Genomic DNA, 86,587 nt, shown 5'->3' with positions numbered 1-86,587 from the left:
CCTGTGAATCCTAATACAAGATACAATTTTGAAAGGATTTCACAAAACCCCCATCATCCTCGCCATACGGCAGGCTTCCATGGCGTTGCTGACGTGCAGTTTTTCCAGGATATTCTGCCGGTGCCTGTTTACCGTATGGATACTAATAGACAGCAGGTCGGCGATCTCTTTACTCATTTTCCCTTTATCGATCCAGGATAATATTTCTTTTTCCCTGCGGGAAAGGATATTGCGGCTCCGGTTATGGTCGGCAGGGATCAGGGCCCCGGTTACGGGGTTTACTATACATCCGTTACGGGGCGGAAGGGCCTGGTAAGACGGGAAGGTATAGAGGCAAAGCGCAAACCGAAGTTCTTCCGGTGTGGAAGTACGCGGATAAAAGATACGGTGCAGTATGGTGACATATTGGTTATTGCGGTTGCGTATTCGCAGGGGATGTATGGCAAAAAGTCCGTGGCGTTGTGCCTGGGGGAGTTGTTTTACCGTGTTAAAGAACTGCAGTTCGAGAAAATACTTGTTTTGCAGGTCGTCCGGATGCGTCCCGGAGAAGATCTCCTCTTCCCAGATCGAATCTATGGTTTTGTGCTGCACCGGGCAGGAAATCCCCAGGGTAGCCGCTATGCCCCCGTAGCAGATATAACTCCGGTTAGCCTGCATATCACTGAGTACGGCAATGGCCTGTTCCGTTTCCGCATACAGTTCTGCAAGAGCTTTGAGCTGTTCCTGTGGCCATGCCGTATCTGTCCCGGTAAAGTCCTGTCCGAGCAGTTTGTGATGCAGCTGGTCTGCGATAGGTGTAGCCATAGTAAAAATGGTTATTAATCATTATTGAGCCCCGCGATAAACAGGACTACTTTTGCAAAAGTAAAGCTAAATATCATGATGAGAACATTAATCCTTTTTGCACTGCTTTTTGCAGGTTCACAGGGTGTGTATACACTGTATGCACAACGGCTGGAAAAAATGAACTGGTTTAACGAACCCCGGGACTGGGAGATCAAAGACGGGACGCTGTCCGTATTTGTAACTCCGCAGACCGATTACTGGCGGATATCGCACTACGGATTTACCGTAGATGACGCTCCCTTCTACTATGCCGTTTACGGGGGAGAATTCGAAGCCAAAGTTAAAGTATCCGGGGCGTATAAGGCACGTTTTGACCAGGCGGGACTGATGGTCCGTATCGATGAGAAACACTACATCAAGGCGGGGATAGAGTTTGTAGACGGAACGTACAACCTGAGTACGGTTGTGACCCACAATACGAGCGACTGGAGTGTAATCTCCCTGGAGGAAGCCCCTGCGTTTGTCTGGATTAAGGCGGTAAGACGACGGGATGCCGTGGAGATCTTTTACTCGTTTGACGATAAGGAATACGTGATGATGCGCAATGCGTATTTCCCGGATAATACCCCGGTAAAGGTGGGACTGATGGGCGCAAGTCCGGACGGGGAAGGGTTCCGTGCGAGTTTTGAAAACTTCCGGGTTACACATCTCCCGGACCAACGCAGGCTGGAATGGCTGAAAAAGAATGGCGGAGAATAGATGATTCGCACATATATAAAGAAGACCGTCTGCAAAGTTTTAGGCGGTCTTTTTGTATGGAAGTCTTTTAGAAAAATGACCCCTTAGTTCAGGGGTTAGCTCATAGGTTATCAATTTGATCATCTGACAGATTTTTGGGATGATGTCCTTAATCCTGCCTTTCAGGATGGTAAGCCATGGCTACAAGGCCTGTTTCGGTTTCTACGTGATCAGGTCCCCTGGGCATAAAGCGCCTGAACCCCATATTTTGCCTGATATTCCCAAAGACAGCTTCTTTTTTTATACCAACTCCCGGAGTAACTTTCTGTATGACATATATCCTGATGCCTCCGTTCGGTAATTGCGATAACCTGCCGGATGGGCACATACTTTTATGGTATCGGTACTGCGCCCGTAACCAAAAGAAGAGCAGGCGCAGTGGAAAGGCGTGTTACCCGTACCGGCAAGAGGAAAAGGTAAGAAGAATCCTGCTGTAGAAGCACTACTGTTTGTTAATAATAAACTTTTAAAAAGCTTAGTTAATAAAAAAATATATTTATTGTTCGCTGTATAATTAAAAAAAATATATATTTGTCTGGATAACGTATCCGGGACATTGCTTTTACCATAACAAATTCCGGAAGTTAGGACTCAGATGCCTCTATCGGAACCCTCGGTTTTCCGGTAGCGGGTGTCGGAGTAAGGGAAAAGGTTGTGGCAGGAAGGGGCTCCCGGCCGGCAGACCTGATCTCAGAATAACCGGGAGGAGAAGAGCACAGTCCTTTAACCGGGAACATAGAGTACAAAACCTAACCAAAACTTTACATTATGAAACCTGAAAAGACCGGGGAGAACTCCAGGAGGAGTTTTCTGAAAAATGCTTCTATGGCAGGAGCTTCCGTACTCACCCTCAGTGGGCTCGATCGTGCCGGGGCCATGCCTTCGGAGTATATTATCCCCAAAGCCGATCCTAAGCGGTATGGTAGTGCGGGACTCCCCATAACGGCTACGTTTCTGGATGAGATCTCACATGATATTCCGCATCAGAACTGGGGAAAAGAAGAATGGGAAAGAGACTTTCAGCACATGAGGTCCATAGGTATAGATACGGTAATCCTCATACGATCGGGGTATCGTAAGTTCCTCACGTATCCTTCCGATTACCTGGTGTCCAGGGGATGTTACAAACCTCATACCGATCTGCTGGAACTGTTTCTGAGCCTGGCGGAGAAATACCACATGAATTTCTATTTCGGCCTGTACGATTCCGGGGCCTACTGGGATACCGGCGATCTGACGCATGAAATAGAATCTAACCGATACGTTATCGATGAGGTCTGGCGTAAGTATGGCGAACGGTTCAGCAGTTTTAAGGGATGGTACCTGAGTGGTGAAATAAGCCGTAAGACCAAAGGAGCCATAACGTCTTTTTACGAACTGGGTAAGCAGTGTAAAGCGGTGTCGTCCGGACTCCCCACATTTATATCGCCCTGGATAGACGGAAAAAAAGCTGTGGCTGCCGCTTCGGGGAATCTTTCTAAAAAAGAGTCCGTTTCGGTAGAAGAGCACGAAAGGGAATGGGATGAGATCTTCGATGGTATCCATAAGGTTGTAGATGCCGTAGCCTTCCAGGACGGGCACATCGATTACGATCAGCTCGACGATTTTTTTACCGTCAATAAGAAGCTTGCCGATAAGTACGGGATGAAATGCTGGACCAATGCCGAAACCTTTGACAGGGACATGCCCATAAAATTCTTACCTATAAAGTTCGAGAAACTGCGGCTGAAACTGGAAGCGGCGAAAAGGGCCGGATACGACAAGGCGATCACTTTCGAATTTTCTCATTTTATGAGTCCGCAATCGGCCTATCTGCAGGCCGGACATTTGTATAACCGCTATCGCGAATACTTCGGAATTTAAAAACAATGGAAAAATCCAGAAACATTTACTATGTCTGCTTCCTCGCTATGGTCGCAGCGCTTGGCGGTTTTTTATTCGGTTATGATACGGCCGTGATTTCGGGGACCATTTCCCGGGTGAGTGCGCAGTTCGGTCTGGGTACTATGGAGCAGGGGTGGTATGTAGGTTGTGCCCTGGTGGGGTCTATTGCCGGGGTTCTTGTAGCCGGATGGCTGAGCGACCGCTACGGAAGAAAAAAAATGATGCTGTTGTCGGCCGTACTTTTCTCACTGTCGGCCATTGGCTGTGCCTTGTCGGGGACTTTTACGACCCTGGTCATCTACCGGATTATAGGGGGGGTAGGGATAGGTGTGGTATCTATCGTATCGCCCATGTATATTTCGGAGGTGGCCCTGTCGCATATCCGCGGTAGCCTGGTGGCCCTTTACCAGCTGGCTATAACGGTCGGTTTCCTGGGAGCTTATCTGGTAAATTTTAAGATCCTCGGGATCGCACAGGCCGGCAAGTATGGCGGAAGCGGGTGGACAGAAAGGCTGTGGGAAGAAGAATGGCGTGCCATGCTGGGCACAGAGGCTTTTCCGGCCGTATTGTTCCTGGTGATCATCATTTTTATCCCCGAGAGCCCGAGGTGGCTTGTGATGCAGGGGATGACCCTTAGGGCACGACACATTTTTTCGAGAATAGTACAGTCAGACGAACAGGCGATCGTTATGACCGGGGAAATACAGAAGGGCGAAACAAGCCGTAGCCTCGCAGCTTCGTTAAAGATACTGGCCAATCCGAAGATCCTTCTCCCGGTATTCCTGGGGGTGGCCCTGGCCATGCTCGGACAGTTTATGGGGGTTAATGCCGTACTCTATTACGGTCCCAGTATTTTCGAGCAGAGCGGGCTCTCCGGGGGAGATGCCTTGTATTACCAGGTCTGGGTAGGGCTGGTCAATGTGCTGACCACCGTACTGGCCCTGTGTATCATAGACCGGGTAGGGCGTAAAAAACTGGTGTATTTTGGCGTAACAGGTATGATCGGTGCGTTGCTGTGTATAAGCCTGTATTTCTATAAAGGAGAAGCCTGGCAGATCAGCAGCGGAATACTGCTGGGACTGTTCCTGTTTTATGTTTTTGCCACAGCCATCAGTATTTCTGCTGTGATCTTCGTCCTGCTCTCGGAAATGTACCCCAACAGCATCCGGGGTCTGGCCATGTCTCTGGCCGGGTTGTCGCTGTGGGTAGGGACCTATCTTGTAGGGCAACTGACGCCCTGGCTGCTGGAAACACTCCGTCCGGCCGGTACTTTTCTCTTTTTTGGTATCATGTGTCTGCCTTACCTGTACCTGATGTGGAAATATATTCCGGAGACGGCCCGGAAAAGTCTGGAAGACATAGAAGCGTACTGGATGAAGAAATAATACGACACCCTATATAACCATACGATGAAAAGAAGAAGTTTTATAGAAAGTATATGTATTGCCGGGGGCTCCCTGGCTACCCTGCCGGTCACGGCTGCCCCGATATGGGAGCAAAGCACTCCCGTACAGGTATCGGAAGGCGGCAAAACCTGGCAGGCCGATATTGTCATTGCCGGAGGAGGCGTCGGTGGTTGTGCGGCAGCTTTTGCAGCACTTCGCAACGGACTCAACGTAGTGATGACCGAGCCAACAGACTGGATAGGCGGACAGCTTACCCAACAGGGCGTACCGCCCGACGAGCACGACTGGATAGAGCATTACGGGGCTACGGCCCTGTACCGTGAATTCCGGACCAGGGTGCGGGAGTATTATAAAACCCATTACCCCCTGAACGATAAGGCGCGCAATGCGGAGTACTTCAATCCGGGCAACGCCGACGTATCGGCCATAAGCCATGAACCGCGGGTAGCTCTTACCGTGCTGGAACAGATGTTTGCCCCTTATATCAGTACGGGCAGGATGCACATCCTCAAAGAACACCATGTGGTCCGTGCCGAAGTATCAGGTAAGAAAGTCCGGGCCCTGTATGCCAGGAACCTGCGCGATAAAAGCCTGTGTAAGCTTACCGGTAGCTATGTGGTAGACGCTACCGAACTCGGGGAGTTACTACCGCTGACCGGGACCGCTTATGTGACCGGGACCGAATCTAAAACCGAAACAGGAGAGTTGCATGCGCCGCAGGTGGCCGATCCTGAAAATAACCAGGCGTTTACCGCATGTTTTGCCATGGATTATGTTCCCGGCGAAAACTGGACGATCCCCGAACCCGAAGAATACCGTTTCTGGAAAAACTATACACCGGAGATGAGTCCGGCCTGGGCAGGAAAACTACTGGAACTCAATTACTCCAATCCCAAGACCTTACAGCCTAAGGTACTGGGGTTTGACCCTACGACCGGCGAAATGGACGACAGGCTTAACCTCTGGATATACCGCCGTATCCTGGACAAGGATAATTTCGATCCCGGGTTCTACCGCGGGGACATCTCTATAGTCAACTGGCCCCAGAACGATTACTGGCTCGGGAATATCGTGGAAGCCGCTCCGGATGTATTTCAGCATCATTTTGAGCGTGGAAAGCAACTCAGCCTGTCCTTGTTGTATTGGTTGCAAACCGAAGCTCCCAGGCCCGATGGCGGTAAAGGATGGCCGGGACTGAGGCTCCGACAGGATATTATGGGTACGGAAGACGGCCTGGCCAAGTATCCTTACGTCCGCGAATCGCGCCGGATACGGTCATTGTTTACGATTCTCGAAGAACACGTAGGAAAAAAACAGCGGATGATGGTGAGCGGAGCTACCGGAGAACACGTAAAGGCCAGGGAATTTCCGGATAGTGTCGGCATCGGTTACTATCACATCGATCTGCATCCCAGTACCGGGGGCGATAACTATATCGATTTTGATTCCCTGCGATTTCAGATCCCCCTGGGATCCCTTATTCCCGAACAGACCGAAAACCTCTTACCGGCCTGTAAAAATATCGGAACTACCCATATTACCAACGGGTGTTACCGCCTGCATCCCGTAGAGTGGAGTATAGGCGAAGCTGTGGGGGAGCTCATCCCTTTCCTACTGCAAAACAAACTGACCCCACAGCAGTTGTACGCCAAAAAGCATAAAATTGAGGAATTTCAAAAACGGATCGAGGCCCAGGGCATAGCGACCCGCTGGCCGGAAGACGGATCGTATTAAAATCTGGTACTATGAAATATTTGATTATTGGTTTAATGATGTTGTGCAGCCTGATGCAGACAGGATATGCACAATCCCGTGCCAAGATTTTACTGATCCCGTTAGACGACAGACCCCCATGTCTCCAGTTTCCGGAAACAGCGGGCCGTATTGCCGGTTATGACCTGGTGAGCCCGCCACGGGAATGGCTGGGCAGATATACCCGGGCCGGAGATCCGGATAAGATCATAGAATGGATGGAAAAACAGGACCTTTCCGGTTACGATGCCCTGATTATATCGGCCGATATGCTGGCCTACGGCGGTCTCGTAGCGTCACGGGAACATCGTGTTTCCGGGAAAGTAGCTGCAAGGCGGTTGTCGGTACTTCACCGATTGCGCAACAGGTATCCGGATGTTCCGGTCTACCTCAACAGCGTGATTATGCGGCTGGCCCCGACGGCAACGGCAGAAAACGAGGCGTACAGAAGGCAACTGCAGGCCTGGGCGGAACAACCCGACCCCGGTAAAAAGCCCGATGGAAGGGTTCCGTCAAAAGTAATCGGAGATTATGTGAAAAGCCGGAAACGCAATAACCGTATCAACCGGAAAGCGTTGGAGCTGGTAGAGGATGGCGTGGTGGATTACCTCATCCTGTCCCAGGACGATGCACACCCGTCGGGAATGCATATCAGGGAGCGGGAAGCACTGAAACAGCGCGTACATGACAAGAGACTGGAACAAAAAGTACACATACAACCGGGAGCCGATGAGATAGGTATGGTTCTTCTCGCCCGTTATCTGTCCGGAAAGTCGGAACAACCGGTACGGGTCGATGTCCTATACAGTTCGGCAGAGGATTCGAAAACCGTCATGCCTTTCGAAGATAAACCCCTGGATGGTGTGGTCGAAGATTATATCGCAACCTGTGGCGGACAAAAGGCAGCTACATCCGGCACGGAAGATCTGTTGCTGATGGTGTACACTTCCCGTGGAAAGGAAGCGGAAACAAGGATATTTACGGAAACACTGAAAGCTCGTGTCCGTAAAGGATATAAGGTGATCCTGGCCGATATAGACCCGAAGGGAAACGTACAGGGAGGAAGCCGGATACTCGGTGAATATCTGGTGCACGAAAACATACTCGACAAATTGTATGCCTATGCCTCGTGGAATACCAGTGGCAATACGCTGGGGACGGCCATTGCACAGGGCTATATCTACCGGTATGCGGAAACGACAGGGAATACTGTGGCTCAGGGGAACGAAGCGCAGCGCTGGTTTTTATGGCACCGCTGGAGTAATGATTTCCTCTACAACAACATCATCCGCAAACAACTGTTGCCAAAACTGGATACTTCCCTGCACTGGAGTTCCGTGATGACAGCGCCTAAGGTTAGAGCACTGGAAACGGAAGGCGTGAAACACATGCACGATTATATAGAAAAGTTGCAACGCGAAACGGGAACATACATTCCGATAACAAAACTGCAACTCTTATTACCGTGGAACAGGCTTTTTGAAGCTTATGTAGATTATACATTACAGCCGGAGTAAACCCGAAGCGACTCCGCGAACTATACGAACACGATGTTTCTTGGAGAAATCCCGGAACGTCCCGGTTCCGTTTATCGGACAAAACACTACCAACCATGCGATTTATCTGGATATTGATCCTGTCTTTTATTGTGCTGCGTATAGCTTACCGCGTATACGGGAATTACCTGGCGCGTTTGTTTAAGCTGGACGACAAAAATGTGACCCCGGCCCGGCGGTTAAAGGACGGTGTCGATTACGAACCCGCGGGCAAAGGTATTGTGCTCGGGCATCATTTTGCCTCCATCGCCGGGGCAGGACCTATTATAGGACCGGTGATCGCGGTAGCCTTCGGCTGGGTGCCGGCGGTATTGTGGATACTGGCCGGAGGCATATTTCTCGGGGCTGTCCACGACTTTGCGAGTCTTATCGCTTCGCTCAGGCACGACGGTAAAAGTATCGGAGAAGTGATCCGTAAATATGTGGGATGGCAGGGGAAAAGGCTGTTCCTGCTTTTTAGCCTGGCCACACTGATCCTGATCATAGCGGTTTTCGGAGATATCATAGCGAGAACCTTTATAAGTAATCCGGAAGTAGCCTCAATTTCGGGACTCTTTATCCTGTTGGCCCTGGTATTCGGGCAAGTCCGCAGGAAAATCGGGCAACACCCGTCGAAAGGTGTAGCATGGTCGACGATGATACTTGCGATCATAGCAGTATATGCCGTTATTATTTTCGGTGGAGGTATGCCGGTACAATGGTCGTACACTGTATGGCTTGTGGTATTGATGCTGTATGTAGGTATAGCTTCGGTGACCCCGGTATCGGTTTTGTTGCAGCCGAGAGATTACCTCAGCAGTTTTTTATTGTATGGGTTGATCCTCTTTGCCGTAGCCGGTATTTTTATTTCCGACCCGAAGGCTGCACCGGAACATGCCGTAGCCTGGCATGATGACGATCTGGGCTATTTGTTCCCCGTGCTTTTTATTACCGTGGCCTGTGGCGCCATCAGCGGATTTCACGCACTCGTTGCCGGGGGAACTACCTCCAAGCAGGTCGAAAAAGAGACCGATGTAAAAATGATCGGTTATGGCGGTATGCTTATCGAGTCGTTCCTGGCTATTATAGCAGTGGCCTCGGTAGCCGTATTCAGTCCGGAGGATTACAGGGACCAATTGAGCACGGGGAGTCCCGTAAGTGTGTTTGCACATGGATTGGGGACTATGATTGCCAACCTGGGCGTGCCGGAAGCCAGGGCGGTGGATTTTATTGCGCTGACCGTTTCGGCCTTTGCCCTGACTACCATGGATACCTGTACGCGCCTTGCCCGGTTTGTCGTACAGGAACTTTTTGAAAAGCAAAACCACGAAATCCCGAAAGGAAATCATATCATGCAAAACCGCTATGTAGCTACGGCAACAGTGATCTTCGCATCGGTTGTACTACTGGCTTCGGGGCAGTTTGAAAAGTTATGGCCTATTTTCGGTTCGGCCAACCAGATGCTGGCCGCGCTGACCTTACTGGCACTGTCCGTATGGATGATCCGGGAGAAGATCAATTACCGGATCGTATTCTGGCCTATGATCTTCATGTACCTGGTATCGTTGACGTCGCTCGTATTTTTTGGAATAAAGAATCTCGGGGAAGGTGATTATGTACTTGCAGCAATGTCCCTGGTACTTATTTTTCTCGCCCTTGTATTGGGATATCAGGCTAAAAAAGTTTTAAATAATAATTAATAAAAAATTTTTATGTATTTATAAAACTAAAAAAATTAATTAATTGTTGTTTCAATGAAAAACTTATTTATATATTTGAATGCATTGAAACATAAATAAAATTATATATCTGTTTTATTGACTTAAAAAATTTAAACTTTAAACCAATAATCACCAAAACTTAAAAAATTATGAAATTATGACAGCTTTTTTGTGCGATCAAAAAATTTATCGATTGTCATTATGCATTTTAATGATGATTCCCGCGCTGCTGAATGCCCAGGACCTCCGGGTAGAAGGTGAGATCGTGGATGTGGAGAACGGCGACCCGTTGCCCGCGGTCAATGTCGTTATCTTAGGGACCAGGACCGGTGTTTCCTCCGATTTTGACGGTTTATACGCATTGGATGTTCCCGATCCGGACAGTAAACTTGTGTTTTCCCTGATGGGATATATTTCCGATACGGTATCCGTAGCCGGAAGAAGCAGGATCGATGTGCAACTCAGGCCCGGCATTACCAGCCTTAACGAAGTGGTCGTGGTCGGGTACGGAACACAGCGAAAACAATCCGTTACCGGGGCCATCACCCAGATCGAAGGTGCGGAGCTGATGAAGGCACCTACGGCCAACATTACCAATCTGCTCGGCGGACGTATGGCCGGGGTGATATCCCTGCAACAGTCCGGTCAGCCCGGGGCGGACGGTTCCAGTCTGCTCATCCGTGGTGCTACTCCAAAATATATTGTAGACGGTGTAGAGCGGACTATCGGCGAAATAGACCCTAACGAGATCGAAACAGTATCCGTACTTAAAGATGCATCTTCTGCATCAGTTTACGGACTCGATGCCAATTCGGTAATTATCGTAACGACCAAAAGAGGACGTCAGGGACGCGCTTCTATCACCGCGTCGGCATCGACAGGGATGAGTATCAATGCGGTAAAGCAGCAGATGCTCGACGGTCCCGGATATGCCTACTGGTATAACAGGGCATTGGAACTGGATGGCAATCAACCCATATTTACCCGCGAGCAGGTACAAATGATGGTCAATGGTGACCCTTCCGATGGCTGGGGTAACACCAACTGGTACGACAAGACCTTTGATGTGGGGTATAACCAGACCGTAAATGTGAGCTCTTCCGGTGGAAGTGAATCCGTAAAGTATTTTGCTTCGCTCGGGAACTTCTCCCAGAAAGGAAACGTGGACGGTATCTCCTATAACAGGGTGAACCTGAGGAGTAATATCGATGCCAAAGTGGCCGAAAACCTCAATCTCCGGTTCGATATTTCCGGACGGATAGAGGATAGGGACCGGCCCGGGTTTTCTGCAAATCCCGGAGACTGGAACAACATTCCGCAACAGGCCATCCGGGCACATCCTTATGTGCCGGAGGAAATAGATGGAGAGCCCGTATCTACCCGGACCGCCAGTTCTTTTGTAAGCCCGTTTGCCGCTTCGTCACTTTCCGGCTACAGCAAGTCCAAAACCACGGTAATACAGACCAATTTCGAACTGAAATACGACATTCCTTTTGTCAAAGGATTAAGTGCCAAATTTATGACGGCTTATGATATGTCTTTCTATAACAATAAACAGTTCAGTACACCCTATCAGACGTATGTAGCGAATCCGGTTACTGCCGCAACCCGCGAACTGAGCTATACCTATGCTTATGATCCGAGGGGGGACAGGGCTTCCCTGGTTGAAGGGTTTACTTACAGCAGATCGTTTACCACCAATACCAGTCTGAATTATAAAGGAGATTTCGGGAAACATCACTTCGGCGGATTACTTTTGATGGAAACTAACGAAGGTAAAGGAAATAGTTTTAGTGGTTATGGTTACGAATTTGATATTTACGAACTGGACGAACTCTTCTTTGCTAATGACAAAGATCGCAATGGCGTAAACGGAAGCAGCTATGAAGAAAAGCGGATGGGATTCGTAGGACGAATCAATTATGATTACGACAGTAAATACCTGCTGGAGATCTCTGCAAGATATGACGGCAGTCATGTATTTGGGGGAATGAAAAAAGGAAAGCGGTGGAGTTTGTTTCCTGCTGTGTCGGCAGGATGGCGAATCAGTGAGGAAGACTGGTTCCGCAATGCGATAGGTGGTGTGGATAACCTGAAGCTGCGCGCTAGTACGGGACTTACCGGGACCACACAGATCGCACCGTACTTTTTCCTGAATACGCTGACTATTCTGGCCGAATCTGCCGTAGTACTCAACGGTCAACCGCAACAGGGATTGTACACGTCTGCACCTGCAAATGAAAACCTTACATGGGGCAAAGGCCTACAGTATAATGCTGGTTTCGACCTGACCCTTTGGGGAGGACAACTCAGTGTGGAAGCCGATGTGTTCTACAAATATATGTATGATATACTGAGCGTCGTTACTGCCGCTTATCCACCAAGTTACGGGGGCTATGTGCCGGCTTATATGAATAAGAATAAACAAGATCATAAAGGATTTGAGGTTCTTCTGGCACATAGAAACAAGATTGGGGGATTTTCATATGGCGTAAGCCTGAACGGGACATACACCAAAAGGAGATGGCTTAGTTTTACCGATAGCGAAAACACACCCGATTGGCTGAAACTGACCGGGAAAGAAGTCGGAGCCCAGGTAGGGTTTATCGCTGATGGTCTTTTTCAGAGCGAGGAAGATATAGCCAACTCACCCCTCATCCCGGGAAGGGCCGTAGATGTAGGCTATATAAAATACAAGGACCGTAACGGGGATGGAAAAGTGACCTACGAACAGGACCGGGGCTATATCGGGAAGTCCGCATATCCGAAATTCGTAGGAGGGATCAATCTCGACGCCGAATACAAAGGTTTCGACTTTAATGCCCTTTTCCAGGGCGCACTCGGAAGAGATGTAGCGCTGACCGGTGTGTATAGTAGTGGGGTTATGGATCATACTTCGATGACCCGTCCTTTCTATCACGGTGGAAACTCGCCGGTATATCTCGTGGAGAACAGCTGGACCCCGGACAATACTGGTGCCGAATTTCCACGGTTGAGCCTCGTACCCTTGAGCAGTAACAACGCGTATTCTTCCAGCTTCTGGTACAGGAATGGGAACTACCTGAGATTGAAGTCTTTGCAGTTCGGATATAGTTTTCCCGGGCTTTCCGGAAAAGACGGTTTCGTACAGCAGCTGAGACTGTATGTACAGGGACAGAACCTGTGGACGTGGAGCGAATTGACGAAATACAATATAGACCCCGAAATGCCCGGTGTAAACAACGGGTATTATCCGCAGCAGAGTATTTATTCCGTAGGAATGCGTATGACATTTTAACCAATCAAGCAGATACATGATGAAAATACAAATACATAAAATAGCCGCTGTAATGCTGCTGGCCGGATTGTTCTCTTGCGATGATTATCTGGATACTACCCCGACCGACAGAATAAGCGACCTGGTGATATGGGAGAATGAAAAAAACGTTCAGCTCTACGTGAACGGCTTCTACCCTTATATCGACCGTTACGGGCAGTTTGGAGGAGCCCAGTTCAACGGATCACTGACCGAAGGATTAACCGATACATTTAAGTACGGAAGTTATGTACCCGGATCTAAAGCAGGGGATGCGAACCGCTATGTGTTTACCCCCGAGGTGATTGGGCCTACAAGTAATCTGCTCGATGTGTGGAGCGAGACCTACGAAAGGATACGAAGAGTAAACGAGTTTCTCGTGGGGTTAGAGCAATATTCGGTATTCGATGAGGAAACCAACGATCTGTACCGCGGTCAGGCGAGGTTTTTCAGGGCTTTCCTGTATTTCCAGCTTGCCAAAAGACACGACGGGGTTATTCTGTATACGGATATGAACCTGCAAAAAGATAAACCCCTGAGTACCGCTGCGGAAACCTGGGATCTTATCGCCGACGATCTCGACTTTGCCGCAAGTGTATTGCCCGAAGCAGGGGCATGGCCCGCTTCCGAAACAGGCAGGGTGACCAAAGGTGCCGCCTGGGCCCTGAAATCGAGAGCGATGCTTTATGCCGAACGCTGGCAGGAAGCTAAAGATGCAGCCGACGAAGTGATAAACTCGCCGCATTACGCGCTTACCGATAACTATGAAGACAGCTGGAAAGGCGGAAATTCCGAATCCATACTCGAATACAATTACCTGCTGAACGATCCTAATCATTCGTTCGACAAGGATTATGCTACCTACGGGGAGATCGAGAATCAGGGAGGTTCCGGTACGCCTACCCAGGAAATGGTGGAAAGTTACGAAAACAAGAGCGGGATGACTGTAAACTGGGCGCCCTGGCACGGCAATACCTCCGTTGTGCCCCCTTATGAGGATCTCGATCCGAGATTTCATGCCACGATCATATATCCGGGATCGGAGTGGCAGGGGAAGACCATGACCAATTCCGTAGAAGGAGAAAACGGCAGGTATATGGCCTACAGAGAGCAGACTTATGCCCAGGGACGTACCACCACGGGATATTACCTTAAGAAGCTCCGGGATCCGGAAAATACCGATCTTATCACCATACCGAGTACCCAGGCCTGGGTAGAAATACGGTTGGCCGAAGTATATCTCAACAGGGCAGAAGCAAACTACAGGCTCGGAAAATCCGACGATGCCATGGCCGATATCAATGCCGTACGCAGCAGGCCCGGAATTGCCATGCCTGCGAAAACCGGACTTACGGGCGCAAATCTTTTTGAGGCCATAAGAAAAGAGCGTAAAGTAGAGCTTGCCTATGAAGGCCATTTGTACTGGGATATGCGGAGATGGAAACTGGCCCATACCGCGTATCAGAACTACAGGGTACACGGGTTCAGGGTTACCGGGATTCCGGGGGCACTGAATTTCGAATATGTAGATGCCGATCTCGAAGATCGTATTTTCCTGCAACGAACATACATACTGCCCATACCCTATAACGAATTGGCCAACAATTCCGCAATAGAACAATACGATCCATGGAAATAAGAAAGTATGAAGAAATAAACCGGGTCCCGCCGAATGGGAGAACGACTATACCCGTGTATTGCGATCCCGGTTTCAGATTCTTCATATCCAGTAGACTAAAAATTTTAAACACATGAAAATATTCAACATAAATTTTAAGTTAGCGGTTCTTGTACTCCTGGTGAGTTACGGGTGTCAGGACCCCGACGAACTTCTCCCTTCCGTATCCAGGCAGGGACTGAACAGTATTACGGCCAATTTCGAGGATGGCCGTGGCGAATTTATCGGTTATCTCGATACCGGGACCGATCGGATCGTCATACCCGTTCCGTATTACTTTCCTGTAAACAGTACGCTGGAAGTCACCCCCGATATGCTGTCGCGGATGCGGGTCAATGCCAACCTGGACGACAACGTAACGGTCGAACCCAACCTATTGTATATGGACCTCACCACGGAAAATACCATTACGGTCACCGATCAGCGCAAGCAGGTGAGACAATACACCGTAGTCGGAGAGATCCGTAAGAGTTCCGAAGCATTTATCGAAGATTTTTCGCTGCCTTCCCTCGGACTTTCCGGGGTGGTCAACGAAGATACCAGGACTATAAGTATAATCTCTGTCGGAGAAATCGAACCCGCAAAAGCCGAGTACAGGCTTTCTGCCCATGCCACCATAGATCCCGATCCGGCCGCAGAAGCCCTGGATTATAACGAAGGTGTAGAACTTACGGTAACGGCACACGACGGTACACAAAATGTGTACACGGTACAAAAAGCAGTACCCGGAAAATTGCCTTACGGTATCCGTGCCGGTAGCGGCCGGATCATGTTTGCCAAACAATTGAAGAGCGACCTCGGTATCACCGTCGATAACCTCACCGGGGGTATTGCCGCTACGGGCGAATACGTGGTGATCAATACCCGCAACTACGAAAGCGTGGTTATCGATGCCAAAACCGGGGAACGCGTCACCAGTTTCAGTCTGGGTTCCGTACAGGGTAGCCTGACCAATTTTTACAGTACCGCAGATGCCTCCGGTACCATACTGGTAAACAATCTGGCACCCAACGACGGTAGCTTTAAAGTATGGAAACTCACTTCTATAGCATCTGCTCCCGAACTGATGATCGAATGGGACGGCGGGGTGGCCATAGGACGTAAACTTTCCGTACAGGGTAGCCTGGATGCCGATGCAGTGATCACAGCGCCTATCTTCGGAAGCCCGAGCCGTAGTTTTGCCCGCTGGGTGGTCTCCGGAGGAGTACTGACCTCTCAGGTGCCGGACATCATAGCGGTCGGAGGATTGCCCAAGGGCTGGACAACAAATGCCGATGTGATCTCGACCTCGGCCACCAACCCGATGAGCGATTATTTCGTAGCCTCGTATTCCGATAACCAGTTTGCCTGGGTAAACGGCCAGAGCAATACGGTAAGACAGATGCTCGATCCGCTGAGCACCAATTACATTCAGAATGCCGTGGATTATATAGAATTCAACAATGCCTCTTTTGCAGCCATAAACTGGATCAACAGCTTTAACTGGGGATCTGCCGATATGGTGTGGTTACTCGATGTAAGTTCTCCGGCAACATTCAGTGGTGACCTGTCTGCAGGATCCGTACCTGCCGTACAATGGGCCAGTGAACCTAATGTCTATGGTGGAAAATCCGTTTCGCCGCCTGTTGTCAATGGTAACGGAACAGGAGACGTCGCTTTGACCGTTTCGGAAAACGGTTATTACCTCTATCTCTATTTTATGTTTACCAACGGGTACGTAGTAGGGGTACAGTTTGATGCTATTGATATGTAAAATACCGGCGGGAGGAATTGTTCCTCCCGCTTCAATACTTCTTAAAAGATGAAACACTATATAAAAAATATATTCGGATTCGCATGCGTAGTCCTTTTAATGGCCTGCAATGACGATTATAACGGGCTTCGTCACTGGCCGGAGGAAGAACAGGACAGTACAGCACAAAAGCCCGTAGTGCTGTGGATAGACGCTGCAGCTAATTTCCCGGATTTCGCGAACGATCGCAGCAAGATTGTACGCGACCTGACCAAGGCCAAAGAAACCGGCTTTACCGATGTGGTCGTCGATGTCAGGGGAACCACCGGGGATGTTCTTTTCCAGAGCAGTGTAGCCCCGCAGGCCACCTTTATGGGAGCCTGGGTAGGCGGAAGTTTTCAACGTATAGAACGCACGGCCACCTGGGATTATCTGCAGGCTTTTATAGATGAAGGACATGAACTGGGGCTCCGGGTATATGCCTCTATAAATACCATGGTCGGAGGGCAGGTATCCGGTATCGGTAAAAACGGAATGCTGTTCAGCGATGAGAGCAAGCGCGACTGGGCCTCGATGGAGCTTACCGCCAACGGTATCATGAATACCCTGGATATCAATGATAACGGCGCCCGGTTTTTTAACCCCCTTCATCCCGGGGCACAGCAGTTTCTCTTTGATATGCTGAAAGACCTTGCAGCCTATTCCGACCTGGACGGTATTATCCTCGACAGGGGCCGTTACGATAACCTGGGAAGTGATTTTTCTGATCTGAGCAGGGAAAAATTCGAGGAATTCCTCGGGACCAATGTGACTAACTGGCCGGAAGATGTGGTGACGACCGAAATGGCAGTCTCCGGGAGCCTTCCGCAGGAGTTACCGTTGTATTTCCAGGATTGGCTGGCATTCCGGGCAAAAGTCATTCACGATTTTATGGAAAAAGCCCGGGAAATCGTGAAAGGCATCAACCCGGAAACCGATTTCGGGGTGTATGTAGGTGCCTGGTATTCTTCCTACTACGGGACAGGAGCCAACTGGGCAAGTCCGGATTACAAAGCCTCGCAGGATTACCGGTGGGCCAACGACCGATTTAATGCCACAGGTTATGCCGATCACATGGATATCATTCTTATGGGGTCTTATGCGTCCCCCGACCGTATATACGGAACCGGCGAATGGACCGTACAGGGATTTACGCTCAAAGCCAAGGAAAAGATCAAAGGTGATGCACTGGTTATCGGCGGACCGGATATCGGTAACGGTAACTGGGCCACCACAGCTCCCGATGTGGTAAACCGTGCTATTGTAGAAAGTGTGGATGCAGCCTATTATGCAGGTGATGGCTATTTCCTCTTCGATATGATCCACCTTAAAAATAAAGACCAGTGGCAATACGTGAAAGAGGGACTGGACAATTTGGAAGACAACAATTAAAACCGAAAACAAACACGAAAATCTAAAGATAATGCTATTGCAACGATCTATGCTAAAGCCATTGATACTGGCAGTCGCCCTGGTTATCGCCGGGTGCAAATCGGAGCCGAACCGGGAAAAGCCCGCGGAGGGAAAAACCACAGAACAGTCTTCGAAAGAAAAGAAGATTATCTATATCGATGCCACGGCCAACTTCGGGCGTTTTACACACAAAGACTCCGTAGACTATTACGTGAGGAAAGTCCATGACATCGGGATTACCGACCTCGTTGTAGATGTAAAGCCCATTACCGGGGAAGTATTGTATCCCAGTAAGATCGCTCCCGTGATGACAACATGGGAAAAAGACGACAGGGAAAAAGACAGCTCCTGGGATATGCTGGAACGGTTTATCGAAAAAGGACATGAACTGGGGATACAAGTACATGTGTCTACGAATATATTCTCCGGCGGACATAATTATTTTGACAGGGGACTGATCTATGCCGAACCGGATAAGAAACATTGGCAGACCACCAGCTATCTGCCGGAAGGGTTGACCCCGATCTCGGCGCAGAAAAACAAGTTTTCCACCATGCTCAACCCGGCCTTACCCGAAGTGCAGGACTACGAGCTGTCCGTGTTGAAAGAACTGGTATCGATGTACCCGGAGCTGGACGGTATTGTGCTGGACAGGGTGAGATATGACGGGATTACCGCAGATTTCTCAGACGCGAGCAGGAAACTGTTTGAAGACTATATCGGGGAGCAGGTTGCCGATTTTCCGGCGGATATTTATGCGTATGACGCACAGGGACGCCGTACTCCCGGAACATGGTATAAAAAATGGCTGGAGTGGCGGTCCGGTGTGATCCACGATTTTATGTATAAGGCCCACGATGCGCTGAAAGCTATAAATCCCGGTCTTATTTTCGGAGATTATACCGGGTCCTGGTATCCTACATATTACGAAGTAGGAGTCAACTGGGCCAGTAAAGATTACGATCCGTCCGAAGACTACGAATGGGCCACCCCTGCATACAAGAATACGGGGTATGCCGAAGTACTGGACATGTTCCTTACCGGCAACTATTTTTATGAAGTGTACCGCAAAGAGGTGGAGCAGATCGATACGACCAAAGTAAACCGTTCGGAAGCCGGGCAAAGCAAATCCAAAGCGTACTGGTACACCGTAGAAGGTTCGGCCGACCTGGTGAATAAGGTGGTTATGGATAAAGCTCCCGTGTATGCCGGAGTCTATGTAGAGCAATATAAGGATAACGAAGAACAGTTTGTGGCGGCACTTAAAATGTGCCGTAAAAAGAGTAAAGGTGTTATGATCTTTGACATCGTTCATATCATCGATAAAAACTGGTGGAAGGCTCTGGAAAAGGGGCTTAACGAAGATTTGAAAGCAGAATAGCAATGAAAATAAAATCAGTATTTCTCCTCTGTGTGTGTTGTTTCGTGATTGGGTCCGTAAGGGCCCAGTCCGAAATAGATTCTTCTTATGCCAACGGGTATTACGTAAAAAAGATGGAAGAGTTTCATAAGCAACCCCCGGTGAAAGGCGGATGGGTTTTTATAGGAAACAGTATTACCGAGGCCGGACATTGGGATAAGCGTTGGACACAATACCGGGCCATCGACCGCGGGATCAGCGGGGATAATTCGTTCGGGGTCAAAAACAGGATCGAAGAGGCCCTGCGGCATCAACCCGAAAAAGTGATGGTGATGATCGGGGTCAATGATCTCAAACGCGGTACCCCGGTAAAAGCTATCAAAAAGAATTACGAAGCCATCGTAAAGCAATTGTACCGAAATCCCGGTAAACCCGAAGTGTACCTGCAGAGCGTACTGCCCGTACAGCCCGTGGGAATTGCGGATATCTACAAGCGTATCCGTAATAAAGACGTGCGAGAGTTAAACAAATACCTGAAAAAACTGGCCCGCAGGTATGCGATGCATTACGTGGATCTCTATACGGTTTTTGCAGACGACCGTAAGTCCTTGCGGGAAGGACTCGATACCGATAAGCTTCACCTGAGTGAAAGAGGATATGAGTTATGGGAAGAAACACTACACAAAGCGATGAACCAATAGCCCCCGGACAATGAAGACAAAAAAAATATTAGCAATATCCTGCCTGGTCTGGAGTATGGGAACCGGTTGGTGTACAGCCCAGGAGATCGACAGTACTTACGCCAATAGTTATTACCAGCAGCGTATGCGGCTGTTTGCTACACTGCCCGAAAGCAAAGGCGGTATTGTTTTTCTGGGAAACAGTATTACCGAAAGAGGACACTGGAATGAACTACTGCCGGGTAAACGTATTAAGAACAGGGGAATAGGTGGCGATAATACCTTCGGTATGCTGGCCCGGCTTTCCGATATCACGGCCCAAAAACCCGCGAAGCTGTTTTTTCTCGGAGGGATCAACGATATGGCACGTAACCTGCCTGTTACCGTAGTGATCGGTAACTATAAACGTATTATTGAGCAAATCCGTAAAGAAAGTCCGAAAACCAGGATATATATTCAAAGTGTACTCCCCATTAACGAAGCATTGCTTACCGCACCTTATTTTAAAGGAAAAAGCCATCTGATCCCGGAGCTCAACAAAGGGCTCAGGCAATTGGCCCTGATCTATAAAATACCCTATATAGATCTCTATCATGATCTTTTTACCGATGAGGAAGGAGCCCTTAAAGAGGCGTGGACCCCGGACGGAGTGCATCTGCATCCGGAAGCGTATGTGGCCTGGGTGGATTATCTGAAAAAACAGGGAGCTTTATAAGTCGTCCTTTTAAACAAATCTTTTACGACCTTGATTATGCAATCGACTTCAGAATTATATAAGAAGGAATTATTTGAAAATGTTATTCCCTTTTGGGAAAAATACAGTATAGATAACGAGTATGGCGGGTATTTCAGTTGTCTTTCCCGGAACGGGAAAGTGTTCGATACCGATAAATTTATGTGGCTTCAGGCCCGGGAAATATGGATGTTTGCACATCTGTACCATCGTTTTGAACCTGTAGCCGCCTGGAAAAAAACAGCGATACACGGTGCGGATTTTTTAGAAAAGCACGGCAGGGATGCCGAAGGAAACTGGTTTTTCAGCCTGGACAGAGCAGGTAACCCGCTGGTGCAGCCTTATAATATATTCTCCGACTGTTTTGCCGCTATGGCCTTTGCAGCACTTTATAAAATAGAACCGGAAGAGCGGTATAAGCGTATTGCCGTAGACACGTTCAGGAATATTCTGAAACGTCAGGACCATCCCAAGGGAAAATGGGAAAAGAACATTCCGGGAGGAAGAGCGTTGCGCAATTTTTCACTGCCCATGATACTGAGTAATATCAGCCTGGAAATGGAGGCCCTGATGCCACCGGGTGAAGTGGAAAGGCTTATCGATGAGGTCATTCGTCAGGTGATGGAGGAGTTCTACCATGAAGGTCATGGGCTGCTGTTTGAAAACATACAGAAAAACGGGGAACTCAGCGATACTTTCGAGGGGAGACTTATCAATCCCGGTCACGGGCTGGAGGCCATGTGGTTTATTATGGACCTCGGGCTCCGAAAGAAGGATTCGGCCCTGATAGAGAAGGCTGTTTCCATTGCTTTGGAAACCATAGCATACGGCTGGGACAAAGAATACGGAGGGATCTTTTATTTTCTGGATGTGGACGGAAAACCGTGTCAGCAACTGGAATGGGATCAGAAACTGTGGTGGGTCCATCTGGAAGCTATGGTTTGTATGATCAAAGCATACGAACTCACAGGGAATACAAAGGCCAAAGAATGGTTCGATAAACTTCACGATTACTGCTGGGACCGTTTCCGCGATCCGGAGTACGGGGAGTGGTTCGGATATCTGAATCGTCAGGGACTTCCGCATCTCGATCTCAAGGGCGGGAAGTGGAAAGGGTGTTTCCACGTTCCGCGGGCCTTATTCTGCATATATAATTCTCTGGTAAATATTGAAAAGAAAAAATATGTATCCAAAAATATCAAACAGGCGCTGTAAGCAGCTAATAGTGCTGTGCGGTTGTCTGCTCTGTAGCGTAACCTTGGGAGCACAGACCATCATTGCGCATCGGGGAGCTTCTGCCCGGGCCCCGGAAAATACCGTGGCTGCCGTAAAACTGGGATTTGCCCTCGGGGCAGATGCCGTAGAGATCGACATACACCGGAGTGCCGATAACAAACTGATGGTTATACACGACCACACTTCGGAAAGAACTACCGGTGTCAACTACACGGTAAGCGGCACAAAAGCCCGCGACTTACGTAAACTCGATGCAGGTTCCTGGAAAGGCGAGCAGTTCAAAGGGGAACGCATTCCCTTTTTAAAGGAAGTTATCCGTGCGGTTCCCCGGGAGAAAACGCTGGTTATCGAACTGAAAACAGGACCGGAGGTCCTGCCGTTCCTGGAAAAAGATATCCGTAAATACGGCAAAGGGAAAAACCTGGTGCTTATCAGTTTTTACGAGAGGACAATCGTAGCAGCCAAAGCCGTGTTTCCCGATATACCGGCATATTGGCTGATCGGAAATTTGAGTACCCATACCCCGGAGACATTGATTGCCCTGGCGAAAAAGAATAACCTGGATGGCCTCAACATGAATTACAGGCTTATATCGGCAGCCATAGCAGAAAAAGTACATCATTCCGGATTAAAGCTGTTGGCCTATACGGTAAACGATCCGGAAGAAGCCAAAAAACTGAAGCTGCTGAAGGTAGATGCCATCACCACAGATATACCGGAAACCATTCTAATGCAACTCAAGTAAATAAAAAAATCACCGTTTATGAAATATCAATACACTATAGTATGCCTGTTGTTCTACGTCATTACTTCATACGGGCAGAAACCGGATAATCCCGGGTTGTTCCGCAACGAAATAGAAGCCTTCCGGAACGCAGATTCCGTAACGGTCCCCGAACCCGGGCTGATCGTTTTTACCGGGAGTTCCTCGATACGGGGATGGCACGAACTCGATACCTATTTTCCGGAACGCAGGGTGATTAACCGCGGGTTCGGAGGCTCCAGATTGTCCGATGCCCTGTATTATTTTGATGATATTGTTACCCCATATCAGCCCGGCCAGGTCGTCCTGTACTCCGGGGAAAACGATATCGCGGCGGGAAAGTCTCCGCGTACCGTAAAACGATTGTTCAAGGCTTTTTACAAACGCTTTACCAATGAATTTCCGGATACTCCCCTGATCTATGTATCCATAAAACCGAGTATTGCCCGGTGGGCTATGTTTGAGGATATGCAAAAAGCCAATACGATGATCCGCCGGTATATCCGCCGAAAAAAACATGTGGACTATGTGGATGTGGTCCCCGGAATGCTGGATGAAAACGGTAAGCCCCTTCCGGAAATATTTCTCGGCGACGGTCTGCACATGAACCCTTCGGGCTATGCGATCTGGAAAAAGGAGCTCCTGCCTTTACTTATCCGCAATAAATAGTAGGACTATATAAAAAAATCTCTGTGAGTCACCGACGGTCGAAGAGGAGAGTAGTTTTCCCGCGGGGTTATACGCTTAGCAGGAGATAGATGGCTGTTCCTGTCTGATGAGACCTCTGTCGTACTTATGGCAGGGTTTGCCATGCCGCCTATTTATGAAACCCGCTGTGCATTATGAATAAAAATCGTTGTTTACCTCATGGTGGGCATGGTCGAAACATCTCCTGCTGTCCGTAAAGATCCTTCGACAGGGCTCTGGATGACATCTTTCAAACTATAATGCACGACGGGTTTATGAAGTTTGATATACAGCGGAAAGCAGTGGCTGCATGCCCTCCTATAGACAGCCTTTCTGTGGACCCGGGCTGAACGGTAGGTCAACCCCGCTTTACGAAATGGATAAGAGCCGGTTACGGACGAGCAGGCAGGAGCCGATAACCCCGACCTTATTTCCGAGTTTGGATATTTTAATAGCCGTATCACTGTTCACACGACTCAGCGAATATTTGTTGATCGCGCTGAGGATAGGAAGGCGCAGATAGTCGCCGGTTTCGGCAAGTGCACCGCCGAGGATCACCAGTTCCGGATTGAATATATTAATGAGTATGGAGATCGCCTTCCCGAGATGACTCCCCACTTTGGCGACCAGTTCGATAGCCAGGACATCATCGTTCAGGGCCGCTTTAATGATATTCTCCAGGATAATGGGCGTACCCGCCTCATTGTCCAGGGCAGTCGTCGTCCCGTTTTGTATTTCTTTCTTGAACATTTCTACAAGTGCCCATCCGGAGGCTTCGGTTTCCAGGCAGCCTTTTTTGCCACAATTACAGATAATATCATTGTCAAACAAAGGAATATGCCCGAATTCCCCGGCAAACCCCGATTTGCCGTAATAAATCTCCTGGTCGATCATGATCCCCATACCGAGTCCGTAATCCAGGTTGAGGAACAGCACATTTTTTTCATCTTTAACAATACCGTGCGTGAATTCACCATAAGCCATGGCCCTCGAATCGTTTTCGAGATAGACGGGGATCCCGATATAATTTTCGATGATCTTACTCAAAGGATCTTCCTGGAAATTAAAGAAACTATAGCTGTATCCCGTAGCGTAATTGACCCTTCCGGAAAGGTTGATACCTATACCGAGTATTTTTTCACGGGGGATCGGAAGCTTACCGATAAAACGGGAGATAATCGTACACAGTTCGTCAAGGGAAGCCTTATCATTACTGAGTTCGTAAGGATGGTTTTCGGTGATCTTTATAATGTTGTTCTGAAAGTCCATAATCCCCAGGTTGAGGTAGTTTTTCTTCACATCGATACCGAGAAAAAAACCGGACTCCGGTTCCAGTCCGTATATGCTGGGACGCCTGCCACCATTGGATGTAATTTTGCCATTATCCCGGACCAGGCCGTCTTCGATAAGGTCGTTAATAATATTGGTGACTTTGGGAACGCTGAGGTTCAGTTCTTTGCTGAGGTCCGGAATGGTCACATTTTTATTCCTGGATAAAAAAGATATGATCGACTTTTTAAGATTCAGGTTTTTGTAAGCTACTCCGCTGTCGATTCCGCTGTTTAGTTCCTCAAAGAAAGATTTTCGCATTTGAATAAGTATGTTAGATTAGGCTTGCTGTAAGTTGGGTCATGGATTTACTCATGGCATGAGATTTTAAATGGCTGACAACCGCCTGCCAGATCAATGTAATAAAAATTAAAATTTTTATAAATTACGAAGTTAAGGGTTATTAATAAAAAAAATTAACAAATCCCGATTTTTTTTGTTTCTCATATAGTTTTTAAAAGGAGAGTTATGCCCGGTTTGATGATTATATGTCACAAGATCTTACATGGAGGAGTACGATAAAGTTTTCTTAAACAGCGATTCGGACATGGCCGGGCGGGTGTTTTTTCTTAAATTAAGTGGTGAATCGTAAAAAACAATATCATGACAAGAGATCACGGCCCCCAGATTAAAGACGACGAGAAATATGAAAAACTTCGTGAAGAAGGAATGAGTAAATCCAAAGCTGCACGTATTGCCAATACGCCTGATTCCGGAAAAAAAGGAGGTGAAGCTTCTCCGTATGAGGAGAGGACCAAAGAGGAGTTGTACGGGCAGGCCAAAAAAATAGGTATAGAAGGACGGAGTAAAATGAACAAAAAGGAACTCATCAAAGCACTCCGGAAATCCTGATGGTATTTCTGCTTTATGCTTCGCTTCTCCCGGTTACACCCGATTCTACAGTTGCAACCGCCGGAAATATACCCTCTACGGATATTATGTAACATAACGCAGCAGATATGTAACGGCAGGGACAACGGTTTTGTGCCGGAAATAGTACTATTGCAGATTCAGGGGGCAGGTCCCCGTCTTGTATATACATACTAAAATTTCCGGATTTTTCCGATACTAACCTGATATATCAATATACGATGAGAATATTTACTGTTTTCTGTTGCCTGCTGTTATGGTCGGTAAATTGTAGGGCTAATGAAGTTATAGTTTCCAGCCCGGACGGGCAGGTCAGGGTAAAGCTGACCATAATCGATGGAGAAGCGTTTTACGGGGTTATCTACAAAGATCGGGTATTCCTGGAAAATTCCCCCTTGGGACTGGTAACCAATGAAGGTGATTTTACTTCCGGGTTACGTTATATTTCTTCTGCAACAGGGGAGATAAAAGACACGTACCGGCAGGACAGGATCAAAAAATCGGAGGTGACTTATGAGGCCAATACACTGCGGTTTACCATGCAGAATAAGGCGGGCAGGGAATTGTCTGTGGTTTTCCGGGTGAGTGCCAATGATATAGCTTTTCGCTATGAACTTCCTGCCTGGGAAAGCACCAGGGTCTGTGTGATAGAAAAAGAGACCACAGGCTTCAGGTTTCCTGCGGAGACGACAACCTTTCTGTCATCGATGATGACATCCATGACGGGATTCGGCAGAACAGCCCCGAGCTATGAAAGCGGTTATGCCCCGGATGCTCCGATGGAACAAAATACTTCTGCTACGGGATACGTATTTCCAGGGCTTTTTCGTATGGGCGACCGCGGATGGGCCCTGGTTTCGGAGACCGGGGTACGTAGTCTGTATCCGGCATCACACCTCAGTGCTTACCAGGACGGGGTATACACCGTAGATTATCCTACGTCCGATCAGAACAATGGTTTCGGAAGTACCGGGGCACAGTTAGGACTTCCCGGAGAAACGCCCTGGAGAACCATAACACTCGGAGAAACTCTTAAACCTATCGTGGAGACAACCATACCTTTTGATGTCGTAGAGCCCCTTTACGAGCCTTCCAGAGACTATAAGTACGGGCGGGGCACATGGAGCTGGATAATATGGCAGGATGCCAGCATGAATTACGACGATCAGGTAAAATATATAGATCTTGCCGCCGCTATGAATTTCGAATATATTCTCATCGATGCCTGGTGGGATCGCGATATCGGCTATGACTATATGAAAAAACTCATCAACTATGCCGCATCCAAAGGCGTGGGAGTCTTTTTGTGGTACAATTCCAACGGAACCTTCAACGATGCCCCGCAAACTCCCATGAATAAGATGAATACTTCCATAGCCCGGAAAAAGGAAATGAAGTGGCTGAAAGAAGCCGGGGTGAAAGGGCTTAAAGTAGATTTTTTCGGCGGAGACAAACAAGAGACCATGCGGTTGTACGAAGATATCCTCTCCGATGCCAACGATTACGGACTTATGATCATTTTTCACGGAAGTACCCTTCCCCGGGGTTGGGAGCGGATGTATCCCAATTTCGTAGGTAGCGAAGCCGTACTGGCTTCCGAAATGCTTGTCTTTGTGCAGGACACCCGGGAGAAGGAGGCTTTTTATGCATCCCTTCACCCTTTTATCCGAAACACTGTGGGCAGTATGGAATTTGGGGGTGTGATGCTGAACGATTATCTCAACAGGGGAAATGAAAAGGGACAGAAACGCCTGACTACGGACGGGTTCCAATTGGCTACCAGTGTACTTTTCCAGAACCCGGTACAGATGTTTGCCCTGACACCGGATAATCTTACCGGTGTCCCGGATTTTGAGCTCGATTTTCTGAAAGGTGTACCTGTCACATGGGACGACACGGTTTTTATTGACGGTTATCCCGGGAAATACAGCATCATAGCCCGCCGGCATGATAAAAAATGGTATGTAGCGGGGGTGAATGCCGAAGATAAAGCCAAAAAACTCACCCTGAACCTGCCTATGCTGGCCGGTAAAAAGGTGACCCTCTATAACGATTCCAAAAATCGGGAGACCTACCGTAAAGAAGTTAAAGTTTCCGAAAAAGGCGAATTGCAGGTTACTGTGCAATCCAAAGGTGGCTTTGTAATCGCGTTGTAAAAAACGCGTTTTTTTATGGCTCTGCCATACCGGTCCGGAGCGGAAAACACGTCCTTTGAATACAGATTCTCCGGAATATATCCTGGCCGGATAGTATCCTTTTCCGGTCACGGTTCTTTACATTTATATGTACCTTTTTGCTGTAGAGGTGCAAAAGTTACGCCCGGAGCCATTACCTTTGCGCGGTAAATGTAAGGAAACAGTAATAAACATGACAAGAGTTGTTGTTACGGGACTGGGGGCTGTTACACCTTTGGGAAACACCGTAAAAGAATTTTGGGAAAACAGTATTGCCGGAAAAAGCGGAGCTGCGAAGATCACCCGTTTTGATGCTTCTGCGTTTAAAACACAGATAGCCTGTGAGGTGAAAGAATTTACCCCCGGGAACTACCTGGACAGGAACGAGATTAAGAGGAGCGATCTGTTTACACAATACGGTCTTTACTCGGCGGCACAGGCCTGGGAGGATTCCGGCTTACAGATCGATGCGATGGACCCTTTTGATGTCGGTGTCATCTGGGGAAGCGGACAGGGAGGTATGGAAACCTTTGAAGGTGAAGTGGAAAATTATGTAAAAGGAGACCAGCAACCGCGCTTTAACCCGTTTTTTATCCCGAAATTCCTCGTAAATATGCCTTCCGGAATGATTTCCATGAAGTTTGGGCTTATGGGGATCAGTTATACGCCGGTTTCTGCCTGTGCGACGGGGAATACGGCCATCATGGATGCGTATAATTACATCAGGCTGGGAAAAGCCAAAGCCTTTATTACCGGAGGTTCGGAAGCGGGGATCACCCCGGCATCCATAGGCGGATTTGCAGCTTTAAAAGCCATGTCCAGGCGTAATGATGACCCCAAGAGGGCAAGCCGCCCTTTTGATAAAGACCGTGACGGATTCCTGATGGGAGAAGGAGCAGGGGCCCTGGTACTCGAAGAATATGAACACGCAAAGCAAAGGGGAGCAAAGATCTATGCCGAAGTTGTAGGTACGGCCATGACTGCCGATGCCTATCATATGACATCACCGCATCCGGAAGGTATAGCGGCTGCAAGGTCCATGCAGCTTACCATGAAAGAAGCCGGAATATCGCCGGATGAAGTAGACTATCTCAATGTGCATGCCACATCCACAGGCCTGGGGGATATCGCAGAATTGAGCGCTGTGGAAAAAGCTTTCGGAAACGCAAAAAACCTTCATATCAGTGGTACAAAATCCATGACAGGACATTTGTTGGGAGCCGCCGCCGCCATAGAGGCGATATTGTGTATACAGACGATCAATCACGGTATTATCCCGCCTACGATCAACGTAGAAAACCTGGATGAAGCCATCCCCCCCAATCTCCGGATCGTGACCAATACCGCATTGAAAAAAGAAGTAAAAATAGCGATGAGTAATGCTTTTGGTTTCGGAGGACACAACTCTACCGTGCTGTTCAGAGCATTCAATTCGTAAAAAAATATCCCCGGATATCCCGGGTAAAAAACAGTAAAGGTTGCCCCGTGGGGCGACCTTTTTTGTATAAAAGTTTTTTCATACTTCGGTAAGGTACAATTCATCCGTACATTTATACAATTCGGATATAAGTTTTTTGAAGACCGCATCCGATACCTGAAATTTGCGCATAGATTACAGAGATATCCGGAAAATTGTAATTTTAGTACACGGAGACAGAAACACCAAATAATAACGAATGAAAGCATATTTACGACTGGTAGTTACAGGAGCGCTGATTAGTGCCATACTTTTTTTAATGGATCAGACCTACAGGTTACTGTCCGGCTTCTCTACCGCTTTCCAGGGTAACATGCTGTTGTCATACGGGTATTACGCCCTGTACGGTATACCGCTTACGTTTGTCAATGCCTACCTGGTAAAATACATCAGGGAATACTATGCCAAAAGACAAAAGGGCTATAATTTTTCCGTAGGACTGATCAGTACACTGGTCGTTACGCTGCCTTGCATTTTTATACTACGGGTCATTCACCGGATGTATTTTGACAAGGCCGACCTGAACACTTTTCTGAGGACGGAAAATATGGGGTTTTATTTCGGGGTTACGGTGATTACCTTATTGATATCCCTGTTTTTCCACGCCTTTCATTTTTACCGGACCTCTCAGGAAAAAAGGGTAAAGGAACAGAAAATTCTTGCAGGCACCGCTTCGGCGCAGTTTGATGCGCTCAAAAACCAGCTCGACCCGCATTTTCTGTTTAACAGTCTGAATGTATTGACCAGCCTGATCGATGAAAAACCGGAATCTGCGCAGAAATTCACCACATCGCTTTCCAAGATCTATCGCTATGTACTGGAACAGAAAAACAAGGAACTGGTATCGGTTGATGAAGAACTGCAATTTGCCCGGGTCTATGTGGGGCTGCTGAAAATGAGATTCGAGGAAAGTATAGCGTTTGATATTCCGGAAAAGGCCTCAAATCCGGAAGCAAAGGTCGTACCGTTATCCCTGCAGTTATTGCTGGAAAATGCGGTGAAGCACAATACGGTGACTGCAAAAAATCCGTTGCACATCCGTATTTACGAAGAAGGTGGCGACCTGGTGGTGCGCAATAACATACAGACCAAACAAGTGGTCCGCAAAGGCAGTGGGGTGGGACTGGCCAATATAAGCCAGCGATATGATCTGCTGACCGAACGAAAGGTACGTATTGCCGAGACGGATGTATATTTTGAAGTGAAAATACCGATGTTAACCAAACAAATAGAAATTATGAAAACTGTTAATGAAACGATGGACGACCGGTACCTGGCCGCCAAGAAACGGGTGGACGATCTCAAGGAGTTCTACTGGAACCTGATGTCGTACTGTATTGTGATCCCTTTTCTGATATTTATCAATTACAGAACCTCTTGGGGCTTTCAATGGTTCTGGTTCCCTGCTTTCGGATGGGGGATAGGGCTGGCTTTTCATGCGGCACGGGTCTTCCTGGACCAGGGATTTTTTGGGAGGAGCTGGGAACAACGCAAGATCCGTAAATACATGAGCGAGGACGAAGGAACAACGAAATGGCATTAATCGGTAAATAAGAATAGATCATGCAAAAATCTGATACCGAAGAAGAAAGATATCTCAGGGCCAAGAAACGGCTGGAACGCGAAAAAGAATTCTACAGGCACCTGTTCTTTTATATCCTGGTTAACCTGTTGCTGTTTATTATTAATATCTGGACATCCAGATGGTACCTCTGGTGTTTGTTTCCCGCTATAGGATGGGGCGTAGGGCTGGCTTTCCACGCAGCGGATGTCTTTCTGATCAAAGGTTTTTTCGGGACGCAATGGGAGAAACGGAAAATAGAGGAATATATGCAGGCAGAGGAGGACAAGCAACGCTGGGAATAATATATTAATAACTAATCGGAGCATCGAATTATGGAAACGTATACAAAAGAGGAAAAATACCTCCGGGCGCGGAAGCGGCTGGAGAAGGAAAAAAGTTTTTACAAACATTTGTTCTGGTATGCCGTGGTTAATATCTTCCTGCTGGTTATGATCTGGCTGGAAACCGAAAAGAAAGGAGAGGACTTCTGGAATTTCGGAACATTTTCCACCGCTGTTTTCTGGGGGCTTGGAGTCGTCGTGCATGGGGCTTCCGTATTTATTCCTGATTTATTTTTGGGAAAAGAATGGGAGAAGAGGCAGATAGCACGTTTTATGAGAAAGCAAGAACAGCAGGAGAAACGCTGGGAATAATTATAGAGTATATTCGCAAGACTATAGGGATTTTATGAAAGTAATTATTATAGAAGACGAAAAACCGGCGGCAAGACGTTTGCAGCGTATGGTGGAAAAAGCGGGAATCGCCGTAGATACCATGTTACATTCGGTGGAAGAATCCCTGGACTGGTTTCGTAAAAACGAGCATCCCGATCTGATATTCCTCGATATTCAGCTTTCCGACGGGCTCTCTTTCGAGATTTTCGAAACCATAGAAGTAAAGAGCGCGGTGATTTTTACCACGGCCTATGACGAATATGCCTTGCGGGCTTTTAAGCTCAACAGTATAGACTATCTCCTCAAACCTATAGATGACGAAGAACTGGAGGAGGCCCTTAAAAAATACCGTAAACGTATTCCGTCCGCAGGGTTGCATCTGGATTTCGAAGCCGTCAGGAAAATGCTCGTCAATCCTTTCGAACGATCGTATAAGAAGCGTTTTACGGTGAAGGTGGGACAGCGGCTGAAAATGATACCTGTCGAAGATATAGAGTGTATTTACAGTGAAAACAAAGGGACATACCTCCACACCTGTGAAGGCCGGGATTACCTGTTGGATATTACCCTGGATGCTCTCGAAAACGAACTGGACCCTGACACTTTTTACCGGGTAAGTCGGAAATATTATGTGAATGTAGCGGCGATCCGGGAGATTGTGGCTTATACCAATGCCCGGCTTCAACTAAAACTGCACAAATACAACGGACAGGAGATTATTGTAAGCCGGGAACGGGTAAAGGACTTTAAAAACTGGTTAGGCTAATTCGCGTAACCGCTGTGCCGCACTTTCGGCCGTGATATCGCGTTGTGGCATGGCAAACATTTCGTATCCTACCATAAATTTTTTTACTGTAGCAGAACGGAGCAGGGGTGGATAAAAGCTCATGTGCCAGTGCCAGTGATCGTAATCTTTTCCGTCCGTAGGCGCCTGATGGATGCCTGACGAGTACGGGAAAGAACAGTCAAAGAGTTTATCGTAAGTAGCTGTGATAAACCGTATGGCATCTGCGAAACCTGTTTTTTCTTCGGCTGATAACTGACCGATATGAGCCTGCTGGCGTTTGGGAATGATCATGGTTTCAAAAGGCCATACTGCCCAGAACGGAATGAGCACGACAAAATGCCCGTTTTCGTAGACCAGTCTTTCCTTATTACTCAGTTCCTGGTGAATGTAATCGGACAGGAGGCTCTTCTGGTTGTTTTCGTAATAATCTTTCTGCCGTTTATCTTTCTTGATGACTTCGTTGGGTATGGAACTCTGTGCCCATATCTGTCCGTGCGGGTGGGGGTTACTGCATCCCATAACAGCACCTTTGTTCTCAAAGATCTGTACGTAGCGGATATCTTCACGGCTTCCGAGCTGACGGAATTCTTCCTGCCACAGGTTCACTACGTTTTCGATGCCTGAAGTATCCATGTGGGCCAGGCTTTTGGAATGGTCCGGAGAAAAGCAGATAACACGGCAGGTCCCCAGCTCGCTCTCCGCACGAAGCAATCCGTCGTTGATGATAAACGGATCCGATTTGCTCTGGAGGGCAGCAAAATCGTTCGTAAAAGCATAGGTGTCCGTGTATTGCGGATTGCTATCACCACTGGCACGTTCGTTTCCGGGGCACAGGTAACAGCTTTCATCATAAGAAGGACGTTTATCGCCGGCCTGTTTTTCCTGTTGTCCCTGCCAGGGCCGTTTGGTGCGGTGAGGGGAGACCAGGATCCACTCGCCGGTAAGTATGTTGAATCTTTTGTGAGACTGGTTTTGCAGAATATCTTTTTGAATCATGGTGTATGAACCGTTTTAGTTTGTAGTATTTTGTGTTTTAGGACAAAGAATATTCCCAACAGGATAAAAGGAATGCTCAATACCTGCCCCATATTGATGATCATGGCATCTTCGAACCCGACCTGGTTTTCTTTGAAAAATTCGATGAGAAAACGTGCGGAAAATAAAGTCATCAGGAACAGTCCGAAAATAAAGCCGCCTTGTTGTCTGAGTTTTTTATTGCGGTAGCACAACTCCAGAAGTATAAAAATAGCGATGTATGCCGTGGCTTCGTACAGTTGGGTAGGATGACGGGGTATGAGGTCGTCCCTCATAAAAACCACACCCCAGTTGCTATGGGTAGGTTTGCCGTATATTTCCGAATTCATAAAGTTTCCGAGGCGTATACAGGTACCGGTAAGAGGAATGGCTATAGCGATCCTGTCCAGCAGCCATAACAGCGGAACCTTGTATTTTCGGTGATAGTATATAAGGGCCAGGAGCACACCAATAGCACCACCGTGACTGGCAAGGCCCTGGTATCCGACAAACCGGTAAGAGCCTTCAACTTCCTGTATCGGGAGTACGATTTCGAGGGGATGTTGCAGGTAGTAACCGGGATCGTAAAACAGGCAATGTCCGAGCCGGGCCCCGGCAACGGTACCTATGACTATATAGGTCAGCAGGGTATCGAGCTGTGAGACCGGTACACCTTCTTTACGGTATATACTTCGCACGACCACATAGCCGAGCATAAGTCCGGTTACAAACAGAAGTCCGTAATATTTTAAAGGAAAACTATCGGTTATCCAGAAAATAACCGGATCAAAATTCCAGTATAAAATATGGTCTTTTATCATTGCTATCAATCTTTTTCGGCATCGGGATTTCCTTTATCATCTCCGGGACTATCTCCCGTCAGGCCTGTACATCGGTTCCTTTGGTCAGGGCGAGACTATAGGTATCGGGCTCTTTGTCGAAGGTGCGTACATATTCTTCGCGTAGGGAGTCTACGAAAGCCTCTGCCGCTCCTTTTTTAATGATATTTATCGTACATCCTCCGAAGCCTCCGCCCATCATCCGGCTTCCTTGTATGGCAGGATTTTCGCGTGCCTTTTCTACGAGAAAGTCCAGTTCGGGACAGCTTACCTGGTATTGGCGTTGCAACCCGTTGTGGGAGGCAAAAAGCAGGGCACCCAACTGCCCGATGTTATGCTGAGCAATAGCTTCAATGGCTTGCTGTACCCGGTTGTTTTCCTGGATAACATAGAGGCACTGCGTGTACACTTCTTCCGGGATCTGGTTTTTTATACGGTCGAGATGGTCTTCGGTGGCATCGCGGAGGGCCCTGATTTCCGGAAACACGGTCCGGAGGGCTTTTACCCCGGCTTCACAGGCATTTCTGCGGTCGTTATACGCAGAATCGGCAAGACTGTGCTTTACGTTGGTATTAATAAGCAGGATCTCGTAGTCACCCAGGTCGATCTGTACCGGTCGGAAATCGAGAGTACGGCAATCGAGCAGCAGGACATGATCTTCCTGGCCCTGCATGCTGGCAAACTGGTCCATAATACCACATTGTACCCCTACGAAATTGTGTTCGGCTTTTTGTGAAAGCAACATCATTTCTTTACGTGACATACCGAGCCCGAAAAGGCTGTTCAGGCCAAAGGCAATACTGTTCTCCAAAGCGGCGGAAGACGAAAGCCCGGACCCTTTGGGAATATTGCCCCCGAATACGATATCGAAACCGGAGAGCTGTTCTCCCTTTTTCCGTATTTCGGCAACCACACCCAGGACATAGTTTTTCCAGCTTCCTTTATCCGAAGGTTTTACATCGTGGAGACTGAATGTACAGTCTTCCTCCATATCCGCAGCATAAACGGAACATTGATCTGTGGTGTCATTTTTGGCGATAGCACATATAATATAGCGGTCAATAGCCCCGGGGAGCACAAATCCGTCATTGTAGTCGGTATGTTCCCCGATAATATTAATGCGGCCCGGAGATTGTACCATCAGGGGCGCAGTGCCGTGCTTCTCCCGGAATATGGATTGTATTCTGGTTGTTAATGCTTCTGTTGTCATACGGTTTATCCCGAAGGATAAATTTATAGTTGTTTTTAGCTTTGATTTTCTGTCTTTCTTACCACCACATGGTGTAAATAACCGCAAGTATTCCCATGATGAGGATAGCGGAGATATTGAATACCGGGGAGGTTTTAAAGAGTCCTTTTTCGAAATGAATCGCTTTTTTATCGTCCGATTTGTTTTCCATCAGTGATATTCCGATAATAATGGCCGAAAGAATAAGGAAACACAGCCCCATACGGTTCATAAACGGTATTTCCGGTGTAAAGTATTTCAGGGCAACGGAGAGCGGAATAGACAGGAGTACGACCCAGAAAGCCGCATTGGCAGAAGTCCTTTTCCAGAACATTCCGAAGAGGAAAATAACCACTACACCGGGGCTGATAAACCCGGTGTATTCCTGTATAAACTGGAAGGCCTGGTCGAGATTGCCCAGCAATGGGGCAACGATACCACCTACAATGAGTGATAAGGCGGAGACGATACGCCCTATGGTAACGATCTTTTTATTGCTGGCCGTCTTGTCCATTTGCTTGTATATATCCATGGTAAATATGGTTGATGTACTGTTTACCATAGAGCTCAGGGAAGATCCGATAGCAGAGATCAGGGCGGCAAACGCAAGGCCTTTAAACCCGGTAAGCACGTAATTGTCCAGTATCCACGGATAGGCTTCGTCGGGTTTGGCGATGTCGGCATCGAGGACAAAGGCTGCAATTCCGGGTATAACGACGATAAGCGGTAATAACACTTTCAGGAAAGCTGCAAATGCTGTTCCTTTTTGGGCTTCTTTAAGGCTTTTGGCGCCGAGGGCACGTTGTATGATATACTGGTTGTTACCCCAGTAATACAGGTTGGCAATCCATAAACCACCTACAAGGACGCTGATACCCGGCAGGTTTTTGTATTCTTCATTGGTTTTGTCGAGGATCATATCAAATTTTTCCGGGGCTCTTTCCAGCAATGTGGCAAAACCTTCCCAGGTACTGCCTCCGATAGCATTCAGTACCAGGACACTGGCCAGCAATCCGCCGAAGATCAATACGGCGACCTGGATAACATCGGTCCACACCACTGCTTTCAGTCCGCCGAAAATGGAAAAGGTAGACGAGAAAATAACAAGTCCTATGATACCGTAGACCATATCGATTCCCATAATGGTTTTCAGGGCCAGTGCCCCGAGGTATAATACGGAAGTGATATTGACGAATACAAAAAGGAGTACCCAGAAAATGGCAAGCCCGGTGTGTACACGCTTATCAAAGCGTTCCTCCAGGAACTGGGGCATGGTATAAATTCCTTTTTTGATGAAAATCGGCAGGAAAAACTTGGCTACGATGATCAGGGTCAGTGCTGCCATGAGTTCGTATGAGGCTATGGCCATACCTACCACGTAACCGGAACCTGACATCCCGATAAATTGTTCCGCAGAAATGTTTGAAGCGATAAGAGAGCCTCCTACAGCCCACCATGGGAGCGATTTACTGGCCAGAAAGTAATCTTCGGCTCCTTCCTGTTTATCTTTGAAGGAGAGCCAGAGCCCGATAGCACACAGCACAATCAGGTAGCCGATAAAAATAACGATGTCTACAGTTGAAAAATTCATATTGGGTTAAATTGATTTTATACCAGAAGGACAGAGAATCACCCATATTCATAAGGAGATTGGTAAGAATCCATCCGTAATGTCAATGGCCGTTAAAAGTACATTTTTTTTTGTTTATGAAAGAAAGTTGTAACGAATATAACGAAATCAGCAAAAAAGGGTGTAATGGTTTGTGAATATCAGTAAATACGTGAGTTCCGGGGGGGGTATAACGTTTCAGAATCCCGGTATTACGGTAAAATAAAGGTCATGGAAGGCCCTTTAGGTAGCGAAATGACACATTTTGTGGAAAAGCTGAGAAAAATAACATGTAAACTGCGGAGCGATTTTCGGGAAATCAGTTTATTTTGTTATCGTTAAAAGCGGAAGGAAGCAGTTGCGGAATAAATTTTATGAGCAACGGCAGGAGAATGCCGCCTCCGGGCAACAGAAAAATAGCCAGCGAAGGAATGGTTTTACAGATGTCGAGAAGTTGCACCTTTACTTTTTGTTTCTCCTCTTTGGTAAGTTCTTTTACCGTAGATTTGGATAGTAGCACCAACAGCTCCCGGCTTTGTAATAACTCCTGGATCAGTCGTTTTTTGTTTCGCAGAATAAGATTGCTGACCATTCTGGTGGAGTTGTCGTAAAAATGTTTTACCGGATTGGAAAAATTCAGCAGCAGGATTTCGTCTTTATATATCCGGAAAAACGAACGGACAAGTTCTACGGACTGTTCTACTTCGTTACGGCCGACCTGAAGGTCGCGGCCGAAATCCAGTACAAATTGCTTTTCTTCGGTGTCGATAACCTTGTCATTCCAGATCGTAAGACAAGCCAGGTCTATCAGGTACTTTTTTTCGAGTGGAGTAGAGAATATACGTTTTTCTTCTTCCGGTACGATAACTTCTTTACCTACGGTACCGGCATAGCGTGCGGAAGCTTCGAAGAGCCTGACGAGCTGAATATCAAATTCGTTTTTCCCGGGTTTGATCTCCAGTGCCCGGTACATGGTATCGATAATAAAGGCCTCCAGTTTTGCGGCATACGTGACACAATCTGTATTTCCACCGAGGTATTGTATGTAAGTGAGGACGTCGGTATAGAGCAATACATTCGTGAGGATACGGTTGAAATTCTTGGTGAGGATATTTTCATCGAACTGTATCCGATTGCCGAGGATCTTCTCCAGTTTGGTAGAATTTTTCCTTCCGTTAAGAAACTTTTGGAAAAAGGACACATTGTGCTTCTCAATATGGGCATAAAAACTGATGACAGTATGGATGGCTTCCTCGTAAACCAGGCTTCCGGTATGTGTATAATGGGCACTGAGCAGTGCCATGTAGAGATGGGTTTTGGATAGCTCTTCTTCCGTTAGCCTGTTGTCGATATCCAGCGGGTAGGCCAGGCGAATATTGGTACCATAAATAAATCCGGAGTCCCGGAGCTTATCGTAAAGAACGATAGCATGCACAGGAAAAACCCCGGATTTATCTAAAAGGGTATTCAACTTATCTATCCAACCTGTTGCGGAGGGGTTCATATAAATGTAATATTTGGATAATGTATATATGGCCCCGGGCCGCCCGATAGCTCGTTGTATAGTATACGTGAATGGTTTATTACTGGATAATACCTCCGCAGCTTATTCGTGCACCGGCATCTCCGGAAGGTTGCGAAGTAAAATCGTCTACACCCTGATGTACGATTACCCCTTTGCCCACGATATTCTTGGTGTTGTCATCGCAGTCGATACACCATTCGTCCGTAGAAAAGGTGATAGAACCTTTACCATCTTTATCGGCTTTAAAGTTTCCGATATCTCCTTTGTGATAACCTTCGGCATCTCCCCATTTACCGTGTTTTTCAAATGTAGGGTTCCAGTGTCCTCCTGTAGAAGTACCGTCGGGAGCGGAACAATCTGCTTTTTCGTGCAGGTGGATGGCGTGTTCGCCGGGCTCCATACCTTCGAAGGTAGCTGTCATGGTGACTTTACCGTCTTTCTGAGTGAAAACCGCAGTACCTTTTACTTTGGAATCACTTTTAGGCTCCATGGTCACCGTGAGTTTTTTGGGAGTTTCTTTTTTAGTCTCCATGGGAGCCGGTTCTTTTTCCATGACATTTTCCTTGTCTTTTTTGGCCTTGTCTTTACAGGAAACAGACAGGAACAAAACGGATAATGTTAATAATGCTACTTTTCTCATAATATGAATTTTTAGAGTTTAAAATTACTTAGCCTGATCGGGCCGACCAAATTTATGGCTCGTTTTTCTTTTATTCCAACGTTGTTTTTTATGGAAAAGGATGCTGTTGTCTCAGGAATATTTTAAAAATGAATGCGATATCCCGGAAAATCAGGGAATAGCGGTGATTTCGGTATCTCCGATAACAATTCCTTTTCGTATTTCCGGATTTCCTTTGTATTTAACGGTGGCTTCCCCGTATGAAGTAACTTTAAGCCGTTGGGATACGCTGCATTCGAAATCGCTGTCACCGTAAGCAACGATCCGGGTCGATTTGTTCCGGGCTCCGAGCGTACGGATCTCACTTTCTCCGTAGGTGGTAAATTTTTGTTCGGCAATATCACCTTTACGGATTTCAAAATGGCATGCTCCGTAAATGACGGCCCTGAGGTCTTCCACGGTAGCCTCATTCAGGGAAATTTCGGACGCTCCGTAAATGTGAAGTTTGAGTTTGTCAAGATGCAAAGGACTTTCGAAGACGATTTTTTCGTCGCCCCGCAAAGAGAAGTTATCCGCTTTTTTATAAGTGACAACAGCTTTTACCACTGTACCGTCATAAACCGGTTTTTTAACCTTTCGGCCGTCTTCCTTTACTTTTTCTGTTTTGGTAACCATTCGTGCTCCGTCCAGGTACATGTGAAGCACTTTATTTTTGACTTCCACATGGAGTTTCTCCATAGGTTCGCTTATATACTCCACGACAACCGATTCTTCCGGACCTTCGCGGAAAGTGACTTCTATATGAGGATTGATAATAACCTCGCTAAAAGGGTCTACGGAAATGGACCAGGATTGTGCCGTTACCTCCAACGGGGTTATAAACAGGAATATGAGGGAGAAGAAGATCAAAGAAAATCTGCGCATAACTTCAGGTTTTTAGTGTTTGTTTACGATTTGTATTCACAGTGTGATGGGGCTCCTGAAAAACAGGCGTCTATATCAAAGATAGCAAAAAAAGAGGATTTACCGGAAATCGTACCGAAAGATTAAATTTTGCCGGACTCGGTAGTGTATAATAGAAATTTTTCCCGGTAAAAGAAACAGGTGCCATACGGAAATCCGGTTTATACATGCTTAACCGACGTGCACACAGTCATGCGCTATACCGTAATCGTCCTTCCCTGCCCGTTGCGGATTTTATTGGTATGGTCCAGTGTAAAATCGATACGACCCAGGTTGATTCCGAAACACCCCACCTGGTTTACCATAATTTCTTCGCCTTTGCGGTTGCGATGTATGGCAGGTTTATCCATGAAGGTATGCGTATGTCCGCCTATGATGAGATCGATATTCTCCGTGTTTTCGGCGAGTTTGATATCGCAGACGGTATCCGGATTTTTGTATTTGTACCCGATATGCGAAAGACAGATCACGATATGGCAGCCTTCTTCTTTGCGAAGTGTGGCAGATACATCCTGTGCAATCTCGATGGGATCGAGATACCTGGTTTCTTTGTACAAATTATCGTTGACCAGCCCTTTGAGCCGTATTCCCAAACCGAATACACCGATCTTTACCCCATCTTTGACAAAGACTTTATAGGGCTTGGTATGGGTATCCATAATCGTATTGGAAAAATCGTAATTGGCAGTGAGGAAATCAAATTTGGCATGGGGTAACTGGGCGTAAAGTCCGTCTATACCATTGTCAAAATCATGATTTCCGAGGGTTGCGGCGTCGTAACGCAGCATACTCATCAGCTTAAATTCCAGTTCCCCTCCGTAGTAATTGAAATACGGGGTCCCCTGGAAAATATCTCCGGCATCGAGGAGCAGGGTATTCGGGTTTTCACGGCGTATATGTTCAACCAGGGTAGCTCTTCTGGCTATTCCGCCCTGACCGGGATTACGGGGGTCGTCTTGAGGAAATACGTCGATATGGCTGTGCACATCGTTGGTATGGAGGATGGTAATGTGTTTTCCGGAAGATGCCGTGTCACAGGAAGATAACGATAATCCCCCGAGTGATAAAAGCGCCGATGATGCGGCTGTCTGTTGTATAAAATCCCTTCTTTTCATAGTGTACACTGCTTGTAAGCGTGCCTCAAAGTTAAGGTTTTTTTGGTTGTTTAATCGTTTCGTCGGGGAGTTATTGGATTTTCGGGATCGGGTTTACATGGGGATTAAAGATCATGCCCCACCGATAACGATACGTCCATGAAATTACGATGTCTTAAGGCGCCTGAACTTTTGGCTTTCCGGGCTGCCGGATTTTAGTCGTCCAACAGATCGGGCCGCCGTTCTTTGGTTCGCATATAAGCCTGTTCTTCCCGCCATTTTTCAATTTTCGGGAAATTGCCGCTGAGCAGTATTTCCGGAACTTTCCAGCCTTTGTATTCTGCCGGCCTGGTGTATACGGGAGGGGCGAGGAGGTTGTCCTGGAACGAGTCGGTCAGCGCCGAAGTTTCATCGTTCAGTACACCGGGGATGAGCCTGATGATGGTATCGCAGAGTACCGCAGCCCCGAGTTCTCCCCCCGAAAGGACATAGTCGCCTATAGATATTTCTCGGGTTATAAACTGATCCCGTACCCTTTGGTCCACCCCTTTGTAATGTCCGCAAAGGATGATGATGTTTTCCTTCAGGGACAATTGATTGGCTGTTCTCTGGTTTAATGTCGCCCCGTCCGGTGTCATGTAGATGATCTCTTCATAATCTCTTTCCGACCGGAGTTGCGAAATACATTTATCTATAGGCTCAATCATCATAACCATACCGGCTCCTCCGCCGAACTGGTAGTCGTCTACGGTTTTGTAGTTGTCCGTGGTATAATCTCTGAGGTTGTGGGTGTGTACTTCCACCAGGCCCTTGTCGATCGCTCTTTTGAGAATAGATGCTTCAAAAGGGCTTTTTAGGAGTTCGGGGAGTACGGTTATAATGTCGATACGCATGTTTTCGCTAAATTTTGACTGCAAAGTTAAAGGTTCGGCTCCAATAGTTGTATACCGGGGCCGAACCTTTAGTTATTTTTTGTGCTGCAACCGGTTTTTCCGGGCTATTTGGCTTTGGAGATCTTTTGTTTGTTGATCTCATCCTGGAGTTGTCTTCTCACTTTCTGCTCGCGTTCAAGAGATTTTTTACGATGATCTTCATATTCCTGTTCGAGGTCGGAAAGGGCTTTTTTCGCACTCTGGGTAACTGCGTTACTGTTTTTGAATTTGTATACGAAAAAGAAGAGTACCACGGCGAGCAATCCCACAATGCCCCACATGGTAGCCTTATACGTAGATTTGTCGATAAGTGCTCCGAAGAAAGAGATACTGTCCCGTTCGTTACTGAGTGTAGATACGTGGTCCTTGCTTTCCTGCAATTCACCTTTGAGCGCTTCGATCTCCGTATTCTGGCTTTTCGTGAGGTTAATGGCTTCGGACAATTCTTTGTCTACCCTTGCCATAGAGTCGAGCGTATTTTTTTTGAGTGTATAAAGCCAGTTCTTTTTTACGACTTTGTATTCCTGGTAGTTATTGGAGCGTTGTATAACAAATTCGAACTGGTTGTCGATGTTTCCCTCGGTTAGTGATAGTTTGTTTTCGGGATTCTCCTCTTCTGCGGATTGTTGTGCGTGTATGCTGCCGGTAAAAAGTTGAATAAGGATGAATGTAACACACGTGAAATACACATTTTTCATTTTCATTTCTGACTGTACTTGATATTTAATATAGTTGTTTATGCTTCGTAACGCTCAGATTATTTACTTATTGTGGCCCGGGGATGAAAAAGTAAAGCCTCAGCGGGAAGAGCGAGGCCGCAAATATATAGAATATTATGTGTTTATAAGAAATTGAAAAACAATAATCTACCCTTGCTTCGTTTCGTGTCGTATTGCGAAGCAAGGGTAGGGAGAAATATTCCGTTTCGGGAATAAAATTATACGGCGTCTAATAGTAGGTGTACCTTCTGACTTTGGCGATGTATTTGGCCAGCCTTATCACCTGGTGACTGTAGCCATATTCGTTGTCGTACCAGATATACAGCACGATGTTTTTGCCGTCTGCAGAAACGATAGTGGCGTTACTGTCGTAGATAGAAGGAGCGGAAGAGCCGACAATGTCGGAGGAAACCAGTTCGTTGCTGAGAGCGTATTTGATCTGTTCTACCAGATCTCCTTCGAGGGCGTATTTTTTCATAAGGGTATTGATGGCCTCCCTGGATGTGGTTTTTTCTACCTCGAGGTTGAGCACGACGAGCGAACCGTTGGGTACGGGCACCCGGATGGCATTGGATGTCAGTTTTCCTTCGAGTGCGGGCAGCGCTTTGGCTACAGCGCGTCCGGCACCGGTTTCGGTGATAACCATATTGAGCGCAGCCGCCCGTCCGCGACGGTATTTGCTATGCATATTATCGACCAGGTTCTGATCGTTGGTATAGGCATGTATGGTCTCGAGATGTCCTTTTACGATACCCAGCGTATCTTCTATGACCTTGAGAATGGGGGTGATGGCATTGGTCGTACACGAAGCCGCAGAAAACAGTTGTTCGCTGTCCGGATCGTAGGCTTTGTGATTAACCCCGTGTACGATATTGGGAATTTCTTTTCCGGGGGCGGTGAGTAATACATGGCTTGCCCCTTTCGATCGGAGATGGCGGCTGAGTTGTTCTTTGTCGCGGAACGCCCCGGTATTGTCCAGGATCAGCGCATCTTTAATGCCATAAGCCGTGTAGTCGATATCTTCGGGGGCATTTGCGGAGATCATATGAACGGTCGTGCCATTGATCAGCAATGCCTGGTTCTCGGCGTCGGCAGAAACGGTTCCCGGAAAATCACCGTGAACAGAGTCGTTACGGAGTAGTGAAGCCCTTTTTTCGAGGATTTCGGCATCGGAATTGCCGCGGGTGACAATGGCCCGGAGACGCAACTGGTTGCCTTTCCCGGTTTTGGCCATCAACTCACGGGCCAGGAGACGGCCTATCCGCCCAAAACCGTACAGGACCACATCTTTGGGTTGTATCTCCCGGCTCTGATGGGCATCTCCGAGTTTGTCGTAGATAAATGCGGTGGCATTGGTGTATTTGTCGTCTTCGAGGTGAAATTCGTAGGTGAGCTTGCCGATATCGAGCTTGGCCGGAGGAAGGGTCATTTGTTTAATGGCCTGTGCTATTTCGACCGTATCGAAAATGGATATCGGTTTTTGTACAAATTCTCCCGCATATTCGTGGAGATTAATGATTTCGCTGACGCTCCGGTCTATCAGTTGATTGCGGAAAAGCACGAGTTCGATAGCCTTATCGTACCAAAGATCACTGACGATTTTGCTGAATTCGACAGAAGCTTTTCTGCGATCGGCCTGAAAAGCAAGTTCCTTTTCGTAAGTTTTTGTAAAACTCATTAGTTCTGTGTTTAGTGTAGGACCTCCCTTTTCGAGGGAGGGTATCATTTTAGTGTTCGGGGCAAAATTATGTATTTCAAACGTTTTCGTAAAGGTTTTGGCGCTAAAAATAACATGAAATTCTCCGGGTTTAAAAACGTCCGGAATACACTTGAAAAGGACTTTTGCGGGAAGGATATACGCAACGCTTAAGCGGATAGTACATCTTTCATATAAATGAAAACTTCAAAAAGCAAAATGATGTTTAAACAATCCAAAACAACGATGAAAACTGTTTTAGCTGTATTTCTCCTCGTGTCGGTATTGGGGTGCGGGGAAGATACCGACAGTACCCAGGACGGCTCGGTAACGGGAAGATGGAAAATGACCAGGCAATATATCAGTCCTGGAGATGATACTATCCGCTGGACTTCCGTAAAAGACGGTGATATCTATGAATTCCGGGCAGATAGTACATTCGTATCAAACGGTACGGATTGCCAGGAAGGAAGATACGCTGTTCAGGGAGATTCCCTCCGGCTGGATTTTCAATGTGATTTTGATACCGAACCACATCTTATGAGATTTTATTTCGAAGGTAGCGATCTTGTGCTTTCTCCTTTAAGCCCTACGATGTGTATAGAAGCCTGTTTGTACCGCTACGAAAAAATAGATTAGAAGCTATATGTCCTGAATTTTGTAATACGCAAAGGAGCGGAGGATCTTTTCGTTGTCGGTTCTGACGTCTATAACAGGTGATCCGATGTCTTTGAGCAATACAAAATTGATATTGCCGTGGGAATTCTTCTTGTCGTATTTCAGATACGCTATGATGTGTTCCAGATCTTCCGTTTCGATTTCTACTTTCCGGAAATAGGAGAGGATGACCGAAGTAACCTGTTCCAGTTTTTCGTGGGGAAAGCCTTCGAGTTCCGCCGAGAGAAAAGTTTCCAGGATCATACCTATGGCAATGGCTTCTCCATGGAGCAGGGTTGGTTTATCCGGGTTTTGCAGAAAATACGATTCTATAGCATGCCCCAGTGTATGCCCGAAATTGAGGGTTTTGCGCAGTCCGGCTTCGCGCGGGTCCTGCATAACGATCTTGTTTTTAATGATTATGGAATCCCGGATAAGAGTGTCCAGGTCATCGAGTTGAAAAGCAGAGAGGTCGAGAAAGGCATTCCAGTAATTCTCGTCGTAGATCAGACCGTGTTTCAGCATTTCGGCCAGCCCGCTCCGCATTTGTTCGGGAGGGAGTGTACGCAGCATGTCCGTATCTACGATAAGGATGTCGGGGACATTGATAACGCCCACCTGGTTTTTTAATGCCCCCAGATCCACACCCGTTTTACCGCCTACGGAAGCGTCGACCATGGCGAGAAGTGAAGTGGGGATGTTTACAAAATCTATACCGCGCATAAAGGTAGAAGCCACAAAGCCGCCCAGATCCGTTACCACACCGCCGCCTACGTTGATCAGTACGCTTTTCCGGTCGGCGCCCATTTCGGAAAGAACCTGCCATACCTGGCTGCAGGTCTCTATGTTTTTATGGATCTCACCGGCCTCAATCTCAATGACCTCGGCGGTAAAATCGGCAGGCATATTGGCCATAAAATGCGAAAGGCAGTGTTGATGCGTGTTTTCGTCCGTAAGGATAAAAACTTTGGAATGGTTTTTTTCTTCGAGGTATTCCCGGAGCCGGGTATAACCGTCTTCATTAAAAAATATATCGTAACCGTTGCAGGAAATGGGTTGCAGCATGGGATGTCGTTTTACGTTTTCTTCGGGCGTAAAGGTATTAAAAATGTCAGGAGCGGGAAGTGCTGCCGGCTTCTAAAACACAATATTTTGCCGGTTTGTCAGGATTTTTCGGCACAGGTGGGGGTGCAGGATACTTTTTGAATAAATTAACCCTGCACAAGTTTTTGAAAATCAAAAATATAATTGTACTTTTGCACTCCTTTTTAGCAAAATCCGGAGGAAAAGGTGTAACAAACTAATTATTAATGCTTCTGAATTCCTATTGCTTTATTTCCGGTATGGGTTCGGGATACAAATTTTAAATCAGCAATGGCTGACACTCAAACAAAGACAGAACAGGATGTAAAAAATCCTGAAGAATTTTTAGCGAACTTCGACTGGCACAACTACGAAGAAGGTATTGAAAAAGTTGAAGATGACAAGCTTAAGGAGTTTGAAAAGCTCGTAGAAGAGAACTTCGTAGATACTGCCGATGAGGAAGTAGTAGAAGGAGAAGTAGTACACCTTACAGACAGGGAAGCTATTATCGACATCAACGCTAAGTCCGAAGGAGTGGTTTCTCTGAACGAATTCCGTTACAATCCCAATCTTAAAGTTGGAGATAAAGTAGAGGTACTTATCGACGTTCGCGAAGACAGAACCGGACAACTGGTACTTTCGCACAGAAAGGCCCGTACGATTAAAGCCTGGGATAGGGTTAATGCGGCTTATGATAATGGCGAGATCGTAAACGGTTTTGTAAAATGCAGAACCAAAGGTGGTATGATCGTAGATGTATTCGGTATCGAAGCGTTCTTACCAGGATCACAGATCGATGTAAAACCTATCCGCGATTACGATCAGTACGTAAGCAAAACTATGGAGTTCAAAGTGGTAAAGATCAACCACGAATTCAAGAACGTCGTAGTTTCGCACAAAGCACTTATCGAAGCCGATATCGAAGAACAGAAAAAAGAGATCATCGGGCAGCTTGAAAAAGGTCAGGTACTGGAAGGAGTTGTTAAAAACATTACTTCTTACGGTGTGTTTATCGACCTTGGAGGTGTTGACGGTCTTATCCACATTACCGATCTTTCCTGGAGCAGGATCAACCACCCGAGCGAGGTTGTAGAACTGGATCAGAAACTTAACGTGGTAATTCTTGACTTTGATGATAACAAATCGAGAATCCAGTTGGGTCTGAAACAACTTCAGAAACATCCTTGGGAAGCGCTTAGCGACGAGATCAAAGTAGGAGACAAGGTAAAAGGTAAAGTCGTTGTTATTGCAGATTACGGTGCCTTTATCGAAGTAGCCGAAGGCGTTGAGGGACTTATCCACGTTTCCGAAATGTCCTGGTCTACACACTTGCGTTCCGCTCAGGATTTCGTTTCCGTAGGTGACGAAGTAGAAGCTGTAGTACTTACACTCGACAGAGAAGAGCGCAAAATGTCGCTCGGTATCAAGCAACTTACTCCGGACCCATGGACCGATATTACCAGCAAATACCCTGTAGGTTCCAAGCACGAAGGTATTGTACGTAACTTTACAAACTTCGGTGTATTCGTAGAACTGGAAGAAGGTATCGACGGTCTTATCTATATCTCAGACCTTTCCTGGACCAAGAAGATCAAGCACCCGTCCGAGTTCGTTTCCGTAGGAGATAAACTCGAAGTGGAAGTGCTGGAACTGGACGTAGACGGACGTAAACTGAGCCTCGGTCACAAACAAACTACGGAAAACCCGTGGGATAAGTATGAGAGCGAGTTTGGTGTAGGTACTGTTCACACTACAGAAGTAAGTGAGATCGTAGACAAAGGTGCGACTATCAACCTCAATGAAGATATCGTTGCTTTTGTTCCTTCACGTCACCTGGAAAAAGAAGATGGTAAAAAACTGAAAAAAGGAGAAACAGCTGAATTCAAAGTTATTGAGTTCAACAAAGAATTCAAAAGAGTTGTTGCTTCTCATACCGCTATCTTCAAAGAACAGGAAGAGAAAAACATGAAGTCTGCAAACAACACTAACGTAGAGAAAACTACACTTGGTGACCTTGATGCTCTTGCAGAGCTTAAAGAGAAAATGGATAAAGAAAGCAAATAATTTTTTTGTTCATAATAGAAGAATAAAAACCTGGCAGGTCTTCGGATCTCGCCGGGTTTTTATGTTTTTACACGCTACACACATCAAAGATTTCCCCGACAGTATGCTCCGTACTTTGAGCCATGTCGAAATCTGTTATTTACCTGCTTTCCGGAACTGTCTGTAAATACCCCAAAAATTTTAAGATAAGTATTTAGGCCTTGCTAAAACGTTTTACTAACTTGGAAGGCTAAAAAAATAAACGCAGATTCCGATGAAAACCGATCGGTTTTGATGCGTAAGAATACGCTTTTCGGAGCTCATTCGTACCGATTACAAAAGGAGCTTCGGACACCGTGCTGTAAATTATTAAACTCTAATAACTATTTATCGTGCAAAGACTAAAAAAGCAACACTATTTTTATCTTTTGATCCTGTTGTGCTGTACCCTGAACGGACAAACCGTTCCGGCCTCAGATGAACCGGTAGACTATGTTAACCCGTTGATGGGAACAGATTCTGATTATTCGCTTTCCAGCGGAAACGTATATCCGGCTATAGCCATGCCCTGGGGTATGAATTTCTGGACTCCGCAAACCGGGGAGAACGGGAATGGCTGGACCTATACCTATAATGCCAGGAAGATACGGGGATTTAAACAGACACATCAGCCTTCTCCCTGGATGAACGATTACGGTCAGTTCTCGCTCATGCCGGTCACCGGAAAACTTCGTTTTAAGGAAGAGGAACGGCAAAGCTGGTTCTCTCACAAGGCAGAGCAGGCTACACCGTATTATTACCGGGTGTACCTGGCAGATCATGATGTGACCACGGAAATTACCCCGACGGAACGTGCCGCAAGGTTTCGCTTTACGTTCCCGGAGAACGATTCATATATCGTAATAGATGCTTTCGATCGGGGGTCTTATGTAAAGGTCATTCCGGAAGAACGCAAGGTGATCGGATACACTACAAGAAACAGCGGGGGCGTACCGGAAAATTTTAAAAATTACTTTGTCATAGAATTTGATAAAGCCTTCGAATCGGGGAAGACCTTCAGCGATTCCCTGCTTACGGATAAGCTGGAATCGGAGGCAGACCATGCCGGCGCCGTAATAGCGTTTAAAACAGCTGCGGGAGAACAGATCAATGCCCGTGTAGCCTCGTCATTTATAAGTTTCGAACAGGCCGAGAGAAACCTGGAAGAGACGGCTTCGCTGGATTTCGAAGGTCTCCGGCAAAAAGGGCGGGATACCTGGAACAAGGAATTGGGTAGAATAGCTCTCGAAGGAGGAACGACCGATCAGTACCGGACTTTTTATTCCTGTCTGTACCGCAGTCTGCTTTTTCCGAGATCGTTTTACGAATACGACAAAGACGGTAAGGTTGTGCATTACAGCCCGTACAACGGAGAAGTACGCCCGGGATACATGTTTACCGATACGGGATTCTGGGATACCTTCAGGGCTCTTTTTCCTTTTCTGAACCTCATGTACCCGGAACTCAACGAAAAAATGCAGGAGGGACTCCTCCATGCCTATGAAGAGAGCGGATGGTTACCGGAATGGGCGAGCCCCGGATTGCGTAATATCATGATCGGTAATAATTCCGCTTCTGTGGTTTCCGAAGCCTACCTGAAAAATAAGGACAGTTATTCGTATGACATCGAAACGCTGTATGAAGCGCTCATTCACGGGGCTAATAATGAAGGGCCGATGACTGCAGTGGGGCGTGCCGGAGTGGAATATTACAATGATCTCGGCTATGTTCCTGCCGATGTGGATATCCGCCAGAATGTGTCGAGAACACTGGAATACGCCTACGATGATTTTGCGATATACCAACTGGCCAAGGCACTCAAGCGTCCTAAAAAAGAAATAAAGCGCTATAAAGAACGAAGCCTGAACTATAAAAAAGTTTATGATCCCGAAACCAAATTTATGCGTGGAAAACTCCGTAACGGTGCGTTTGTAAAAGAGTTCGATCCCATCGAATGGGGCAGGGATTTTACTGAAGGGAACAGTATGCACTACACCTGGTCCGTATTTCATGATATACAAGGATTGGCAGACCTCATGGGAGGTAGAGAAGCTTTTATAAAGCAGCTCGACACCGTATTTACTTCGCCATCGACCATCACCCCGAGAAAAGGGGGAGGCATTATCCATGAAATGCGCGAGATGCAGGTAGCCGATATGGGGCAATACGCACATGGTAACCAGCCTATACAGCATATGATCTACCTGTATAATTATGCGGGCGAGCCCTGGAAAACACAATACTGGGTACGTGAAACGATGAACAGGATGTACTGGCCGACCCCGGATGGCTATTGCGGCGATGAGGATAACGGGCAAACATCGGCATGGTACGTGTTTTCTGCCCTGGGCTTTTATCCTGTGGCTCCGGCTACGGACCAGTATGTCATCGGGGCTCCGTTGTTTAAAAAAGCAACACTTCGGCTGGAAAACGGGAACGAGCTGATCCTGAATGCTCCTGACAACTCGGATACGAACCGTTATATCCGTAAAATGCGGGTTAACGGAAAAACCCATACCAAAAACTACCTGAGCCATAAGGAGCTCATGAAGGGTGGTGTTATCGATTTTGACATGGGAGATACCCCCGAAAAAACAAGGGGCACGGACGAAAAGGACTTTCCGTACTCGCTATCGAACGAGAAAGGATTGTAATCTTTGCATTTCCGGATATCGTATAACAGGGAGGCTCAGGTCTCCCTGTTTTTTTATACCCGTATACGGGCCGGAAACAGAGACGGGTTCTATGGATATCCGTAAAGCCGGGGTATGAGAAACTTTTATACAAATGTATGTATGTTTTATACAACAAGACAGGGTGTGGGAAGCAGACTTTGTTGTGTTAAAATGTTGATTATCATGGTTTTTTTAGAAATTTAAATGTTGTGGTGTTTTTGTCACAGTATTTGTTCTGTAAACGACAGTATAAAAAAACGTAATGAGAAGAAAAGCATTTTTATATCCGGTATCCGAAAACCTTTCGAAGGAGAAATTCCGGAATGATATTCCGGTTTTGGGAAATCCTTTGTCTGTGGATCGGTTTTTTGTCGGGTTTCAGCTTCAGCTCAGGTTTTATGGCTGAGGGTCCTTAATGCTAAACGCTTTATCAATTGCCCCATTCCGAAAAAAACAGATATATTTAATTTAAAAGGGAACGGTAAGCCTGTTTCCGAAGCTAAGTTTTGATTATGATTAAGATAAGCCTTCTGGTAGTTTTGGGTTTTTTGATTTTTGTTTTAAGTACGTTAAGTGGCGGAGGAGCCAGTTTACTTTTGATGCCTTTGATCATTTTTGTTGCCGGAGCCAAGTCCGTCGCACCGATTATGACGTTGGGTATAGCAATGAGCAGCAGTTCCAGGGTGTTTTTATTTTTCAAGGAGATAGACTGGAACCTGTTCAAATGGTTGCTTCCTTCCACCATTGTAGGGTCAGTTCTGGGAGCGCGGCTGTTTGCATCGCTGTCTTCCGACTGGATACAGATTATTATCGGGATATTCCTTGTATTTACCGTTTTCCAGTTTTTCCAGAAGCCGGAAGACGTTAAAGTAAAGCGTATAAAAACCTGGCATTTTGTTCCCATAGGGTTTACCATCTCATTTCTGTCCGGTCTTATAGGGGGGGTGGGACCCCTGATGAATTCGGCTTATATGAATTATGGTATGACCAAAGAGGAGCTTATCGGTACCCGGTCTGCAAACGCTGTCGTACTTCATATTTCCAAGCTGGCGAGTTATGCGTATTTCGGATACCTGACCGGTGATGTCCTCAAGTATGGTCTTATTCTGGGGTTCACCGCTATCATAGGTAATTTTTACGGGAAGAAGCTCCTCGGTATGATCTCCGAACTTTTTTTCAGGAAAATTGTCATTACCACTATGGTAGTCAGTGGCGTGCTGATGCTTTACAAACATTGGGACTTTATCCTGGAAACCATACATGGTATTTAAATAAGATATGAAAAAAGTTATTGCCCCGCGGGTACGAACATTCAAGTTATTCTAAGAAAAAAATAAAATATACACATGAAACTAAGTATTGCAGATAATGTACATTTGGTGGAGCCCGGAGATTTCGAACCCTCCGAGCATTGGTATCCGAGGGTACTGAACTCTAATATTCACCCTTTGGTAAGTCATTTTTTACACCTGACCACAGACCAGTTTATTTCCAGATTTTCCCGATTGCATCCGGGAGCGGATGAAGAGAAGCTCCGTGAAGTGCTGGCTTATAAGCCCAAATATTTCCAATGGTCGGGGACGGACATGATGCATATTACCAACCAGGCCGGCATGCGTAAACTGACGATTATCGAAACCAATTCGTGTCCGTCAGGACAAAAATCCATGCCTTTACTGGATCTGAACATTGAAAAGGGAGGATATAAAAAACTTCTGGAGCTTACCTTTAAGCCCCAGGTGGAAAAGCACAACGAGACCGGGGGACTGGCTGTGATCTACGATAAAAACCCGATGGAAAATATCGGTTATGCCTCCACACTTGCCGATGCTTTCGGGGAGGACGTGTACTTGGCCAAATTTTTGAAAGACGATCCCGATCCGCCTGCCAAATTCGTAGATAACAAGTTGTATGTAAAATCCGAAAACGAGGAATGGATACCAATCCGTGCTGCTTTTCGTTATGTTACACAGGAACCCTGGAACAGAATACCCCTCAAATCCAGGACCTTGTTGTTAAACCCCATAGAAGCCTGCCTGGCAGGGGGACGTAACAAAACAGAAGCCTACATGGCCTATCAGAAATTTAATGATAAGTTCCGGGCCTCCGGGTTGGAGATCCATACCCCTCATACGTATCTTGAGGTAGAACATAAGGATCTCTTCCACTATTTCGAGAAGCTCGGAAGGAGTATGGTGATCAAAGTGCCGGACAGTAATGCCGGTCAGGGCGTGTACACCGTTACATCACAGGAAGAAATGGAAACGGTATATGAAACCCTGAAGGCTTATCAGCCCGAGAAGTACCTGATCCAGCAATTGATATACAGCAATTATATCAAAGGCAGTGATAAGGAAAAGGCATGGTATCACGTAGGAACGATCCCGGATAAGAAAAACAGGAGCTATGCTTTCGATCTCAGATTGATGATGCACTACACGGAAGAAGGATTAAGACCCCTGGCGATCTATTCCAGGAGAGCACGGTTGCCTCTGAACAAACCTCTGCCCGAAGGAGCGAGTTCGTGGGATCTGTACGGTACCAACCTCTCCGTAAAACAGACCGAAGGATGGTCTTACGACGATGAGCGCCTCATGTTATATGATATCCGTAATTTTGGTAATTTAGGACTCGGAATCGATGAACTGATCCAGGGATTCATACAGAGCGCCATGGCTACCTATGCCATTGATCAGCATGCTATTGAAAAATTTGATAATATTTAAGATATGAGCTTAAAAGTATTAGTTATAGAAGATGATGTCGTATTTTGTCGCTTGCTGACAAAATATCTCAACAACAATCAGATCCTAACCAAAGATGCGCAGTCTGCTGCACAGGCCAGGGAAATACTGGCTGCGGAGCAGTTTGACTTTATCATTACCGACTACAAACTGCCCGACCAGGACGGATTGTCGGTACTGGAAGGTATCAAGGACGGACCGAACAAAAATGCGAAGACCCTATTGATGAGTCGTTTCAAGGAGGACGATATGGTCAGCAGGGCGCGGGAACTGGGTGTACTTGATTTTGTACAAAAACCCATAAAACCCAATGAACTTCTGGTACTCCTGGAAAAACTAAAATAAGGATCCGATGCTGCATGTAAAAGGTAAAACCTTACTGATGTTTGCACTTAGCGCCGTAGCTATTGCGAGCATAGGGTTTTATTTTTATATAAGTTTACAGTCGCTGAGCAATCGGGTGGAAAAAAGTATCAACCCGCAGAAGAGGTCCAATCACCTGAAAAAAATAGCTTTGGACCTCAACAAGCTCAACAATCTGTACCTGATAGATTCTATCAAATTCTCGTCGCGGAAGGTAGATTCGATCATAGCTTCTATAGAAGTAAACCTGGATTCGATAGAACAGGAGCTGAAAAACTCCGATATTCTATCGGAATACAGTCAGCTCGATACGATTCCGAGATTGTTGCGGGAGATCCAGTCCGAATACCTGGTTTTGGAAGATATCAAGCAGAAAAGCCAGGAACGTTTTGTCAATGACCTGGAAAATGTGCTGAAAGAAGAGTTGTCGCGACTCAATCTCAGTGCGCGGGATTCGGTAACCATCATTAAACAGATAACCTCCGAGATCTATGAAAACCCTGTAGTTTCAAATGGCGGGCGGATCATAGACCAGGAAAAAATAGATAAGGACGATAAGGGAAACTTTTTCCGGAGGTTGTTCGGAAGGACGGGCAAAGACGAATCTGCTGCTGAAAAGACAACCTATCCCAAAGAGCTACAGCGCCGTAAACGAAATCGCGATACGATCGTCTCTACTTCGGTAGACACCTTACTCACCCCGGGGCAACCGGAAGAAGCCCCGGAGATGAAAATCATCTCGATTTTCGAGAAGATACAGCAACGGCGAAGCGATATTCTGGAGAATATCGAGAACAGAGAAAAACAGATCTTTCAGAAGAATGCGGAGATCAATAATTATATAGAGGGTATTCTCAACGAGATCCTTTTTGAGGAGCTCAGCGAATTTAACCGGTATATCGATGATTTTTCGAGCGATTCCAGGAAGTATATATACGAAACAGGGATTATCATCCTGATTTTTCTGATACTGGGATTGGTTGCCACCTTTGTTATCTTCAGGGATGTAAACAAGTCGATCTTTTATCATAAAAAACTGGAGCAAAGTGAGCGCAGGGCATTACGGGAGGCCGAAGAAAAGCAACGTTTTCTGTCTACGATGAGTCATGAACTGCGAACACCACTGACCTCCATTATCGGTTATGCCGATATGCTCGATCAGAAGGACGAGAATGTACAGGCCCTGCAGTCGGCATCCAATTATCTTTACCAGATGACCAATGAGATCCTGGATATGGCCAAGATCAAAGCAGGGATCATCGAGATTAAGGAGGAAAATTTCGACCTGCTGGTGGTCATGGAAAAGATCAGAAGCAATTTTGAACCGCTGATCATCAACCGGGGCATACAACCCATATTTATATTGCCTTCGGAGCCGGTATATATTATTTCCGATGAGTACCGTATTCAACAGATTATTTACAACCTGGCTCACAACGCTTTGAAATATACAGAAGAAGGATTTATCAGGGTGGAACTGGAAACCCGGGAACACGAAAAAGATAAGGAGAAACTGGATGTAAGGATTAGTATTGAGGATTCCGGAATAGGGATCAGTGAAGAAGAACAAAAAACGATATTCAAGGACTACCAGCAGGCCGGAACCCATAAAAACAAAATTAAAGGTACGGGACTGGGGCTTGGAATCGTAAAAAGAGTAGTAAAAGAGATGGGAGGAAAACTGAAATTGGAAAGCAAAGAGCAGGAAGGAAGTAAGTTTACCGTGGGGTTCACCTTTGCAAAAGGAGAAAGAAAAGAGGAGGAACACGAAGGAGAATTCCGGATGCCTGCCAACGGTCTTCAGGGTGTACGTATCCTGGCCGTAGATGACGATCCGCTGATTACCCGGCTATATGAGAAACTCGTAGTGCCTTACGGAGCAGATTTTAAGGCCATAAACGATCCGAAAGCAGCGCTGGTGCATTTGCGAACCGAATCGTACGATCTGGTTATCTTTGACATGAAAATGCCGGGCCTTTCCGGTTATGCGCTCAAAAAGGAACTCGAAAAAGAAGGTATTGTACTGCGAAATACGATCATAGCTACGGCCAATGTGATGCTCACCCCGGAAGATGCTTCGAGGATGGAGAGTTTTGACAGGATACTTTTTAAGCCGTTGCGGAAGACCAATGTATTAAAAACCATATCCGATCTGCTCGGACTCGAAAACGTTTCCGAAAAAGGGGATGAGGAAGGGAAGGGCATTTACGATCTTACCGATCTCAAAGCTTATACCGGAGATGATGAAGAGGCATTGCAGGAGATTGTGGAATTGATGATCGGGGAAAATAAAAAGGAACTGGTGGTCTTTAAACAGGCTTTGGATGATCGGGACTATGATGCCCTGGCCAATGTGGTACACAAGATGGCGTCCAGGTTTGCCCAGGTGAGGATAAGCCCGCCTATGCCGGTCAAAGCACTGGAACTTCAGCTCCGAGATGAAAATAAGCAGGCTTACGGACAAGCCAGAGCATTGTATGTGTTCTGGAAAGCTGCAAACCAAAAAATGGAACGGGAGTTTCTTGAAAACGGCTCATAAAGGCAGACAGAAACCCGGAAACAGGGAGGTGTTTTTCCTGTTTTCCGGGTAGGTAACTGTAATATACGACTACATGGAGTAATTCAAGTCTTAGTCTACCGGATCGGCCAGCGTATAATGGCTTGTCGCCGAATGGACTTTGCCGTAGCGGTCAGTGGCCCTGACCGTTATGGTGTGTTTACCCGCTTCAAGATCTGTGGGAATGGTACCGCGCCACAGGTGTGTGCTGATCACAGGGTTGGAAGAACGTCTTCCCGGGAAAAGGGAAGGCGTGGTGTCCCATTCCAAAACATCCCTGACATAGGAAGGATCCGGTTCTTCTACCTGTTTCATGGATTTCCATGAACCGTTATCTATACGGTATTCAACCACATCATCCGCACTTCCCATAAAAAAGTTGACATAAATACCGGCCGGGGTACGGCGTCCCCTGGCAACGACTTCCGGCGAAAAGATATTCATCTGGTAAGTGGCCGGCGCTCCCGCAACTTTGTAATCTACAGCGTAGCGGTTTCCGTCAAAACGGATAAAAGCATAACCTTTCGGGGTGCCATCGCGCATGGTAGATACCGGAATACCTTGGTCGTTGAGCTTCCCCGAATACCAGTCGCCCGACGTAGTCCCTACATTATAGCTGTGATGGGGTCGGGGTCCTTTCCATCCTTCCGCCCGGGTAAAGACATCCTGTTTCTGCAAATGGGTATGAGCTGATAACGACAGGGTATTGGGATAGTTGCTGAGCAGATCGAAAAGCCGTTGACGGTCTTTGTCCCGGAAAGCATCACCGTCCGGTTCGCTGAGCGGAATGTGAAAGGCCAGTACAATAAGATGATCTTCAGGAACGTATTTCAGGTCATTTTCTACAAAATCCAGTTGATCTTTACGGAACCCGCCCCAATACCCTTTACCATCTCTCGGATCGGGGTAGAGAATATCGTCGAGGATGATAAAGTGAACTTTTCCGTAATTGAAAGCATAGTTATTAGGTCCGAAGCGGGATTCGTAAGTTTCGTCGGAATAGCGGTCTTCACCGGCATCGTAATTCATATCGTGATTTCCCATAACGTTATACCACGGAATTCCTATTTTCCGAATGGCATCGGTGTAAGGCCCGAACAGGTCCAGATCGTCTCCGACCAGATCTCCGAGGCTTATTCCGAACGGAATATCGCTGATACCTTCCACTTCGGCGACTATTCCCCGGTAAAAATAATGTATCTCTTCTTTGGTGTATGCCTGCGGATCGCCGAATACCAGGGCAGTGAACGTATCCGGTTCTTCGGAGCGATATAAGGAGAAGTTTGTGTTTTTACGAAGTTTTCCCGTGGGCGATACCCCTTTGTATTTGAGTTTCGGGGAACCACCGGGTTTATGGATATAATAGAACTGAGGCAGATTATCGGCATTAACCGGTAAGGCATAGCCCGATGGTTTTATGACGGCAATAATCTGGTCGTCGTTTTCGGGCAGTTCGTAATACCCCCGGGCATCGGTCTGCACGACATCGACACCGTTGGTCACCGAAACACCGGCTACTCCGGCTTCGGAACGTTCTTTTTTGCCGTTACGGTTATTATCCTCAAAAACATATCCCTTCACCTGGCCCGAAAGTGTAAAGCACAGGCCCAACCCGCCGAGGGTTAAAAGTAATTTTATCATAGCTATCGTATTTACTCCTGTTGTAGGTCCGGCGCATAGTATAGCGGCCGGCTATTAAGGTTTTTACAAAAGAAAAGAAACAAGTTGTCCTGTGTATTAACTTAAAGTAAAATGTATGTGATCTTCCGTAATATGGCCGATCTGATTGTTCAGGGCAATACATGCCGTCTTCCGATTCTGCTGCGGGCGAGGTGTAGAATAAATTCTACGTACTGTTAGAACTTGTTCTATACTTGTTGGTCCGGAATTACAGGGATAGCTGCGTATTTTTCATGCCTCCTGATAAAATACAGCTTCAGATATGCTGTAGCGGGGAAAAAGATACACAAACCTTCATTTTTAAATTTCCTAATTGACCATGAAACACATTTTTATCCCGGTTTTTTGTCTGCTTGCCCTCTGCTTGCAGGCCCAACAGAAAACAACGGAATTTACTATCGGCGCAGGTAATAGCATCAGTGACTACGACGTTACGGAAACAGGGAATCTATTTATCCTCGAAAATGGTAAGGGGGCCGATAAAACCCGGCTTACGGTACTGGATGCCGATTTCCGGAATTTGTATAGCTTTCGCAGCAAGGAAAGGATTGGTGGGGATGATCTACTAACCGGGTCACAAACCTGGGAGAATTTCCTGTTTCAATACGGCGGAATGATGAGAGACAAAAATATATATCGTATATACCGGGATACGCTTTGCCTGTTTTCCGGTAAGAATGATGATGGTACTGAAAATACAAGCCGTTTTCGTATCCGTTCGCACCGAAATGCCAATAAATTATGGTTTTCGAACGACAGCTATTTTGTGTACCTTCTTGAAGAAAACAAAAAGATGTCCGTATATATAGAGAGCCTGTCCGGAACAGAGAACTACAGTGTCCCGTTGAATTATAAGGGCGTACAGCCGGCTTTGCTTCATGTGTCTGAGGAGGATTTTGTTTTAGCTTTTCCTGAATTTTCCGGAGATACGTCAAGGGCATATCGTTGTATGACTTTCGATTATCGGGGCCAGATGAGGCATGATGTAAAACTGGTTATGGAAGTGGAACATCCGGACCGGGAAAAATTTGCTGTGCTCCGTCTCAATCCGCATTCTTTTTCGGCCTATCCTCCGGCTGGTGGTAACGGGCATGACGGACGATTTTCTGATCACAGGATACCGACCGAACACGCCAAAGGAGCGGTGGTTTATGATGCAGTGGAACAGGCTTATTATTGCTATGCGGGTGTACGTCCCGAAAGTGGTGATTCCGGTTTTCTGATCGGTAAGTACGATGATTCCGGTAAGCAGTTATGGCAACAGTACAAGCCGATTGAGGGGATTGATTTCGGTTATGCCAACAGTGCCAACAGGCATCTGACCATAGATATTACTCCGTATTTTATAGGTATTTCGGCTTTTTCCACCCGGGGAAAGTCGTACTGTAACTTTTATATCACGGATAAAAGGGATGGCAGTATCATAAACTCCAGGAATTTCAAAAATTACCGTTTACAGGTAAACCGGAACAGGTATGCCGGTTTCTACGCCCGGTTCGGTTCTTCGGATGCCGGGTACGATCATATCGTATTTGACCGTTTTGTGGTGTATGCTTCGTTGTATAGCCCGGATTTTTCTTCGTTTCGGTCCGGGGTCCGAAAAAACACCCTGCTTCAATGTTATCCTGTCCCCGATGGTGTTAACCTGATCAATATAAGACCCGGAGCTGATACCTTTACCCTTCACAAATTTGTTTTCCGGGACATACAGTGATCAGGCTATAGCCGGCAGTACAAGCGACCACAGAAAAGTGGTAAGGAAAGAAACCAGGATCCCGATTCCGAGAATTTTGTTGGCCAGGGGAGGGTTCAGGTTGTGGTCTATAGCAATGATGGCTCCCGTAACCATTGGTGCCATGGAAGCCTCGAAAACGCTGACCTGCGCCGTAAGCCCGCGAAATGAAAAAAGCAGGCATATCCCGAACAGTAATAAAGGGGCGATCAGAAGTTTATAGGAGAGTGCAAAAGCCATCAGTCCCCGGTCGGTTTTCCAGTCTTTCAGCGGGAGTTGCATACCTACCGAAAACAGCGCCAGAGGTACAAGGGTTACGGCCAGGGCATCGAGTACCGGCAGTGCCGGGTCCAGCGATACAAAATGCGGCAGTACCAGGGCCAGTATAAAAGCGATGAAAGGCGGAAAGGAAAATACTTTCCGAAGGGTAGCCACCGGATGAAACGCTCCGCCGTTGGAAGCCTTTACCGCAGTAAAAATGGCAGCGGTAGCGATCAGGATAAAGGTAGACTGATCATAGAAAACCGCGATCGGAAGTCCTTCATCCCCGAAATAAGCCTGGGTGAGCGGAAAGCCGATAAAAGAGGAATTTCCGAGCCCTGAAGTAAGTAACAATACGGCCCTGGTTTCTTTATGCATCGGATATATCGTGTTGAAAATATAAATGCAGCCATAGGAACCACCCCATACGACCATAGGCATAAAGAGCGGAAGCAATAATTCTTCCGACCATTCCATTTGCGGCAGATATTTGAGGGCTACCGCAGGGAGAGCAATATTGATAAGCCAGGCGTTCACCGATTTAAAACTGTCCTGTGGTAATGCCTTGTAATGCTTTACCAGGATACCGGAGAGTATACATACGGCAATAAGGATAAAATTGGTCATATACCGATTGGTTGTCGTTACTTTAAAAAGCCGTGTGCAAAGATAGGAGGTAAGACCCGAATAACCCGGGGATGAGCGTACCGGAAATTTATGATGTTTTTAAGAGGTGCGGTGGCAGGGTTTATAGGTGAAATCTACGAAGTTTGTGTATTTTAGCCATTGGTCGCTTCATTAAAAATTCCAGCCATGCCTACACCTTTATCGGTTTATCGTGAAAATATCCTTCAATATCAGGAAACTCTGCGCAAAATTAAAAAACAATTGCTGGTATCGAGCATATTCCGGCTGACGGTGTTCCTGGTTTTTGGAGTTCTGATCTACCTGGCCGCAGGAAATACGAAGTTATTGACGGCGTGTATACTGGCCGGGATAGCCTTATTCCTTTTTTTGGTCTCCCGTCACAGCAATCTGCAATGGAAAAAGCGGCAACTGGAAGAACTCATCGCTTTGAATGAAACCGAGATCCGAGTACTGGACCGTTGTTATGGCGATTTGCCGGACGGAGATGAGTTTGCCGATCCCGGACATGCCTTTAGTCAGGATACCGATCTCTTCGGGGACCGTTCGTTTTTTCAATACCTCAATCGTACGGCCCTTTTACCGGGAAGACAAAAACTCGCAGGGTTTCTCACTTCAAACGATACCTCGGCTATACCCCAAAAGCAGGAAGCGGTCCGCGAGCTGGGAGAAAAGCTCAGGTTCCGGCAGGAGTTTACTGCGGTGGCCCGGATGATCAGGACGGAGACGAACCCGGAAACGGTTATAAACTGGCTGCAAGCATATCAGCCTTTTGTTTCCGGTCTGATGCCCTGGATTCACCGTGCTTTTTGGATGGGATCGGTAGTGCTGACCGTTTTGTATTTTACCGATATGGTATCCGGTTATGCCCTGTTTCTTCTTTTTCTCACAGGGTTGGCCATGACGTCCGTCCGGTTGAAAAAAATTAATGCACTGGCTGTGCAGGTCAGTAAAGCTCAGGATACGTTCAGCCAGTATCATCGTTTGCTGGCGCATATCGAGGAAGAAACGTTTTCTTCGGCCATGCTAAGGGAAGCACAGGCCCGTGTGAAGCAGTCTTCGCTACAGGCCTCGGCGACCCTGAAACGTTTTTCGAAGATTATAGATGCCCTGGAGCAGCGGAATAATTTTATTTTCGGTGCACTCGGAAACGGATTTCTGTTATGGGATTTATACCAGTCTTACAGGCTCGAAAAATGGATGATGGCCTACCGGCACCATGTAGAAGACTGGTTTGACGTTATCCATTTTACAGATGCCTTCAACACGCTGGGGAATTTCCGGTTTAATCACCCGGATTATACATTTCCGGTGATCAATTCTGGTGCTTATATACTGAAAACGGTTCGGGGAGCACACCCGCTTATCGATCCTGCGGAGGTGGTAAAAAACGATTATGCCATCCACCGGGAGGAATTTTTTATCGTTACAGGGGCTAATATGGCAGGGAAAAGTACCTTTTTACGCACGGTTTCACTGCAGATCGTTATGGGTAATGCGGGATTACCGGTATGTGCAGAAGCTTGTGAATACAACCCCGTAAAACTCATCACAAGTATGCGCACCGTGGATTCCCTGGCTGACGAAGCTTCCTATTTCTATGCGGAGCTGAGACGGTTAAAATATATTGTGGACGCGATAGGGAAGGAGGAATATTTCATTATACTCGATGAAATATTAAAAGGAACCAACAGCACGGACAAGGCTATTGGTTCCAGGAAGTTTGTCGAAAAACTGGTGGCTTCTGATGCTACGGGTATCATTGCAACTCACGACCTGAGCCTGTGTGAAGTAGCAGATAAGATCCCCCAGGTGAAAAACTATTATTTCGATGCGGAAATCGTAAACGACGAATTGTATTTCGACTATACATTTAAAGAGGGTATCTGTCGGAACATGAACGCTTCTTTTCTGCTTCGGAAAATGAAGATTACGGACGACTGAACCTACAGCTATTCAGGAGTTACATACCACCACTCATCTGGCTGAGCTCCGAAAAACTCACTTCTTTGTATCCTTCGGGTATCGTATAATTAAAATCGGAAGCTTTAACGCCACCTTCCTTGATACTTTTGGCCTCGAAACTAACTTTGGCCTGAGGGGTTTGCATGGAATAGGCCAGAGGAAGCCCGTTTATACCTTTCATATTGATATTACCAAGACCTTCTATGGCTATGGGTTTTATGGCCTCGGTATAATAGATTTCGAGTTCCATGCCCTGCTTTGTCGTGGCTATCGCCTTTTTGCAGGAATAGCCCAGAATATCTTTGGTTTCATTGGTTGGTTCTACTTTTTCGATGTCAAAATCGTTATTGCTTTTTATGAGCTCATCATAATCGTCCGGGGTGACTTTGGCGGCCATTTTCTGCCCGAAAAAGGACATCAGGACCACTCCCGTTCTGTTTTGGGAATTGATCAGGCTCTTTACATCCATCTGCATTCCCATGGCATTCATGCTCATGGATGTCTTGGCTTCTTTTCCAGAAATGTGAAATGTCATGTCGGCGTCCATGCTGATTTCTCCTGCGGTGGGGTCCTGGGCGGTAGTTGTCATTTTATAAGTGACAATTCCGTTATCAAATGTTTTTTGCGCACCTACCGTTGTGATTCCAAGGGCAAAAGTGGCGATAAAGAAAAGTTTTTTCAGTGTTTTGTTCATGTTTTTACCTATTAAAGGTCGTAAATATACGACTTGGATGTACATCACCGAGCCCGGCACTAAAAATATCCCTATTTTTCTTACATTTATAATTGGTAAGGCCATGATACCACCCGGAGGGTAATCCCGCAAGTGTGAATAGCCTGTGGCTAATCACAATGTCATAAAAAGTCTTGCTGTATAGTGCTGTGCTATGGTTATTTGTATAAATGTTACCGTTTGTACTTTTCGAACCACGACAAGACAGCGGCTACTTTTCCGATCAGGTTGCTGGGCCTGGAGGTAATACCGTGTGAGGTTCCGGGGATACGAACCATGGCAGCATCTACTTTACGAAGTTTCAATGCGGTATAGAATTGTTCCGATTCCGGAATAGGGGTCCGGAAATCCGATTCGCCGGTGAGGAGCATCGTTGGCGTAGTTACATGGCCTGCATAACTCAGCGGGGAACGTTTCAGATAAGGCTCCGGGTTGTCCCAGGGAAATTCGCCGAACCAGTATTTTGCAAAATAAGCCGGGTTATCGGCATAGAGGACAAAGCTATACCAGTTGATGACCGGTTTGGCCACTACAGCAGCAGCAAAACGGTCGGTATGTCCTACGATCCATGCGGTCAGGACCCCACCGCCACTTCCGCCGGTGACAAAGAGGTTATCCGTATCTATATATCCTTTTTTAATAACTTCGTCCACACCGCTCATCAGGTCGTCATAATCGTGGTTGGGGTAATCGTGATGAATAAGATTGCCGAATGTCTCTCCATAACTGGTACTGCCCCTGGGATTGGTATATAGCACCACATAGCCCTGTGCGGCATACATCTGGATCTCTGCGGAGAACACCGAGCCGTAACTGGTAAAGGGGCCACCGTGGATCTCGAGGATCAAAGGGTATTTTTTGGCAGGATCAAAGTCGGGGGGCGTAACGATCCACCCCTGGATGTCCTGGCCGTCAAAAGAGGATTTGTACCATATTTCCTCGACGTTTCCCAGTTTCTTATAATCGAAAATATCTTTGTTGACTTCTGTCAATCTCATAGACTTCCTGCCTTTAAAAACCGCAAGATCTGCGGGGTGTGCCGTACCTCCGAGGGTATAGGCTACGGTTCCGTTTTCCGATACCGAATAATCGGCGGCATTATAAGGCCGGCCCAGTGTAAGTCCTCCGGCACCCTCGAGAAGGGTCTTAACCTCTCCCCGGAGATCGATAGTTCCTATTTTGGTATCGCCTTTATCGTCGTACTGGAAGTATAGCAATTTGCTGTCTTTGGCCCACCGGATATTACGGATATCCCGATCAAAGTCTCCGGAGACCAGGGTCTGGGAGGAACCGTCGCTATTCATGGTGTATAGCCGGGTTACCTGGTAGCCCATATACCTTTCGTCATTTCCGAGATAGGCAATGGTTTTACCGTCTGGAGACACCACAGGGTTCCGGTCCGGGCCCTTTCGTGTGGTCAGGGTATCTATAGTCCCGTTACTGACCGATATACGGTATATTTCGCTATTATTAGGTTCGTATTCCCGGTCCCCGTGTAGGTTAGCGGCAAAAAGCAGGTGGCGGCCGTCATGGTCCCATACCGGTGTTCCGTAGCTGAGATCACCGGAAGTAAGTTGTCGCGGTGTTCCGCCTGTTGCGGGCAAGGTAAAAATATGATTGAAGCCTTCCTTGAGATATCCTGCTCCGTCTGCACGATATTTCAGGTCGTCTATGTATTTGGGCGGATCGTTCCATTGGGCCCCTTGTGGCTTTTCGGGAAGCGTAATGGTTGTCTTTTTCTTTCGGGAAGGAATAAACATGGTGAATGCCAGGTAACTGTCGTCAGGAGAGAAACTTACACTTCCGGGAGATGGTACTCCGTTGGTCAGTTTTATTTCCTGCTGATTATCGGGCCAGTGCAGATATAGCTGCATTTTTCCGTCTTTATCCGATTTGTAGGCCAGCATTTTACTGTTGTGAGACCATACGGGCTGCACATCGTGATGATTGCCTGTGGTCAGCGGGCGGTTATTACTTCCGTCGGCATTGATAATCCATAAGTTAGACAGGTTTTTATCAGTCATTATATCCGAAAAATGGCGGGCGTATACAATATGCCTGCCATCGGGCGAAATTACCGGATCCGAGATGTATTCCAGATCAAAAATGTCAATGGGTTCCAGCTTGTCCGAAATCTGGGCAAAAATGGCCTGCGAACACAAAAGCAGGGATACGAAATATTTTTTATTCATAGCATAGTGAATTAAAGGTGTATATGTTGTCTATTGCATACAGGATTCTACCAAGATCTAAACGCATACATATAATGCGTTTCATGGAGATGCTGTTCTATGTGTGTAGTGGTCTCCTTCGGAGTCCACCTGGTGTGCTTTATAACATCTCGCTTCAGTTTTTAAAAAAGTTATGGCTCGACTGGATGGGGTTATTGGGTTGTTGCCTGAATAATTTAAGGACCGGGATAACAGGTGACCAGGACGACGATTTGATCACTTGTCTGTAAACTTCAGGGCTATAACGGGTTACTCTTTTAAGAATCATATAGGATTAGGTAAAAGGATTCGTAATTAATCGGAGTTTCTGTTTTTAGGATTATAAATGGCGACGCCTACCTGGCTATCGGCACATCCGTAGTACAGAAACCATTTGTTTTTAAAGTAGGTAAGCCCCTGGATGAACACCGTGCCATCCGGATACTGACCATTTTTCTCAAAGGGTTCGGTAGGTACGAAGAAGGGTTTGTCCAACCGGCCGATAACCTTCGAAGGATTGTCGAGGTCAAATAGTACCTGTCCTGCGGCATAGGTATTGGCCGTGTAGTTTGGGTCTCTGCCTTCGCCACCTTTATTTTTACCGTTGTATAGAACGAGAATTCCCTTATCGGTCATAATCGCGGGCGGACCGCATTCTGTCATATCGCTATCAAAATAACCTCTACGCGGTGTGACAATGAGATCCAGGTCGCCTTTTTCATTCAGGGTGGGAGTCCAGTGAATCAGATCTTCCGATGTGGCGATATTCATATAGCGCTCTCCCCAGTACATCATGTATTTTCCATTGACTTTGGTGATGACCTGCCTGCCATGTTTTAACTTTGTTACGACAGATCCCGATTTGCAAAACAGGTCTTTAAATTTGCCCTGATGTGCCGTTCGGAAGGCCGGGCCGTGTTTGGTCCAGTTCTTTAAGTCACGGGATGTAGCTACAGCCAGCCGTGCTACTTTGCGGTTCCATTGCGTATAGAGCATCACATATAAACCGTCGGCTGTAACAGCGATACGCGGATCCTCGCAGCCACCGGGCCATTCGTTTTCTTTCTGTTCATCTTCATCCGGATAAAAGACCGGTTTCCCATAGCGCTTCATACGGATACCGTCTTTACTTTCGGCAATCCCGATACGGGAGGTACGCTTGCCGATACCCATACCGGATTTGTCTTCGCCGCGATAAAGGACAAATATGCGATTGTCCTTGACGACGGCCGCGGGATTGAAAACGTCACCCGCTTCCCAGGCAATTTCCTGTGTGCTCATCGGATCAAAAAAGGTATGGTCCGGATCGGGAGAGATAATAGGGTTAGCACCTGCCGGCCTTACGAAGGGACCTAATGCCCAGTTCGGAAGCTCCTCCTGGGCCTGCATACAAAAACCGGCGAAAACAAAGATCGAAAAAAGGTAGATAGACTTTGGTATCATACAAAAAAATATCATTTTACTAAGCGAAGGTAAGTTACAAACAATTTCGCTAATTACGCAGCAATACGGCCGTTCACCAAAAAAACAAGGGGCTGTCCGGACATGAAGGTCTCCGGGATTGCGCGAGGGGCATAGTACCCTTGTTAAGGTACAGATCGTGCCGGCTACCGACAAAACATGATACGAATCGTTTTCCTGCTTCTTTGGAGGGGAGTTCCTTTTGGTAAGCTTTTTTATGACTTCTCTGATGTTAATGAAATGACCGGTCTGTTTCCCGGAAAACCATTATAATATTATGAACTTTAAGGCAAATTCGTAACGATATGTTGTACGTTGTACAAGTGCTTAGCGAATGATACCTGTGTTTTGAAAAAAATCCGTTTCTCTGTAAAGATTAACGGATTTTTAATTTTTCCGAATCATCCAAAACTCTTAAATTGTCCGTATCTTTAAAGGATAAAATTGCTTTTTTAAGATATGGAATACATCGATTATTATAAAGAGCTGGGCCTGGATAAAAATGCCACGCCTGCAGATATTAAAAAAGCCTATCGCAAACTGGCGCGAAAATACCATCCCGATCTGAATCCGAATGATGAAGAGGCGCACCTCAAGTTTCAGAGGATCAATGAGGCCAATGAAGTATTGAGTGATCCGGAGAAACGCAAAAAATACGATCAGTACGGGAAGGACTGGGAACATGCAGAAGCTTTTGAAGAAGCCAGGCGAAAACAAGGCCAATCGCATAATTCGGGAGCTGCCGGTGGCGGATACCGGCAATACACCTATACCGGGGGAGATGCAGAGGATTTCTCGGATTTTTTCGAATCGATGTTCGGCGGAGCTTCCGGCAGGAGAAGCCGGAGAACAGGAGGTTTCCGCGGACAGGATTTCAATGCCGAACTTCATCTCGATCTTCGGGAAGTATATACCACACATAAGCGTACTCTCACGGTCAACGGTAAAAATATACGACTGACCATCCCGGCCGGAGTAGAAAACGGACAGACCATAAAGATAGCCGGACACGGTGGAGAAGGAGCGAACGGCGGACCCCAAGGCGATCTGTACATCACTTTTGTCATTACTAATAACACGGAATTCCGCAGGGAAGGCAATGATCTTTACACCGAGGCCGATCTCGATCTTTATACGGCCATACTCGGGGGGGAGATCACCGTGCCTACTTTTGACGGGAAAGTTAAACTGAAGGTAAAACCGGAAACCGAAAACGGTACTAAGGTCAAGCTCAAAGGGAAAGGATTTCCGGTGTACAAAAAAGAGGGGCATTTCGGAGACCTTTATTTAACGTATACGGTCCGTATCCCGAAAAACCTTACGGAAGAAGAGAAAAAATTGTTTGAAGAACTTCAAAAACACAGAAGATGAGCCAGGAAGAATTAATAGCTGTAACCACCTTTTGTACATCCCACAACATAGAAGTCACTTTTATCCGGGAACTGGCGGCGTACGATCTCGTAGAAATCATTAACCGTGATAAAGAAGAGTTTTTTTGCAGTAGTCACTTACCCGAAGTTGAAAAAATGATGCGGTTGTATTACGATCTGGAGATCAATATGGAAGGATTGAATGCCGTGCATCATTTGCTAAAACGCATCGACGAGCTGCAGCACGAGGTGACGCGTTTGCGGAACAGGCTTCCGTAACCATATGAAACTACGAGAAACCCGTTGTGCCTTTTACGATTACAGATACAGTCTGTATTCCGGTTTCAGAACATACTCAGGGATGAAGCCGGAATATCCGGTTTAGTGTTATGATGAGCCCTTTCGGGGTGAAATACCCTGAATCCGGTACTTTTTTTAAAATCCATTCGGGTATCTTTGCAGCTTAAATCCGTATAGCGGCTATTCGTTTCATGAGAAAATATTTTGCATATTCATGGGTACTTTTTATAATGTACTTCATATTTGTCCATCCTGCCATTATATATTACCATACCGTATCTTACAGTTTTCTGGCACAACGGGATGGTGGCACAGCATTATTTTATGTGGTGCTGAGCGTATTGCTCTGGGCAGTGATATGGTGTGCAGGGTTATACCTTATTTACAAGCATTCCTTTGTGGCCAGGCGGAATATGAGGTACCTGATGCAACACGGAAAGCGGATCGAAGCGGAAATCATTGAAGTCCATAAGCTGAAACCGGCTTATCGTTCTACGGAATATAAAGCACTGGTCCTTGAGGCTCGTAATTTACAGGGAGAACAAATATGGCATAAGATGCAGATCAATGACAGCATGCCGCAGAGGAGGCGTTTTGAGACTGGTAAGCGGGTGTACTTACGCGTAGATCCCCGATTCGAAAAGTATCCTTATATCGTTCAGGAGGGAGCTTACGGTAAGATCAATTACCTGCTTTTTTTGCTTTGGATAGTATTTGGTTTTGGGGTTTTTGCATACTATCTCTATGCTTACACTACAGAGAATAACGGCTATGGCTGGCGGTTCCTGACCCCGGGGCACCCGCTTATCAGTTGTGCAGGTATGATCTTTCTTTTCGCAGGGATAATATACCTCATACGGCGGTTTATATCCCGTAATTCGGGTAAGAACCGGGAAAGTCTCATGGTAAAATTCAACGGGGTTAAAACGATGGCCAGGGTAGTCAAAGTTTCCGGGACCGGGACCTATATAAATAATCAGCCACAGGTTGAATTTAATATAACGTTTACGGACCGTAGCGGGACTATCCGGAATCTGACGATTAAAAAAATTGTGCCATTGGTACAAATGAATACGGTAAATGTAGCGGAAAAGGAAATCTTTTACCTTCCGGGTAATCCCTCCGTTGCTTTTTTTGCCGAAGATATACACGATTTTTAAGAGATGAGAAAACCGTATATTTCCGGACTATTATACCTGTTTCTGCTGGGAAATATCTCCTGCGAGCAGGTAAAGCAATCCGTAAGAGATACACTCCGTGAAGAACCAGAGGTCGCGGAGACTCAAAGTACAGTTTCGGATAGCACAGGGGGAGCCCCTGCCGTGACGGAGGAAGAAGAAGACCTGCCGAATCGGGAAGAGGTAGAGCCACCCCGGATTCCTATGACCGGCAATATAGAAGTTTTGGAGAAGGCGGAGAAAGCATTGCGTAACCTGCCGGAATTCCGGGATAAACCGATTTATGTTTACCGTTCCGTATATTTTTATGATGACGGAAGGATACATCTGCAAATACAGAATGCGGGGCAGCCCCTTCATGTGGACACATACCGTTACAATGAAGGGGCCTGGGCGGAGCCCGAACCCGTCCGTCTGTCCGTCCGTGATGATATTAAAAGAGACCTTATCAATCTTGATGAAATACCCTTTGCGAATGCTTTTAACGTATACCAGGTACTCCGGGAAAAGTATACGGAAACCGGAAGTTCTTCGGAAGACTATACCTTTCGCCTGCGCATACGGAATCGAACCCTGCGGTGGTATGTGCCGGATATCGTAACAGAACGGGAATCGTATGCACTGATATTAAAGCCCGACGGCACGCTAAAATCTATGGTAAAGCTGTAAAAAACGGATCAGAGTTACCTGCTGTCGGTGTTCCGGATTATTTTCGGGTGAAATTCTTCGGATGGCCTGTCTGCCTAACTGATATAATTCCAGATATTCTTATGCTTACTCAATTGCGCGTAAGTATAGCGAATGATCTTATGTTCTTCTGCGGCCAGTGACGGATCTTGTTTCAGCAACTGCTGGGCGTAATAACGGGCGGCTTTCAGGATCTGATTATCTTTGACGATGTCGGCTATTTTCAAATGAAGTACACCGCTTTGCTGGGTGCCCATGATGTCGCCCGGACCCCGAAGTTTCAGGTCGACTTCCGCGATTTCGAAACCATCATTGGTACGGGTCATGGTTTCGAGCCGTGTTTTGGAATCATCAGAGAGTTTATGTCCGGTCATCAGGATACAGTAACTCTGTTCCGCTCCACGTCCCACCCTTCCGCGAAGCTGGTGTAATTGAGATAAGCCGAAACGTTCCGCACTTTCTATGATCATCACCGAAGCATTCGGTACATTGACCCCCACTTCGATTACCGTGGTAGCCACCATGATCTGCGTTTCTCCCCGTACAAAGCGATCCATTTCGTAATCTTTATCAGCCGGTTTCATTTGCCCGTGGACAATGGAAATCTGGTATCCCGGTTTGGGAAATTCCCTTTCTATACTGGCATAACCATCCATAAGGTCCTTGTAATCCATTTTTTCCGATTCCTGGATAAGCGGGTAAACGACATACACCTGTCGTCCTTTGGCGATTTCATCCCTGAGAAAGCGAAATACTTTCAGGCGGTTACTGTCGTACCGGTGTACGGTTTTGACAGGCTTACGCCCGGGAGGAAGTTCGTCGATAACAGAAATGTCCAGGTCACCGTACAGGCTCATGGCCAGGGTACGCGGGATGGGAGTGGCTGTCATGACCAGAATGTGCGGAGGAATGGTGTTTTTATGCCACAATTTGGCGCGTTGTGCTACGCCGAAACGATGTTGTTCATCGATGACGGCGAGGCCGAGATTATGAAATTTCACTTTATCTTCCAGGAGCGCATGTGTGCCCACGAGTATGTGCAATTCCCCACTGCGGAGCTGTTCGTGTATTTCGGTACGAGCTGAAGTTTTTGTTGATCCGGTAAGGAGTTTTATGTTGATTCCTAATGGCTTAACGAGTTCCTGGATGCCGTTGAAATGCTGGGAAGCAAGGATTTCCGTAGGAGCCATAATACAGGCCTGAAATCCGTTATCCAGTGCCAGCAACATCGCCATAAGGGCCACTATGGTCTTCCCGGAACCTACATCGCCCTGGAGAAGACGGTTCATCTGTGCACCGGTTCCCAGGTCATGGCGTATTTCTTTTATAACCCTTTTTTGTGCCCCGGTCAGGGAAAAAGGAAGGTGTTTGTCATAAAAATCATGAAAATGATCACCCACCATATCAAAGACATAGCCTTTGATCTTTTGCTTTCGGACCAGGTTTTTGATGAGCAGTTGTAACTGTATGTAGAAAAGCTCTTCGAATTTCAGGCGGTACTGCGCTTTGGCCAGAAGCTCCTGGTTTTTCGGAAAGTGAATGTTAAACATGGCCGCCGGTTTGGAGATCAGGTTCAGTTCTTCAAGAAGTGATGAAGATAAGGTTTCCATGAACCGGCCGCCGGTCTCCGTAAAGAGCTGTTGCATCAGTTTATTGATCACGCGGTTAGTGATCCCCTTATTCGCCAGTTTTTCCGTAGAGGGATAAACAGGCTGCATGGCGGTGCGGAGACTGCTTTCGTGTTCGGTGAGCAATTCCATTTCCGGATGAGGCATAGAAAACAGGTGGCCTATGCGGTTGCAGCGGCCGAAAATCACGTATGGTGTATTGATCCTGATACTTTCCCGGATCCATTTCTGACCGCGGAACCAGACGAGTTCCATCTCGCCGGTATCATCCACAAAAGTAGCAACCAGTCTCTTTCCGCGTTTCTGTTCTACGGTCTTCAGATGTACGATCTTACCGATAACCTGTACTTCCGAGCTGTTTTCCTGCAATTCCCTGATCTTGTAGTAGCGTGTCCGGTCTATATAACGGTTGGGAAACAGGTTGATCAGGTCCTGGTAGGTATGAATACCCAGTTCGCCACGGAGCAGGTCGGCACGATTGGGCCCCACACCTTTCAGGTAATCGATAGGAGTTTGCAGCACGTTAGGATTCATAAGGGCGAAGATAATTAATAAAGCGCAAATGAGGTATAGCGAATAAATCGTTAATTCTGCCTGAAAAAATTTTAGGGTTACAACCGAATGTGTAATTTAGGACATCGTATGAAATGTTATACTATGAAGTACGTTTTTTTTGTTCTGGTGTCGCTGTACGCCGCAGTGGCGCATGCAGGGCAATCGCAATATCCGGACTTTACACGCGCACAGGGCGATCTGTGTATAGATCCGTACCGGGAAAAAGTGTCGGGTGCAGTTACTTATTTTTTTGATGTCCTGCAGCCCGTGGACTCTTTGTATATCGATGCAAGAAATATGACTTTTTCCGAAGTCCGGCTCAACGGGGAAGAGGTAAGATTCCGGAATGACGGTATGCGTTTATGGATTTTGGCCGAACAGGAAACCACAAGGCAGAACCGGTTGACTTTTTCGTATAGCGCCCATCCCGAAAAAGCTATGTATTTTACAGGTTGGGCTACTGATAGTGACCTGAAACAAATATGGACGCAGGGGCAGGGCAGGTACACCAGTAACTGGTTTCCATCGTTTGACGATACGAATGAGAAAGTGGAATTTGATATTTCGGTAACTTTTGAAAAAGGATATAAAGTGCTTTGTAATGGTGTGTTAGCCAGTGTAGAAGAAACCGACAGTTTAACTACCTGGAGGTATGATATGAAGCATCCTATGAGCAGTTATCTACTGGCACTTGCCATCGGGGAATACGATATGATACGCGATGTTTCGCGAAACGGAGTGGCCATGGAGATGTATTATTATCCCACCGACCGTGACAAGGCAGAACCTACCTATCGCCATACGAAGACCATATTTGATTTTCTGGAAAAGGAAATAGGGGTGACCTATCCGTGGCAGAACTACAAACAGGCTCCTGTGCGTGATTTTCTTCACGCCGGTATGGAAAATACGGGGCTGACCCTTTTTGCAGATACTTTTGTAGTGGATTCCGTAGGGTATAACGATCGTAACTATCTCAATGTAAACGCTCATGAACTGGCGCATCAGTGGTTTGGCAATATGGTAACCGCCAGAGAAAATACACATCACTGGCTACAGGAAGGTTTTGCTACCTATTATGCCTTGCTGGCCGAGCGGGAGGTTTTCGGTGAGGATTACTATTACTGGAAACTGTACCAGTCTGCACTTACACTGATATCGCAATCGGAACAGGGGCAAGGGGAAGCCGTGCTTAATGCAGGCGCCGGGAGCCTTACTTTTTATGAAAAAGGAGCTTTTGTACTGCATCGGCTCCGGGAGATTATCGGAGACCGGGCCTTCCGGAAGGCTGTGACAGATTATCTGGAAGCTCATCAATACGGACATGCGGAAACGAAGGATTTTATGGAAAAAGCAGAGCGGGCCTCCGGAAAAGACCTTACGGATTTTACAGACCGCTGGCTTCGGGATAGTATCTTCCCGGAAGAAGAGGCCATCGTTTCGTTGCGAAAAAATGATTTTATACATACATATACCGATCTTTCCGAAGGGATGTTTAGCAGATCGCAGCAAGATTCCCTGTTGACTTCGGAAGTGTACTACCCGGCAAAAGAAGCTGTCGTATTCCTTCAAAACAGGGATACGCTGAGGGTAAACTGGAATCAGGAACAATTCCGTTCGGGCGATATACATATCCGCCAGGCCCAGGCCATGAGCCTGGATACGATTCCGGTAGCTCTTAAAGAAGATTACGAATCGCTTTTGTCCGATCCCAGTTATGTAACCATAGAAGGAGCCCTGGTGAAGTTATGGATGAATTTCCCGGAAGAGGCACCGGTTTACCTGGAAAAAACAGCGGGAATAACAGGATTTGCAGATAAGAATATCCGGATACTGTGGCTGGCACTGGCACTGTCTTCGCCCGCATATCCCGATGGGACTCCCGATGAGATCGGTCGTAGCAAGGCGGAATGGAAAACCGAACTGACGGGCTATACTTCCGGACGATATGCCTACGAAGTAAGGCGCAATGCTTTCGGAATACTCCGCCAGTTAGGGCTGTTGCATGAAGAAGGAGTCCTGGAAAACCTCGTAAAGGCCTGTGTACATCGCAGCTGGAATTTTGCACAAAGCTCTCGGACATTGTTGAAAAACCTCTTAAAAAACGAAACCTATGTACAGGAGGTCCGGAAATTAATTCCTAAATTGGGAGTGAAAGAAAAGAAATACCTGGAAAATATTATACCAAAACAACAGTAAAACCGGAAAATACGAAGCTAACGGAATAATCATAAAGGATATATATCCGCTTGTAATACCCGATTCATGTTTAGAATAAAAATGACAACACCGGTCCGATGAGAGCATTAGTAATATCCGGTGGAGGAAGCAAAGGCGCTTTCGCCGGGGGAGTGGCACAGTTTCTCATAGAGGACCTCAGAAAAGACTACCAGTTATACCTGGGGACTTCTACCGGAAGCCTGCTCGTTTCCCATCTGGCCTTGAAGAAAGTTGAAAAAATAAAACAGGTTTATACGTCCGTAAATCAATACAGTATATTCAGTCACTGCCCGTTTACGATAAAGCAAAAATACGGGACACAGCAAATCGCTATTAATCATTTTGGTGTATTGCGCAACTTTTTGCGGGGGAGTAAGACTTTCGGAGAGAGTTTTAACCTGCGCGACCTGATACGTAATACCCTTACTCGTGAAGAATTTGACGTACTCCGTGAGCAACGCAAGGATATCATTATTACCGTGTCCAATCTCTCCCTTAACCAGGTGGAATACAAGTCTATCAACGATGTGGATTATGAGGAGTTCTGTGAGTGGATCTGGATATCCTGTAACTACACGCCTTTTATGTCATTGGTGCGTAAGAACGGCTGTGAATATGCCGATGGCGGGTTGTCGACGATGGTCCCCGTAGAGGAGGCCATAAACAGGGGTGCCCGCGAGATAGATGCAATTATTTTACATACCGAAGTGAACTATATGAACCGTATGCCGTCGAGAAATGCTTTTGACCTGTTGACTACGATGTTCAGCTTTATGCTCGACAGGATAGAAAGCCAGAATATCAGGATCGGAAAATTCGTGGCTTCACACCGGGGTGCTATTATTAATTTTTATTATACCCCAACTGTTCTGACCACAAATTCACTTATCTTTAACAAGGAGAAAATGACCAAATGGTGGCAGAACGGCTATGACTATGCAAAAATGAAGAACCGTGAAACTTCGGAGATCTGACCGGAAAATCACGGGTAGGTAAAATAAAAAAGCATAAAAGAAGTGATTCAGCGTTTATTTACAGGAAACCGGGATCAGAAAATCTGAACTTTCGGATAATATCGAACATAAACAAGCAGATACAGATTATGAAAGCCTTAGTGATATCCGGGGGAGGGAGTAAAGGAGCTTTTGCCGGAGGAGTAGCCGAATATCTTATAGAACATCGTAAAAAGCAGTACGATATGTTTGTGGGAACTTCTACGGGGAGCTTGCTTATTCCTCATCTTGCCGATAATAACATTCCCAAGCTCTATGATATTTATACCTCGGTAAATCAGCGGAAAATATTCAGTAATAACCCTTTTGTCGTTCGCAGGAAAGACGACAGGGAGTACGTATCCATCAATTATTTTAACGTGGCATGGCAGCTTATTAAAGGAAAGCGTACCTTCGGGGAGAGTAAGAACCTGAGGAAAAATATCAGGAAGAACTTTACGGAAGAAGAATTTCACCGGATTAAAGAGCAGAACAGGGAAGTTATTGTTACCGTGTCGAACCTGTCCAAGAATAGGGTGGAATATAAGTCTATCCACGAGTTTAATTACCACGACTTTTGCGACTGGATATGGATATCGTGCAATTATGTGCCTTTTATGTCGCTGGCCAAAAAAGACGGTTTTGAGTATGCCGATGGCGGACTGGGTTGTGTGGTGCCTATACGTGAAGCGATAAAACGAGGGGCGACCGAGGTAGATGCCGTTATCCTGGAAGCTGAAAATATGGAATATAATAAGGTACTCGGTAAAAATCCTTTCTCCCTAATGGTCAACCTCTTCGGATTTTTACTGGACCAGGTGGAATTTCACGATATCGTCGAAGGGAAACTATCTGCCATAAACAAGAATGTGAAACTGAACCTGTATTATACCCCGACCAAGCTTACGGAGAACTCATTGGTATTCAATAAAAAACTTATGTCTTCCTGGTGGGATCAGGGGCTGGTATATGCCAAGGAAAGACAGGAAAAACTCGAAGAGCAACTGGCTCAGCAGCAGCAAAAAGAACCGGTGAGCAGGGCGGTGGAATCCGCTTCTCAGATTACGTCGCCGAAAAACGGGGAAGGCAATATTTAGTTATTAAGCCGGTAAGTAAAGTTTTATTGCTACCCCAATAATGGTATGATCCTGATAACGATTGATGGTGTTAAGACATAAAAGGCACTTTCAGGATTAAATAAACATTTGTAATTCAGCGGATTAATCCGTAATTTAGAGAAACAAAACCCCGAAAATTGGCCAAAGTGCCAAAAAACGGGGTTTTTCTATTTTACGTACCCATGAAATTACAAAGAATCTCGGAATTACAACACACATTTTCATTTTTATCTTCTACGGAACAATTAGCAGCCTATCGAGAACGCTTTTTTGAGAGTGACCTGGGGAAAATCTACCAGGCTATCCCCTGGGATGAGTTAGTCAGGGAATTTGGTTCGAAGCCTTGCGGCAAAGGCCCTGGTTTTATGTTCAGTCCCCGAGGGCGGATCGCTTTAATGGTTTTAAAACATCATGCGGGCTGTTCGGATCGAAAACTTATCGAACAACTTAACAGTAATATCGATTACCAATTCTTTTGTGATATCCATTTGGGATTACAGCGGATCACCAACTACAAGATCGTCAGCCAAATCCGCTGTGAACTCTCCCGGGTATTGGAGATCGATGCGTTAGAAAAGGTATTCTATACCCATTGGAAGCCCTATATTGATGAAGCTGAAAAAGCTGTCGTGGATGCCACCTGCTATGAGAGTGAAGTCCGTTACCCGACCAATCAAAAACTGCTCTGGGAAGCTGTAGAGTGGCTTTACAAAGCCCTCAGGCGGCTATGCCGGGCCCTAAAGGTGAAGCTTCCCCGTAGCAAATACCTCAAATGGAAGAAACGCTATATCGGTTACAGCAAGATGCGCAAGAAAACAATCAAGAAACGTCGCTCACTTACCCGGGCACTGCTACGACTCTTGGAGAAGTTCCTGAGTTTTGAAAAGCAGTTGCTCAAAGTGCACTCCGTGGAACTGCCCAAGCGCTACTATAAGACCATGTACACCATCCGGAAGGTCTACCGGCAGCAATGGAACCTGTTCACCACCGGGGAAAAGCCTAAAGGTCGTATTGTGAGTATCGGCAAGGACTACCTGCGTCCCATTGTCCGGGGTAAGGAGATCAAGAAAGTAGAGTTTGGTGCCAAGGTCAACAAGTTACAGATAGACGGGATCAACTTTATAGAACTCATCAGTTTTGATAATTTTAACGAAGGCACCCGGCTGAAGAGTTCCGTGTATAAAGCACAAGGTCTTACCCGAAGAAGACTAAAGGTTCTTGGAGCCGATGCCATCTACGCCACCAATGCCAACCGCAGGTTCGTGACCAGGCATGGGATCAAGACTGATTTTAAACCCAAAGGTCCTAAAGGCAAACACCGTAAACAGCAAGCCCAACTCAAGGGACAAATCACCAAAGAACGGGCTTCCAGGCTGGAAGGCAGTTTTGGTAAGGAAAAGGAACATTATCACTTGAAAAAGATAAAAGCCAAAACCAGGGCTACCGAAATCTTGTGGATCTTCTTCGGCATCCATACGGCTAACTGTCTGGAAATCGGTAGGCGTATGACAGGACAACTCCACCAGCAAGCAGCCTAATATGTTTTTAGAATAAGAGCAAAAACTACAGGACACCTATGTCTTTTTGGTACGACAATCCGGCTAAAACACCTAAAGTATCCTCAAAAAAGAAAAAACTCCGGTGATCCATATAAAATCACCAGAGTTTGTTGTCTATTTTTTTGGAAATTAGCTTACTTCTGAAAGCGCCATAAAAAAGGTCTGTTTTCTTAAAAACAGACCTTTTTTAGATTTATAATGGCTCGGATTATTTTCCGGACATGTCTTTCATGGTGTCTTCGATCATTCCGTAGAACTGATCCAGCTTAGGCAGAACAACGATTCTTGTTCTTCTGTTTCTTGCACGGCCTGAAGCTGTTTCGTTAGAATCGATCGGCACGTAGTAACTTCTACCTGCAGCAGTCATCCTGGCAGGAGCTACGTTAAATTCGTTCTGAAGGATACGTACGACTGCAGTAGCTCTGTGCACACTGAGATCCCAGTTGTCCTCGATTCCGGGTCGCTTGATCGGCATATTATCCGTATGACCTTCTACCATAAATTCGAAGTCAGGTTTGTTGTTTACCACCTTAGCTACTTTTCCGAGAACTTCTTTAGCACGGTCAGTTACCGTGTAGCTTCCGCTACGGAATAACAGCTTGTCGGAGATGGAAACAAATACCACACCTTTTTCTACACTGATCTCGATGTCTTCGTCATTGAGATTACCCAAAACACCTTTCAGGCTGGTAACCAATGCCAGAGTAACAGAATCTTTCTTGTTCATGGCATCTTGCAGACGCTGAATACGAAGATCTTTTTCTCTCAGACTCTCCAGTGATTTTTCCAGGTTCTCAGCACCTTTTTTAGATAAGGTCGTAAGGTTACCCATGTTGTCTATAAGTGCATTCTTTTCCGATCTCAGGCTTTGGTTATCCGCTTCCAGTCTGGATCTGCTTTCCAGACAAGAGTTGAGCTTAACCGTAGCAGAATTCAAGAGATCCTGAGTTTCTTTTTGCTTTGCTTCCAGTTCTGCATATTTCTTTTGTGATACGCATGAAGAGAAGAAAATGGCAATACTTGCCCCTAACAAAACTATTTTTTTCATCTGTCTTAAAATTTATGTCTGCACCTCATATTTATGCAGACCTGTTTCCATGATTGTGTTTATTCGGTTTTTAAAAATGAGTCCTCAAAAGTATTAAAATCTTCTTATTTTACAAGATGTTTTTGTTAATCTTTAACTAATATGGGGTATCTTCTTACACGGATAATATAATATGCCCATACTACTGACTTAATAACGTAATAATGCCCTTTCTTATTACCCTTCCCCCGTTTTTTTATAGTATTTTTTAAATGATAGTAGTAACTCAGGTGTGCTTTTATTATGGCAAAACAGTGTGAAAACCTGAGTTGGAATATAAAGCGCATACCTGCTATACCATCGAGGAGCATCCTTATAAAAACAAGTGGGATGACATAGGAGGACGGTACATTTTTGGTCAGGGAAAAGAGAGAATTCCTGAAGTTCAGGAATGTTTTTTTTGGGTTCATATTATCCAGTGTGGCTCCTCCCACATGGTACACACAGCTTTCGCCGATGTAAAGAATACGGTAACCCGCATTACGGGCCCTCCAGCAGAGGTCTATTTCTTCCTGGTGCGCAAAATAATCTTCGTCAAAACCTCTGAGTGCATCAAAGATTGTTTTCCGGATAAACATACAGGCACCGGTTGCCCAGAATATTTCACGGGTATCGTTGTATTGTCCTTCGTCCTTTTCGAGCGTTTGAAATATACGGCCCCTGCAAAACGGATAGCCGAGCATATCGATATATCCTCCTGCGGCCCCTGCGTATTCGAAGTATTCCCTGTTTCTGTAATCGCGTACTTTAGGTTGCGCAATGGCGAGGGTTTCATCGTGCGTAAAAGCGAGGCGAAACGGACTTAACCATTCCGGCGTAACCTCGATATCCGAATTGAGCAGGCAGAGGAGATCGGCATCTACATATCGAAGTGCTTCGTTATAGCCGCGGGCAAATCCACCGTTATCCTTATTCCGTATAATTTTCACCTCAGGATACGATTGGCGAAGAAAGGCAACGGAATCGTCTGTCGAGGCATTGTCAGCCACGTAAATGTCGGCTCCGGCAGTGTATTTCAGTACCGTGGGAATAAATTGTTCCAGTAGTTGTCTTCCGTTCCAGTTAAGTATTACGACAGCGATTTTCATATGGTATATGCCGGGATTTCATATCATACATCACCGGCTACGGACAACTCCGTAAATATTATAAGGTTAAGTGCACAAATTAACGACTATATGAGGGAATATCCTCCAAAAAAATATATTTTTCTCGGGCATAGTCCAGTTTGCAGAAGTAATGCCGGAAGCCATTGGTGACCATGAGAAAACCGGCTTTGAGGGCCAGGTTGTACCGCGCTACCTGATCGAAAGTTTCCTGGGTGATCCGGACCGAAGGAGCTTTGCATTCAACCACGAGGGTAATTTCGCCCTGTGAGGTGAACACAACAACATCGTAGCGCTTCTTTAACTGATTAACCCTGAGTTCTTTTTCGACATTGATAAGGGATACCGGGTAGTTTTTTTCACGGATAAGAAACTGTACCACATGCTGACGTACCCATTCTTCGGGCTGCAATACAATGAATTTTTTCCGGATCGGATCAAAAATATAGGTTTTATTTTCTCTATTTTTGAAGCGAAAGTCATATGTTGGAAAGTTCAGGACCTGCATGGCGCAAATATAAGAAAAGGACGGAGTCCGTACTACGCGGAAACTGATTCGTATATATAAAAAGGTCATATCGGAGCAGGAGTATAAAATTGGAAAATCGAGGTTTCATGGATGAAGTAAAAAAGATTGTAGCGGATATCAAGAAAGGAGATATAAAACCGGTTTACGTCTTAATGGGGGAAGAGCCATATTATATAGACAGGATTGCGGAATTTATAGAAGATCATGTACTTTCGGAAGAAGAAAAAGGATTCAACCAGGTAGTACTTTACGGTAAAGATGTATCGGTAGGGGATATTGTAGAAAGTGCCAAGCGATATCCGATGATGGCCGAAAGACAGGTAGTGATTGTCAAGGAGGCACAGGAACTGTCCCGAACCATAGAAAACCTTGCGGCGTATGCCGAGAATCCGCAGCCCTCGACGGTATTGGTGCTGTGCTACAAATACAAAACCCTGGATAAGCGGAAAAAGCTGTATAAGGTTGTTAAAAAAGGGGGCGTTCTTTTTGAAAGCAAAAAATTGTACGAAAACCAGGTGGGCGACTGGATACGCCGGGTGCTTTCCGGTAAAAAGTACACTATAGCACCCAAAGCAGCATTGATGCTGGTTGAGTTTCTGGGAACAGATCTCGGTAAAATCAATAATGAGCTGGAGAAACTGCAACTTATCCTGCCTCAGGGTACGGAGATCACACCGCAGCATATCGAGGAGAATATCGGGATAAGTAAGGATTATAATAATTTTGAGTTGCGAAAAGCCATAGGGGAAAAGGACGTGGTGAAAGCAACCCGGATCATCAATTATTTCGGACAAAATCCCAAAGACAATCCCCTGGTGGTTACCGTAGCGCTTCTGTTTAATTTTTTCTCCCAGTTATTGCAATATCACGGGTTGAGTGACCATAGCCCGAAAAGTGTGGCAGGAGCTTTGCGGATCAGTCCGTTTTTTGTGAAAGAATACCAGCTGGCAGCACGGAATTACCCGATGAAAAAAGTAAGTGCGGCCGTAGCCGTACTTCGGGAAATGGATGTGAAGGGAAAAGGAGTGGGTGCGGCAAACGTCCCGCATGCCGACCTTCTCAAAGAGCTCCTCGTTAAGATCATGAGTTGACTCTGCCTTCCGGGATATAGAAACGAAGAAAGATGATGTACGATATAAAAACAGCCACGGATGCGTCGGTATCCGTGGCTGTTTATGTTTAAAGCGTACCGTAAATACGGTGTGTTATCTTATGGAATTCATCCGGCGTAAGGCGATTTTTTTTGCATAGCCCCGTCAAGGCTGAATTTCCCTGCACCTGTGAGTGCAATAGTGGCAAAAACAACAAGGTAAAGTAAGGCCATTTCTTTGCGTCCGATAGGATCGCTGGCATGAATCACAAATGCAGCAACAATCATCGTGATTATGGTAGGGATGACCGCCCAACGGGTTTTAAAGCCTAAGATCACAAATACAGGAGCCACGAACTCGCCTATGACGGCCAGTATCAGTGAAAATTTGGCCCCTACACCAATAGGATCGGCAAATTCTATTTCTCCACCGTTCAATAACATTTGTAGTTTACCGAAACCATGAGTCATCATCAATGCTGAAGCACAAATTCTGAGCAGTGCAAGGCCAAGGCCAGAGGAGTTGTCTTTTTTCATGTTTTATATATTTTGGTTTAAACGTACTAAAATAGGAAATTATATGGTACATAAAATGGTTTTCCGGGCAGAAAACTTGTTTAAGATTGTAAAAACGGTATATGCGGATTGTTTTTATTTTAACCCCGGCGACATGTCGGTATGACGCAGGATGGCATCAGTGTAAAGGAGAAGCCTGCTGCAAAAAAAACGGATTCATGAAATCCGTATAAAGAATCATGAATCCGTCGTTAAAAGGTGTCCGGTTGTACCGGAAAGTTTTTGGTGATATATTATGCTTCCTGCAATTTCGCTAAGGAACTGTTGAGTACCTGTACAGGACGCATAGCTTCCGTTGCAAGTTTTTCATCCGGGATATAATACCCCCCGATATTCACAGGTTTTCCCTGAATGGTATTCAGTTCATTTACGATGTCGTTCTCTTTGCTTTCCAGTTCGGCAGCAAGGGGAGTAAATTCGGCTTGAAGCTCTTTATCTTTGGATTGTTTGGCCAAAGCCTGTGCCCAGTACAATGCCAGATAAAAATGACTGGTCCGGTTGTCCGGTTCATGGACCTTACGGGAAGGTGAACGGTCGTTTTCCAGGTATTTTTCCGTAGCTGCATCGAGTGCTTCGGCAAGGATCAGCGCTTTCGTATTGTTGTATTTATTACCCAGGTGTTCCAGGGAAACTGCCAGGGCCAGAAATTCTCCGAGAGAATCCCATCGCAGGTGATTTTCTTCGAGGAATTGTTCTACGTGTTTCGGAGCGGAACCTCCGGCACCGGTTTCAAAAAGGCCTCCGCCGTTCATCAACGGTACGATCGACAGCATTTTGGCACTGGTTCCTACTTCCAGGATAGGGAAGAGGTCGGTCAGGTAATCCCGCAGTACATTTCCGGTTACGGAAATCGTATCTTCACCGGTTTTTAATCTTTTCAGTGTAAATTCGGTAGCCTCTGCAGGAGCAAGAATACGGATATCGAGTCCTTTGGTATCGTGTTCCGGAAGGTACTTGTTTACTTTTTTGATGAGTTCGGCATCGTGAGCACGATTTTTATCGAGCCAGAATATCGCCGGGGTCTGGGTTGCACGGGCACGGTTTACAGCCAGTTTTACCCAATCCTGAACAGGAGCATCTTTCGTCTGGCACATTCTCCAGATATCTCCCTGGGCTACATGATGCTCCATGATCACTTTGCCTTCGCTGTCCGTAACCTGTACGACACCGTCTGCAGTAATCTCGAAAGTTTTGTCATGAGACCCGTATTCTTCGGCCTTTTGCGCCATAAGACCTACGTTGGGAACAGTTCCCATGGTGGTAGGGTCAAAGGCACCGTGTTCTTTGCAAAATGCAATGGTCGCCTGGTAGACATCTGCATAACTGCTGTCCGGAATGACGGCCTTGGTATCCTGAGCTTTTCCTTCTGCGTTCCACATACGTCCGGAATTGCGGATCATAGCGGGCATAGAAGCATCGATGATCACATCGCTCGGTACATGCAGGTTTGTTATTCCCCTGTCGGAATTTACCATGGCCAGTTGCGGTCCGTTTGCTATACAATCCTTAATTTCCGCTTCTATGGCATTTTTCTGATCTTCCGGGAGCGATTGTACGACGGCGAGAATATCCCCGAGCCCGTTATTGGCATCTGCACCGGCTTTGCTCAGTACATCTCCGTATTTTTCAAATACAGGAGCAAAGAATACTCTTACGGCATGTCCGAAAATGATCGGGTCGGAAACCTTCATCATGGTCGCTTTCATGTGCAGGGAAAACAGTACGCCCTGAGCTTTGGCTTCCTTGACCTGTTCCTGTAAAAAAGCGATCAATGCCTTTTTACTCAGTGTGGTCCCGTCTACGATTTCTCCCCGGAGAACCGGGAGACTTGCTTTAAGAACGGTAGTATGGCCATCATTTTGTTTAAGGCTTATTTTTAAAGTATCGTTTTGTGGTAGGGTATACGATTTTTCATTATGTCGGAAATCCCCGGCTTCCATAGTAGCTACGTGCGATTTGGAGTCGGAAGCCCATGCGCCCATACTGTGCGGATGTTTTTTGGCGTAGTTTTTTACGGCTTTGGGAGCTCTTCTGTCCGAGTTACCTTCCCGCAGTACCGGGTTTACCGCACTTCCCTTGATCTTGTCGTAACGTGCCTTGATTTCCTTGTCTTCCTGGGTGGAAGCATCATCCGGATAATCGGGTATCGCGTACCCTTTACGCTGCAGTTCCTTGATAGCAGCTTCGAGCTGTGGTACGGAAGCACTGATGTTGGGTAGTTTTATGATGTTGGCTTCCGGTGTCTTTGCAAGTTCTCCGAGTTCGGCCAGGGCATCGCCCACGCGTTGTGACTCGGTAAGATAATCCGGAAAATTAGCAAGAATACGTCCGGCGAGAGAAATATCCTTAACTTCTATCGCTATACCGGAAGAGGCTGTGAACGATTGTATGATGGATAATAAAGAACGTGTTGCGAGGGCAGGAGCCTCGTCTGTTTTTGTGTAAACTATCTTGGGTGTTTGTGACATGATTGTAAAAGGTAATTTTTTGAATAAAACTAATGGATTTGATGCAAATTCATGCAAGAGCAAATATACAATTAAATGTGGGAATGAGGGGGTTAGAGTATCCTAAAATTGCCATGAATTAAGGTGAAATTGTTATAATTGTAGAGGAGATAACAAGGGGTAATCACCGGAGCAGCAACTTTTGTCTTTTTTCGGTGCTTTCGACACCGTAGACGAAGCTTTGAATTTATAGATTTTGGGTGATCAATCTCCAAAGTAGTAGTACAACGGGGGATTTTAATAGGGGATACCAGGTGTACGTTTTATAAATTGTGAAGTACGGAAATACGATTTATAAAGGGTTTAAATAACCCGGTATGGTATGTCGCTTTCCGGACCTGGCTTTGTCCGGATTCCGGATTTCAGGTATGAGGGCGGGAGCGTTTTATGAAATCTGCAGCCTTAGCTATAATAATACCCTACCGTATGTTTTGCCGATATATAGGTTTTCGGACGGATACTGGATCAATCTCAAAAGTTGTGGGGAAATTGACGTAAAGGTTCGATCTTTGTAAAAAAAGCACCTTGGAGAATTATCTTGACTTTATAAAAATGGTTTTGCCCTCTTTCCTGGTTGATTACTTTGATTTGATAAAAAGCGAAAAGCATGGTGAAGTCATGCATCT

68 protein-coding genes are annotated in these 86,587 nt (G+C 46.4%); 42 read left to right on the top strand and 26 right to left on the bottom strand.

The features are described 5' to 3' along the window. Positions 1-39: 39 nt before the first annotated feature. Positions 40-804, bottom strand: a complete 765-nt coding sequence (locus BT112_RS11100) for a response regulator transcription factor (protein WP_072317449.1) — start codon at positions 802-804, stop codon at positions 40-42. A 159-nt stretch (positions 805-963) separates the two neighbouring features. On the opposite strand from BT112_RS11100, the gene BT112_RS11095 reads away from it, so the two are divergent. Continuing rightward, the gene (locus BT112_RS11095; protein ID WP_394333355.1) at positions 964-1,545 is read left to right on the top strand and encodes a DUF1349 domain-containing protein; all 582 of its coding nucleotides are present in this window, start codon (positions 964-966) and stop codon (positions 1,543-1,545) included. Between the two features lie 148 nt (positions 1,546-1,693). Here the strand turns inward: BT112_RS11095 and BT112_RS11090 are convergent, their stop codons facing one another. Then, positions 1,694-1,912, bottom strand: a complete 219-nt coding sequence (locus BT112_RS11090; protein ID WP_072317448.1) for a hypothetical protein — start codon at positions 1,910-1,912, stop codon at positions 1,694-1,696. Between the two features lie 440 nt (positions 1,913-2,352). On the opposite strand from BT112_RS11090, the gene BT112_RS11085 reads away from it, so the two are divergent. From BT112_RS11085 to BT112_RS11015, 15 genes are all read left to right on the top strand, one after another. Next, the gene (locus BT112_RS11085) at positions 2,353-3,447 is read left to right on the top strand and encodes a DUF4434 domain-containing protein (RefSeq protein ID WP_072317447.1); all 1,095 of its coding nucleotides are present in this window, start codon (positions 2,353-2,355) and stop codon (positions 3,445-3,447) included. 5 nt (positions 3,448-3,452) lie between these two features. Continuing rightward, entirely contained in the window at positions 3,453-4,853 is a 1,401-nt protein-coding gene (locus tag BT112_RS11080; protein WP_072317446.1) for a sugar porter family MFS transporter, read from the top strand. A gap of 24 nt (positions 4,854-4,877) precedes the next feature. After that, the gene (locus BT112_RS11075) at positions 4,878-6,608 is read left to right on the top strand and encodes an FAD-dependent oxidoreductase (protein WP_072317445.1); all 1,731 of its coding nucleotides are present in this window, start codon (positions 4,878-4,880) and stop codon (positions 6,606-6,608) included. An 11-nt stretch (positions 6,609-6,619) separates the two neighbouring features. Then, on the top strand, positions 6,620-8,143 hold the full coding sequence (locus BT112_RS11070) for a DUF4127 family protein (RefSeq protein ID WP_072317444.1): 1,524 nt from the start codon (positions 6,620-6,622) through the stop codon (positions 8,141-8,143). A 95-nt stretch (positions 8,144-8,238) separates the two neighbouring features. Beyond that, entirely contained in the window at positions 8,239-9,861 is a 1,623-nt protein-coding gene (locus BT112_RS11065; protein WP_072317443.1) for a carbon starvation CstA family protein, read from the top strand. 214 nt (positions 9,862-10,075) lie between these two features. Next, entirely contained in the window at positions 10,076-13,159 is a 3,084-nt protein-coding gene (locus BT112_RS11060; protein WP_217652372.1) for a SusC/RagA family TonB-linked outer membrane protein, read from the top strand. A 16-nt stretch (positions 13,160-13,175) separates the two neighbouring features. Continuing rightward, positions 13,176-14,816, top strand: coding sequence for a RagB/SusD family nutrient uptake outer membrane protein (locus tag BT112_RS11055; protein ID WP_072317441.1), 1,641 nt, complete (start codon positions 13,176-13,178; stop codon positions 14,814-14,816). 112 nt (positions 14,817-14,928) lie between these two features. Further along, a complete protein-coding gene (locus tag BT112_RS11050) occupies positions 14,929-16,608 on the top strand; it encodes a DUF5018 domain-containing protein (RefSeq protein WP_072317440.1) in 1,680 nt (559 codons plus the stop codon). Between the two features lie 48 nt (positions 16,609-16,656). Beyond that, positions 16,657-18,018: an alpha amylase family protein gene (locus BT112_RS11045; RefSeq protein WP_072317439.1), complete on the top strand. Its 1,362-nt coding sequence runs from the start codon at positions 16,657-16,659 to the stop codon at positions 18,016-18,018. 31 nt (positions 18,019-18,049) lie between these two features. Next, positions 18,050-19,420: an alpha amylase family protein gene (locus BT112_RS11040; protein ID WP_217652371.1), complete on the top strand. Its 1,371-nt coding sequence runs from the start codon at positions 18,050-18,052 to the stop codon at positions 19,418-19,420. Positions 19,421-19,422: 2 nt separating this feature from the next. After that, on the top strand, positions 19,423-20,100 hold the full coding sequence (locus BT112_RS11035; RefSeq protein WP_072317438.1) for a GDSL-type esterase/lipase family protein: 678 nt from the start codon (positions 19,423-19,425) through the stop codon (positions 20,098-20,100). Between the two features lie 10 nt (positions 20,101-20,110). Beyond that, complete coding sequence (locus tag BT112_RS11030) at positions 20,111-20,794, top strand: GDSL-type esterase/lipase family protein (RefSeq protein ID WP_072317437.1); 684 nt, start codon at positions 20,111-20,113, stop codon at positions 20,792-20,794. Positions 20,795-20,830: 36 nt separating this feature from the next. Further along, positions 20,831-22,027 (top strand): n-acyl-d-glucosamine 2-epimerase, encoded by a 1,197-nt coding sequence (locus BT112_RS11025; RefSeq protein ID WP_072317436.1) that lies wholly within the window; start codon positions 20,831-20,833, stop codon positions 22,025-22,027. After that, positions 21,996-22,793, top strand: a complete 798-nt coding sequence (locus BT112_RS11020) for a glycerophosphodiester phosphodiesterase (protein WP_083564883.1) — start codon at positions 21,996-21,998, stop codon at positions 22,791-22,793. The genes BT112_RS11025 and BT112_RS11020 overlap by 32 nt, the downstream gene beginning before the upstream one ends. Before the next feature lie 18 nt (positions 22,794-22,811). Further along, positions 22,812-23,480 carry a GDSL-type esterase/lipase family protein gene (locus BT112_RS11015; RefSeq protein WP_072317434.1) on the top strand — a complete coding sequence of 223 codons (669 nt, stop codon included), beginning with the start codon at positions 22,812-22,814 and terminating at the stop codon, positions 23,478-23,480. Positions 23,481-23,867: 387 nt separating this feature from the next. Here the strand turns inward: BT112_RS11015 and BT112_RS11010 are convergent, their stop codons facing one another. Further along, the gene (locus BT112_RS11010) at positions 23,868-25,088 is read right to left on the bottom strand and encodes an ROK family transcriptional regulator (RefSeq protein WP_072317433.1); all 1,221 of its coding nucleotides are present in this window, start codon (positions 25,086-25,088) and stop codon (positions 23,868-23,870) included. Between the two features lie 342 nt (positions 25,089-25,430). Between BT112_RS11010 and BT112_RS11005 the strand changes: the two genes are divergently transcribed. The 7 genes from BT112_RS11005 (at position 25,431) to BT112_RS10975 (ending at position 32,352) form a co-directional block, all read left to right on the top strand. Continuing rightward, positions 25,431-25,679, top strand: coding sequence for a DUF7218 family protein (locus BT112_RS11005; RefSeq protein WP_072317432.1), 249 nt, complete (start codon positions 25,431-25,433; stop codon positions 25,677-25,679). Between the two features lie 239 nt (positions 25,680-25,918). After that, complete coding sequence (locus BT112_RS11000; protein ID WP_072317431.1) at positions 25,919-27,853, top strand: glycoside hydrolase family 97 protein; 1,935 nt, start codon at positions 25,919-25,921, stop codon at positions 27,851-27,853. 211 nt (positions 27,854-28,064) lie between these two features. Beyond that, positions 28,065-29,309: a beta-ketoacyl-ACP synthase II gene (gene fabF / locus BT112_RS10995; RefSeq protein ID WP_072317430.1), complete on the top strand. Its 1,245-nt coding sequence runs from the start codon at positions 28,065-28,067 to the stop codon at positions 29,307-29,309. Between the two features lie 238 nt (positions 29,310-29,547). Then, positions 29,548-30,891: a 2TM domain-containing protein gene (locus BT112_RS10990; protein WP_072317429.1), complete on the top strand. Its 1,344-nt coding sequence runs from the start codon at positions 29,548-29,550 to the stop codon at positions 30,889-30,891. A gap of 20 nt (positions 30,892-30,911) precedes the next feature. Beyond that, positions 30,912-31,214: a 2TM domain-containing protein gene (locus tag BT112_RS10985; RefSeq protein WP_072317428.1), complete on the top strand. Its 303-nt coding sequence runs from the start codon at positions 30,912-30,914 to the stop codon at positions 31,212-31,214. Between the two features lie 30 nt (positions 31,215-31,244). Continuing rightward, the gene (locus tag BT112_RS10980) at positions 31,245-31,565 is read left to right on the top strand and encodes a 2TM domain-containing protein (RefSeq protein ID WP_072317427.1); all 321 of its coding nucleotides are present in this window, start codon (positions 31,245-31,247) and stop codon (positions 31,563-31,565) included. A 34-nt stretch (positions 31,566-31,599) separates the two neighbouring features. Next, entirely contained in the window at positions 31,600-32,352 is a 753-nt protein-coding gene (locus BT112_RS10975; RefSeq protein WP_072317426.1) for a LytR/AlgR family response regulator transcription factor, read from the top strand. Here BT112_RS10975 and BT112_RS10970 read toward each other — a convergent pair. From BT112_RS10970 to BT112_RS10920, 11 genes are all read right to left on the bottom strand, one after another. Continuing rightward, positions 32,344-33,369, bottom strand: a complete 1,026-nt coding sequence (locus BT112_RS10970; protein ID WP_072317425.1) for a UDP-glucose--hexose-1-phosphate uridylyltransferase — start codon at positions 33,367-33,369, stop codon at positions 32,344-32,346. The genes BT112_RS10975 and BT112_RS10970 overlap by 9 nt on opposite strands. Beyond that, positions 33,366-34,205 carry a prolipoprotein diacylglyceryl transferase gene (lgt, locus tag BT112_RS10965; RefSeq protein ID WP_072317539.1) on the bottom strand — a complete coding sequence of 280 codons (840 nt, stop codon included), beginning with the start codon at positions 34,203-34,205 and terminating at the stop codon, positions 33,366-33,368. The genes BT112_RS10970 and lgt overlap by 4 nt, the downstream gene beginning before the upstream one ends. Positions 34,206-34,266: 61 nt before the next feature. Continuing rightward, a complete protein-coding gene (gene galK, locus BT112_RS10960; protein WP_072317424.1) occupies positions 34,267-35,436 on the bottom strand; it encodes a galactokinase in 1,170 nt (389 codons plus the stop codon). Positions 35,437-35,494: 58 nt separating this feature from the next. Continuing rightward, a complete protein-coding gene (locus BT112_RS10955; protein WP_072317423.1) occupies positions 35,495-37,045 on the bottom strand; it encodes a sodium/sugar symporter in 1,551 nt (516 codons plus the stop codon). A 337-nt stretch (positions 37,046-37,382) separates the two neighbouring features. Beyond that, complete coding sequence (locus BT112_RS10950; RefSeq protein ID WP_072317422.1) at positions 37,383-38,567, bottom strand: LETM1-related biofilm-associated protein; 1,185 nt, start codon at positions 38,565-38,567, stop codon at positions 37,383-37,385. Positions 38,568-38,646: 79 nt separating this feature from the next. Further along, positions 38,647-39,228, bottom strand: coding sequence for a superoxide dismutase family protein (locus tag BT112_RS10945; RefSeq protein WP_072317421.1), 582 nt, complete (start codon positions 39,226-39,228; stop codon positions 38,647-38,649). Positions 39,229-39,378: 150 nt separating this feature from the next. Next, entirely contained in the window at positions 39,379-40,131 is a 753-nt protein-coding gene (locus BT112_RS10940; protein ID WP_072317420.1) for a GIN domain-containing protein, read from the bottom strand. 236 nt (positions 40,132-40,367) lie between these two features. Further along, positions 40,368-41,285, bottom strand: a complete 918-nt coding sequence (locus tag BT112_RS10935; RefSeq protein ID WP_072317419.1) for a bifunctional metallophosphatase/5'-nucleotidase — start codon at positions 41,283-41,285, stop codon at positions 40,368-40,370. 194 nt (positions 41,286-41,479) lie between these two features. Continuing rightward, on the bottom strand, positions 41,480-42,157 hold the full coding sequence (gene trmD / locus BT112_RS10930; protein ID WP_072317418.1) for a tRNA (guanosine(37)-N1)-methyltransferase TrmD: 678 nt from the start codon (positions 42,155-42,157) through the stop codon (positions 41,480-41,482). A 104-nt stretch (positions 42,158-42,261) separates the two neighbouring features. Then, on the bottom strand, positions 42,262-42,894 hold the full coding sequence (locus tag BT112_RS10925) for a tRNA (guanine-N1)-methyltransferase (protein WP_072317538.1): 633 nt from the start codon (positions 42,892-42,894) through the stop codon (positions 42,262-42,264). A 250-nt stretch (positions 42,895-43,144) separates the two neighbouring features. Beyond that, entirely contained in the window at positions 43,145-44,593 is a 1,449-nt protein-coding gene (locus tag BT112_RS10920; RefSeq protein ID WP_072317537.1) for a glyceraldehyde-3-phosphate dehydrogenase, read from the bottom strand. 264 nt (positions 44,594-44,857) lie between these two features. Between BT112_RS10920 and BT112_RS10915 the strand changes: the two genes are divergently transcribed. Further along, the gene (locus BT112_RS10915) at positions 44,858-45,250 is read left to right on the top strand and encodes a lipocalin family protein (protein ID WP_139276134.1); all 393 of its coding nucleotides are present in this window, start codon (positions 44,858-44,860) and stop codon (positions 45,248-45,250) included. Positions 45,251-45,253: 3 nt separating this feature from the next. Here BT112_RS10915 and aroB read toward each other — a convergent pair whose 3' ends face one another. After that, positions 45,254-46,333 carry a 3-dehydroquinate synthase gene (gene aroB, locus BT112_RS10910; RefSeq protein WP_072317416.1) on the bottom strand — a complete coding sequence of 360 codons (1,080 nt, stop codon included), beginning with the start codon at positions 46,331-46,333 and terminating at the stop codon, positions 45,254-45,256. A gap of 309 nt (positions 46,334-46,642) precedes the next feature. Here aroB and rpsA point away from each other — a divergent pair, with 309 nt between their 5' ends. The 7 genes from rpsA to BT112_RS10875 all read left to right on the top strand — a co-directional run bounded on the left by rpsA (position 46,643) and on the right by BT112_RS10875 (position 56,754). Further along, positions 46,643-48,415, top strand: coding sequence for a 30S ribosomal protein S1 (gene rpsA / locus BT112_RS10900; protein ID WP_072317414.1), 1,773 nt, complete (start codon positions 46,643-46,645; stop codon positions 48,413-48,415). A gap of 371 nt (positions 48,416-48,786) precedes the next feature. Next, a complete protein-coding gene (locus BT112_RS10895) occupies positions 48,787-51,087 on the top strand; it encodes a GH92 family glycosyl hydrolase (RefSeq protein ID WP_072317413.1) in 2,301 nt (766 codons plus the stop codon). A 283-nt stretch (positions 51,088-51,370) separates the two neighbouring features. Continuing rightward, the gene (locus BT112_RS21855; RefSeq protein ID WP_175545783.1) at positions 51,371-51,514 is read left to right on the top strand and encodes a hypothetical protein; all 144 of its coding nucleotides are present in this window, start codon (positions 51,371-51,373) and stop codon (positions 51,512-51,514) included. A gap of 106 nt (positions 51,515-51,620) precedes the next feature. Then, positions 51,621-52,379 carry a sulfite exporter TauE/SafE family protein gene (locus BT112_RS10890; RefSeq protein WP_072317536.1) on the top strand — a complete coding sequence of 253 codons (759 nt, stop codon included), beginning with the start codon at positions 51,621-51,623 and terminating at the stop codon, positions 52,377-52,379. 75 nt (positions 52,380-52,454) lie between these two features. Further along, positions 52,455-53,834, top strand: coding sequence for an ATP-grasp domain-containing protein (locus tag BT112_RS10885; RefSeq protein WP_072317412.1), 1,380 nt, complete (start codon positions 52,455-52,457; stop codon positions 53,832-53,834). A gap of 3 nt (positions 53,835-53,837) precedes the next feature. Beyond that, entirely contained in the window at positions 53,838-54,197 is a 360-nt protein-coding gene (locus BT112_RS10880) for a response regulator (protein WP_072317411.1), read from the top strand. Between the two features lie 7 nt (positions 54,198-54,204). Continuing rightward, entirely contained in the window at positions 54,205-56,754 is a 2,550-nt protein-coding gene (locus BT112_RS10875; RefSeq protein ID WP_072317410.1) for a hybrid sensor histidine kinase/response regulator, read from the top strand. A gap of 90 nt (positions 56,755-56,844) precedes the next feature. Here the strand turns inward: BT112_RS10875 and BT112_RS10870 are convergent, their stop codons facing one another. Next, complete coding sequence (locus BT112_RS10870) at positions 56,845-58,413, bottom strand: calcineurin-like phosphoesterase C-terminal domain-containing protein (protein ID WP_072317409.1); 1,569 nt, start codon at positions 58,411-58,413, stop codon at positions 56,845-56,847. A 358-nt stretch (positions 58,414-58,771) separates the two neighbouring features. Between BT112_RS10870 and BT112_RS10865 the strand changes: the two genes are divergently transcribed. Continuing rightward, a complete protein-coding gene (locus BT112_RS10865) occupies positions 58,772-60,166 on the top strand; it encodes a hypothetical protein (RefSeq protein ID WP_139276132.1) in 1,395 nt (464 codons plus the stop codon). On the opposite strand, the gene BT112_RS10860 is transcribed toward BT112_RS10865, so the two are convergent. Next, entirely contained in the window at positions 60,167-61,072 is a 906-nt protein-coding gene (locus BT112_RS10860; protein WP_072317407.1) for an AEC family transporter, read from the bottom strand. Positions 61,073-61,258: 186 nt separating this feature from the next. On the opposite strand from BT112_RS10860, the gene BT112_RS10855 reads away from it, so the two are divergent. Further along, positions 61,259-63,034 carry a MutS-related protein gene (locus BT112_RS10855; RefSeq protein ID WP_072317406.1) on the top strand — a complete coding sequence of 592 codons (1,776 nt, stop codon included), beginning with the start codon at positions 61,259-61,261 and terminating at the stop codon, positions 63,032-63,034. A 19-nt stretch (positions 63,035-63,053) separates the two neighbouring features. Here BT112_RS10855 and BT112_RS10850 read toward each other — a convergent pair whose 3' ends face one another. The 3 genes from BT112_RS10850 to BT112_RS10835 form a co-directional block, all read right to left on the bottom strand. After that, complete coding sequence (locus BT112_RS10850) at positions 63,054-63,749, bottom strand: DUF4412 domain-containing protein (protein ID WP_072317405.1); 696 nt, start codon at positions 63,747-63,749, stop codon at positions 63,054-63,056. A 212-nt stretch (positions 63,750-63,961) separates the two neighbouring features. Beyond that, positions 63,962-65,980, bottom strand: coding sequence for a S9 family peptidase (locus BT112_RS10845; RefSeq protein ID WP_072317404.1), 2,019 nt, complete (start codon positions 65,978-65,980; stop codon positions 63,962-63,964). Between the two features lie 333 nt (positions 65,981-66,313). After that, positions 66,314-67,441: a glycoside hydrolase family 130 protein gene (locus tag BT112_RS10835; protein WP_139276129.1), complete on the bottom strand. Its 1,128-nt coding sequence runs from the start codon at positions 67,439-67,441 to the stop codon at positions 66,314-66,316. 477 nt (positions 67,442-67,918) lie between these two features. Between BT112_RS10835 and BT112_RS10830 the strand changes: the two genes are divergently transcribed. From BT112_RS10830 to BT112_RS10815, 4 genes are all read left to right on the top strand, one after another. Continuing rightward, a complete protein-coding gene (locus tag BT112_RS10830) occupies positions 67,919-68,830 on the top strand; it encodes a DnaJ C-terminal domain-containing protein (RefSeq protein ID WP_072317402.1) in 912 nt (303 codons plus the stop codon). Next, positions 68,827-69,108: a chaperone modulator CbpM gene (locus BT112_RS10825; RefSeq protein WP_072317401.1), complete on the top strand. Its 282-nt coding sequence runs from the start codon at positions 68,827-68,829 to the stop codon at positions 69,106-69,108. The genes BT112_RS10830 and BT112_RS10825 overlap by 4 nt, the downstream gene beginning before the upstream one ends. 212 nt (positions 69,109-69,320) lie before the next feature. Then, positions 69,321-70,289 (top strand): DUF3592 domain-containing protein, encoded by a 969-nt coding sequence (locus tag BT112_RS10820; RefSeq protein ID WP_072317400.1) that lies wholly within the window; start codon positions 69,321-69,323, stop codon positions 70,287-70,289. 3 nt (positions 70,290-70,292) lie between these two features. Then, on the top strand, positions 70,293-70,976 hold the full coding sequence (locus BT112_RS10815; RefSeq protein WP_072317399.1) for a hypothetical protein: 684 nt from the start codon (positions 70,293-70,295) through the stop codon (positions 70,974-70,976). Between the two features lie 74 nt (positions 70,977-71,050). Here BT112_RS10815 and recG read toward each other — a convergent pair whose 3' ends face one another. Beyond that, positions 71,051-73,156, bottom strand: coding sequence for an ATP-dependent DNA helicase RecG (recG, locus tag BT112_RS10810; protein WP_072317398.1), 2,106 nt, complete (start codon positions 73,154-73,156; stop codon positions 71,051-71,053). A gap of 123 nt (positions 73,157-73,279) precedes the next feature. Between recG and BT112_RS10805 the strand changes: the two genes are divergently transcribed. From BT112_RS10805 to BT112_RS10790, 4 genes are all read left to right on the top strand, one after another. Beyond that, positions 73,280-75,376 carry a M1 family metallopeptidase gene (locus tag BT112_RS10805; RefSeq protein WP_072317534.1) on the top strand — a complete coding sequence of 699 codons (2,097 nt, stop codon included), beginning with the start codon at positions 73,280-73,282 and terminating at the stop codon, positions 75,374-75,376. Between the two features lie 98 nt (positions 75,377-75,474). Beyond that, positions 75,475-76,371: a patatin-like phospholipase family protein gene (locus tag BT112_RS10800; RefSeq protein WP_072317397.1), complete on the top strand. Its 897-nt coding sequence runs from the start codon at positions 75,475-75,477 to the stop codon at positions 76,369-76,371. Between the two features lie 128 nt (positions 76,372-76,499). Then, a complete protein-coding gene (locus BT112_RS10795) occupies positions 76,500-77,486 on the top strand; it encodes a patatin-like phospholipase family protein (RefSeq protein WP_083564879.1) in 987 nt (328 codons plus the stop codon). A gap of 203 nt (positions 77,487-77,689) precedes the next feature. Continuing rightward, positions 77,690-79,045, top strand: a complete 1,356-nt coding sequence (locus tag BT112_RS10790) for a transposase (RefSeq protein WP_072317396.1) — start codon at positions 77,690-77,692, stop codon at positions 79,043-79,045. A 229-nt stretch (positions 79,046-79,274) separates the two neighbouring features. Here BT112_RS10790 and BT112_RS10785 read toward each other — a convergent pair whose 3' ends face one another. From BT112_RS10785 to BT112_RS10775, 3 genes are all read right to left on the bottom strand, one after another. Continuing rightward, entirely contained in the window at positions 79,275-80,114 is an 840-nt protein-coding gene (locus BT112_RS10785) for an OmpA family protein (protein WP_072317395.1), read from the bottom strand. A 125-nt stretch (positions 80,115-80,239) separates the two neighbouring features. After that, on the bottom strand, positions 80,240-81,241 hold the full coding sequence (locus BT112_RS10780; RefSeq protein WP_072317394.1) for a glycosyltransferase family 2 protein: 1,002 nt from the start codon (positions 81,239-81,241) through the stop codon (positions 80,240-80,242). Between the two features lie 79 nt (positions 81,242-81,320). Then, positions 81,321-81,767: a type I restriction enzyme HsdR N-terminal domain-containing protein gene (locus BT112_RS10775; protein WP_072317533.1), complete on the bottom strand. Its 447-nt coding sequence runs from the start codon at positions 81,765-81,767 to the stop codon at positions 81,321-81,323. Between the two features lie 107 nt (positions 81,768-81,874). On the opposite strand from BT112_RS10775, the gene holA reads away from it, so the two are divergent. Next, entirely contained in the window at positions 81,875-82,879 is a 1,005-nt protein-coding gene (gene holA, locus BT112_RS10770; RefSeq protein WP_072317393.1) for a DNA polymerase III subunit delta, read from the top strand. A 128-nt stretch (positions 82,880-83,007) separates the two neighbouring features. On the opposite strand, the gene BT112_RS10765 is transcribed toward holA, so the two are convergent. Both BT112_RS10765 and BT112_RS10760 read right to left on the bottom strand, forming a co-directional pair. Continuing rightward, positions 83,008-83,415: a DoxX family protein gene (locus BT112_RS10765; RefSeq protein ID WP_072317392.1), complete on the bottom strand. Its 408-nt coding sequence runs from the start codon at positions 83,413-83,415 to the stop codon at positions 83,008-83,010. Between the two features lie 272 nt (positions 83,416-83,687). Further along, entirely contained in the window at positions 83,688-85,922 is a 2,235-nt protein-coding gene (locus BT112_RS10760) for an NADP-dependent isocitrate dehydrogenase (protein WP_072317391.1), read from the bottom strand. Positions 85,923-86,587 lie beyond the last annotated feature (665 nt).

This window comes from Sinomicrobium oceani, assembly GCF_900119185.1.
GTDB classification, from domain to species: Bacteria; Bacteroidota; Bacteroidia; order Flavobacteriales; family Flavobacteriaceae; genus Sinomicrobium; species Sinomicrobium oceani.
The sequence above is the reverse complement of the archived record's forward strand: the minus strand, read 5'-3'. Positions and strand labels throughout refer to the sequence as shown.

Coding starts and splice junctions, on each gene's coding strand:
- BT112_RS11100 (WP_072317449.1), bottom strand. CDS start 804: ATGGCTACACCTATCGCAGACCAGCTGCATCACAAACTGCTCGGACAG.
- BT112_RS11095 (WP_394333355.1), top strand. CDS start 964: ATGAACTGGTTTAACGAACCCCGGGACTGGGAGATCAAAGACGGGACG.
- BT112_RS11090 (WP_072317448.1), bottom strand. CDS start 1,912: ATGTGCCCATCCGGCAGGTTATCGCAATTACCGAACGGAGGCATCAGG.
- BT112_RS11085 (WP_072317447.1), top strand. CDS start 2,353: ATGAAACCTGAAAAGACCGGGGAGAACTCCAGGAGGAGTTTTCTGAAA.
- BT112_RS11080 (WP_072317446.1), top strand. CDS start 3,453: ATGGAAAAATCCAGAAACATTTACTATGTCTGCTTCCTCGCTATGGTC.
- BT112_RS11075 (WP_072317445.1), top strand. CDS start 4,878: ATGAAAAGAAGAAGTTTTATAGAAAGTATATGTATTGCCGGGGGCTCC.
- BT112_RS11070 (WP_072317444.1), top strand. CDS start 6,620: ATGAAATATTTGATTATTGGTTTAATGATGTTGTGCAGCCTGATGCAG.
- BT112_RS11065 (WP_072317443.1), top strand. CDS start 8,239: ATGCGATTTATCTGGATATTGATCCTGTCTTTTATTGTGCTGCGTATA.
- BT112_RS11055 (WP_072317441.1), top strand. CDS start 13,176: ATGATGAAAATACAAATACATAAAATAGCCGCTGTAATGCTGCTGGCC.
- BT112_RS11050 (WP_072317440.1), top strand. CDS start 14,929: ATGAAAATATTCAACATAAATTTTAAGTTAGCGGTTCTTGTACTCCTG.
- BT112_RS11045 (WP_072317439.1), top strand. CDS start 16,657: ATGAAACACTATATAAAAAATATATTCGGATTCGCATGCGTAGTCCTT.
- BT112_RS11040 (WP_217652371.1), top strand. CDS start 18,050: ATGCTATTGCAACGATCTATGCTAAAGCCATTGATACTGGCAGTCGCC.
- BT112_RS11035 (WP_072317438.1), top strand. CDS start 19,423: ATGAAAATAAAATCAGTATTTCTCCTCTGTGTGTGTTGTTTCGTGATT.
- BT112_RS11030 (WP_072317437.1), top strand. CDS start 20,111: ATGAAGACAAAAAAAATATTAGCAATATCCTGCCTGGTCTGGAGTATG.
- BT112_RS11025 (WP_072317436.1), top strand. CDS start 20,831: ATGCAATCGACTTCAGAATTATATAAGAAGGAATTATTTGAAAATGTT.
- BT112_RS11020 (WP_083564883.1), top strand. CDS start 21,996: ATGTATCCAAAAATATCAAACAGGCGCTGTAAGCAGCTAATAGTGCTG.
- BT112_RS11015 (WP_072317434.1), top strand. CDS start 22,812: ATGAAATATCAATACACTATAGTATGCCTGTTGTTCTACGTCATTACT.
- BT112_RS11010 (WP_072317433.1), bottom strand. CDS start 25,088: ATGCGAAAATCTTTCTTTGAGGAACTAAACAGCGGAATCGACAGCGGA.
- BT112_RS11005 (WP_072317432.1), top strand. CDS start 25,431: ATGACAAGAGATCACGGCCCCCAGATTAAAGACGACGAGAAATATGAA.
- BT112_RS11000 (WP_072317431.1), top strand. CDS start 25,919: ATGAGAATATTTACTGTTTTCTGTTGCCTGCTGTTATGGTCGGTAAAT.
- fabF (WP_072317430.1), top strand. CDS start 28,065: ATGACAAGAGTTGTTGTTACGGGACTGGGGGCTGTTACACCTTTGGGA.
- BT112_RS10990 (WP_072317429.1), top strand. CDS start 29,548: ATGAAAGCATATTTACGACTGGTAGTTACAGGAGCGCTGATTAGTGCC.
- BT112_RS10985 (WP_072317428.1), top strand. CDS start 30,912: ATGCAAAAATCTGATACCGAAGAAGAAAGATATCTCAGGGCCAAGAAA.
- BT112_RS10980 (WP_072317427.1), top strand. CDS start 31,245: ATGGAAACGTATACAAAAGAGGAAAAATACCTCCGGGCGCGGAAGCGG.
- BT112_RS10975 (WP_072317426.1), top strand. CDS start 31,600: ATGAAAGTAATTATTATAGAAGACGAAAAACCGGCGGCAAGACGTTTG.
- BT112_RS10970 (WP_072317425.1), bottom strand. CDS start 33,369: ATGATTCAAAAAGATATTCTGCAAAACCAGTCTCACAAAAGATTCAAC.
- galK (WP_072317424.1), bottom strand. CDS start 35,436: ATGACAACAGAAGCATTAACAACCAGAATACAATCCATATTCCGGGAG.
- BT112_RS10955 (WP_072317423.1), bottom strand. CDS start 37,045: ATGAATTTTTCAACTGTAGACATCGTTATTTTTATCGGCTACCTGATT.
- BT112_RS10950 (WP_072317422.1), bottom strand. CDS start 38,567: ATGAACCCCTCCGCAACAGGTTGGATAGATAAGTTGAATACCCTTTTA.
- BT112_RS10945 (WP_072317421.1), bottom strand. CDS start 39,228: ATGAGAAAAGTAGCATTATTAACATTATCCGTTTTGTTCCTGTCTGTT.
- BT112_RS10940 (WP_072317420.1), bottom strand. CDS start 40,131: ATGCGCAGATTTTCTTTGATCTTCTTCTCCCTCATATTCCTGTTTATA.
- BT112_RS10935 (WP_072317419.1), bottom strand. CDS start 41,285: ATGAAAAGAAGGGATTTTATACAACAGACAGCCGCATCATCGGCGCTT.
- trmD (WP_072317418.1), bottom strand. CDS start 42,157: ATGCGTATCGACATTATAACCGTACTCCCCGAACTCCTAAAAAGCCCT.
- BT112_RS10925 (WP_072317538.1), bottom strand. CDS start 42,894: ATGAAAAATGTGTATTTCACGTGTGTTACATTCATCCTTATTCAACTT.
- BT112_RS10920 (WP_072317537.1), bottom strand. CDS start 44,593: ATGAGTTTTACAAAAACTTACGAAAAGGAACTTGCTTTTCAGGCCGAT.
- BT112_RS10915 (WP_139276134.1), top strand. CDS start 44,858: ATGAAAACTGTTTTAGCTGTATTTCTCCTCGTGTCGGTATTGGGGTGC.
- aroB (WP_072317416.1), bottom strand. CDS start 46,333: ATGCTGCAACCCATTTCCTGCAACGGTTACGATATATTTTTTAATGAA.
- rpsA (WP_072317414.1), top strand. CDS start 46,643: ATGGCTGACACTCAAACAAAGACAGAACAGGATGTAAAAAATCCTGAA.
- BT112_RS21855 (WP_175545783.1), top strand. CDS start 51,371: ATGAGAAGAAAAGCATTTTTATATCCGGTATCCGAAAACCTTTCGAAG.
- BT112_RS10890 (WP_072317536.1), top strand. CDS start 51,621: ATGATTAAGATAAGCCTTCTGGTAGTTTTGGGTTTTTTGATTTTTGTT.
- BT112_RS10885 (WP_072317412.1), top strand. CDS start 52,455: ATGAAACTAAGTATTGCAGATAATGTACATTTGGTGGAGCCCGGAGAT.
- BT112_RS10880 (WP_072317411.1), top strand. CDS start 53,838: ATGAGCTTAAAAGTATTAGTTATAGAAGATGATGTCGTATTTTGTCGC.
- BT112_RS10875 (WP_072317410.1), top strand. CDS start 54,205: ATGCTGCATGTAAAAGGTAAAACCTTACTGATGTTTGCACTTAGCGCC.
- BT112_RS10870 (WP_072317409.1), bottom strand. CDS start 58,413: ATGATAAAATTACTTTTAACCCTCGGCGGGTTGGGCCTGTGCTTTACA.
- BT112_RS10865 (WP_139276132.1), top strand. CDS start 58,772: ATGAAACACATTTTTATCCCGGTTTTTTGTCTGCTTGCCCTCTGCTTG.
- BT112_RS10860 (WP_072317407.1), bottom strand. CDS start 61,072: ATGACCAATTTTATCCTTATTGCCGTATGTATACTCTCCGGTATCCTG.
- BT112_RS10855 (WP_072317406.1), top strand. CDS start 61,259: ATGCCTACACCTTTATCGGTTTATCGTGAAAATATCCTTCAATATCAG.
- BT112_RS10850 (WP_072317405.1), bottom strand. CDS start 63,749: ATGAACAAAACACTGAAAAAACTTTTCTTTATCGCCACTTTTGCCCTT.
- BT112_RS10845 (WP_072317404.1), bottom strand. CDS start 65,980: ATGAATAAAAAATATTTCGTATCCCTGCTTTTGTGTTCGCAGGCCATT.
- BT112_RS10835 (WP_139276129.1), bottom strand. CDS start 67,441: ATGATACCAAAGTCTATCTACCTTTTTTCGATCTTTGTTTTCGCCGGT.
- BT112_RS10830 (WP_072317402.1), top strand. CDS start 67,919: ATGGAATACATCGATTATTATAAAGAGCTGGGCCTGGATAAAAATGCC.
- BT112_RS10825 (WP_072317401.1), top strand. CDS start 68,827: ATGAGCCAGGAAGAATTAATAGCTGTAACCACCTTTTGTACATCCCAC.
- BT112_RS10820 (WP_072317400.1), top strand. CDS start 69,321: ATGAGAAAATATTTTGCATATTCATGGGTACTTTTTATAATGTACTTC.
- BT112_RS10815 (WP_072317399.1), top strand. CDS start 70,293: ATGAGAAAACCGTATATTTCCGGACTATTATACCTGTTTCTGCTGGGA.
- recG (WP_072317398.1), bottom strand. CDS start 73,156: ATGAATCCTAACGTGCTGCAAACTCCTATCGATTACCTGAAAGGTGTG.
- BT112_RS10805 (WP_072317534.1), top strand. CDS start 73,280: ATGAAGTACGTTTTTTTTGTTCTGGTGTCGCTGTACGCCGCAGTGGCG.
- BT112_RS10800 (WP_072317397.1), top strand. CDS start 75,475: ATGAGAGCATTAGTAATATCCGGTGGAGGAAGCAAAGGCGCTTTCGCC.
- BT112_RS10795 (WP_083564879.1), top strand. CDS start 76,500: ATGAAAGCCTTAGTGATATCCGGGGGAGGGAGTAAAGGAGCTTTTGCC.
- BT112_RS10790 (WP_072317396.1), top strand. CDS start 77,690: ATGAAATTACAAAGAATCTCGGAATTACAACACACATTTTCATTTTTA.
- BT112_RS10785 (WP_072317395.1), bottom strand. CDS start 80,114: ATGAAAAAAATAGTTTTGTTAGGGGCAAGTATTGCCATTTTCTTCTCT.
- BT112_RS10780 (WP_072317394.1), bottom strand. CDS start 81,241: ATGAAAATCGCTGTCGTAATACTTAACTGGAACGGAAGACAACTACTG.
- BT112_RS10775 (WP_072317533.1), bottom strand. CDS start 81,767: ATGCAGGTCCTGAACTTTCCAACATATGACTTTCGCTTCAAAAATAGA.
- holA (WP_072317393.1), top strand. CDS start 81,875: ATGGATGAAGTAAAAAAGATTGTAGCGGATATCAAGAAAGGAGATATA.
- BT112_RS10765 (WP_072317392.1), bottom strand. CDS start 83,415: ATGAAAAAAGACAACTCCTCTGGCCTTGGCCTTGCACTGCTCAGAATT.
- BT112_RS10760 (WP_072317391.1), bottom strand. CDS start 85,922: ATGTCACAAACACCCAAGATAGTTTACACAAAAACAGACGAGGCTCCT.